Source organism: Mycobacterium sp. SMC-4 (assembly GCF_025263265.1).
Lineage (GTDB): Bacteria > Actinomycetota > Actinomycetes > Mycobacteriales > Mycobacteriaceae > Mycobacterium.
In genome coordinates, this window is sequence record NZ_CP079869.1 from 400253 (window position 1) to 513525 (window position 113273).

Here is a 113273-nt window from a genome sequence, read left to right on the forward strand (position 1 = left end):
ATCGCCACTGACAGCGGCGGCAACTTCATCTTCGTGGCCAGCGACACCCTCATCGGCCACAACATCTCACTGCTGTTCCAGATCCTCATCGTGACGGCCACATTCGCCGCAATCGTCACTTTCCACAACAACGTCTCCCGCTACTTGTTCTCGCTGGGCCGGCAGACGTTGGTGTGGACGCCGCTGGGCTGGACGCTGCCGCGGCGCCAGACGCCGTGGGTGGCTTCGATCGTGCAGAGCCTGATGGTCGGGGTCGTCATCGTCGCCTTCGCGATCACCGGCCAGGACCCGTTCGCCACATTGTTCACCTGGGCCACCGGGATCGGCACCATCGGCGTGATCTTTTCGCAGCTGGTGGCCGGAATCGCGATCTTCGTGTTCTTCCGGCGATCAGCCGTCGACAAGCGCCCCTGGAACACCGTGATCGCTCCGCTGCTGGCCATCGCCGGTCTGGGTGCCTTCTTCGTCCTGACCCTCAACAGCCTCGACGTCCTGCTCGGTGTGCAGGGTGCCACGGCGGTGGTGATGCTCTCGCTGGTGTTCGTCGCCCTGCTCGCAGGGATGGTCTACGGCCTCTACCTGCGCTTCTTCTCGCCGGAGAAGTTCGAGCTGGTCGGCAAGGCGCTCAACGAACGGGAGCTGTCCGAACCCGCTCTCGAAGCGGTGTAGGCGCCGCCGCCGATATCGCACACCCAGCACGATCGTTAGGTACATTTGTACTCATCGATAAGTACAAACGTTCCTAATGAAGGGATGATCATGGCATCGGCTCCCCGGCGTGCACGTCGTCATGACCCGAACAGAAAGGAGCGCATCGTGGAGTCGGCGCTGACGGTGCTCGCTCGCGACGGCGTCGCGGGGATCACCCACCGTGCGATCGGCGAGGCCGCCGACATCCCCCTCGGCTCGATCACCTACCACTTCGCCACGCTCGATGACATCGTCAAGGTCGCCTTCCAGACGCACGTCGACAGACTGGCGACGCGCTTCGAGGAGCGGTTGGCCTCCTGTGCGCCGGGCGACGACCTCATCGAGTGCATCGTCGCCGCGATCACCGACGATCTCGCCGCACATCCCAGCGAACTGGCCATCACCTACGAGCTCTACGGCGACGCCGTTCGCCGAGCCGACACCAAGCGCCTCACCCAGGAATGGATGGAACGCGCGGAGGACGCCCTCGCCCGGCACTTCGACCGGACCACCGCACGACTGCTCGACGTCGTGATCGAGGGCCTGATGGTGCACATGTCCATTGCCCAACAACCGATTTCCAAGGATGCGGTCCGCGCACTCCTGACCACGGCCGCCAACGCCGGCCTCAACCCCTGAATGGAGCCAACAATGACCTTTCACCACAAGATGTTCATCGACGGTGCCTGGGCCGACGCGGCCGGCGGCGCAGTTGACCAGGTACCCGCCCCAGCCACCGGTGAGCCCTTCGCCGAGATCGCCCATGGCACCGTGGCCGATGTGGACAGAGCGGTGGCCGCCGCGCAGGCCGCCTTCCCGGAGTGGTCCAGAACCCCGGTGGGAGAACGGGCGCGGGCATTCCTGCGGCTCGCCGACCGGGTCGAGGATGATCAGCGCACGCTGGCGGAGATCGAATCTCGCAACGTCGGCAAGCCGATCGGGCTGGCGGTCGAGGAGATGGAGATGATCGCCGACCATCTGCGGTTCTTCGCCGGTGGAGCGCGCACCATGGAGGGCCGCGCGGCCACCGAGTTCGTCCGCGGTAAGACCAGCATCATCCGCCGCGACCCGCTCGGCGTGGTGGGTTCGGTGGCACCCTGGAACTATCCGCTTCTGATGGCCATCTGGAAGATCTCTCCGGCATTGCTCACCGGAAACACCCTGGTGCTCAAGCCATCCGAGCACACACCGTTCTCCGTGCTGCGGCTCGCCGAGCTGGCCCAGGACCTGTTCCCCGCTGGTGTGTTCAACGTCGTCACCGGTGACGGCGAGGACGTCGGGTCCCGGCTGGTCTCACACCCCGCGGTACGGATGAGTTCGCTGACCGGTTCGGTCGACACCGGACGCGCCCTGATGCGGGCCTCGGCCGACTCCAACCTCAAACGACTGCACCTCGAACTCGGCGGCAAGGCGCCGGTGCTCGTCTATCCCGACGCCGACATCTCGCTGGCCGTTGCCAAGATCATGGAGGGTGCATTCTGCAATTCGGGTCAGGATTGTATGGCCGCATCGCGGCTCTACGTCCACGACTCGGTGCACGACGATCTGGTGTCGGGTCTCGAAAAGTCGGTCAAGGAAATGGATCTGGGTGATCTCGCCGAGGAGACCACCAGCATGGGTCCGGTGATCACCGCCGCCCACCGCGACCGCGTCGAAGGCTTCGTCTCCCGCGCGAAAGCCACCGGCCACACCGAGCTGATCCAGGGCGACAACCCCGGCACCGGCTTCTATACCGCCCCCACGGTCGTTGTCGGAGCCCGGCAAGGAGATGAGATCGTCGGCAGCGAGGTGTTCGGTCCGGTGACATCCGTCACCAGATTCGGCGACAGCGACGACGTGATCGCCTGGGCCAACGACACCGAATATGGGCTTGCCGCTTCGGTGTTCACCAACGACATCGGACGGGCCATGACCGCGTCCGCGGAGCTGCAGTTCGGCACGGTGTGGGTCAACGACCACCTCCCTGTCACCCCGGAGATGCCCCACGGTGGCTTCAAGCAGTCCGGCAACGGCAAGGACATGTCGGTCTACGCCCTCGAGGAGTACACCGAGATCAAGCACGTGATGATCAACCGCGAGATCGCCTGACATGACAGTCAGTGCGATCAACACCTTCCGGCTGCGCCCCGGGGTCACCACCGCCGAGTTCGAGCAGTTCTCGGTGGAGCTGGACCGGCCGATCTGCCTGGGTTTCGACGTCGTGCGGGCGTTCGACGTCTACCTGTCCGAGGACGGGACCGTGGTGGAGATCATGACGGTGACCTCGTGGCCCGAATGGGAGAAGGTGCGAGACGGGGCACCGGAGTTGAAGCCCGTCGTCGAACGATTCGATCAACTGGTGCAACCGGGCAGCGTAACCACCGTTATCGCCCGCTGTTCACCGCTTCCGCAGGAGAATTGAGATGCCGGCAACAACGCAGTACGACGCCATCATCATCGGCGCCGGCCACAATGGACTGGTCACCGCGAACTATCTTGCCCGCGCGGGTAAGAAGGTCCTGGTACTCGAAGCGCGCGACATCGTCGGCGGCGCCTGTGTCACCGAGGAGCTCATCCCCGGCTCGAAATGGTCGTCGTGTGCTTTCATCGCCGGCCTGCTCCGGCCGGAGATCATCGACGAGCTCGAATTGCGCCGGTTCGGCCTGGACCTGTATCAGGGTGATGCGCTGTCCTACAGCCTGTTCCGCGACGGCACCTCGTTCACGATGTGGAAGGAGACCGACCGCACCCTGCGCGAGATCGAGAAACTCAACAAGAAGGACGCCCAGGCGTTCCTGGACTTCGGACTTCGGCTGCAACGATTCGCCGGCCTGGTGACGCCGTATCTGCTCACCTCGCCGCCGGAGCGTTCGGAGGTCTTCGCGGCGTTCGAGGCCGCGGGCGAGCAGACGTTGTTCGACGAGTTCACCTTGCTCTCGGTGCGCGATCTGCTCGACCGCTATTTCGAGGACGAACGACTCAAGAGCATGCTCACCTTCTTCGGGATGGTGTCCATCTTCGGCGGTCCGTCGACGCCGGGAACGGCCTACACCTACGGTCACCACTCCTGGGGCGAGTTCAACGGGAAATTCGGTCAATTCGGCCTGGCCCGCGGTGGGATGGGCGCGATCAGCGAGGCGCTGGCCGCAGGTGCCCGGCACCACGGCGCAACCATCCGCACCTCGGCCCCGGTCGAGAAGGTCATCGTCGAACGCGGAACCGCCACCGGGGTGCGGTTGGCCGACGGATCGGTGATCACGGCGAAGCAGGTGTTCTCCAACGCCGACCCCAAGCGTTCCCTGCTGCGCCTGGTGGAGCCCGGTGTACTGCCCGCACCACTGATCCGTGCTGTCGAGAATATCGACACCCGCGGATCCATGGCGCGCATCCACCTGCTGATCGACGAACTGCCGCAGTACCTTCCGTTCGCCGATGCCAGCGAGGGACCCCAGCATCACGGACATCAGCTGCTGGGCCCCAGCCGGGAGGCGTTCGAGGAGGCCTATGAGGCCCAGCGGCGGGGCACCTTCCCGAGCACGTTCGTCATCGAGGCCGTCACCCAGTCGGTGACCGACGACTCGTTGGCACCGGCCGGGTTGCACACGATGACGCTGGGCATCCAGCAGCTGCCGTCGGAGCTCACCGGCACCACGTGGGCGGCGGAGAAGCAGAAGTGGGCCGACCTGGTGTTGGAGGATCTGTTCACCTATGCGCCCAACCTGCGCGACCACATCCTCGACCGGGTCGTCATCACCCCCGACGACCTGGACAACGAGTACCTGATCACCGACGGCAACATCTTCCACGGCAGCATGATGCTCGATCAGCTGTTCGGGGCCCGGCCCATTCCGGAGCTGGCGAATTACCGCACGCCCGTGTGCAACTATTACCTCTGCGGGTCGGGCACCCATCCCGGCGGCGGGGTCATGGGTGCCAACGGTCACAACGCGGCCAAGGTCGCCCTCGCCGACGCCGACGGTGTCGCGCCGACCCGTCAGGTCCGGTCGAATCCGGCGGCCAAGGTGCCGTGGCAGCAGCGGATGGTAGCCACCCTGATGTCCACCAAACCCGGTCGGTGGGTGGGATACCGGGCCGCTCGGCAGCCCGCACTGCGCAGGATCACCGCCTACGCGGCCAAAGTCCGGTGAGGGAGCTGCGTAGCGCCAAGTGGTTCTCCGGCCAGAACGTTCCCGGCTTCGTCCACCGCTCGGCCATGCGCGCCTCAGGCTTCTCCAGGATGGCGTTCGAGGGCAGGCCCATCGTCGGGATCTGCAATTCCTGGTCAGAAGTCGTCAACTGCAACATGCACTTTCGCGGACTGGCCGATTCGGTGCGCCGCGGTGTGCTGGCCGCCGGCGGGTTTCCGCTTGAGTTCCCCACCATGTCCCTCGGGGAACAGCTGATGAAGCCGACCACGATGCTGTTCCGCAACCTGATGGCGATGGACGTCGAGGAGTCCATCCGGGCGTACCCGTTTGACGCGGTCGTTCTTCTGGGCGGGTGCGACAAGACGGTTCCGGCGCAGCTCATGGGTGCCGCTAGCGCCGATGTCCCGGCCATCGTGCTGACCGGCGGACCGGCCTATCCGGCGGTGTTCAACGGAAAGCAGCTGGGCGTCGGGACGGATCTCTGGGAGTACATCGACGACGTCCGGGCGGGGCGGATGTCGATGGCGGACTATGAGCGCCTCGAGGCGGCGGCCGGGCCGTCGCGCGGGCACTGTCCGGAGATGGGCACCGCCTCCACCATGGCCACGCTGGTCGAGGGGCTAGGAATGACACTGCCCGGCGCCGCCGCCGTCCCGGCGATGGACTCGCGGCGGCTGCACGTCGCCGAGGAGGTCGGAGCCAGGGCAGTCGGCCTGGCGGTCGAGAGTCTGCGGCCGTCGCAGGTACTGACCGCGCAGGCCTTCGACAACGCGATCACTCTGATGCTGGCCGTCGGGGGCTCGACCAATGCGATCGTGCACCTGTTGGCGATTGCCGGGCGCGTCGGGGTGCCGCTGACCCTCGACCGGTTCCACGAGTTGTCCGCTCGCACACCGCTGGTGGTCAACGTGCGACCCGCCGGTGAGCATCTCGTGGAACAGGTCTTCCACGCCGGCGGCATCCCGGCGGTCATGAAATCCGTCGAGGGCCTGTTGCACACGGAGGCGCTGACCGTCACCGGCAAGACCGTCGCTGACAATCTGCCCGTCCAGCCCGCCTCCGACACCACGGTGATCACATCGCTGGCGCACCCCTTCCAGCCTCCGCAGGGGCTTGCGGTGGTGCGGGGCAACCTCGCGCCCCGCGGTGCGGTGATCAAGTGCAGCGCAGCCACTCCCGGCCTGCTCGTGCACCACGGCCCCGCGGTGGTGTTCGACGACATGCGAGACCTGCTGGCCCGCTTCGACGATCCAGAGCTCGATGTGAGTGCCGACTCGGTGCTGGTGTTGCGCAACGCCGGACCGCGCGGGGCTCCGGGGATGCCCGAGTGGGGACAACTGCCGATCCCCAGCAAGCTGCTGGGCGCGGGTGTCACCGACATGGTTCGCATCTCCGATGCCCGGATGAGCGGCACGGCCTACGGGACATGCGTGTTGCACGTCAGCCCGGAGTCCGCGGCCGGCGGACCGCTCGGTCTGGTCCGTGATGGCGACATCATCGCCCTGGATGCCCATGCGGGCCGACTCGACCTGCTGGTCGATGATGTCGAACTCGACGCGCGCAGAGCCGATCTCACCTCATACTCGCCCAGGACCCCGGCGAGGGGCTATGCCGCCCTGTACGTCGAACGGGTCCTACAGGCCGACCAGGGGTGCGACTTCGACTTCCTGGTCGGGCGGTCGCAACGGCCCGCGGACGAACCGGAGGCGATCTTCGACGGCTGGGTCGGCGGGTGGTGACCTGGTCGGCGCCAGTGATGAATCAGGTGCGCGACGGGCCGAAGAGGGTGTTCGATGGCGTCGAATCCACGGGGGACTGGGCCATGAATCGCGGTGTGCTGCCTCGGTGTTCGTCTGCCGCATGCACGGTAAACGGGTGTAGGACGTACATGTCGCCAGGCTGACCCACAGCACGGCGGACGGGGCGGTCGGCGCTGGCCGCATCAACCAGCCGCCCCGCGGTCACCGCGTCCAGCGGCCGGGGGCCCAGCACCTCGGCGGTATCCCGGTGTGATCCGGCACGGATACGGGTGGGCGCGTCGTCGACGGTGACCTCGGACAGCAGCGTCAACACCAGCAGTGTCTGCGGCCGGTTTGTGACCGCCCAAGAGCCGTCAGCCTGCGGGGTGTTCAGATCGATGTGCCAACCCCGGTCGTCGGCCGGCGGGAACACCGGAAAGCGGACCACGATGTTGCCCAGCGCGCCACGGGGTACCCACCCGCCGGGGCCGCAGAGCCGGTCGAGCGTCTGCGCCAACCGCTTGCTGCCGACGATTGCCCCGAACGGTCCCTGGCCCGTCAGGTCGGCCGTCCACAGCACCGGCTCGGTCCAGGTTGAAGGGTCCTCCGGCGACACGGGCAACCCGCGCCACAACAGGGCGCGCGCCGCATCGGCAACCTCGGCGGGCACCGCCTGCTCGATCTTGACGAACCCGTCGGTGGTGAAGGCGTCGATGTCGACCATGCCGTCAGGGTGGCACGATCACCGTTCTGCGAGCCAAAGGTTTTCCCCGCTGGCCGAGATCGCGACCGGTGCCGGCGACTGAGGTCGACCGGTGCCGGGAACAAATCCGGAGCGAGGCCCGTTGAGATCGACAGTTGAGTGATAGAGACTCAAGTCTGGCTTGACACCGGGGCATCCGGAGGAGCACTCTTGAGCCTGGTTCACTCATCTCGAATCGAGAGTGCTCTGCACTCGTGACCCACATGAACGTCTATCAGGAGGCAACAACTATGGCTCGTGCGGTCGGTATCGACCTCGGGACCACCAACTCCGTCGTCGCAGTGCTCGAAGGTGGGGACCCCGTGGTCGTCGCCAACTCCGAGGGGGCCCGGACCACGCCGTCGGTTGTCGCGTTCGCGCGCAACGGCGAGGTGCTGGTCGGACAGCCCGCCAAGAACCAGGCGGTGACCAACGTCGACCGGACGATCCGCTCGGTCAAGCGGCACATGGGTGGCGACTGGTCCATCGAGATCGACGACAAGAAGTACACGCCGCAGGAGATCAGTGCGCGTGTGCTGATGAAGCTCAAGCGGGACGCCGAGAGCTACCTGGGTGAGGACATCACCGACGCGGTGATCACCGTGCCCGCCTACTTCAACGACGCCCAGCGGCAGGCCACCAAGGAAGCCGGCCAGATCGCCGGCATGAACGTGCTGCGCATCGTCAACGAGCCGACCGCGGCCGCGCTGGCCTACGGCCTGGACAAGGGCGGCAAGGAACAGACCATCCTGGTCTTCGACCTCGGTGGCGGCACCTTCGACGTGTCGCTGCTCGAAATCGGTGACGGTGTGGTCGAGGTCCGCGCCACCAGCGGTGACAACCACCTCGGTGGCGACGACTGGGACGACCGCATCGTCGAATGGCTGGTGGAGAAGTTCAAGGGCACCAGCGGCATCGACCTGACCAAGGACAAGATGGCGATGCAGCGGCTGCGCGAAGCGGCCGAGAAGGCAAAGATCGAACTCAGCTCCTCGCAGAGCACCTCGATCAACCTGCCCTACATCACCGTCGACGCCGACAAGAATCCGCTGTTCCTCGACGAGCAGCTGACACGCGCGGAGTTCCAGCGCATCACCCAGGATCTGCTGGACCGCACCCGCAAGCCCTTCCAGCAGGTCGTCAAGGACGCCGGCATCGCGGTCGGTGACATCGACCATGTGGTGCTGGTCGGTGGTTCCACCCGGATGCCCGCGGTGACCGAGCTGGTCAAGGAACTCACCGGCGGCAAAGAGCCCAACAAGGGCGTCAACCCTGACGAAGTGGTCGCCGTCGGCGCCGCGCTTCAGGCCGGCGTGCTCAAGGGCGAGGTCAAAGACGTTCTGCTGCTTGATGTCACGCCGCTGAGCTTGGGCATCGAGACCAAGGGTGGCGTGATGACCAAACTGATCGAGCGCAACACCACGATCCCGACCAAGCGGTCGGAGACCTTCACCACGGCCGACGACAACCAGCCGTCGGTGCAGATCCAGGTCTATCAGGGTGAGCGGGAGATCGCGGCGCACAACAAGCTGCTCGGCAGCTTCGAGCTGACCGGCATCCCGCCGGCGCCGCGCGGCGTGCCCCAGATCGAGGTGACCTTCGACATCGACGCCAACGGCATCGTGCACGTCACCGCCAAGGACAAAGGCACCGGCAAAGAGAACACGATCCGCATCCAGGAAGGCTCCGGCCTGTCCAAGGAAGAGATCGACCGGATGGTCAAGGATGCCGAGGCACACGCCGAGGAGGACCGCCAGCGCCGGGAGGAGGCCGACGTCCGCAACCAGGCCGAGTCGCTGGTGTACCAGACCGAGAAGTTCGTCAAGGACCAGCGTGAGCCCCAGGAGGGTGCGGCCGGTCCCACGGTCCCCGAGGAAACCCTCGGCAAGGTCGAGTCCGCGATCGCTGACGCCAAGAAGGCGTTGGAGGGCACCGACATCGCCGCGATCAAGGCGGCGATGGAGAAGCTCGGTGAGGAGAGCCAGGCTCTGGGCCAGGCGATCTACGAGGCCACCCAGGCTCAGGGCGGTTCGCCCGGAGCCGATGCGGGCGCGGCCACACCGGGCGCGGACGATGTCGTCGACGCCGAAGTTGTTGAGGACGACCAGGAGCGCAAGTGAGTAACGCAGCTGACCGAGAGGAACCGATCACCGTCACCGACAAGCGGCGCATCGATCCCGACACCGGTCAGGTGCGCGACACCCCGTCGGACGGGCCGGCCCCCAGTGGGCCGGCACCGGACGAGTTCGCCGGCGAGTCACCAGAAGAGGCCGACAAGGCCGCCGAACTGCTCGCCGACCTGCAACGCGTCCAGGCCGATTTCGCCAACTATCGCAAGCGAGCGCTGCGCGACCAGCAGATGGTCGCCGACCGCGCCAAGGCGGCGGTGCTCAGTGAGTTGTTGCCGGTGCTCGACGATCTCGACCGGGCCCGCAGCCACGGCGACCTGGAATCCGGGCCGCTGAAAGGGGTGGCGGACAAGCTGATCGCAGTGCTGGAGGCCCAAGGTCTGGTGGCCTTCGGTGCCGAAGGTGATGCCTTCGACCCCGAACTGCACGAAGCCGTGCAGCACGAGGGTGAAGGCACCCATCCGGTGTTGGGCACGGTGATGCGGCGCGGCTACCGGGTCGGCGAGCACGTCGTGCGCCACGCGATGGTCGGGGTCGTCGACACCGTCCCCGGCGATGCACCCGACGCAGCCGAGAGCGGCAATGCCGGAGCTGAGCCCGGACAAGCCGCAGAATCGAATTGAGCACTGTCCCGACAAGATTGAGCACTGTCCCGACGAGAAGGTGAGGAGGTGACCCGATATGGCCCAGCGCGAGTGGGTTGAGAAGGACTTCTACAAGGAGCTCGGCGTCGCCTCCGACGCCACCCAGGACGAGATCAAGCGGGCGGCCCGCAAGATTCTCGCCGAGAACCACCCGGACCGTAATCCCGGTGACTCCGCGGCCGAAGAGCGCTACAAGATCGCCTCGGAAGCCAAGGAGGTGTTGACCGATCCGGCCAAGCGCAAAGAGTACGACGAGACTCGCCGGCTGTTCGCCGGCGGCGGATACGGTCGGGGCAGGTTCGGCGGCGGGGGCGGTTTCGGTGGATTCGGGGGGGCCGACGGGCAGGAATTCAACCTCAACGATCTGTTCGACGCCGCCGGGCAGACCGGCGGCGCGAACATCGGTGACCTGTTCGGCGGGCTGTTCGGGCGGGGCGGTGCGCAGCCACGGCCCAGCCGGCCGCGGCGGGGCAACGATCTGGAGACCGAAACCGAGCTGAGCTTCCTGGAGGCCACCAAGGGTGTGGCGATGCCGCTGCGGCTGACCAGCCCGGCGCCGTGCACCAACTGCCACGGCAGCGGTGCACGGCCCGGGACCAGCCCGAAGGTCTGCGCGAACTGCAACGGTGCCGGCGTCATCAATCGCAACCAGGGTGCCTTCGGGTTCTCCGAGCCGTGCACCGAATGTCGGGGCAGCGGGTCGATCATCGAGCACCCGTGTGACGAGTGCCGAGGCACCGGTGTGACCACCCGGACCCGCACGATCAACGTGCGGATTCCGCCGGGCGTCGAGGACGGTCAGCGCATCCGGCTGGCCGGCCAGGGCGAAGCCGGGCTGCGTGGTGCCCCCTCCGGTGACCTGTACGTCACCGTGCACGTGCGGCCGGACAAGGTCTTCGGTCGCAACGGTGACGACCTGACAGTGACCGTGCCGGTCAGTTTCCACGAGTTGGCTTTGGGGACAACGCTTTCCGTGCCTACCCTGGAGGGCAAGGTCGGAGTGCGGGTGCCCAAGGGCACCTCCGACGGCCGGATCCTGCGGGTGCGGGGACGCGGCGTGCCGAAGCGGTCCGGCGGGCACGGTGATCTGCTCGTCACGGTGAAGGTCGCGGTGCCGCCGAACCTCGAAGGTGAGGCAGCCGAGGCGCTGGAGGCCTACGCCAAGGCCGAACGAGCAAGCGGGTTCGACCCGCGGGCCGGATGGGTCGGGTCCTGATGGCCTCCGATCGCAACAGCGAAGCCAGGACGTTCTTGATCTCGGTGGCTGCTGAGCTGGCCGGTATGCATGCGCAGACGCTGCGCACCTACGACCGGCTGGGCCTGGTCAGTCCGCAGCGCAGTTCCGGTGGGGGACGGCGTTATTCGCAGCGCGACGTCGATCTGCTGCGTGAGGTGCAGCGGCTCTCGCAGGACGAGGGCGTCAACCTGGCGGGCATCAAGCGCATCATCGAGCTGACCAATCAGGTCGAGGCGCTGCAGTCGCGGATCCGGGAGCTCTCCGAGGAGATCGACCGACTGCGCGCCCAACCGCGGGCCAAGAGCACCGCACTGGTGGTGTGGCAACCGCGCAACCAGCGCTGAGCGACGCCGATCAGCTGACCTTGACGCGGAACTGCGCCACCGCGGATTCGCCGGGGGCCACCTCGCGGTACCCACCGCGCCGCAACGCATCGGTCGGCGCGGCCATCGGCTCGAAGCAGACCACGTCGTCGTCGCCCGGTGCGAACACCTGGGCCGCGGTGAATCCCTGGTCGAAATGCACCTCGATCCGTCGGTCGCCGCCCGACAGCGCGAACACCGACCCCGGTTCGACCTCGTCGAAACCCTCGTCGATGAACTTGTCGCCCAACGGTTCTACGGCGGCCGGTCGCTGCTCGACCCGGCCGGTCGGGATGCCCCAGGCATTCACCGGCTGATAGCGCATGGCCGGTGTCTCGATCGTCCACTGCGCGCGCGGGACGCCGGGCAGCTGCAGATAGGGATGGAATCCGAAACACAGCGGCACCCGGGAACCGGTCGTCGCCGTCACGGTGGTCCGCACCGTCAGCGTGCGGTCGGCCAGCGTGACATCCACGGTCAACAGGTGCGGAAACGGGAAACTGGCCAGCAGCCCCGGTCGGGCGGCGAAATCCAACTCGGCCGTCAACTGCGACTCCAGCACCGTGGTGACGGTCCAGTCCTTGTAGGCGGCCAGGGTGCCGTGGATCGGCACGCCGTGCTGATCGGTGCGAACTCCGCCGGTTCCGGGCGTCAGCGTCACCACTGCGCCGTCGACGCCGTAGCCGTTGCTGCTCAGCCGGTTCGCCCAGGGATAGAGGATGGGTATGCCCATCGTCTTGTGGTTGGACACGTAGGCCAGTAGGCCGCGGCGCTGGCCCAGCAGCTCCATCCCGTCGTCGGACAGTGACGTCGCGACCATTCCCGCTCCCGGAACATAGGTCGCCGTCAGTGGGGACGACGGGTCGCGCAGCGTGACGGTGTCGAACTCGTCCATGGGGATCGATCCTGCCACGTCGCGGTCCTCAATTGGCCACCGGATCGTGGCGGATGCGTTCGCCGGGCGTGCCTTTGGCCAGCAGGGCGGACTTGGTGTTCGACACCATCTCGGGTCCGCCGCAGATCAGGATCTGGCGGTCACTCCAGCTGCCGTACTGGGTGACCACCTCCGGCAACGTCCCGAGTTGGCGAACGTGCAGTCCGCGCGGGGGCGTGACGTCGGGATAGTCGCGCGCCCACGGCGGGTCGAAGTTCAGCTCCGAGACCGGCGTCACCGACAACCACGTGTTGGTCGAGGCGATCTCCCACAACGTGCGCAGATCGTAGAGCTCGCACGGGTACTTCGCGCCGAAGAACAGGTGGACCCGCGGATTCTCGGTGAATTGGGTCATGTCCATGATCAGCGCCCGCAGCGGTGCCAGCCCGGTGCGTCCGGCGATCATCAGTACGTCGCCGTCGTCGCGGTCGACGTGTAAGCCGCCGTGCGGGTTGGCCACCCGCCAGCGGTCACCCGGTGCTGTTTCGCCGACGATGGTCGTGCTGACCATCCCGCCGGGCACCGATCGGACATGGAACTCCACGTAGCCGGCAGGGTCGGCCGGAATCGCCGGGCTCAGGTAGCGCCACCTTCTCGGCCACTGGGGCACCTGCACCGGCAGGTATTGCCCGGGGTGGTAGCTCAGCGGATGGTCCATCTTCAACCGGATCACCGACACGTCGCGGCTCGGCCGCAGATGTTCGAGCACGCTGCCGTCGCAGAACGGTGGGGTGGTCTCGGCGTCGGCGGCACCGCTCATCACGCCGATGATCAGCGTGACGACGTCGGTGACGGCTTCGGCGAGCCGGCGATCCCAGTAGTCGGCCAGGGCCGCGCGCAGGGTGTCGAGCATGGCGTCGTGCAGGGTGACGTAGTGCTGTTCGGTCACCCCGTACTTGCGGTGGTCGCGGCCGAGCTGGGCGAGGAAGCCGACGGGCTCCTCGGCGCGCTGGGCGATCAGCTCGTCGCACAACCACGACAGCGCGTGACCGAAGGCTTTGCGCTGAGTGTGCATGTCGGGCGGGAACAGGTCCCGTGCGGACAGATCGGTGGCAAACCACCGGGTGTAGAGGTCGGCGATCAGCTTTTCGGACCCGAACGCAGGATCGAGCGCATCCCGCAGGATGCGCATCGATTCCTGGTCCTCGAGGCCCACGCGCAGATACTAGGTCACCGCGACGCAGACTTCCCGGCGCGCAGTGCGGCCACCGCGACCAACGCGATTCCGGCCAGCGCCCAGCAACTGAGCACGATGATCGGGGTCGGCGAGCCGACCAAACCGAACGAGGTCGGCGAGCCGACCCCACCGAACGCCGCGGCCGAACGTAGCAGCGTCGCGGTGGCGCCCTGCGGGAGCAGCTGCCCCAGCTCGCCCCACCCGCTGGGCAGCAGCTCCGGCGCGCCGGCCAGCCCCGAGAGTGGATTGCCCACGAGCACAGCCAACAGCGCGCCCGCGATGAGCCCGGCCTTGCCGAACACCGCACCGATCCCGAGCAGCAACAGCAGGGCCGCGCCGATACCGAGCGTCAGCGCCGCGGTCACGGCCCAGAAGTTCTGGTCGATCGAGCCCAGCACGTAGCGCAGCACCGCAGCGAGCGTGACGGCCGAGACGGCGGCAAAGGACATCGCAGCGGCCAGCTGGGTCCAGTGCCGGCCGGGCAGCAGCAGCACCAGCGCGATCGCCGGGAGGAGGCCGGCCAGGGTGATCGGCAGGGCGGATGCGGTCAGGCCGGCCCCGCGCGGATCCTGCCCGGTCGGCGGGGCGAGGTCCTCGACGGCGACCCGTGTGCCGAGCTGCTGACCCATCGTGGCGCCGAGTTGGGTCAGCAATTGCGCAACTGCGGGACTGGCTGTGGTGGCGATCATCATCGTGGGTGCCGCGCCGGGCTGGCCCGGCAGCACCAGGCCGCCATAGACCTCGCGGTCGGCGATCGCGCTGCGCAGGGCGGTGTCGCCGGGGAAGTAGGTCACCTCGAAGGCGCCGGGCGAGTGCTGCTCGAGCAGCTGTGCGAACTGACCCCCGGCGGCCTGCGGCCCGGCCGCGCCGATCGGCACGCCGTGCGGCCCGGATCTGGCTGCGGGCAGCGCAAACGCGATCGCCACCAGCGCGATCAGCACGGTAAGGACGGCGACCACGACGGTGGCTTGCAGCGCGGCCGGGGGCTGGTGCGCCCCGGCGGTGGCGTGGCGGTGCTGGGTGGTGGTCATCACGGCCCTCTTTTCACTAGGTGTTGAAATGCCTTGATGAGGTCAGGGTAAATCCCTGCGGGCACAAATTCAACAGCAATTGAAATGCTAGGGTCGCGGGATGCCGGCAGCAGCGAAAACACCGAAACGACGGGGGCGCCGACAAGGCACCCCGGTGTCTCGCGACGCGGTGCTGGCGGCGGCGCAGAAGCGTTTCGCGCAGGACGGCTACGAGAAGACGACCCTGCGGGCCATCGCCCGCGACGCCCATGTCGACCCGTCGATGGTGCTGTACCTGTTCGGCTCCAAGGAGCAGCTGTTCCGTGAATCGCTGAGCCTGATCATCAACCCCGAGAAAGTGGTTGCCGCACTGGCCGGCGCCGACGACGACGAGCCCGACATCGGTACCCGGATGGTGCGGACGTACCTCAATATCTGGGAGGCGCCGGAGAGCGCGGCCAGCATGCGCGCGATGCTGGCATCGGCGACGTCGAACACCGATGCGCTCGACGCCTTTCGCGGCTTCCTGCGCAACTACATGCTGACCGCGGTCTCGGGTGTACTCGGTGGTGACGAGCAGGCGCGGCTGCGCGCGACACTGGCCGCGAGCAGCCTGGTGGGCACGGCGATGCTGCGCTATCTGGTCGGTGTGCCGCCGCTGTCGGAGCTGGCGACCGAGGACGTGGTGCGGTTGGTGGCGCCGACGGTCACGCGTTACCTGACCGCTGATGCCGCAGAACTCGGCCTGCCCGATCTATAGCGCGTGGATGCCCTTGTAGAGCACCAGCAGACCGATGACCACCAGGATGACGGCGATCAGCACCGCGTGCTGACGTTCCATCCAGTCCTTGAGCCGGTCCAGTGCCGCGTCGAGGCGACCGCGCGACAGCGCGAACGCGAGGATCGGCAATGCGACGCTGCAGCCCGCCACTGTGACGAACCAGGCCACCGCGCCCCAGACCTCGGGGGCGTTGATACCGGCCGTGCCGATCGCCAAACCTGCTGCCGCGCACAGCAGCAGCACCTTCGGGTTGACCACCGTCAGCACGGCCGAGGTGAGTGCGGCCTTGGCAGGTGACAACGTGCTCATCCGGGTCATCCAGCCCGGCATGTGCTCGGAGCGTCTCCGGGTGACCCAGCGGTACAGCCCGAAGACGATCAGCGCCGAACCGATCACGACCCGCAGCCACGATGCCCAGCCCGGCGGATCCTGGCCGACTCCGCCGCCGATCAGATGCGACGCGGCCAGGAACGCGCCGGTCAGCCCGGTCAGACCGGCCAGCCAGCCCAGCAGGAACGCCAGCCCGGTCGGAATCGGCCGTGCACTGTGCAGCACCAGCACCGCCGGGATGATCGTCAACGGCGACAACGCGATGACCAGTCCGAGCGGGATCAGCTCGGTCAGAATCGCTCCCCAACTACCCGACACCGGCAAAACCTAGCAAGCCCCCGGCGCGGGCGTCGGCGTAAGCGATGAGTTGCGCAGGCGCACCGGGTCGGTACCGGTGACAGAAAGGGGCAGACAGATGCCGGTCGCTCATGTCCTCGCGGTCGTCCACGTCACCGACGTCGACGCCGCCAGGCGGTGGTACGCATTGCTGTTCGGTCGACCCGAGGACAACAACCCGATGCCGACGCTGGTGGAATGGCAGGTGCTGCCGGGCGCGTGGGTGCAGGTGTACCACGACCCGGACCGGGCCGGCACCGACGAAATCAACCTCGCCGTCGACGATCTCGAACGTCACATCGCCGAACTGACCGAACGCGGATTGCGTACCGGCGACGTCGTCGACGCGAACAAAGGCGTTCGGCTGTGCCGGTTTCCCGACCCCGACGGCAACATCGTGACCCTCATCGGCGGATTCCGCGTCGAGTACTGAGGCCGGATCAGCCGTCTTCGAACTCGTTGCGCCCCAGCGTGTTCACGAATGTCGGACCCAACAGGTCGAGTTCGCGCCGGTACTGCTGGGCCCACGCGCCGAAGGGGCGGTGCGCAAGGTATTCGTTGCGGAACCGGTCGTCCTCGGACACCTCGGTGGTGCAGAACGACGGTATGTGCAGGTCTACCACGGGATTGTTGCGTTCCACTTCGGCCAGAACCAGTCCAGCGTTGCCGGCCAGGAACCGGTCGATGATCCAGCCGTCCTCACCCAACCACACCGACGAGCGGATCTTGACCACGACATGATCGGCCCGCGCGACGATCTGACCGGCGACCAGCGGATCGAGTTCGCGCTCGGCCTCGTAACGGGTTCCCCCGGCGGCGGGCCCTTTGGCGGTCATGGTGCCGATCGTGTCCTCGCCCATCGCGGTCACCAACTCGGCCGGGGTGCGTTCCGGATCGGCGGGTGCGGGTCCCTGCAGTCGCACGCGGACCGCGTAGCCGTCAGCGGCGAACAGATAGGCCTGCGCGATCAGCACGGGGGTCGGGTCCGATGCCGCCACGGCGGGGATCTCGCGGACGAAGAACTTCCGCTCGAATTCGAAGTCCCCTGCCCCGCGCTCGAAGCCGGAACCGGACACCTCATAGCCAGGGTCGGGCATGCCAGGGTTGGACATAGAGCGACGCTAACCCGGTAACGCGCGCGAAGAAGGGTACGAAGCCCGTGTCCGACGCCGGGAAAATCTGGTAAAACTAATCAGACTTGAGCGGAACAGACTCAACCTTGACGACGTTGAGCAATGCGAGAAGCATTTTTGAAGGGCGGCTTGGGCGGTCCTTCGTTGACGAAAGGGAGCTGTCGTGGACTCGTTCAATCCGACGACCAAGACTCAGGCGGCGTTGACGTCGGCGCTGCAGGCCGCATCTGCGGCGGGTAATCCGCAGATCACGCCTGCGCACCTGCTGATGGCCCTGCTGACGCAGAACGACGGGATCGCCGCCCCGCTGCTGGAGGCCGTCGGTGTCGAGCCCGCCACCATCCGCGCCGAGACGCAGCACATTCTCGACCGGTTGCCCAGCGCCACGGGCGCCAGCACCCAGCCGCAGCTGTCCCGCGAGGCGCTGTCGGCGATGACCGCGGCCCAGCACTTGGCCACCGAGATGGACGACGAATACGTCTCCACCGAACACGTCATGGTGGGGCTGGCCAGCAATGACACCGATGTCGCCAAGCTGCTGACCGGTCATGGCGCGTCGCCGCAGGCCCTGCGGGAGGCGTTCGTGAAGGTGCGCGGCAGCGCGCGGGTCACCAATCCCGACCCCGAGGGCAGCTACCAGGCGCTGGAGAAGTACTCCACCGACCTGACCGCACGGGCGCGGGAGGGCGAGCTCGACCCCGTCATCGGCCGCGACACCGAGATCCGCCGTGTGGTGCAGGTGCTGAGCCGTCGCACCAAGAACAACCCGGTGCTCATCGGTGAACCCGGCGTCGGTAAGACCGCGATCGTCGAGGGACTGGCCCAGCGCATCGTCGCCGGTGACGTCCCGGAGAGCCTGCGTGACAAGACTGTCGTCTCGCTGGATCTCGGCTCGATGGTGGCCGGCGCCAAGTACCGCGGCGAGTTCGAGGAACGCCTCAAGGCCGTCCTCGACGACATCAAGAACTCGGCCGGGCAGGTCATCACGTTCATCGACGAGTTGCACACCATCGTCGGCGCCGGCGCCACCGGTGAAGGGGCGATGGACGCGGGAAACATGATCAAGCCGATGCTGGCCCGTGGTGAACTGCGCCTGGTCGGCGCCACCACACTCGACGAGTACCGCAAGTACATCGAGAAGGACGCCGCGCTGGAGCGCCGCTTCCAGCAGGTGCTGGTCGGCGAGCCCTCGGTCGAGGACACCGTCGGCATTCTGCGCGGACTCAAGGAGCGTTACGAGGTGCACCACGGTGTGCGCATCACCGACTCGGCTCTGGTGGCCGCGGCGACGCTGTCGGACCGCTACATCACCGCCCGGTTCCTGCCCGACAAGGCCATCGACCTGGTCGACGAGGCCGCCTCGCGGCTGCGGATGGAGATCGACTCCCGGCCGGTCGAGATCGATGAGGTGGAGCGGCTGGTCCGGCGCCTGGAGATCGAGGAGATGGCGCTGTCGAAGGAGGAGGACGACGCCTCCAAGGAACGGTTGGACAAGCTGCGTGCCGAGCTGGCAGACAACAAAGAAAAGTTGGCCGAGCTTACTGCCCGCTGGCAGAACGAGAAGGGCGCCATCGACGTCGTCCGCGAGCTCAAGGAGCAGTTGGAGACGCTCAAAGGTGAGGCCGACCGCGCCGAGCGGGACGGCGACCTCGGCAAGGCCGCCGAGTTGCGCTACGGCCGCATCCCAGAGATCGAGAAGAAGCTCGACGCGGCGCTGCCGCACGCCGAGGCTCGTGACGACGTGATGCTCAAAGAGGAGGTCGGACCCGACGACATCGCCGACGTGGTGTCGGCGTGGACCGGGATCCCGGCCGGCCGGATGCTCGAAGGCGAGTCGGCCAAGCTGCTGCGCATGGAAGACGAGCTGGGCAAGCGTGTGGTCGGCCAGCGGCGTGCGGTCACCGCGGTCTCCGATGCCGTCCGGCGCAGCCGCGCCGGGGTCGCCGACCCGAACCGACCGCTGGGCTCGTTCATGTTCCTCGGCCCTACCGGCGTCGGGAAGACCGAGCTGGCCAAGGCGCTGGCGGAGTTCCTGTTCGACGACGAGCGTGCGATGGTGCGCATCGACATGAGCGAGTACGGCGAGAAGCACTCGGTGGCCCGGCTGGTCGGTGCCCCTCCCGGCTACATCGGCTACGACCAGGGTGGTCAGCTGACCGAGGCGGTGCGGCGCCGTCCGTACTCGGTGATCCTGTTCGACGAGATCGAGAAGGCTCACCCCGATGTGTTCGACGTGCTGCTGCAGGTCCTCGACGAGGGCCGGCTCACCGACGGGCAGGGCCGCACGGTCGACTTCCGCAACACCATCCTGATCCTGACGTCCAACCTGGGCGCCGGAGGGACCGAGGAGATGGTGATGGCGGCGGTGCGTTCGGCCTTCAAGCCCGAGTTCATCAACCGCCTCGACGACGTCATCATCTTCGACGGGCTCAACCCCGAGGAACTGGTGTCGATCGTCGACATCCAGCTCCAGCAGCTGGCCAAGCGGTTGGCGCAGCGCCGGCTCACCCTGGAGGTGTCACTGCCGGCCAAGAAGTGGCTCGGTGAGCGCGGCTTCGACCCGCTCTACGGCGCCCGTCCGCTGCGTCGGCTCATCCAGCAGGCCATCGGCGACCAGCTGGCCAAGATGCTGCTGGCCGGCGACGTGCACGACGGTGACATCGTGCCGGTCAACGTCAGCCCGGACGGCGACAGCCTGGTTCTGGGCTGAGCGAGACCCCCGCCACAGCGGTTGTGGCGGGGGTACTTCGTCACCGACAGGGCGTCTAGCGCCTGTTCCGGCCCGAAATCGCGCGCTGAATGCACTGTCGACGCCAGGATCATCCCTCGTGACCCGGTTGTGATCTGTCCGAGTTCGGAGTGCGCCGCCCGCAGCGGATACTCTTGACCCAATGGTTCCGCTTTGGTTCACGCTGTCCGCACTCTGCTTCGTGGGTGCGGCGGTGTTGTTGTACGTCGATCACGACCGCCGCAGGGGTCTGGGCCGTCGGCGTAAGTCCTGGGCCAAGTCCCACGGCTTCGACTACGAGCAAGAATCCCTGGACATCCTCAAGCGCTGGAAGCGCGGCGTGATGTCGACGGTGGGCGATGTGCGGGCCCGCAACGTGGTGCTCGGCCAGATCCGCGGCGAGGCGGTGTTCATCTTCGACCTCGACGACGTGGCCACGATCATCGCGCTGCACCGCAAGGTCGGCACCAACGTGGTGGTCGACATGCGACTCAAGGGACTCAAGGAGCCTCGGGAGAGCGACATCTGGCTGCTCGGCGCCATCGGACCGCGGATGGTCTACTCCACCAACCTCGACGCCGCCCGCCGGGCCTGTGACCGCCGGATGGTGACGTTCGCCCACACCGCGCCCGACTGCGCCGAGATCATGTGGAACGAGCCGAACTGGACGCTGGTCAGCATGCCGATCACCAGCACCAGGGCCCAGTGGGACGAAGGCCTGCGCACCGTCCGTCAGTTCAACGATCTGTTGCGGGTGCTGCCTCCGGTTCCATCCACTTCCGGTCAGCCCGTCGCCCGCCGCAGCGGATCGCCCAGCCGTCCGTTGAGCCACGCCCCGGCCGGTCGAGGCGAGCCGCCTCCGCGGCCGGACATGCCGACCCGCGGCGAGATGCCCCCGCCGCGCAAGGACGCTGCTGGGCCGCCATCGAACTATGGGCCGCCGCGACCCGATGCCGGCCGCCGCGGCCCGCAGCCCCCGAGTGCGCCGCAGCCGCCCGGCGGGCGACAGTCGCCGAACTATCAGCGATAAGTATTCTGGCGGGCATGTCTCGCCCTGTAGCCCTGATCACCGGACCGACGGCCGGACTGGGGGAGGGCTTCGCCCGACGCTACGCCGCCGACGGCTATGACCTGGTGCTGGTCGCCCGCGACGCCGAACGCCTGGACCGGCTGGCCAGCGAACTGCGCGACCTGGTAGGGGTGCAGGTGGAGGTATTGCCTGCCGATCTGGCCGTCGAAGCGGACCGGCTGGCTGTGGCCGAACGGTTGCGTGCCGGAGTGCGGGTCCTGGTCAACAATGCCGGCTTCGGCACGTCCGGTGAGTTCTGGTCTTCAGACTTCGCGCAGCTGCGCAAGCAACTCGACGTCAACGTCACCGCGGTCATGCAACTCACCCACGCGGCGCTGCCCTCGATGCTGGCCGCCGGCGCCGGCACCGTGCTCAATGTCGCCAGCGTCGCCGGGCTGCTGCCCGGACGCGGTTCGACCTACTCGGCGTCCAAAGCATGGGTGGTGTCGTTCTCCGAGGGGCTGGCCAACGGGCTGTCCGGCACCGGCGTGGGGGTCCACGCGTTGTGTCCGGGCTTCGTGCACACCGAGTTTCACGAGCGTGCCGGCATCGACATGGCCGGCACCCCGTCGATGCTCTGGCTCGAGGTCGACGACGTGGTCCGCGACACGATGGCCGACGTCGCGAAGGGCAAAGTCGTGATCATCCCGGGCCTGCAGTACAAGGCGCTGACCACCGCCGGCCGGATGGTGCCGCGAAACCTGGTGCGCGCGTTGACGAAAGTCGTGGGCAAGGGCCGTGACCGAACCTGAGATCCGGTGCGGATAGTCGCAGTTCTGGCGGCGATGATGCTGGTGCTCGCCGCCTGCTCGAGTGACAACGCGTCGACGCAGGTCTACGGCGCCGACCGCGCGACCATCGGGGAGTCGCTGGCGATCCTGGGTTGGAACATGTCGATGGGCAACCTGCGCTTCGACGCCGACCACGTCCTCGTCGACGTCGAAGCCGCGCCGGCGCAGCAGGACGCCACGCCCGTGGCGGCCGAGGACCTTCGGTTCGGTCTGTACGGGGCGCTCGCCCACCCGATCGAAGCCCCGGCACTGCGTGGCTGCGACGACGTCGACAACCTCGACCTGCAACCGTTGACCGCGACGGCGCCGGACCGGATGGCCGGCACGGTGTGCCTGGGTCCGCTGCGCGACCGGTCCCAGTTGCGCGGCATCTACGTGTACTCACCGCGCGACCGGATCGCCGGCAGTACGGTCGCCTACCCGGCCGCCTTTCCGGTGGGCCTGCTGCCCACCGGCGACACCGACACCGGCCTGAACGTACACACCACCAGCCTGGACGCGTTCCGCGCCGACGGCGCCCGGATAGATCCGCCCGCGCTGGGCGACCCGGGTGCCTTCGAGGGCCAGGGCTACATGCTGATCGGTCTGCAGGCCGACGCGGAGGCCGCGCGCTACCGCGAGCAGGCCGCGCAACGCGGTGGGCCGCTGATGGTGCTGGCCGGACCGACACTGCCCGGCCGCGGACTCAGCCACGCCTGCAGCATCTACGGGGCGTCGGTGCTCGTGCTACCGGACGAATCGCGAGAGACTGTGCGCCTCAATGCATCTCTGTGCACTCAGGGTGAGATCAACAACGCGCTGCTGTATGCGACGGTGTCGGTGGCCGGCACCCGCGCCGCGCTGTGGACCGTCGATGAGCGACGCTGAACTACCCGGCCCCACCGAGTGGGGTGACGGCAACGGGGTCGGCCCCTGGCCGGGGCCGGCGCCCGATGATCCCCGGCTGGATCCAGAACTGCTGCGCGACGGGGACTCCCGCAACGTCGTCGACGCCTACCGGTACTGGACCCGGGAGGCCATCGTCGCCGACATCGACCACCGCCGGCATCGGCTGCACGTGGCCATCGAGAACTTCGGCAACGACGCCAACATCGGTGGTGTGGTCCGCGCGGCCAACGCATTCGCCGTGCATACCGTACACATCGTGGGCCGCCGCCGATGGAATCGTCGCGGTGCCATGGTGACTGACCGCTACCAGCGACTGCGGCACCATGACAGCACCGCCGAACTGCTCGCATTCGCCGCGCAGGAGGGACTGACCGTGGTCGCGGTGGACAATGTGCCCGGTGCGGCGCGGCTGGAGCAGACCGCGTTACCGCGAGACTGTCTCCTGATCTTCGGTCAGGAAGGTCCGGGCATCACCGAGGACGCCAAGGCTGGTGCGGCGTCAACGGTGTCGATCGCACAATTCGGTTCCACCCGCAGTATCAACGCTGCGGTCGCCGCCGGGATCGCCATGCACACCTGGGTCGTCCAGCACGCCGACCTGGGTCTGGCCTGGTAGCGGAGCGCTGCGCAGCAGCACCCAGACCGCCAAGGCGGCCACCAGCATCAACACCGCGCCGGCGCCGGCCGCGATGGACAAGCCGGTGGTGAAGGCTTCCTTAGCCGCAGCCAGTAGTGGTTCAGCCTGTGCCGCAGGGAGATTGGCTGCCTCGCGGGTAGCTGCCGCCAGCGAGTCGCGAGCGTGCGCCGCGGTGTCGGCGGGGATCCCGGCGGGTACCACGAACCCGCGGTAGACGGCGGTGACGATGGAGCCCAGCGTGGCGATACCCAGCGCCATGCCGAGCTCGTAGGCGGTTTCGGACACCGCGGCGGCCGCCCCGGCCCGTTCCTTGGGCACGCTGGCCAGGATCACGTCGCTGGCGACGGTGAACGCCAGGCCCAGGCCCACACCGACCACGAACAGCGCCACGCCCAGTTGCGGATAGGACGTCTCAGGCTCGATCAGCGTCAGCGTCGCCATCGCCACGCCGACCATCGCCAATCCGGCGGTCAGCACCGCGCGCTGGGTGAACCAGCGCACCGCCAACCCGGCCAGCACACCGAACACCGTGGCGGTCACCGCTGCCGGCAGTTCGGCCAGCCCCGCCTGCAGCGGACTGTATCCCTTCACCAGCTGGAAGAACTGGGACAGGAAGAACACCAGACCCGAAAGGCCCAGCACCGAAAGCAGATTCGCGCTTACGACCCCGGAGAACGCCCGGTTGGCGAACAGCCGGACATCGATCAGCGGGCTGGGCAGGCGCAGCTGGCGACGGACGAACCAGATCAGCGCGGTGACGCCGACGGCTGCGGCGGCTGCCACGTCGGCCCGCAGACCGTGCACAGCGGTCTCCTTGACCGCGTAGACCACCGCGAGGATGCCGACCATGGACAGCGCGACCGAGGGCAGGTCCCACGGACCGGGATCGGGATTGCGGTGCTCAGGCAACAGGATCAACCCCCCGACCAGCAGCACGACCATGACCGGCACGTTGATCAGGAACACCGAACCCCACCAGAAGTGTTCGAGCAGCACCCCGCCGACGACCGGACCCAGGGCGGCGCCGGCAGAGAAGGATGCGGCCCAGATCCCCACGGCCAGCGAGCGTTCCCGTTGTTCACTGAAGATGCCGCGGATCAGTGCCAGCGTCGCTGGGGCCAGCGTCGCGCCGGCCACGCCCTGCAGGGCACGCCCGGCGATGAGCAACTCGGCGGTCGGCGCATAAGCGGTCAACGCCGAGACACCGGCAAATCCGACCGCCCCGCACAGCAGCAGCCGGCGGTGCCCGATGCGGTCACCGAGGCTGCCCATGCTGATCAGCAGGCTGGCCAGCACGAACGAGTAGATGTCACCGATCCACAGGATCTCGGTGCCCGTCGCGCCCAGGTCGCGACTGATGAACGGGGTGGCCAGGGCCAGCACCGTGCCGTCGATGCCGATCAGCAGCACGGCCAGGGTCAGGATGCCCAGCGCCAGCCAGCGGCGCGTCATGAGTTACGTACTCCGTTCAACAGCAGTTCGACGATCATGTGGCCGAAGTCGCGGCCGGCTGCCCGGCCGTTCTGGATGGCCCAGGCGGCGCCGGCGACCAGGTTGTAGAGCGCCTCGGTGAGCCAGGCCGCCGACAGATCGGGGCGGAATTCACCGCTGCGCTGGCCTCGCTCGAACAGTGCGCCGATCGCGGCGTCGGCGTCGGCCCACTCCTGCAGCGAGTGCTCCATGTCGAGTTCCTGGCTCTGGCTGTAGAGCAGGGCCAGATACGGCGAGACCGGTTCGCACGCCGCCACCAGCCGGCGCAACGCGTCGGTGGCCGAACCACGCTGCAGATCGGCGGTGTCGAGGGCCTGGCGCATCTGCGTGATCGCGAAGTCGTCGAGTGCGGCCAGCAGCGCCGGCTTGCCCGCGAAGTGGCGGTGCAGCGTGGCGCGGCTGACACCCACGGCGGCCGCGATCTCGTCCTGGGTGGCGTTGGGGCGCCGGCCCAGGAAGTCCGCCGCCGCGCGCAGCAGCTCCTCGCGTTCCACAGCCATGAGACGATAGTAGACCATTTGAGACAAAAATGTCTCATTCAATACCTGCGGAAGCGGGCCTCCCGAATGGCTCCCGGTGAGGCAGGATCATCACCATGGATCAGATGTGGGCCAACCGCGCGGCCAGCGCCGAAGCGGCCATCACCCGGCGCCACCTGCGGCGGGTGTGGGGCTTGCCCGGGACCCAGCTCGGCGTGGTGGCGTGGCCGGCCACCGGCCGATACCGACGTTTCGGTACCTGGCACTACTGGTGGCAGGCCCACCTGCTGGACAACCTGGTCGACGCCCAGCTGCGCGACCCGAACCCGGAACGACTCAAGACGATCGTCCGCCAGATCCGCGGACACCGGATCCGCAACGTCGGCCGATGGGTCAACGACTACTACGACGACATGGCGTGGCTGGCACTGGCGCTGGAACGCAGCGCACGGCTGCTCGGGGTGCACCGCGACAAGGCACTCGAGACGTTGGCTGATCAGTTCGTCCGGTCCTGGGTGCCCGAGGACGGCGGCGGCATCCCGTGGCGCAAGCAGGATCAGTTCTTCAACGCTCCCGCCAATGGTCCAGCCGCGATCTTCCTGGCCCGCCACGGAGATCGGTTGCGGCGCGCGCAGCAGATGGCCGACTGGATCGATGAGACGCTGATCGACCCGGACACCAAACTGGTCTTCGACGGCATCAAGGGCGGCTCGTTGGTTCGCGCCCAGTACACCTATTGCCAGGGGGTGGTGCTCGGGCTGGAAACCGAACTGGCCGTGCGGACCTCCGACGAGCGACACCGCACCCGGGTGCACCGGCTGGTCGCGGCGGTCGCCGAACACATGGCCCCCGACGGGGTGATCCGCGGCGCCGGCGGCGGTGACGGCGGACTGTTCAACGGCATCCTGGCGCGCTATCTGGCCCTGGTGGCCACTGAGCTCCCCTCGACCGGCGCCGACGATGACCAGGCCCGCCAGACCGCGCGGTCGCTGGTGACGACGTCGGCGCGGGCTGCCTGGGACAACCGCCAGACCGTCGACGGCATGCCGCTGTTCGGTGCGTTCTGGGACCGCCTTGCCGAGGTACCGACGGCTTCGGCCTTAGCCGCCCGATCCGTGGACGGCGCGGTCAATTCCTCGGAGATCCCCGAGCGCGATCTGTCGGTGCAGCTGTCGGGCTGGATGCTCATGGAAGCGGCCCATACCGTCGCGGGCGATGAATCGGATCCCGTCGCGGGCGAGAGTGACTGAAGCGACGGCCTCGCGGGGCTTCCCGCTGCTGCCGTCCCGGCGCAATCGCGGCAGCAAGGCCACCAGAACCACCGACAACACCGCCGCAGCGCTACTGCTGGCCAGCACCCTCGTCGCCATCCTGTGGGCCAATTCGCCGTGGGCGCAGAGCTATTGGGCGCTGCTGGAGACCCACGTCAGCGTCGGGCTGGGCACCCACCATTTCGAGATGTCGGTCAAACATCTCGTAAACGACGCGCTGATGGCGTTCTTCTTCTTCATCGTCGGTTTGGAAGTGACCCGCGAGTTCACCATCGGAGAGCTGACCGACCGGTCCCGCGCGGCGGTGCCGGTGGTCGCCGCGGCCGCCGGGCTGGTGATCCCGGCAATGGTGTTCCTGGCGTTCAATCCGACCGGGGAGAACGCCCATGCCTGGGGTGTGGTGATCTCGACCGACACCGCATTCCTGATCGGCGCACTGGCCATCATCAAGCCGGTGTTCCCGGCCCGTGTTCGGCTGTTCCTGATCACCCTGGCAGTCGTCGACGATGTCGGCGCGCTGGCCGCCATCGCGGTGTTCTATTCCGACAACATCCAGGTCGGTCCGCTGGTGGTGGCGCTGCTGCTGCTGGTCGCCCTGGTGTCGGTGCGCACACTGCCCACGCTGCGTGGACCGGCCTATGCGGTGCTGGGTGTGGCGTTGTGGGTCGCGCTGTATCTGGCCGGGATCCACCCGACGCTGGCCGGTGTCGCGGTGGCGCTGTCGATTCCGGTCTTCACCCCGGAGCGACGCCCGGTCGAACGCGCCGTCGAACAGATCCGGGCGTTCCGCCAGTCGCCGAACTCGGACTATGCACGGGCGGCCAGCCGGTCCCTGCGCGAGTCGATCTCGATCAACGACCGGCTGCAGACCTCGGTCGGGCCGGTGGTGGCCTTCGCGATTCTCCCGTTGTTCGCTCTGGTCAACGCCGGTGTCCGGCTGGACGCCCACACCGTGCGGACAGCGTTCGGGTCGTCGCTGACGTGGGGCATCATCGCCGGGTTGGTGATCGGCAAGTTCGTCGGTATCACCGGTGCGACGTGGTTGATGCGGCGAAGCGGTCTGGGTGTGCTGGTGCCGGGGCTGTCGCTGCGCCGCATTGCCGGTGGTGCTGCGCTGTCGGGCATCGGTTTCACGATCTCGTTGTTCATCGTCGAGATCGCCATCGCCGATCCGCAACGTCAGGACCTGGCCCGAATCGGCGTGCTGGCCGCCTCGGTGCTGGCTTTCGGGCTGGGTTGGCTGATCTTCCGGATCACCGACCGGATCAGTCCCCCCGAGCCGGTCGGCCTCAAGCTCATCCGTCCCGTCGACCCCGAGCGCGACCACGTGCGCGGTCGTCCGGACGCGCCGCTGGTGCTGGTCGAGTACGGCGACTTCGAATGCCCGTTCTGCAGCCGGGTGACCGGGATGATCGACGAGGTGCGGGCGCACTTCGGGGACGACCTGCTCTACGTGTGGCGGCACTTCCCGCTGGAACGGGCCCATCCGCGGGCCTTCGACGCGGCGCGGGCGGTCGAGGCGGCCGCGCTGCAGGGCAGGTTCTGGGAGATGGCGCACGAGCTGTTCGACCACCAGGACGACCTGGAGTGGTCGGACATGTACCGCTACGCGGTCACGGTCGGCTGCGACATCGAACGCTTCGACCAGGACGTGCGGGTGCACTCCTCGAAGGTGCTGCACCGGGTCACCGACGACGCCGACGACGCCGAGGAGATGGACCTCAACGCCACCCCGACGCTGTTCGTCAACGGGGTGCGTCACCGCGGTCCGTGGGACGCCGCCAGTTTGATCCGCGCGCTCGAACAGAGCCGACACCGTGGTGATCGCTGACCTCGACAACCGCTAGCGTGATCGCGTGCTGAGAGTTGTCATCAACCTGGTCCGCGGCGGCCTCATGGGCGTCGCCGAAGTCATCCCCGGAGTGAGTGGCGGAACGGTTGCACTGATCGTCGGTGTCTACCAGACGCTGATCAACGCGATCGCCAATGTGGTGCTCTCGCTGCGGCAGCTCATCGGCCTCGGTACCGGAAAACCATCTGCGCGTGCCTCCGCCACCACCTTCCGGGCATTGCCCTGGCCGACCTTGATTCCGGTGGCGATCGGCATGGTGATCGCGCTGATTCTGGGAGCGCGGTTCATCGAGCCGCTGCTGGAGGAGTATCCGGTCCGGATGCGGGCGCTGTTCTTCGGACTCGTGCTCGCCGGTGTGTTCGTGCCCGCGCATATGGTGGTCCGCACGGCTGGGGGCGCATGGCGCGCCAAGGATCTCGCCGTCGGCGCACTCGCGGCGGTCTTTCTGTTCTGGCTCACCGGCGTGCCCCCGGCCAACATCGCCGACCCGGGTCCGATCGTGATCGTGCTGGCCGCCGCAGTGGCGATCTGTGCACTGGTGCTACCCGGGGTCTCCGGTTCGTTCCTGCTGCTGTCGATCGGCATGTACGAGACGACCATCGGTGCGGTCAACGAGCGCAACTTCGGCTACATCGCACTGTTCGGATTGGGTGCCGTTCTGGGTCTGGCCTCGTTCGTCACGCTGCTGAGGTGGCTGCTCGCGCACCGTGCCCGCATCACCTTGGTGGTCATCACCGGGCTGATGGTGGGATCTCTGCGGGCGCTGTGGCCGTGGCAGTCCGCCGACCGCGATCTGCTGGCGCCGTCCACCGACATCCCCATGGTGGTGCTGCTGTTCGTCGCCGGCATGCTGGCCGTCGTCGGGCTGATCGTTGTCGAGCGTCGGCTGGGGATTTCCGAGGAGCAAGGCAGCGATTGACCGGCACCGATCCGGCGCCGCCGATAGTGTCGGCGACATGGTGCAACGCTCGCGAACTCATCGTGCGGTCCAGCTGGCAGGGGCCGGCCAACCGCTGACCCTCGTCGACGTCGAGACCCCATCGCCGGCACCCGGGCAGGTGCGCCTCGACGTGGCGGCCTGCGGGGTCTGCGGAACCGATCGCGAGTTTCACGCCGACCATTTTCCGGGTTTGCAATGGCCGCTCACGCTCGGCCACGAGATCGCCGGAACGGTCGCCGAGGTCGGGGACGGTGTCGAGGACTTCGCTGCCGGGGATCGGGTGGCGGTCGGCTGGTTCGGCGGGAACTGCAACCGGTGCATCCCGTGTCGCAAGGGCTTCGTCATGCAGTGCAAGCGCATGGAGGTGCCGAGCTGGCACTACCCTGGGGGCTACGCGGAATCGGTGACGGTGCCGTGGACGGCGCTCGCGCGGGTGCCCGAGGGTCTGTCGTTCGTCGAGGCGGCGCCGATGGGGTGTGCGGGGGTGACGACGTTCAACGGCCTGCGCCAGACGCGCGCCAAGGCCGGCGACCTGGTCGCGATCCTCGGCATCGGCGGGCTCGGACATCTCGGGGTGCAGTGGTCGCGGGCGATGGGTTTCGAGACCGTCGCGATCGCGCGCGGCACGGGCAAGGCTGATGAGACCGAGGAGTTGGGCGCCCACCACTACATCGACTCGACCGCGCAGGACGTTGCGGCCGAACTGCAGAAGCTCGGCGGGGCCGTTGCGGTGCTGGCCACTGCCAACAATGCCGAGGCGATGGCCGCGACGGTCGGCGGGCTGGGTCCGGGCGGTGAGCTCGTCGTCGTCGGTGTCACCGCGGACAACCTGCCGGTCAGTCCGCTGGACCTGATCAACGCCGGTCTGTCGGTGACCGGGCATCCGTCGGGGACGTCGCGCGACGTGGAGGAGACCATGCGCTTCGCGGTGCAGAGTGGGGTCCGTGCGCAGATCGAGGAGATGCCGCTGGCCCAGGCCGCCGAGGCGTACGCCGCGATGGACGAGGGACGGGCTCGCTACCGGATGGTGCTGACCGTGTGATGCGGCCGTTTTCCTGAGATACTGCGGTATGCCGATTGCCACGCCCGAGGTCTACGCCGAGATGCTGAGCCGTGCCAAGGAGCACGGGTTCGCCTTCCCGGCCATCAACTGTGTCGGTTCGGAGTCGGTGAACGCCGCGATCAAGGGTTTTGCCGACGCCGGTTCGGACGGCATCATCCAATTTTCCACCGGCGGAGCGGAATTCGCGTCCGGCCTGGGTGTCAAGGAGATGGTGACTGGCGCAGTCGCGCTGGCCGAGTTCACTCACGTCATCGCTGAGAAGTATCCGATCACGGTGGCGCTGCACACCGATCACTGCCCCAAGGACAAGCTCGACAGCTATGTCCGTCCGTTGCTGGCGGTGTCTGCCGAGCGGGTTGCCGGGGGGCGCAATCCGCTGTTCCAATCGCACATGTGGGACGGCTCTGCGGTTCCGATCGATGAAAACCTCACCATTGCAAGGGAATTGCTGACCCTGGCCGTCGAGGCCAAGATCGTCCTCGAGGTCGAGATCGGTGTGGTCGGCGGGGAAGAGGACGGCGTGGAGGCCGAGATCGACGACAAGCTCTACACCACGCCGGAGGATTTCGAGAAGACCATCGACGCGCTCGGCGCCGGTGAGCACGGTAAGTATCTGCTGGCGGCGACGTTCGGCAACGTGCACGGGGTCTACAAGCCGGGCAATGTGGTGTTGCGGCCCGAGGTGCTGGCCGAGGGGCAGCAGGTCGCAGCCGCCAAGCTGGGGTTGTCACCGGATGCCAAGCCGTTCGATTTCGTCTTCCACGGCGGGTCGGGCTCGTTGAAGTCCGAGATCGAGGATTCGCTGCGCTACGGGGTGGTGAAGATGAACGTCGACACCGACACCCAGTACGCGTTCAGCCGTCCGATCGCCGGTCACATGTTCAGTAACTACGACGGCGTCCTCAAGGTCGACGGCGAGGTGGGCAACAAGAAGGCCTATGACCCGCGCAGCTACCTGAAGAAGGCCGAGGCCTCGATGAGCGAGCGGGTGGTCGAGGCATGCCGGGATCTGCACAGCGCGGGCCGGAGTGTGACGGCCGGCTGAGCCGGCCAATGCGATCGAGCCGGCTGAGGCCCGCTAATTGGTCTGGCAGACCTTCCACTGGTCGTCGCGGAACTGCAGGTCGAAGCTGCGGGTCGAGCGCGTCTGAGGGTCGTAGGCCATGAACGTGGTGACATTGGCCTCGGCGTGGTCGCCGTTGACGACGATCTGGTCGATGCTGGCCACCACCGGGTACTGCTTGGCGGCGGCGACCCGGCCGTGGATGTCGGCCCACCGCCTGTCGTCGTAGTTGACGTAGGTGTCGCGCTTGGAGCCGCAGGTGATGCTGCGCAGTTGGGCCAGATCACCGTTCTGTACCGCGGTGTCGAAGTTCTGGATCGTGGTGCGGACCTGCTCCTCCTGGGACACCCCCGACACCCCGCCGCGCGTCAACAGGATGGTGCCCAGGATCGCGATGGCGGCCAGCGCCGCGATGATCACCACGATGGCCACCACCCAGCCCCAGTGCCGCCTTTCCCTGGGCGGCTTGGGCGCATCGCCACGTGGTGGAATCATTTGTGGACCAGTCGCTTTGGCGCTGGCGAACACCTCGGTGGCCGGTTCGTTGGGCCGGTTGATGATCTGGGTCGAGCCGGCGTCGAAGCCCGACGGCGCGGTGTAGCGGCGCTCGCCGGGGTCCACCGGTTGGCCTGATCCGGGCGCTTGCTGCGGGCTGATGATCTCGGTGGCGGGCTCGTGGTCGGGATCGGGTTCGCCCAGCACCTCGGTTTCGGCGTCGGACTCGGCACCGCCGGGCGACTCGGGCGGTGAATCCTCGTCGGCGGGCTTGTCCGGATCTTCCGGCCCTGTGGGGTTCGACATCGGTGTGGCGGTCCTCCCTTGCGGTGCTACGGCCGAAGCTTAGCGATCCAGGGTGACGATCGCCCACGGCCGCACGGCACAATGAAACCCATGACTCGGATGGGTGACCTCCTCGGACCCGAACCAGTGTTGCTGCCCGGCGATCCCGATGCCGAGGCCCGGCTCACCGCGGCCGAGGACCCGACCTCGGTGGCAGCCGCACACCCGACGGCGTCGATCGCGTGGGCTGTTCTCGCCGAGCGGGCCCTCGACGACGATCAAACCATCACTGCCTACGCCTACGCCCGCACCGGCTATCACCGCGGCCTGGACCAACTGCGCCGCAACGGGTGGAAGGGTTTCGGTCCGGTGCCCTTCGGTCACGAGCCCAATCGCGGGTTCCTGCGTTGCGTCGCGGCGTTGGCGCGGGCCGCCGACTCGATCGGCGAGTCCGACGAGTATCAGCGCTGCCTGGATCTGCTCGACGACTGCGACCCGGCCGCGCGCGGCGCTCTCGGTCTGTCCTGACCGTCACCGCTGCGTCTGGCACGCACAGTCTGCTGCCGCGTCGGGCGGCTCGACCTGCACGGTGGAGTGTTCCAACCCGCGCGAGCTGAGCACGGCGCGGGCGTCGTCGAGCACCCGCGCCGAGTCCCGCCTGCTGGTCAGGTGCGCGGTGACCATGTCCTTGCCCGGAACCAGCGTCCACACATGCAGATCGTGCACCTCGGTGACGCCGTCGACGGCGGCCAGCGCCCTGCGCAGTTCCTCGACGTCGATATGGCTCGGGGAGCTTTCCGACAGGATCCGCAGCGCGGCCCGGGCCAGCGAGATGGCGCGGGGTAACACCCACAGCGCCACGAAGACCGCCACCACGATGTCGGCGTAGGGCCATCCGGTGGTGACGGTGACGATGCCGGCGATCAGCACCCCGACACTGCCTACGGTGTCGGCCAGCACCTCCATGTAGGCGCCTTTGACCGCCAGGCTCTGCCGGGAGTGTGACCGCAACAGCATCACGACGACGAGGTTGGCGGCCAGCCCCGCCAGCGCGACGACGATCAAGGGCACGCCCGGCACCTCGGGCGCGTCACCCAGGCGTTCGAGGGCCTCGTAGAGGATGAACGTCGCCACGCCCAGCAGCAGCACCGCGTTGGCCACCGCGGTGAACACTTCGGCGCGGTGCCAGCCATAGGTGCGTGCCGGTGAGGTGCTGCCGCGACGGGCCAGCAGCACCGCGGTCAGTCCCATGAACATCGCGACCAGGTCGGTGAGCATGTGCCCGGCATCGGCCAGCAGGGCGATCGAGTTGATCGACAGCGCCGTGATCAGCTCGACCAGGAAAAACACGGTCAAGATGGCGGCGGCCAGGATCATCCGGGAGACCCGGGCATCGGTGTGACCGTGATCGTGTCCCGCACCCATGCGGATCAATATATGCGCATTACCGCATATGTGACAAGCGGCTACAGCCACGCCGCCCAGAAGCGCGTCAACCGCCCGCCGAGCGACGACAGCGCGGACGGCACTCCCGACAGCTCGAACACCCAGTACACGGCGCCGAAGAACCACTGGTTCAGCGGCGGGGTGAGCAGCACGACCAGCAGGACCAGGAAGCCCCACTGACTGACCGGTGCCACTGCGCGCCGGGTCGCGTCGCTCAGATGCGGCTCGAGTGCGCCGTAACCGTCCAGTCCCGGGATCGGCAGCAGGTTCAGCAGCAGGGCCGTCACCTGAAGGAACGCCAGAAACGCCAGCCCGGCCCAGAACACTGCGCGGGCAGGGTCGAACAGCACACGGGTCACCACCAGCAGCACCACGGCCAACACCAGGTTCATCGCCGGGCCCGCCAGGCTGACCACGGTCCGCTGCCGGCGCGTCATCGCCGAGGTCTGCAGATAGACCGCGCCGCCGGGCAGGCCGATCCCACCCAGCGCGATGAACAGCACCGGCAGGCCCAGCGACAGCAGCGGATGGGAGTACTTGCGTGGATTGAGCGTCAGATAACCCCGCCCGGCCACCCCGTGATCCCCGAACCGCCATGCGGTGTAGGCGTGACCGAACTCGTGCAGGCACAGCGACACCAGCCAGCCGCCCAGCACCAGGACGAACACCCCGACGTAGGCCATCGGCTGCACCCGCTCGGCCGCCAGCCACGCCAGCACCCCACCGGCGACCGTGGTGGCCACCAGAAACCAGAACCACACGCTCGGCCGCACGGACTGGCGCAGCGGGCCCATGCTCACGGTGGCCCGAACCTGCCCGTTGGTACCCGGGCCCAGCCCTCGGTGTGGCGGTAGAACGTCGAGCGCCGGACCTCCCGGGGGCCCGGCTGCCCGTCGCGGATCACCCGCGCACCGGTGGTGCCGAGCTGGGCGGCCCGCCCGGCCACCCACCGCGTCGGGCGCAGCCGGCCCCGCCACACCGTTGCGCGCAGCCCGGGCAGCGACGCGGTCGGTTCCACCCGGACCGCACCGGTGCGGCCGTCGAACAACCGCTCGTCATCGACGACTGCCTCACCCTCGATGGTGGTCCGGCCTTCCGGCGGCACCCAATAGGCCGCGCCGACGATGACCGCGCCGGTCTCGTCGCGGATCAGCGGGGTCCGCATCGCGGCAGCCCGGCGCGCCCGACGGGCCTGCCACCACCGCCGCACGTGGGCCACTTCGACGTCGAGGCGGTCGGTGCGCAGCAGGTGTTTCAACACCGCGGCGAGGTCGGCATTCGAACCGACGACGAGCACGCGCCGGCACGCCACAGCGTCCTCGACGCGGTCCAGGACGGGTAGTTCGCGAATCGCCCGCGGGACCCGTCGGCCCGCGCCACGGCACACCGCAATGGGGTAGGAGTCCACGCTGCTCCTTGGCAGGACCGGGATCAGATAAGGTAGCTCACCGGCTGCACACATTATCGAGGGCGGAATGCTCGGAAGACAGCGGGAGACGACGCATGCCGGCAATCGTCCTCATCGGCGCCCAGTGGGGTGACGAGGGCAAAGGAAAAGCCACCGATCTGCTCGGTGGTCGCGTCCAGTGGGTTGTCCGCTACCAGGGGGGCAACAACGCGGGGCACACCGTGGTGCTGCCCACCGGCGAGAACTTCGCCCTGCACCTGATCCCGTCGGGCATCCTTACCCCCGGGGTCACCAACGTGATCGGCAACGGTGTGGTCGTCGACCCGGCCGTGCTGCTGACCGAGCTGCGCGGCCTCGAGCAGCGCAACGTCGACACCGAGCGGCTGTTGATCTCGGCCGACGCGCACCTGCTGATGCCATACCACGTCGCGATCGACAAGGTGGTGGAGCGCTATGCCGGCAGCAAGAAGATCGGCACCACCGGCCGCGGCATCGGTCCGTGCTACCAGGACAAGATCGCCCGGCAGGGCATCCGGGTCGCCGACGTACGGGACCCGAAGATTCTGGCCGAGAAGATTCAGGGCGCACTGGAATTCAAAAATCAGGTGCTGGTCAAGATCTACAACCGCAAGGCGCTCGACCCCGCCGAGGTGGTCGACAATCTGCTGGCCCAGGCCGAAGGTTTCAAGCACCGCATCGCCGATGCCCGGCTGCTGCTCAACACCGCGCTGGACAACGGTGAGACGGTGCTGCTGGAAGGTTCGCAGGGCACGCTGCTCGACGTCGACCACGGCACGTATCCGTTTGTCACGTCGTCGAATCCGACCGCCGGGGGCGCTTCGGTCGGTTCCGGCATCGGCCCCACCCGCATCACCACGGTGCTGGGAATCCTCAAGGCCTACACCACTCGGGTGGGCTCCGGTCCGTTCCCCACCGAGCTGTTCGACGAACACGGCGAGTACCTGGCCAAGACCGGTGGAGAGGTCGGTGTCACCACCGGCCGGGCCCGCCGCTGCGGATGGTTCGACGCCGTCATCGCGCGCTACGCCACCCGGGTCAACGGGATCACCGATTACTTCCTGACCAAGCTCGACGTGCTGTCGAGCCTGCAGACCGTGCCGATCTGTGTCGGTTACACCGTCGACGGCAAACGCACCGACGAGATGCCGATGACACAGAGCGACATCGCGCTCGCCGAGCCGATCTACGAGGAGATGCCCGGCTGGTGGGAGGACATCTCCGGCGCCCGGGAGTTCGAGGACCTGCCGGCGAAGGCCCGTGACTACGTGCTGCGCCTGGAAGAGCTTGCCGGAGCGTATATCTCGTGCATCGGTGTCGGACCTGGCCGGGACCAGACCATCGTGCGCCGAGACGTGCTGGAGGCGCGGTGACCGATTACGGACTCGATCCACGCCGCGCCGACCCGGACTACGACCGCCACGGCGGATTCCCGCTCTTCGAGCCGGCCGACCCCGGCCCGGGTTTCGGCCGGTTCCTGACCGCGATGCGGCGCGCGCAGGATCTGGCGGTCTCGGCCAACCCCGATCAGCAGAGCTGGGAGCAGGCTGCAGATCTGGCCGAACAACTGGTCGCGCTGCTGGCACCGCACGAGGCCGGTGAAGGCGTCGGCCCGGCCAACCGGGTACCGGCGCTGCCGGGTGCCGGCAGCCTGCTGATGCCGCCGTACCGGGTGACCACGTTCGAGTCCGACGGCGTCGAACTGGAGGTCGAGTTCAGCCGATTCTCGGTGGGCGGTAACAACGCCGTCCACGGCGGAGTGCTCCCGCTGCTGTTCGACTCGGTCTTCGGCATGGTCATTCATGCCACCGGCCGTCCGATCAGCCGCACCGCCTTCCTGCACGTGGACTACCGCAAGGTGACCCCGATCGACACCGTGCTGACCGCCCGAGGCTGGGTGCGTGAGGCGCAGGGGCGTAAGGCGTTCGTCAACGCCGAACTGCGTCATCCCGACGGGAGTCTGCTCGCCGAGGCCAACGGCCTGATGATCCGCTTACTGCCCGGCCAACCGTGAACGCCGATGGAAAAAGGGCTTGGCGAATTCTTTCGGAGCTGGTGGCGCCAGCCGTTTGACTTCGACTGGACCATCCGGCATTTGCGGGCGCGCGGAATGCTGCGGATCCACCAGGTCTTCATCGGATGCTTCGCGCTGCTCTACGGCCTCACCGCGACGCTGACGGTGCAGGGCGGGCTGGTCGACGGTGGCCCGCCCGGCGGCCGGATCATCGTGATGGTCATCGCGGTGAGTTCGACGGTACTCGGCGTGATCTGGATCGTCGGACCGTGGCCGACCGAGCGGCAGTCCGCGGCGTTCGTCATCTACGCCGACTTCGCCGTGGTGGCCGTGATCGCCTGCTGTGCCGATGCATTCGTTGCGATGCCGGGGTTGGCGCTGCTGGCGGCCAACGGCATCTACATGGTCATTGCACACGGTCCCCGCGCGATGCTGGCGCACCTGCTGTTCACCATCGTGGCGTTCGCGTACTTCTACGGCCTGGCGCTCTACCAGGGGACCGCGTCGGCGACGGTCACCACCGTGCGACTGTTGGTGTTGATGCCGACGGTCGTCGGCATGCCGGTGATCGTGCAGTCCTATCTGCTGGCGTTGCGGATAGGCGCGATGGACGCGTTGCACGATCCGCTGACGCGGCTGTACAACCGGCGCGGATTCGACGTCGACGTGGCAGAACTGGTGCCGACCGGTAGCGGCCGGATCGGCGTGCTGGCCATCGACGTCGACAAGTTCAAGGCGATCAACGACGGGTACGGCCACGATGCCGGCGACCGGGTGCTGGTGGCGGTCGCCGACGCGGCGCGCGATGCGGTGTCGCGGCTCGGCGTGCGGTCGGTGACCGCACGCACCGGTGGTGAGGAGTTCGTGATCGTGGCCGACGCTGCGCCGGCCACGATGCGCCAGCTGGCCGAGCTGATGCATCAGGAGCTCTCCGGCATCGACGCGGCCATGGTCCCCACGGTCAGCATCGGGGTCGCCACGATGCGCCTGGACGGTCATGACGTGCGCGAGGCAGTGCGTGCCCTGGTCGAGCGGGCCGATCAGGCGATGTATCGGGCCAAGAACGCCGGCGGCGATCAGACGGTGGTCGCCGAGCCGCTCAGTCCCGACTGAGCGTGCCGTTCAGTCCTCGAAGCGCAGCGCGTTGGCCGGGCACAGGTTGATGGCGTCGCGCGCGTGCTCGATCGACTCACCGGTCACCTCTTCGGTGAGTACGACGACGATGCCCTCGTCGTCTTGGTCGAACACCTCGCCGGCGACCATCACGCAGTTGCCGGCCTGGATGCAGAATTCGCGCTCGGCGGCCACTTTCATGTGTTGCTCAGAAGTCATCTCATCCCTACTGCGCAGTCATCGGTCACCAGGTGACCCTCAACGATGCCAGACCGTAGATGAAATGGAAGCCGCGGAACGGCACATCGTCGAAGTCTTCGGCCAGTGCCAGCGCCGGGAACCGCCGCAGCAACGCCGGGAAGGCGGTCTGCATCTCCATCCGTGCGAGCGGCGCGCCCAGGCAGTGGTGCACACCGTGACCGAAACCGACGTGGCCGAGGGCGGCGCCGCGGCTGATGTCGAACACGTCCGCGCGCTCGACGAAGGCGTCGTCCCGGTTGGCTGCCGGCAGCGAGGCGAACACCAGCGACCCGGCGGGGATCTCGACGCCGGCGAGCTCGACGTCGCCGGTCGTCAGCCGCGGTATCGCCGTGTGCACGATCGACAGCCAGCGCATCAGCTCCTCGATCGCCGGTGCCACCGCGTCGGGGTCGTCGCGGACGGCGGCGAGCTGATCGGGGTGGCGCAACAGGGTCAGCGTTCCCAGCGCCAGCATGTTCGACGTCGTCTCGTGTCCGGCCAGCAGCAGCAGGCCGGCGATCCCGATCAGCTCGTCGTCGGTGAGGTCGTCGCCGTGCTCTCGGATGAGCATGCCGAGGATGTCGTCCTGGGGCTCCGACCGGGCCGCGGCGACCAGCCTGCCCATGTACTCGCGGCCCTCGCGCTGCAGTTCCAGGCGTTCCGGGATCGGGATCGACAGGTCGAGCTGGCGGGCGCTGCGTCGCTGGAAGTCGTCGCGGTCGGCGTAGGGCACCCCGAGCAGTTCGCAGATCACCAGCGACGGGATGGGCAGGGCGAAGTGCTCGACCAGATCGGCGGGAGCGCCCGCGGCGGCCATCGTGTCGAGGGCGCCCTCGACGATCTCGACGATGCGCGGCTGCAGCCGCTTCATCCGCCGGAAGGTGAACTCGCTGGTGAGCATGCGGCGTAGCCGCTGGTGCTCGGGCGGGTCGAGCGCGAGCAGGTTGCCGGCGCGGGCGCGGGTCAGCTCGTCCTGGTCGATTCCCACCCCGGGGGCCGCCGGTCGGCGGTTGGAGAAGCGGTGGTGATCGGAGAGCACGGTCTTGACGTCGTCATAACGCGTCACCAGATAGGCCTGCATACCGAACGCGCCGGTCACCGTCGTGACCCCGGCATCGCGCCGCGCGTCGCGCAGCTCGGGCACCGGTTCCAGACCGGCCCTGCGCATGTGCAGCGGCGGCGGCGGTGTCCCGGTCATGCATCGACGTTACGGTCTGCTCGCAGAGCAGGCCACCAGACCTTCGGGCCGATGAGGGTGAACAGCGCGGGGATGATCACCGTGCGGACGACGAAGGTGTCCAGCAGGATGCCGAGGCCGACGATGATCCCGATCTGGGTCAGCACGATCAGCGGCAACACCCCGAGCACGCAGAACACCGAGGCCAGCACGATTCCGGCGCTGGTGATGACGGCTCCGGTGGCTGATACCGCGCGCACGATGCCGTCGCGGGTGCCGTGGGCAGGGGTCTCCTCGCGCGCCCGGGTGACCAGGAAGATCGTGTAGTCCACGCCCAGGGCGACCAGGAACAGGAACGCGAACAGCGGGGCGGTGACGTCCAGCGCGGGGAACCCGAACACGTGCACGCTGGCCCAGCCGCCCACCCCGAGCGCGGCCAGCGCACTGAGCACGGTGGTCGAGACCAGGATCAGCGGCGCCAGCGCCGAGCGCAGCAGCACATAGAGCACTGCGAGCACGACGATCAGGATCGCCGGTACCACCACGGCCCGGTCGTGGGCTGCCGCGGCGGCTGCGTCGCGCGCCTGGGCGTCCGAACCGCCGACCAGTGCGCGTTCATCGGCGGCGTGCACGTTGTCGCGCAGCGCGTCGATGGTCTCGAACGCCTCGTCGGAAGCCGGCTCGGCGGCCAGCACCACCGACCACTGGGTCAACCCGTCCGGCGAGGTACCGGCGGGGTCGGCTGAGACCACACCCTGGGTCTCGGAGATGGCCCGTTGCACCTGTGCGCTGCGGTCGGTCGCGGCGATCACCCGGGCCGGATCGGTCACCCCGCTGGGGAAATGAGCGGCCAGCCGGTCATATCCGTTGACCGACTCGGCCTCGACGCGGAACTGTTCGGTCTGGGACAACCCGACCGGGGTCGCGAACAACCCGGTGCACAGCACGGCCAGTGCGCCGATGGCCACCGTCGACACGACACCGGGGCGTCGGGCCACCCCGGCCGCAATCCGGTGCCAGATGCCGGTGTCGGTCAGCGCCCGGTCCCCGACCCGGGGAATGAAGGGCCAGAACAACTTCCGGCCGAACACTCCGAGCAGAGGCGGCAGTACCAGCAGCACGAATGCGGCTGCGACCAGCAGGCCGGATGCGGCCTGTACTCCCAGGCTGCGGGTGCTCGGCGAGGTTGCCAGCAGCAGCGTCAGCAGGGCCAGCACCACGGTGGCGTTGCTGGCGAGGATGGCCGGACCGGCACGGCGCACCGCGGTGTCCAGCGCCTGCCAGTGCGAGTCCGTGCGGGCCAACTCTTCCCGGTAGCGCGAGATCAGCAGGAGCGCGTAGTTCGTTCCGGCCCCGAAAACCAGCACGCTGGTGATGCCCGCCGTCGACCCGTCGGGGGTCATGCCGAACAGTTCGGCCACGGCGGTGCCCAACACGGAGCCGACCCGGTCGGCGAAACCGATCACCAGGAGCGGCGCCAGCCACAGCACCGGTGAGCGGTAGGTGACGATCAGCAGCAGCGCCACCACGGTCGCGGTGACCGCGAGCAACGTGACGTTGGCGCCGGAGAACGAGTTCGCGATGTCGGCACCGAAGGCCGGTCCACCGGTGATCTCGGCACGCAGATCGCCGGGCAGCCCGTCGTCGGCCGCGCCGCGCAACTCCTCGACCTTGTCGGTCAGCTCGAAGCCGGACAGTTCGGTACTCAGCGCGACGGTGACGACCGCGGCCGCGCCGTCATCAGAGACCAGCGCCGGCGGGCCAACCGGTGGCGCCGTGCCGGCGGCGGCCAGCAGTCGCTGGCGCGCGTCGTCGACCGCGGCGCGGTCCTGCGGGGTCAGCACCGATCCGTCCGCGCGGGTGACGACCAGGATCGCGGGTACCCGGTCTCCGCCGGGGAACCCGGCGCGGGCAGCCTCGGCGCGCGCGGATTCGGCGTCGGCGGGAACCGCGACCGGGGACTGTTGTCCGGAGTCGCTACTGCCGACCAGGCCCATCAGGGCACCCGACAGCGCCACGATGACCAACGCAAGCATCCAGGAGAAGCGTCGCGACATGCCTCCAATATTTCAGAGAATTAATCATTAATCAACTTAAATTCGATAGGGTGGGGGAGTGGACAGCGCGGATCGGGAAGGACTGGAAGCACTCATCGCCGCCGACGTCCGGGCGCTCACGGCGGCTTCGGATCGGATAGGCCACGACTTCGCGGGCCTGCACGCCTTGACGGCCAACGACTTCCGCGCGTTGCTGCACGTGATGGTGGCCGAATCGGCCGGCGAGCCGCTGACTGCGGGGGAACTCAGCCGGCGGCTGGGAGTATCCGGCGCGGCGGTGACCTACCTGGTCGAGCGGATGATCGCGTCCCGTCACCTGTTGCGCGGTGCCGACCCTGCCGACCGGCGCAAGGTGCTGTTGCGCGTCGCCGACCACGGCACCGCCGTGGCCCGGGACTTCTTCACCCCGCTGGCTGATCACACGCACATCGCACTGGCCGAGCTGCCCGACCGTGACCTGGCCGCTGCGCACCGGGTGTTCGGCGCGCTCATCGACGCGATGGTGCAGTTCCGGACGGAATTGGAGGCCGACCCGCAGCCCGGTGGTCCCCACCGGTCGCCCGGGTCTGGCAGGCTGGATCGTCGATGAGTGAGACGACGGATAGCGGCTCGGTCGCCGAACACGCGGCCGGCCCCGGCACGGCCACGGTGATGCTGCTGGGAGCCGGTGAACGCAGCCGCGAGCTGGTGTTGGCGTTTCAGCGGCTCGGGGCGACGGTCATCGCTGTCGACGAGTACTCCGGGGCGCCCGCGCACCAGGTGGCCGACCGCAGCGCGGTGCTGACCCTGACCGATACCGCAGCCCTGGCCGAGCTGATCGAGTCCGAAAATCCGGACATCGTGGTCGCCGACACCGGCGCGGTCGCCACCGACGCACTGATCGCGGTGGCCGAACGCGGCGAGGTCGAGGTGTTCCCCACCCCCCGCAGCGCCCGTCTGTCGCTGGACGGCGAGGGACTGCGACGGCTGGCCGCCGACGAACTGGGCCTGCCGACCGCACCGTTCTGGTTCGCCGGCTCGGTCGACGAGCTCGCCGCGATTGCGACGCATGCCGGATTCCCGCTGGTGGTCAAGCCGGTCGCGGCGGCGCCCGGGGAGGGACAGTCGGTGCTGTTGCGGCCCGACGACATCGAGCCGGCCTGGCGCCGCGCCGTCGCCGGCGGCCGACTGAGCCTGCACCGGGTGATGGTCGAGTCGGTCGTCGAGGTCGACGTCGAGGTGACGTTGTTGACCGTGCGTACCACCGGCCCGGCCGGGCCGGCGGTGTCCTTCTGCGAGCCGATCGGGCACCACGAACTCGACGGCGGCACCATCGAGGCCTGGCAGCCCCAGCAGCTGTCCCCGGCGGCGCTGGACGCGGCGAAGTCGATCGCGGCCCGGATCGTCAACTCCCTGGGTGGCCGCGGCGTGTTCGCCGTCGAACTACTGGTGCGCGGCGACGAGGTGTACTTCGCCGACGTGCGGCCCCGCCCGCACGACACCGGGTTGGTGACGCTGCGATCGCAACGCCTCAGCGAGTTCGAGTTGCATGCGCGGGCCATTCTCGGGCTGCCGGTGGACACGATCATGATCTCGCCCGGCGCGATCGAGGTGAATTATCGGACCTCGGAGAACACCGCCGCAGGCGATGTGTCCCGGCGGGCCGTGCTGGCCGAAGCGCTGGCGGTCGCCGAGAGCGATGTCCGGCTCTTCAGCGGCGCCGACCAGTCCGCCGGCCGGCCGTGGCACACGCTGGCCGCGGCGACCGCTCCCGACGTCATCGTCGCGCGCGATCGCGCTCGCCGTATCGCCGCGGCCATCCGGAATCTTCGATGAGCGAGTCCGACGGTTCCGACAAATCCGGGCCGTCCGACGAATCCACCGGCAGCAGCGCCGGTCCGTTCCTCGGGGCGCTGACGATCATTGTCGCCGTCGTGATCGCAATCTGGTTGTTCAACGTGTTCTCCGGCGACGAACTGACTGACGAACAACAGATCGCCCGCGCGGCAGCGGGGCAGAACGACGCGTTGCAGCGCTCCGACTACGCCGCATTCCAGTCCTATTCTTGTCTCGCCCAGCACCGCACCGAGTCTGAAATCCTGGATCGGCAAAGGGATTCCGAGCAGCAGCGGGGTAACCGGGTGGTGGAGCGGCTGAACTCCATCGCCATCGACGGTGACCGGGCCACCGCGGAGGTCACCTACTACTTCCTCGATGACCGTGACACCAAGGAGACGGTCCCGATCACCTTCCTGCGCGAGGGCGGGGGCTGGAAGGTCTGTTCGCTCGGCCCGAGCTAGCTGTGCGACACTCCTGACCGTGAGTTACGCCGGAGACATCACGCCGGAACAGGCATGGAAGCTGCTGAGCGAGAATGCCGATGCCGTGCTGGTTGACGTTCGTACCGATGCCGAGTGGCGCTTCGTCGGGGTGCCGGATCTGACGTCGCTGCAGCGCGACGCGGTGTTCATCGAATGGAACCGCAGCGACGGGTCGCGCAACAGCGGCTTCGTCGAGGACCTGCTCGCCGCCGGCGTCGCCCCCGGGCAACGTCCGGTGGTGTTCCTGTGTCGCTCCGGCAACCGGTCGATCGGTGCCGCCGAGGCGGCGACCGAAGCCGGTATCGGACCGTCTTACAACATCCTCGACGGGTTCGAGGGCGATCTCGACGAGCACAAGCACCGTGGGGCCACCGGCTGGAAGGCCGTCGGGCTGCCCTGGAAGCAATCATGAGCATCCGGACCCCCCAGCCGCTGCCCGACGGTGTCAGCCAGGAGACCATCGGGGTGCGCGGCGGCCTGTTGCGCTCGGGGTTCGAAGAGACCGCCGAGGCGATGTATCTGACCTCCGGCTATGTCTACGAGAGCGCGGCGGCTGCCGAGCAGGCATTCACCGGCGAGATCGACCGCTACGTGTATTCGCGCTACGGCAACCCCACCATCTCGATGTTCGAGGAACGGTTGCGCCTGATCGAAGGTGCCCCTGCCTGCTTTGCCACCGCGACGGGCATGTCGGCGGTGTTCACCGCGCTGGGTGCGCTGTTGGCCGCCGGCGACCGGCTGGTGGCTGCACGCAGCCTGTTCGGGTCGTGTTTCGTGGTCTGCAACGAGATCCTGCCGCGGTGGGGCGTGGAGACGGTGTTCGTCGACGGGGACGACCTCTCGCAGTGGGAACAGGCGCTGTCGGTCCCGACGCAGGCGGTCTTCTTCGAGACGCCGTCGAATCCGATGCAGCAGCTCGTCGACATCGCCGCGGTCTCCGAGCTGGCTCACGCGGCCGGCGCAAAGGTGGTGCTGGACAACGTCTTTGCCACCCCGATCCTGCAGCAGGGTTTCCCGCTGGGTGTCGACGTGGTGGTGTACTCGGGCACCAAGCACATCGACGGTCAGGGCCGCGTGCTCGGCGGGGCGATCCTGGGCAGCCGGGAGTACATCGACGAACCGGTCCAGAAGCTGATGCGCCACACCGGACCTGCGCTGAGCCCGTTCAACGCGTGGACCCTGCTCAAGGGTCTGGAGACGTTGGCGCTACGGGTGGAGCACCAGAACTCGTCGGCGCACCGCATCGCGGAGTTTCTGGAGCAGCATCCGGCGGTGGGCTGGGTGCGGTATCCGTACCTGGCTTCACATCCACAGCACGACCTGGCCAAGCGGCAGATGACCGGCGGCGGAACGGTGGTGACGTTCGAGCTCAAGAGCGCCACCAAGCAACGTGCCTTCGAGGTGCTCGACAAGCTGCAGATCATCGACATCTCCAACAACCTCGGCGACGCCAAGTCGTTGATCACCCATCCGGCGACCACCACACATCGTGCGATGGGGCCCGAGGGCCGCGCCGCGATCGGGCTGGGCGACGGGGTGGTCCGGATCTCGGTGGGACTTGAGGGAGTCGACGACCTGATCGGCGATCTGGACCGGGCGCTCGGGTAGGTGTCTCGACGTTCGGAGCAGAAGAAGGCGCGCCGGCGCAAGCGGCAGAGCGCCCGCGGGCAGACCTGGCTGCCGGCACACGTCGCCGATGAGCTGGAGGTCGCGGCCGGCCTCGAAGAGTTCGACGCCCGGCTCACCGAACGCGGCTGGGCGTTCTCGGAGGAGGCCGACGACGAGGTGGGCGTGGTGTGGTTCTGGCCGCCCTCGCACGCCGAGGTGGCCGACGACAGCGAACTGGTCGACGCCACCGTGGTGTTGCTGACACCCGAGGACGGCGGCCAGACGGCGCACGTCGTGTTCGTCGGCACCGCCGAGGACTACCAGTTCGGTCTCGAGGAGCTCTTCGAGCACATCGAGGCCATCGAGGCCTACCGCCTCGGCGCCCCGATACCGAGTTTCGGCTAGGGCTGCTCGGGTCCCTCGACGACACCGAGTGCGGACTGGGCGCGCTGCTCGTATCCCTGCCGCTGCGCGGTGTCGAAGTCCAGGAAGACGGTGTCGAGGCCCAGCTTCTTGTTCATCCAGCGCCGGCCCCGTGGGCCGAGCATCTGCGCGGCCTGAGCGGTGAAGCGCAGCGCCGGCGGCACCGACACATGGGTCTTGGGCTTGTCGAGGGTCTTGGCGACGGCGGCGGCGATCTCGGTCGGCTCGACCGGCTTGACCGCCGAGGATTCTCGGGTGCCCGAGATCAGTTCGGTGCGGGTGAACGGCGGCATCACCACCGACACCTGCACGCCGTGCGGTGCCACCTCGTCGGCCAGTGCTGCCGACAACCCGACGACGCCGAACTTTGCACCCACGTAGACCACCTGGCCCGGTACCGGGATCAGGCCGGACAACGAGGCGATGTTGATGATGTGACCACGCCGACGCGCGATCATGTCGGGCAGCGCGAGCTGGCATCCGGTGATCACGCCGTAGAGGTTCACCTCGATGGATGAACGAATGGCCTGCTCGGACTGATCGAGGAACGGGCCGATGGGCATCACGCCGGCGTTGTTGATCAGGACGTCGATGTGACCGCCACCGTCAGTGCGGGCCTTGTCCAGGAATGTCGCGAACGACTCGCGGTCGGTGACATCGAGCGGGTAGCCCGAGACCGGGCCGATGTTGCCCAGCTTGGCGACCGACGATTCTTGCAGCGCGACATCTCGGTCTCCGATGACCACGCGTGCTCCGCGGGTGAGGAGATGCTCAGCAGTGGCGTAGCCGATGCCTCGCGCGGCACCGGTGATGGCGATGGTCTTGCCGCGGATGTTGTCCATGCCGCCGGACTTTACACGTGTCAAGTTTGACGGGGAAGGGCCGCTACGACCGCGACCATCCACAACCTCGGGGTTATCCACAGGGTGGGATTTTCGGCTGTACCCCGCAGTGGCGCGTTGGCAGAATAGAACATGTGTTCGATACATTATTCGCCGGTGCGTCTGATGAGGCGCTCGTCGAGTTGATCGAACAGAGTGCGCGACAAGAGGCGCGGATCTGCGCCCGACGCGCGGCGGCGATCGCGGAGTTGGTGCACCGCAACGTCGATGAGGACGACGAGCGCGGCGGGTGGGTGTTCGATCCGTGGGCCGACATCGCCGCCCAGGTCGCTGCGGCGTTGAACATCGGGCAGCGCAAGGCCTCGGGGCAGATGCACATCGCGGTGGCGCTGCGCTACCGGTTGCCCAAGATCGCCGCGCTGCACCTCAGCGGTGTCCTCGGCGCCCGGATGGTTTCGGAGATCACCTGGCGCACCCAGCTGGTCGATGACCCGACCGCGCTGGCCCAGATCGATGATCGGATAGCGGAATCGGCCGTGCACTGGGGGCGGCTGTCGGAGCAGAAGCTAAAGAATGCCATTGATGCGGTGATCGAGCGGTTCGACCCCGATGGCCTGCGCCGCAGCAAGGAGATCATGAAAGCGCGCGATATCCACATCGGCGCCAGCGATGACCCGAACGAGACCGCCGCGATCTGGGGCCGATTGCTGGCTACCGATGGAAAGGCCCTCGCGCAACGCATGACCGAGATGGCCGGCGCGGTGTGCGAAGAGGACCCTCGCACGATGGGTGAGCGTCGCTCCGATGCGGTGGGGGCGATCGTGCGCGGCGAGGTGCACCTGACCTGCCGGTGCGGGTCCCCACATTGTCCTGCTCTCCAGCAGACATCCCCGTCGAACGTGGTGATCAAGATCATCGCCGACCGGGCCGCACTCGACGCCGCCACCGCCGAGACAGCCCAGGACGCTGATGCCGACGAAGAGCCGGGGAGCAAGAACGCCCCCGAGCTCACCGGCCCCGCTGCGCCGCTCAACCGGGGTAGCGCGATGGGCCTGGACGGCCGACCGGTGCCCATCGCGCTACTGGCGGAACTGATCCGCGGCGGCGCCAAGGTCTCCGAGCTGATCGTGCCCGGCCCCGAACCCGAACCTCGCTACCGGCCCTCGGCGGGGCTGGCTGAGTTCGTGCGGATGCGTGACCTGTTCTGCCGTTTCCCCGGCTGTGACGTCCCCGCCGAACGCTGCGACATCGACCACGTCGTGCCCTACCCGTTCGGTCCCACTCACCCGTCGAACCTCAGCTGTGAGTGTCGCGGCCATCACTTGATGAAGACGTTCTGGTCCGGTCCAGCGGGCTGGAGTTCTGTGCAGCTTCCAGACGGGACGCTGATATGGACCGCACCGACCGGGCACCGGTACATCACCAAGCCAGGCAGCCGCCTGTACTTTCCGGCGGCGGCGATCACAAGCGCGGACTTGGCCCCGCTGCCGAAGCCCCCGCCCGGCTACGGCGCCGGCACCATGAAAATGCCTCGACGAAGACGCCCCCGCGCCGCCGAGAACACCGCGCGCAATCAGGCTGAACGCGCCGACAACATTGCGGACCGCGCAACGCAGAACCCAACCGCCGAGCGTCGATATAGTCCACACGATGGGTGAAGCTTCGGTGTTGGAGCGCGCGGACGTGGCACTGGCCGATTCCACCAGCCGTGGCTGAACTGTCATTCGTGGTGGTCAGCCAGGATGATCCGCTGGCCGCCCCGCTCATCGACGAGCTGGCCGTCGAGTACGCCGAGCGCTACGGCGGACGCCGCGACAGAGTGCACGCTTGGCTGCGCGACTACCCGGCGGCGGAGTTCGAGCCGCCCCACGGCGCGCTGCTGATCGGTCTGCTCGCCGGCCGACCGGTGACCGGCGGGGCGTATCGGCGCTTCGACGGCACCACTGCCGAACTGAAGCGCATCTGGACCGACGCGCGGCATCGTCGACAGGGCCACGCGCGCGCCCTGGTGACGCGACTGGAGGCCGACATCGCCGCCGCCGGCTACCGCCGGATCTATCTGACCACCGGAGACCGCCAGCCTGAGGCCGAGGCGCTCTACTCGTCTCTGGGCTACGCCCGGTTGGCCCAGCCGCTGCCGTCGAACGGCGACGAGGTCTATCCGGTCGCATTCCTCAAAGAGCGAATCGGGTCGATAGGCTGAAATTCGTGTCGCAGGCCACCGTCGGTGTGATCCTGCTCGGTGCTGCCGCACTGACGTTCGTGGCCGGCGGGCTGTCGCGGCTGATCGTCGGACGGTACCGAGGCAGCAGGGTGATCCGCGCACTGGTGCACACGTTCCGACGCACCGGGATCGCACGGGTGTTCTTCGGACGGTTCGAGGGCGACGTGCTCGACGACGAAGAGCTCGACACCATGATTCTGATGCCGGCGATCGTGGTGGCGTGCGGACTGTGCCTGACAGCGTTGTTCCTGCTCGGTTTCGACACACTGACAGGCTCAGCGACCCGTTGACCAGGACGGTCGGGGTGAGCGGGACAGCCGTCAACCCAACGGCAATCCGGCGAGTGTAGAAACTTAGTTATGGCTGAACTCAAACTGGGTTACAAGGCGTCGGCAGAGCAGTTCGCGCCGCGCGAACTGGTCGAACTCGCGGTCGCTGCCGAAGACCACGGCATGGACAGCGCCACGGTCAGCGACCACTTCCAGCCCTGGCGACACGAGGGCGGCCACGCACCCTTCTCGCTGGCCTGGATGACCGCGGTGGGCGAGCGCACCACACGCCTCACCCTCGGCACTTCGGTGCTGACCCCGACGTTCCGCTACAACCCCGCCGTCATCGCCCAGGCGTTCGCCACCATGGCATGCCTGTATCCCAATCGCATCTTCCTCGGTGTGGGCACCGGTGAGGCCCTCAACGAGATTGCCACTGGCTACGAGGGCGAATGGCCGGAGTTCAAAGAGCGCTTCGCCCGGTTGCGTGAATCGGTCAAGCTGATGCGCGAGCTGTGGCTCGGCGACCGAGTCGACTTCGACGGCGAGTACTACCGACTCAAGGGCGCGTCGATCTACGACGTCCCCGAAGGCGGCGTACCCGTCTACATCGCCGCCGGCGGTCCCGTCGTCGCCAAGTACGCCGGCCGCGCCGGCGACGGATTCATCTGCACATCGGGCAAGGGCGAAGAGCTCTACAAGGACAAACTGATTCCCGCGGTCACCGAGGGTGCCGAGAAAGCCGACCGCGAGGTCGCCGACATCGACCGGATGATCGAGATCAAGATCTCCTATGACACCGATCCAGATCTGGCATTGGAGAACACCCGGTTCTGGGCGCCGCTGTCGTTGACCGCCGAGCAGAAGCACAGCATCGACGATCCGATCGAGATGGAGAAAGCCGCCGACGAGCTGCCCATCGAACAGGTCGCCAAGCGCTGGATCGTCGCCTCTGACCCCGATGAAGCGGTGGCCAAGGTCAAGGACTACGTCGACTGGGGCCTCAATCACCTGGTCTTCCATGCCCCCGGCCACGATCAGCGCCGCTTCCTGGAACTGTTCAAGCGGGATCTGGAACCCAGGCTCCGACGCCTGGCCTGACATCCGACCCGCGAGATGATGCGAATTCTCGCGACGGTCTTCGGGGTGCTCTCCCTGGTCGTCGCGGTGGGGGCGCTGGGTGCCCGGCACCTGCCCATCACCGGGCACGCCACCATGATCATCGCGGTCACGGCGCCGTTCCTGTCGTTGACCGCGCCGGTGGCGACGGTGCTGTTGGCGGTGACCCGGCGCTGGATTCTCACGCTGGTCGCGGTGGTCGTCACTGTCGCGACGATGTGGGTCTACGCCCCGCGCTACCTCGGTCCGCCCGAGGTGGACACCCCCGCCGTCGACGTCCGGGTGCTGACCGCCAATCTTGAGATGGGTCAAGCAGATTCGGAAGCAGTGGTCGCGATGGCGGACTCGTCGGCCGATGTGGTCGCCGTCCAGGAGATGACGCAGGAGTCCGCCGATGCGCTCTCGTCGGCCGGGATGGACAACGCGTTCCCGTATCGGGTGGTGCTGCCCGCGCCGGTGGCCTCGGGGATCGGAATCTGGAGCCGATATCCGATCGTGCATTCCGGCCGCATCGACGGCTACTCGCTGCCGATGCTCGGAACCCGGATCAGGATTCCCGGGGTGGCCGTGGACACCACGGTGCTCTCGGTGCATCTGGCCGCTCCGTGGCCGCAGCCGATCTGGCACTGGCAGCGCGACATCACCGCATTCTCGGAAACGTTGCGCGACATGGCTGACCGTGCCGGCGCCGGAGCGGTGATCGTGGCCGGTGACTTCAACACCACCGTGGACATGGCACCGTTTCGTGAACTGCTCGCCCAGGGATACGATGACGCCACCACCCAAGCCGGAGGCGGGACAGCACGCACCTATCCGGCTCGCGGCTGGACTCCGTCGCTGATCGGGATCGACCACATCCTGGTGCGCAACGCCACCGCGTCGACCGTGCAGACAATGCCGATTCCGGGGTCCGATCACCGTGCGCTGCACGCCACCGTGCGGGTTCCGGTGGACATCACGACGAGCTGACCGGGCTAAGAGTCCGGCCTGCGCCGGCGCCTCGGATAAGTAGGCTTGACGAGTGACCGCAGCGCCGAATACCGCATCGAACGCCACCTCGGGGACTACTGCGATCTACGTCGCCGCGCCCGAGGGCGACACCGGTAAGTCGACGATCGCGCTGGGCATCCTGCACCGGCTCGCGGCCACGGTCGCCAAGGTCGGAGTGTTCCGCCCGATCACCCGGCTCGGTGAGGAACGCGACTACATCCTCGAGATGCTGCTGGAGCAGACCACCGCGGGTCTGTCCTACGAGGACTGCGTCGGGGTCGGTTATCAACAACTGCACGACGACCGCGACGGTGCGCTCGGCGACATCGTCGCGCGCTACCACCGGGTGGCCGATCAGTGCGACGCCGTGCTGATCGTCGGCAGCGACTACACCGATATCGCCACCCCCAGCGAACTGTCGACCAATGCCCGCATCGCGGCGAACCTCGGCGCACCGGTGATCCTGGCGGTCAAAGGCATCGACCGCAGCCCCGAACGGATCGCCACGGTCGTCGAGGTGTGCGTGGCCGAGATCGCCGCTGCGCACGCGCACACCGCCGCGGTGGTGGTCAACCGGTGTGATCCCGAACAGATGCCGGCGATCGCCGCTGCGCTGCAAGACATCCAGCCGCGCACCTACGTCATTCCCGAGGAGCCGGTGCTGGTCGCCCCGTCGGTGCAAGAACTGCAGACCGCCGTCGAGGGCACCCTGGTACGCGGTGATGACGCGCTGCTCACGCGCGTGGCCCTCGATGTCCTGGTGGCCGGTATGACGGCCGAACACGTGCTCGAACGTCTCACCGACGGGGTGGCCGTGATCACCCCGGGTGACCGTTCCGATGTCGTGCTCACCGTGTTGAGTGCCCATGCCGCAGAGGGCTTCCCGTCGTTGTCCTGCGTGATCCTCAACGGCGGTCTGCCGATGCATCCGGCCATCGAATCGCTGGTGGCCGGGCTGGGGCTCGGGGTACCGGTCATCGAGACACGCTTCGGCACGTTCGAGACCGCCGGTCGGGTGGCCGCCACCCGCGGACGGGTGACCTCACAGTCACACCGCAAGGTCGACACCGCACTGGCGCTGATGGAGGCGCACGTCGACACCGCGGACCTGTTGGCACAGCTGATGATCCCGATTCCGTCGGTGGTCACGCCGCAGATGTTCGCCTACCAGTTGATCGAACAGGCCCGCGCCGATCGCAAGCACATCGTGCTGCCCGAAGGCGACGACGACCGTATCCTCACCGCGGCCGGGCGACTGCTCAAGCGTGGGGTCGCTGAGCTGACCATTCTCGGCGAGGAATCACAGGTGCGCGCCCGGGCCGCCGAGCTGGGTCAGGACCTGTCAGCCGCCACCGTGCTCGACCCGCGCCGCAGCGAGCTGTGTGACCAATTCGCCGAGCAGTACGCCGAGCTACGAAAACACAAGGGCATCAGCGTCGAACAGGCCAGGGAAACCATCCACGACGTCTCCTACTTCGGCACGATGCTGGTGTACAACGACATGGTCGACGGCATGGTCTCCGGTGCCCGCCACACCACCGCCCACACCGTGCGTCCGGCCTTCGAGATCATCAAGACAGCACCCGAGGTGTCCACGGTGTCGAGCATCTTCCTGATGTGTCTGGCCGACGAGGTGCTGGCCTATGGTGACTGCGCGATCGTGCCCGACCCGACCGCCGAGCAGCTCGCCGACATCGCGGTATCGTCGGCACGCACGGCGGCCAAGTTCGGCATCGAACCCCGGGTGGCGATGCTGTCCTACTCGACGGGCACATCGGGATCGGGTGCCGACGTCGAAAAAGTCAGAAAGGCAACGGAGTTGGTGCGTTCACGTGATCCTGAGCTGCTGGTGGAAGGACCGATTCAATACGACGCCGCAGTGGAACCGTCGGTGGCCGCGACCAAGATGCCGGACTCCGCAGTGGCCGGACATGCCACCGTGCTGATCTTCCCCGACCTCAACACCGGCAACAACACCTACAAGGCCGTGCAGCGCAGCGCCGGCGCGATCGCGATCGGGCCGGTGCTACAGGGACTGAACAAGCCCGTCAACGACCTTTCCCGCGGCGCCCTGGTCGAAGACATCGTCAACACGGTCGCAATCACCGCGATCCAGGCACAGGGGTAACCGCCTTGGCGCACAGTGTATTGGTACTCAACTCTGGCTCGTCATCGGTGAAATTCCAACTCCTGGAGCCAGATTCGGGTCGTTCACTGGCGGAGGGAATTGTCGAACGCATCGGTGAGGATGCCTCCTCGGCACAGCTGACCGCCGGAGCGAACACCCTCGAGCGCACCGACCGGGTTCCCGACCACGATGCCGCGCTGCAGCTGGTGTCGAGCCTGCTCAACGACGCCGGGATCAACCTCGCCGAGCTCGAGCTGACGGCCGTCGGGCACCGAGTCGTGCACGGCGGTCCGGACCTGTATCAGCCCACTGTCGTCGATGATGCACTCATCGAGCGGCTGCGCGAACTCAGTCCCCTGGCACCGCTGCACAATCCACCGGCCATCCTCGGTATCGAGGTCGCACGCAAAGCGCTGCCCGACGTCGCGCACATCGCGGTGTTCGACACCGCGTTCTTCCATGACCTGCCGCCCGCCGCGGCGACGTATGCCATCGACCGCGAGATCGCCGAACGCTACGACATCCGCCGCTACGGCTTCCACGGCACCTCGCACCAGTACGTCAGTGAGCAGGCCGCAATGTTCCTCGGGATGCCGCTGGACTCGCTGCGCCAGATCGTCTTGCATCTGGGCAACGGCGCCTCGGCCTCGGCGATCGTCGGGGGCCGTCCGGTCGAGACGTCGATGGGCATGACTCCGATGGAAGGTCTGGTGATGGGGACCCGCTCCGGTGACCTCGATCCCGGGATCATCACCTACCTGTGGCGCAGCGCAGGCCTGAGTATCGAAGACATCGAGACGATGCTCAACCGGAGTTCGGGGGTGCGGGGTCTCGGCGGCGAGGTCGATTTCCGAGTGTTGCACCAGCGCATCGAATCCGGTGACACCGCAGCGCAACTGGCCTATGACGTGTACATCCATCGGTTACGCAAGTACATCGGAAGCTATCTGGCGGTGCTCGGGGCGGCCGACGTGATCACCTTCACCGCCGGGGTGGGCGAAAACGATGCCACCGTGCGGCGAGACGCGTTGTCCGGGCTCGGCGCATTCGGTATCGAGATCGACGAGCATCTCAACGCGAGCCCCGCGGCGGGAGCTCGCCGGATCTCACCCGACGGGGCGCCGACGACGGTCCTAGTGATCCCCACCGACGAGGAGCTTGCGATTGCCCGGGCCTGTGCGGATGTACTTGGCGGTGGCGGCCACCGGTAGCTCGTTGTCAGGATCGCAAATGCGCAAGAGTCGGTTCACATGCGCGCCGGCCAGCAGCGTCCAGCGCAGCCCGGCGCGTTCACAGGCGACGTTGATGTTGGTCAGCGCAGCAAATCCCGCGGTGCCGAAGAACTCGACCGTCTGCAGGTCCAGGGTGAGCGTCGCGGCCGAACCCAGGTGCCTCTCGATGTAGCGTGCCAGCGCGACGGCGTTGGTCGCGTCGATCTCGCCGTGCACGGTCACCACCACCGTGGACGGAGTCACCTCGCTGACCGAGAAGGTCGCGCGGTGGTGCTCCTCGCGCAGCGCGAATGACGTCGGATCGGGGCGGAACACACGCTGTGTGCTCGGAGCAGGGAGTGATTCTGAATAGGACACGATAGGCCTCCCTCAGTCGAAACCCTCAGATTCGTCCTGTGGGTGGCGTCAGGGGATTCGGCCCTAGATTCTCAAAGCCGTCGCGTCGGTCGCTGCGCGACCGTCGCCGATGACGTCACCGGAACTGGCTGACCCTACCAACCAGGTGGACATACGATACTACGGAATTCGTGGGTTGACCATATCCTTGCGCGGGACCGACTGAACCGGCTGTCACCTGGTGCTTCGGCAAAAACTCTGGTGATAGCTACGTGGAAACCCGAACGTTGACGTCAATTTCGAGACCGGGCGCCACGAAATCCGAATCAGAATGTCGAGACCGGCCGCACGCTGTTGGCGAGATCGACCAGGGCATAGCGGTGTGCCTGGGTGGGGGCCACCCGGGCCAGGTTGCGCAGCGCGGCCTCCACACCCAGCTGCAGACCGTGTTCGGTGAACGGGAAACCCAGAATGTGGTTGGTGCTGGCGGTGTTGTCGGCCAGCCAGTCCATCGCGGTTCCCAGCACCAGGGCACGGATCTGCAACACCCGCGGCTCGGTGTCGGGCAGCGCCTCCACTCGCCGCGCCGCATCGCGGATGTGCTGTTCGCTGATCTCGCTGCTGGACCGGCCGGACAGCAACGTCACCGCGCTGGTCAGCCGAGCAGTGGTGAAATGCCTTGAGGTGGCCGGCACCTTGTCCAGCGTCCGGACCGCGGCGTCACGCTCGCCGGCCGCGGAGAGGGCTCGTGCCAACCCGAACCCGGCCGAGATGACCCCGTTGTCGGTTGACCACACCGTGTTGTAGAACGTGCGTTCGTCGGCGGTGCCGGCCAACTCGGCGGTGGCAGCCAGCGCAAGTTTGGGAGCCAGCTCACCGGGCAGCGTATCCAGAACTTCGGTGAAATGCTTTGTGGCCGAATCATAGTCGGCGGTCAACAGCTCCGAAACGGCACGGAACCAGACCAGCCGCCAGCGCCAGCCCACCCGTTTGGTCAGGTCGTCGAGCTTGCGCGTTGCCTTGGCCACATCTCCGAGGTCGAGCAGCGCACGGACCTCCATCAGCGGCAGTTCCACCGACTCGCTGAGATCGACCCCATCGGAGTCCAGAGCGCCGTGCCGGGCCGCGCGCAGCGAGTCCAGTGTCTGCACCGGCTCGCTGAGTACAGTGGCCGAGAGCACCGCTGCACCGACGTCGCTGCTGTCGACCAATGGCACCTGCAGTGCCCGAACGATCTCCGCGGCGGTCAGCTTCTCCGAATGCACCTGTCCGTCGAGATAGACATCGGTGTGGGCGACGAGCAGATCCACGCCGAACGTGGACCGCGACGGGCTGAACACCGACGACAGACCGGGCCGGGGCACACCGGTGTCCTTGGCCACGACTTCGCGCAACACACCCATCAGCTGGCTCGACATCTCCTCGGCGCTGACGAAACGCCGCCGGGGATCGCGGTCGGTGGCACGGCGCAGCAGCCGGCCGAACGAGTCGTATTCAGCGAGCACGGGGTCGTCCTCGGGCAGTCCGTCGACGTAACGGCCTTTGCGGGTCCGCAATTTCAGCGTCAGAGCGGCCAGCGTCCGACCCACGGTGTAAATGTCGGAAGCGACGGTCGGACCGGTGCGCACGATCTCGGGCGCCTGATACCCCGGAGTGCCGTAGAGGTACCCGAACGAGTTGATCCGCGACACCGCGCCGAGGTCGATCAGCTTCAGCTGATCCTCGGTCACCATGATGTTCTCGGGTTTGAGGTCGTTGTAGACCAGCCCCAGGGAGTGCAGATAGCCCAGCGCAGGCAAGATCTCGAGCATGAAGCCGATCGCCTCGGCGACCGGGAGCCGGGTCCGTTCGGAACGGTTGAGTTGGATCGCCTGTTTGAGCGAGGTGCCGCCCACATACTCCATGACGATGTAGCCGACCGGGTTGCCGTGCTTGTCGTCGTGCTCGACGAAGTTGTAGATCTTCACGATTCCCGGATGGGTCACCTCGGCCAGGAACTGGCGCTCGGCCATCGCGATCGCCTGGGCTTCGGCGTCGCCGGAGTGCACCAGACCCTTGAGGACCACCGGGCGGTCATTGACGTTCTTGTCGAACGCCAGGTACACCCACCCGAGGCCGCCGTGCGCGATGCACCCCTTGATCTCGTACTGGTCGGCGACGATGTCACCGACCCCCAGTTGGGGCAGGAAGGAATACGCGCTGCCGCAGTGCGGGCACCAACCCTCCGACAGGGCCCGGCCGTCGTCGCTGGACCGGCCGACCGGGCGGCCACAGTTCCAGCAGAACCGCTTCGACTCGGCCACCACCGGGTCGGTCATCAACGCGGTCAACGGATCCCGTGCCGGCACCCGGGGGATCTCCACCAGCCCGCCGCCCAGCCGCCGGGTTCTCGACAGCGCGCGGGTCAACGTCGCGGTGGTCTCCTGCGGCTCGGTGTCCCCGGTGTGGATCGCGTCGTCGTCGTCATCGTCGTCGAAGTGCGGACGGAAGACCGCCTGGGTGGCCATCGGCCGCAGCGTCGACATCGAGTCCATGCCCAGCTCGGCCATCCCCGCGGGCTGGGTACCCGGATCGTCGTCGACGTCGGTGTCGTTGTCGTCGTGGGCCATCAGTCGGAGTACCTCGCCACCGGTGGCGACGGCGCCGGGCCGAGCACCGTCAACCACTTGCGGTACAACGTGTTCCAGGTGCCGTCCCGGCGAATGCGTTCGAGGGTGCCGTTGACGAAGCGCACCAGATCGGGATTGTCGAGGTTGACTCCGATGCCGTAGGCCTCCTCGTTCATCGACGGGCCGACAATGTGCAGGTAGGGATCCTGGGAGACCAGCCCGGCCAGGATCGAGTCGTCGGTGCTGACCGCGTCGACCTGTCGCTGCTGTAGCGCCACCAGGCAGTCCGCCCACGTCACCACCCCGACGATGATCGGAGGCGGCGCGATCTGTTGGATCCGCTCCAGCGAGGTCGTGCCCTTGGCGACACAGACCCGCTTGCCCGACAGATCGGAGGCCTGCCGGATGCTCGAGCCGCGCGGAGCCAGGATCCGTTGCCGGGCAGTCAGGTACACCGTCGAGAAATTGACCAGCTCCTTGCGTTGGCAGGTGATCGTCATGGTCTTGACCACCACGTCGACCTCGTTGTTCTGCAGCGCTTCGACGCGGTCGGCCGACGACAGGATGCGGTACTCCACCTGCGAGGGCGTGCCGAAGATGTCGCGGGAGATCTCACCGGCGATGTCGACGTCGAATCCGGTGATCTCGCCGGTGATCGGGTCACGGAAGCTGAACAGGTTGCTGCCGATGTCGAGCCCGACGATGAGCCGGCCGCGTTCCTTGATCGCCGCGACGGCCTCTTCGGCCTCGGCCCTGGTGTCGAACGGGCGCAGGCTGGCCAGGGGATCGCAATCCTCATCTTCGGCCGTCGGCGGGTGTGCGGGCTCGGGGGCCAGTTCTTCCATGCCGGCCGGCGTGGGCGGAGCCAGGGTCACCGTCGGCAGCGGAGCCACTGGCTCGGCCTGCCCGCACGCGCTGATCACCAGCGCGGCCAGCACCGCACCCAGCTTCTTCGGCTCGAGAATCTTCATCACCCGTTGTTTGTTCTTCGCGCGAGCGCTCATCACCCGTTGTTTGTTCTTCGCGCGAGCGCTCATCACCCGCTGTTTGTTCTTCGCGCGAGCGCTCATCACCCGCTGTTTGTTCTTCGCGCGAGCGCTCATCACCGGTACTCGCTCAATCTCGGCCAGATCCCCAACGCCACCGCGATGGCTGCCACCACCGACAGCGCCGCGGCGCCCACAGTTGCGCCCGAGAGCACCCGCCGCGCGTTGACGATCTCGTTGCGCAGCTGGCTGCGGCTCTGCTCGATGCCCTTGGTCAGGGCCTCGTCGAGCTTGTCGAACGCCGGGGTGGAATCGTCTTCGCCGGTGCCCAGCGCCACCTGGGTGGCGGCCTGATAGTTGCCGACGGCGATGTAGGCGCTGATCCGGTCGTCGGCCGCGCGCCACCGGTCCAGCAGCTGCCCGGCGTCGGCGAGGTCGGTCTTGTCGATCGCATCGTCGCGTTCGAGATAGCGGGCCAGCTGTTGCTGCATCATCTCGATCCGCTGGTAGTAGGACTGCTTACGCACATTCTCGTCGCCGCGGCGGATCAGCGACAACGTCTCGTCCGCACGCGCCTGCTGCGCGGTGATGGCCAGGTTGGTGACCGTCTTGAGCGACTCGGCCGCGGTTTCCTTGGCGCTGCGGCTGTCGCCGGTCGAGATGATCAACGCGGTGCCCACCCACATCAGCATGATCAGCACCGCCAACCCGCCGGCGACGAATCCGATGTTGACCCGCCGGCGGGTGCGCTTGGCCAGCCACCGATTGGCGAAGACCCCGAACAGCAGGGTCGCCACCACCACCAGGATCACCGGGGTCGGGATGCGGGTCGACGCCGTGGTCTCGGCATCGACGCGCCCCGAGGTCTGCTCGTAGAGCAGCTGGGCGTCGGGCAGGATCTGCTGCTGCATCATCGCCGAGGCTTCCGACAGGTAGGACGAACCCACCGGGTTACCCGCCCGGTTGTTGGTCCGCGCCGTCTCCACCAGGCCGGTGTAGACGGCCAGCCGTGCGTTGATCCGGCCCAGCAGCTGCACCATCGGCTCGTCGGTCAGCCCGCTCGACGCGCGGGTCACCGCGACCGCGGCATCGGTGATCGCCTGTTCGTAACGCTGCCGGACCGCGCGCGGTTCGGTGCCGGCGATGAACGCGGTGGCCGCGGCCGCGTCGGCCACCGACAGCGTCGTATAGAGCTGACCGGCGGCGAACGACAGCGGCTCGGTGTGGTTGAGCACCGTCGTCAGCGCCTGCTGGCGATCGTTGATCGTGGTGGAGGTGGCGAACGCACTCAGCACGACCAGCGCCGCCAAGACCAGTCCGATGCTCAGGATCCGGCCGGGCGTGGTCCACAGGAACCACCACCGCGGATGGGCTCGACCCGTCGGTGACCGCGACGCCAGCGGTTCGGTCGACGGATGCGCCAACTCCACAGTCACGTCTGTGCGGACCTCACCTTGGTTTCGCTCTCGGTATCGTCTCGACCAACTCTATGAAAGAAGTCTAAGAGCTCGCTCCGCGGTGTGTGGGAAATCAGTTCCCTATCCTGAACGCGTGCGTGGCGACGGTGACGGCTGGGTGGTGTCTTCCAACGGTGCTGCGTTCTGGGGCAGGCACGGCGCCGCGGGACTGCTGCTGCGGGCGCCGCGTGTCGACGGAACGGCTGCGGTGCTGCTGCAGCACCGCGCTCCCTGGAGCCACCAGGGCGGCACGTGGGGTCTGCCCGGCGGCGCCCGGGACAGCCACGAGTCGGCCGAGGAGGCCGCCATCCGGGAGGCGATCGAAGAAGCCGGCCTGCCGCCCGATCAGCTCACTGTGCGAACCACCGTGGTCACCGCTGAGGTCACCGGCTGGACATACACCACCGTCATCGCCGACGCGCGGACTCAGCTCGACACCGTGGCCAACCGAGAGAGCGCCGAGCTGCGCTGGGTCGCCGAGGACGAGGTCGCCGATTTGCCGTTGCACCCGGGCTTCGCGGCCAGCTGGCAACGCCTGCGCGAGGTCGCGGCGTCGATCCCGCTGCTGCTCACCGGGCAGAGCTGAGCTCGGCGCGCAAGCTCTCGGCCGCCGACCTCGGATCCTCGGCGCCGGTGATGGCCCGCACCACGACCACCCGGCGTGCGCCGGCAGCGACCACCTCCGGCAGCCGCTGGGCGTCGATCCCACCGATCGCGAACCAGGGTTTGGCGGCCTGCAGCGCTGCCGTGGCGCGCACCAGATCCAGGCCGGGTGCCGGCCGCCCCGGCTTGGTCGGTGTCGGCCAGCATGGACCGACGCAGAAGTAATCGACATCCTCGCCGACCGCGCGCTCGACCTGGGCGATGTCGTGAGTGGACCGCCCGATCACCCGATCCCCGACGATCTCGCGGGCCGTACTCAGCGGCAGATCGTCCTGTCCGAGGTGCAGCACGTCGGCGCCGGCGGCCCGGGCGATATCGGCGCGGTCATTGACCGCCAGCAGCGCACCGTGCCGGTGCGCCGCCTCGGCCAGCACCTCGAGCGCAGCCAGTTCTTGGCGGGCCTCCAGCGGGCCGAACCGCTGCTCACCTGGGGAGTTCTTGTCCCGCAACTGCACGATGTCGACGCCCCCGGCCAGTGCCGCATCGGCGAACTCGGCCAGGTCGCCGCGTTCGCGGCGGGCGTCGGTGCACAGGTAGAGCAGGCAGGACGCGAGTCGGGGATGGGCTGCACGCACGACAGCCACGCTAACGCGGCCCGGCGCCGAGGGCGGTCAGTAGGCTGGTACCGAACGACACCGACCACACGGGAGTCCCGGGTTCGGGGACTGAGAGTGAGCCGCCGGCTCTGACCGTCACACCTGATCCGGGTCATGCCGGCGAAGGGAGGAACCCATGACCACCTCAGCGACCGACCCGGCACGCGGGTCACTGGCCGTCATCGGCGGCGGTGTGATCGGGCTGGCCGTGGCACGTCGTGCTGCCCAGGACGGGTGGTCGGTGCGTGTGCACCGTACCGAGGAGCGTCCGGGTGCGTCGTGGGTGGCCGGCGGCATGCTGGCCCCGCACAGTGAGGGCTGGCCCGGCGAGGAAGGGTTGCTGAAACTCGGTCTGGCGTCGCTGGAGCTGTGGCGCAACAGATTTCTCGACGGCCTGCCCGCCGACGTGGTCACCGCGCACAGCTCTCTGGTGGTTGCCGTCGACCGTGCTGATGCCCAGGACCTCAAGACCGTGGGCCAGTGGTTGTCCGCTCAGGGCCATCCGGTGACGTTGACGACTTCGGCACGCGACATCGAACCGCTGCTGGCGCAGGGGATCCGGCATGGGTTTGTCGCCGAGACCGAGTTGTCGGTGGACAACCGTGCGGTGGTCGCGGCTCTCGTCGCGCACTGCGAGCAACTCGGCGTGGCCTGGGCACCGCCGGTGATGACGCTGCACGAGACCGCGTCGGCCGATGTCGTGGTGATCGCCAACGGTATCGACGCACCGTCGTTGTGGCCCGGACTGCCGGTGCGTCCGGTCAAGGGCGAGGTGCTGCGGCTGCGCTGGCGGCGGGGGTGTATGCCGGTGCCCCAGCGCGTGATCCGCGCCCGCGTGCATGGCCGGCAGGTGTATCTGGTGCCGCGCGCCGACGGCGTGGTCGTCGGCGCGACACAATACGAACACGGCCGAGATACCGCGCCCGCGGTTACCGGGGTTCGCGAGCTGCTCGACGACGCCTGCGCGGTGGTCCCGGCCCTGGGTGAATACGAACTGGCCGAGTGCACGGCGGGACTGCGGCCGATGACACCGGACAACATGCCGTTGGTCGGCCGTCTCGACGACCGCACACTGGTGGCCACCGGGCACGGCCGATCCGGTTTCCTGTTGGCGCCGTGGACCGCCGAAGAGATCGCCGCACATCTGAGAGGCGAACCATCGGTGCAGCACCGGGTGAGTACGAAGGTGGGAGTGACCGCATGAAAGTCACAGTCAACGACGAGACCGTGGACGTCGACGAGCGCACCACGATTGCCGCGCTGCTGGAGCGCCTCGGCTTCCCGGAGAAGGGCATCGCGGTGGCGGTGGACTGGGCGGTGATGCCGCGCTCGCAGTGGGACACCACACTGGCCGAAGGCGCGAAAGTCGAAGTGGTGACGGCGGTGCAGGGTGGCTGAGACGGGCACCGAGAAGCTGAGTATCGCCGGCCGCGAGTTCGGCTCGCGACTGATCCTGGGCACCGGCGGAGCGGCCAACCTGGCCGTCCTCGAAGAGGCCCTGGTCGCATCGGAGACCGAACTGACCACCGTCGCGATGCGCCGGGTCGATGCCGAAGGCGGCACCGGCGTGCTCGATCTGCTCAATCGCCTGGGAATCACGCCGCTGCCCAACACCGCAGGATGCCGCGGTGCCGGCGAAGCAGTGATGACCGCCCAGCTGGGCCGGGAGGCATTGGGCACCAACTGGGTCAAGTTGGAGGTGATCGCCGATGAACGCACACTTCTGCCCGATGCAATCGAATTGGTCCGCGCCGCAGAGCAACTCGTCGACGACGGATTCGTCGTCCTGCCCTACACCAACGACGACCCGGTGTTGGCCCGTCGACTCGAGGACACCGGGTGTGCAGCGGTGATGCCGCTGGGGTCACCGATCGGCACCGGCCTGGGGATCTCCAACCCGCACAACATCGAAATGATCGTCGACGCGGCCTCGGTGCCGGTCATCCTCGATGCGGGTATCGGTACCGCCAGCGACGCCGCCTTGGCCATGGAACTCGGTTGTGACGCAGTCTTGTTGGCCACCGCGGTGACCCGAGCTGCTGACCCGCCCGCGATGGCCACGGCGATGGCGGCCGCCGTGCGGGCGGGTTACCTGGCCCGGCGGGCCGGACGCATCCCGAAGCGTTTCTGGGCGCAGGCATCCAGCCCCATGCCCTGATGAGTCGTTATGTAGCGCTGGGCAGTTCGATGGCGGCCGGCCCGGGAATCCGGCCACGGGCGCCCGGTTCGCCACGTCTGGCGGGCCGCTCCGCGCGCAATTATCCGCACCTGGTGGCCGACCGCCTCGGTCTTCGGCTGGTCGATGTCACCTATTCCGGTGCCACCACCGCCCATGTGCTCACCGACCGGCAGCACGGCGCACCGCCGCAGGTCGATGCGCTCGACGGGTCGGAGTCTCTGGTGACCGTGACCATCGGCGGCAACGACGTCGGGTATGTCCCGATGCTGTTCGCCGCCGGATTGCCCCGGCTGCTACACCGGGTTCCGGTGCTGGGAAAAAGAATTGGTGACCTGCTCGACCCGTGGTCGCGACAGCGTGCGCTCGACGAGGTGGGTTCGTCGTTGATCTCGGTCGGGCAGGCGCTGCGGGCCCGCGCCCCCCGGGCGACGGTGCTGTTCGTCGACTATCTGACGCTGCTGCCCGAACACCCTCCGTTGCGTGACGCCGACGGGCGGTTGGCGCGCCACATCTCAGAGACCCTGGAGCGGTTGACCGCCGAGGCGGCGGAGGCGACCGGATGTGGGCTGGTGCGTGCCGCCGCGGCCAGCCGCGACCACCACGCCTGGGCGCAGCAGCCGTGGACCACCCGTTTCGGGGTGCCGCTGCCCGGACGGCCGGCGCCGCTGCACCCCAACGCCGCGGGCATGCGCGCGGTGGCCGACCTCGTCGTCGCGACGGTCACCCGATGATCGAACTGCGGTCGCTGACCAAGGTCTTCGGTCGGACCCGGGCGGTGGACGGGCTGACCTGCACCGTCGAGCCTGGTGTGGTCACCGGCTTTCTCGGGCCCAACGGTGCCGGCAAGACGACCACGATGCGGATGATCCTGGGCCTGGACCGGCCGACGTCGGGCAGCGCGACCATCGACGGCCGGGCCTACCGCGACCTGGCCGATCCGCTGCGCACCGTCGGTGCGTTGCTCGACGCGCGCCAGGTCCATCCCACCCGGTCGGTGCGTCACCACTTGCGGTGGATCGCCGCCGCCAACCGCATCCCGGTTCGGCGGGTCGACGAGGTGCTCGAGATGGTCGGCTTGGCCAGCGTCGCCGGCGCCGGCGCGGGCACGCTGTCGCTGGGGATGAGCCAGCGGCTGGGCATCGCGTCCGCGCTGATCGGAGATCCGCCGGTGCTGTTGTTCGACGAACCGGTCAACGGGCTTGACCCCGAAGGAATCCACTGGGTGCGCACGCTGATGCGCACCCTGGCCGGCGAAGGCCGCACCGTGTTCGTCTCCAGCCACCTGCTGGCCGAAATGGCCAACACGGCCGATCGGCTGATCGTGATCGGGAAAGGACAGCTGATCGCTGCCACCACCGTCGCCGAATTCCTCGACCGCTCTGGAGCTGCCGCCGTGCGGGTTCGCAGTCCGCGGCTGGGGGAGCTGCGCGACGTGCTCGTCGCCGCGGGCCTGACGGTCGACGACGAACCCGGCGCGTTGGCGGTGCGCAGCAGCACCACCGAGGTGGTCGGGGAGTTGGCCGGCCGGCACGGCATCACCGTCCACGAGTTGAGTACCCGACCGGTGTCCCTCGAGCAGGCCTACCTGGCCTTGACCGAGGACGCCACGCAGTATCGGGGTCGGCGCGGATGACGCTGGTGGCAGCGCTGCACGCCGAGCGGATCAAGCTGCTGACGGTGCGGTCGACGCTGTGGTCGGCCGCTGCGGCCGCGGTGCTGAGTTTCGGTATTGCGGCCCTGCAGGCCTCGGTGGCCTATGACTACGAGCGTCTGACGGCGTCCACGGCCGCACTGGGTGTCGCGGTCTTCGGTGTGCCGGTGTTGACGGTGCTGGCGACGATGACGCTGACCGGGGAGTATCGCACCGCCATGATTACCACCACTTTTCAGGCTGTTCCGCGCCGGACGGTCGTGATGATCGCCAAAGCAGCTGTCGCCGCCGGGTTTTCCAGTCTTGTTGCCGTCGCGACGGTGCTGGGTTCGGCCGTGGTGGTACGGCTGGTCGCGCCGCCGGAGGCCGGCCGGACTGTCACCGCCGATCTCTGGCCGACGGTGGGCGGGATCGCACTGTATGCGGCACTGGCCGCAGTGCTCGGGGTCGGTGTCGCCGGACTGCTGCGTCATACCGCCGGCGCGGTCGCGGTGCTGCTGCTGTGGCCGTTGCTGATCGAACCGCTGCTGGGCAATCTGCCCGGCCGCGGCGCGCAGATCGGTCCCTACCTGCCGTTCGCCAATATCTACCGATTCCTCGACGTGTCCTGGCTGTTCCCCACCTACGTCCATCCCTGGGGCGCGCCGGGGTCGCTGCTGTACTTCGCCGGGGTGGTCGTGGTGGTGTTCAACGCCGCGGTCGTGGTGGTCAACCGGCGCGACGCCTGAGCCGGCGATGCGCTGTCCCCGCCGGGCGGGGCGACCCACGAAGTCACCTACCATGGCAACGACGACGCCGCCTGACGCGGTCGATCCGGGTTCTCACCCCTTGGAGCGGAAGGCTGATCGACGACGTGACGACGCCGCAACGACTGACACTGACGCTGCCGCACCTCAACGTGGCCGCGCTGGCCTGGGGCCCCGACGACGGGCGTCTGGTGCTGTGCTTGCACGGATTCCCCGACAGTGCGTGGGGTTGGGGGCGCCTGGCACCGCTGCTGGCCGAGCAGGGATTGCGGGTGGTGGCCCCGTTCCTGCGCGGTTACGCGCCGACCGGTCCGGCCCCCGACGGCGACTACCACATCGGCGCGCTGATGTATGACGCGCTGGCTGTCCACGAGCACCTCGGCGCACCCAAGGATGCGATTCTGGTCGGCCATGACTGGGGCGCCTTCGCGGCCAACGGTGTCGCCGCCTACCCGGCATCGCCGTTCGCGGTGCACATCACGTTGGCCGTCCCGCCGATGGCGGCGATCAACGCCACCCGGGGCCCGGTGCGCCGCCAGCTGCAGATGCTGCCCAGACAGATCCGCAACAGCTGGTATATCCAGTTCTTCCAGCTACCCTCGGCGCCCGAGCGCGTTCTCCCGCGGGTCATCCGCAGGCTCTGGCAGGACTGGGGCCCGCCGGGGTACGACACCACCGCCGAGATGGAGGCCGCGCTGACGGCTCTGCCGAGCCTGGCCCACCGGCACGCCGCGGTCGGGTACTACCGCGCCCTGATTCGGCCGAACCGGCCGCTGGCCCGCTACGCCGAACTGCATTCGCACCGGTTCGAGCTGCCGCGGGTGCCGATCCTGCACATGCACGGCGAGCAGGACGGTGCCATGCTCGCCGAGTACTCGACACCGATCCACTCGGTGCTTCCGCGCGGCAGCCGCGTGCAGTTCGTCCCGGCGGCGGGCCACTTCCTGCATATCGAACGGCCCGACGTCGTCGCCACGGCAATCTTGGACTTTGTCCGATCCCGCTAACGTGGTTTCCGTGACACGGACGAGATTGGTGGCGTTGCTGGCCATCCCCGTATTGGCCATCGCGTTGGCGATACTGAACAGCTGTAGTCGCGACGCGCAGAATCCGACAGCGGTCCCGCCGCCGGATCCGGCGGCGGCGATGGAGTTCGCCGAATCGTTGGCCGCCGCGGTGACCGTGGAGGCGACCATGGCCCACCTGCAGCGCTTTCAGGAGATCGCCGACGCCGCCGGGGGCAACCGGGCGTTGGGCACACCCGGCTATGACGCCAGCGTCGACTATGTGGTCGGTGCGTTGCGCGACGCGGGATTCGAGGTGCAGACCCCCGAATTCGAGGTGCGGCTGCCCTGGGCGGACGAACCGGCGTTGACGATCGCCGGGACGCAGGTGTCGGCCAAACCGCTCGAGTTCACCGTCGGGACCCCGTCCGGCGGGGTTTCGGGGCCGCTGGTCGCCGCACGGGTGGACGACACCCCGGGTTGCACGGCCGACGACTACGACGGCCTGCCGGTGCAGGGCGCGGTCGCGCTGGTCAACCGTGGCGCGTGCCCGTTCGCGACCAAACAGGCGGTGGCCGCCGAACGCGGTGCCGTGGCGCTGATCGTGGCCGACTCGACCGCCGCCGACGAGCTGTTCGCCGGCACGCTGGGTGAGGACACCGACGTCGAGATCCCGGTGATCGGCGTCGCAAGGGAGGCGGGCGCCAGCCTGCGGGCCCAGCCCGGAGCGATGACGACGATCACGATGAACGCCGGGATACGCACCGAGCGCACCCGCAACGTGATCGCGCAGACCGACACCGGATCCACCTCCGATGTCGTGGTGGTGGGCGCACATCTGGACAGCGTGCCCGAAGGTCCCGGAATCAACGACAACGGATCCGGGGTCGCCGCGGTGCTGGAGACCGCGCTGCAGCTCGGCAGCGCCCCGGACATCACCAACGCGGTTCGGTTCGCCTTCTGGGGGGCCGAAGAGGTGGGCCTGCTCGGATCCAGTGAGTACGTGGGCAGCCTGGATATCGAAGAACTCAAAGACATCGCGCTGTACCTGAACTTCGACATGATCGGCTCACCGAATCCCGGTTACTTCACCTACGACGGCGGCCAGTCGACATTGCCCGACCCGCGTCAGGGCCCGCCCCGGGTGCCCGAAGGGTCCCCGGGCATCGAACGCACCCTGGTCCAATACCTCGACAGCGCCGGAAAGCCCGCGCAGGACACGTCGTTCGACGGCCGTTCGGACTACGACGGCTTCACCAAGGCGGGCATCCCGGCCGGTGGACTGTTCTCCGGCGGAGACGAGGAGATGACTGCCGAGCAGGCCGAACTGTGGGGCGGTCAGGCTGGTGAACCGTTCGATCCGAACTACCACAAGGACACCGACACGTTCGAGAACATCGACCGCACCGCCATGGAGATCCATGGCAGCGGTGTGGCCTACGCGGTGGGTCTGTACGCGCAGAATCAGCGCGGCCGCAACGGGGTTCCCGAGCGGGAGGACCGGGTCCGCCACGTCCTCGACGGTTCCTGAGACGGGCGGTCTCAGTCGCGCGCTGTGCGCTGGGCCAGCGTCCGGCGCACTCCGTAGAGCAATGCGCCCCCGGCGATGACCGCGGCGCCGCTGATCACCGACGTCAGTGGCAGTGCGAACGCCAGAACCACGCACCCGGCCACCCCGACCAACGGCACGATCCGCGGTGGCCGGCCCTCTGCCGGGGTCAGGGTCCATGCTGCGGCATTGGCGACCGCGTAGTAGAGCAGCACTCCGAACGACGAGAAACCGATCGCGCCGCGGACATCGACGGTGGCGGCCATCACGACGACCACGGCCGCGACGGTGAGTTCGGCGCGGTGAGGGACGGTGAAACGTGGGTGAACCGCGGCCAGTGCGTGCGGCAGGTGGTGATCGCGGGCCATCGCCAGGGTGGTCCGCGATACCCCGAGCACCAAGGCCAGCAGCGCGCCCAGCGCGGCGATCGCCGCCCCGATCTGCACGACCGGAACCAGTGCCGGCGTGCCGGCCGCGCGGACCGCCTCGGCCAGCGGGGCGACCGATGCCGCCAGGTCGGCCACTCCCAGGACCATCAGCACCGCCACCGCCACCACCGCGTAGACGATCAACGTGATTCCCAGAGCCAGGGGAATCGCGCGGGGCAGCGTGCGGGCGGGGTCGCGCACCTCCTCGCCCAGCGTGGCGATGCGGGCGTATCCGGCGAACGCGAAGAACAGTAGCCCGCCGGCCTGCAGGACTCCGCCGACGGTGATGTCGGCGTCGATGGCCAGTCGGGTGACGTCGGCGCGCCCCGAGGACAGGCAGGTCACCACCACCGCGGCCAGGACCGCCAGCACGACGGCCACGATCACCCGGGTCAGGAGAGCAGATTTCTGAACGCCCCGATAGTTCACCGCGGTCAGCGCCACCACCGCGGCCACCGCAACCGCGCTGGCATGCGCGGGCCAGACATAGGCCCCGACGGTCAGGGCCATCGCCGCACAGGAGGCCGTCTTGCCGACCACGAACGACCAACCGGCCAGATAGCCCCAGAACTCGCTCAGGCGTTCCCGCCCGTACACATAGGTGCCGCCGGACTGGGGGTAGCGTGCCGCCAGTCGCGCCGACGATGTCGCATTGCAGTACGCGACCACCGCGGCGATCGCCAGCCCGATCAGCAGGCCCGACCCGGCGGCCGCGGCCGCGGGTCCCAGCGCGGCGAAGATGCCGGCGCCGATCATCGCGCCGAGACCGACGACGACCGCATCGGAGAGGCCGAGACGACGTCGCAGCGCCGGCTGCTCGTCCGGTGGCGTCACCGCGTGGTGTCCCTCGGTCCGTCCATCACCGGATATCGATATCCGTTACCGGTAGCGAACAGGCGGCCGAGAGGTGAACACCCCGCGCGCGGTGACTCAGCGGTGGCGCACCACGTTGACGGCCATGTACAGCCCGTACCCGGCCAGACCGGCCAGCGCGAGTTTGCGCGTCTTCGGCACAGCCAGGCCCACGCCGACTGCGGTCTCGATCGCACCGTCGATGTAGACGTGCTTGCGCGTGTCGGTCGGGAACGCCGACCGGGTGAGCCCGTCATAGAGCTGCGGAGCCACGAAGTGAGACAGTCCGGTGACGGCCAATGCCAGGCCGGCGGCGGTGGCGACGCGGGAATTCTGTTGTGGCACGGTGCTCCTAGGTGAGGTGGTAGTCGCGCAACGGGAAGTTCGACGCTTCGGTGATGGCGTCGCGCGTCGACATCGGCCGCAGCAGGCTGGGTTCGCCATGCGGGTTGAAATAGTACGACCGCGACGTCGCACAGTTGCCCAGCGTCCACAGCGAGTCGCCGAGCAGTTGGGTCATCCGGTCCAGGTAGGCGGAGTTGGCTTCTTCGGTGACTTCGAACGTGGTGGCCTGACGTCGTCGCAGTTCGCCGAAGAGCCGGTCCATCAACCGCATCTGGTATTCCATGGTGTTGAAGAAGTTCAACCCGAGGAAGGCAAAGGGGCTGGCCAGACTGAGGTAGTTCGGGAAGTACGGCATGGAGACGCCCTGGTAGGCCTGGAACCTGTTCTCCCGCCACCACTTACCGAGGTTGCGGCCTTCCCGCCCGATCACCTCGATGGCCGGGAAGTTGGCCTCCCACAGATCAAATCCGGTGGCCAGCACCAGGGTGTCGATGACGGTCTTGGTGCCGTCGGCGTTGACGATCCCGTCGGCAGTGATGTGGTCGATGCCGTCGCTGTTGAGGTGCACGTGCGGTTTGGTGAAGGTGCGGAAATAGCTGTTGGAGAACGTCGGCCGCTTGCACCCGATGTCGTAGTCCGGTGTGAGGCGGCGTCGTAGGTCTTTGTCCCGGACCTGGATGAACTGGTTGATCTTGCACAGATCCATCGCCGAGATGTTCAGCCGGCGGAACAGCGGGACGCGGTAGTGCACCACCCCGACGTTGATCATCGCTTCGTAAATGGTGTCGGTGATCGCGCGAACGATGCGCTGGGTCCACGGCATTCGGGCGAACAGCCGCTTGGTGCGGTCGGAGATCGCGAAGTCCAGCTTCGGTGCGACCCAGATCGGGGTGCGCTGATAGACCGTCAGGTCGGCGGCCGTCTTGGCCAGTTCCGGGATCAGCTGCACCGCGGTGGCGCCGGTGCCGATCACCGCGATGCGCTCACCGGCGGGATCGTAGGTGTCGTCCCATGCCGTGGTGTGCACGACCTTGCCGGCGAAGTCGGCGATGCCGGGAATGTCGGGCAGCTTGGGCTGGGACAGGAACCCGGTGGCTGTGAACAGGAACTGCGCGGTCAGCTCGGGACCGCCGGCGACATTGACCCGCCACAACGCGGCTTCCTCGTCCCAGCGCGCCCCCTCCACCGTGGTGTTGAAACGGATGTGGCGACGCACGTCGTACTTGTCGGCGACGTCGTCGGCGTAGCGCTTGATCTCGGTGCCAGTGGAGAACAGCCGCGACCAGTTGGGGTTGGGCTCGAAATAGTACGAGTACGTCGTGGTGGGCACGTCGACGGCCAGGCCTGGGTAGTGGTTGACGTACCAGGTGCCGCCGAGGTCGTCCTCGCGGTCGAGCAGGACGAAGTTGTGGTATCCCATGCGCTTGAGCTGGATCGCGGCGCCGATTCCGGCGAAACCCGCACCCACGATCAGCGCGTCGAAATGCTCCGAAGGCATGACCAAACGGTACCCGAGGTCCGGGGAACCTCAGCCACGCAGAGACCCGGTTCGCGGCGGGTCCAGCGTCGCGATGCAGGTCACGGCGCGGTCCCCGTCGTCCCAGGTCTGCTCGGTCGGGTACAGCACGTAGAGCTGCACTGAATCGTCGGTGACCGCAGCCGGCGAGTAGGACTCCAGCGCAGGGCCGCATTGTTCGTGGTAGGCCGCGATGGCGGCGTCGCCGGGGAACTGGCCGTCGGGCACCGTCAGCACCGCGAACACCTCACCGGCGTGCGGCTGCGCACAGTCGACGGTCTGCACCCGCAGCACCCGGTCGCCCTCGGGAATCTCGGCCAGGCAGTCGCCTTCGGCGACGTCGGTGGCGGTGACGTTGCCCGATCCCGAGAGGCTGTAGATCACGATGGCGACACCGACGCCGACCATCCACAGCACCGACAGCACGATCCCGGCGATCGACATCCCGCGCCCGCGGCCGTACTGCTTGCTCTTGAGCAGACCCACCACGCCGCACGCCAGGCTGATCACCACGCCGCCGATGAGGCCGAAGACCAGCGACACGATCGCCCACCAGTTGGTCCTCGGGGGCGGGGGATGGTGCGGCTGATGGCCCCCGTCGCCCGGACCATACTGATACGGCAGCGGTGGTGGCGGAGGCGCGGTCACCCGGCGACGATAGCTCAGCCCAGCAGATCCAGCGCAGCCTGCACGGCCGCTGCCGGGACGTCGACGGCCCTGGATTTCAGGTCATGGCGGGCCCCGGTGACCTCGACGATCCGGGTCGGCGCAGCGATCAGACCAACGGCCGCGCGTAGCTCGTCGAGCGTGCCGAACGGGTCGGAGGTGCCGTGGGTGAACACCGTCGGCACACCGATGCGGGGCAGGTGCTCGGTGCGGGCCCGCTCCGGCTTGCCCGGCGGGTGCAGCGGATAGGAGAACAACGTCAACGCGTCGACGTCGAGTCCGTCGGCGACAGCCATCGAGGTCAGCCGGCCCCCGTAGGAGTGTCCGCCGGCGATGACGGGTCCGTCGACCAGCGCGCGGACCGCGGCCACGGCCTGCACCACGCCGGCCTGATCGGTCGCCGCGGAGCCCGACGGTGGACCCTTGGGCCGCCGTCGCCGGTAGGGCAGGTTGTAGCGCACCGCCAGCCAGCCGCGCCGCGCCCACTCCTCGCACAGAGCTGCCAGCATCGGCGATTCCCGGCTGCCGCCGGCACCGTGGGTCAGCGCCACCGCACCGGCCGGTGTGCCCGCAGGCTCATGCAACACGCCGGCGATGTCGTCGATCATTGCAACCGGAACAGCGCCGAGACCGGACCGTGGCCGCTACCCAGCGGATAGGCCGCCTTCAGGCATTCGGTCACCCAGCGCTTTCCGAATGCCACCGCATCGGGCACCGAATAGCCGTGCGCCAACGCGCTGGCGACGGCCGCGGCCAACGTGTCCCCGGCGCCGTGGTCGTGACCGGTGTCGATGCGCGCAGCGTCGAACTCGTGAAAGTCGTTGCCGTCGAACAACAGATCGGGGCTGTGCGCCGATGACCTCAGGTGCCCGCCCTTGACCAGCGCCCACTGCGGACCCAATCCGTGCAGTGCCCGGGCGGCAGCGCGCTGGCTGTCGTCGTCGACGACCTCGATATCGGTCAGCAGGCGCACCTCGTCGAGATTCGGCGTGACCAGGGTGGCCAGCGGAAAGAGGCGCTGTCTGAGCGCATTCAGGGCGCTGGGGTGCAGCAGCGGATCACCGTGCATCGAGGCGCACACCGGGTCCACCACCAGCGGCACCTGGCCGGTCAACCCCTGACTCTCCCACGCGTCGGCGACTGCGCCGATGATCTCCGCGGAGGCCAGCATGCCGGTCTTGGCGGCCTGGACACCGATGTCGGACACCACCGCCTCGATCTGTCCGCTGATGATGTCCAGTGGGATCTCGTGAAAACCCCGGACGCCCACGGAATTCTGCACGGTCACCGCCGTCACCGCGACAAGTCCGTGGATGCCGAGCATCGCGAAGGTCCGCATGTCGGCCTGAATGCCGGCGCCTCCACCGGAGTCCGACCCCGCGATGGTCATGACCCGCAGCGGTGCCTGACCCGGTGGCGCCACCGGCAGGTAGGTCACGACGGCATCACCGGTAGGTACACCCGGTTGCCGTGCTCGGCGAACTCGCGGGCCTTGTCGGCCATGCCCTTTTCTCGGGCTTCCCTGGCCTCGTTGTGGAACGCGTCGCGGACATCGTGGCTGATGCGCATCGAGCAGAACTTCGGACCACACATCGAACAGAAGTGCGCCGTCTTCGCCGGTGCGGCGGGCAGCGTCTCGTCGTGGTACTCACGCGCGGTGTCGGGGTCCAACGACAAGTTGAACTGATCCTCCCAGCGGAACTCGAAACGGGCCCGGGACAACGCGTCGTCGCGTTGCTGCGCCCGCGGGTGGCCCTTGGCCAGATCGGCGGCGTGCGCAGCGATCCGATAGGCGATCACGCCGTCCTTGACGTCCTTGCGGTTGGGCAGGCCCAGGTGTTCCTTGGGCGTGACGTAGCACAGCATCGCGGTGCCGGCCTGGGCGATCATCGCCGCGCCGATCGCCGAGGTGATGTGGTCGTAGGCCGGGGCGATGTCGGTGGCCAGCGGACCCAGCGTATAGAACGGAGCCTCCTCGCAGAGTTCCTCTTCGAGCCGGACGTTCTCGACGATCTTGTGCATCGGCACGTGTCCGGGGCCTTCGATCATCACCTGTACGCCATGGGATTTCGCGATCGTGGTCAGTTCCCCGAGGGTGCGCAGCTCGGCGAACTGGGCGGCGTCGTTGGCGTCGGCGATGGATCCGGGCCGCAAACCGTCGCCGAGGGAGAAGGTGACATCGTAGCGGGCCAGGATCTCGCAGAGCTCTTCGAAGTGGGTGTACAGGAACGACTCCTGGTGGTGGGCCAGGCACCACGCCGCCATGATCGATCCGCCACGGGACACGATCCCGGTGACGCGCTCGACGGTCAACGGGATGTGGCGCAGCAGCACGCCGGCATGGACCGTCATGTAATCCACGCCCTGCTCGCACTGTTCGATCACGGTGTCGCGGTACAGCTCCCACGTCAGAGCGACCGGGTCTCCACCGGTCTTCTCCAGCGCCTGATACATCGGAACGGTGCCGACCGGCACCGGGGAGTTGCGCAGGATCCACTCGCGGGTCTGGTGGATGTCGCGGCCGGTGGACAAGTCCATGATGGTGTCGGCACCCCAGCGGGTGGCCCACACCATCTTGTCGACCTCCTCGGCGATCGACGACGACACCGCCGAATTGCCGATGTTGGCATTGACTTTCACCGCGAACGCCTTGCCGATGATCATCGGCTCGGCCTCAGGATGGTTGTGGTTGGCCGGGATCACCGCGCGCCCGACCGCGACCTCGTCGCGGACCAGCTCGGCCGGCACGCCTTCACGCTCGGCGATGAACGCCATCTCGGCGGTGATCTCCCCGCGACGGGCGCGCTGCAACTGGGTACCGCGGTCGGTCACGACCGATCGGCGCGGCAGGCCGGCCTCTAGGTCGATGACCGCGGCATCGTCGGTGTACGGGCCGGAGGTGTCGTACAGGTCGAGGTGCTCGCCGGTGCTCAGGTGCACGCGACGGAACGGAACCCGCGCGTCACCGACATAGATCTTGCTGCTGCCCGAGATCGGACCGGTGGTGACGGTGGGTGCGACACGGACGTCAGACATTTTCGTTTCTCCCTACGCCGGCATTACCCGGTCAGGTTCGTACGGTCGACGGGCCTACCCGTCCTCTCAGCGCGTTCGGTATGCGCTCCCGCGTGGTTGACGAGTGCCACGGTAGCGCAGTGGTGCAGCGGGAGGGAAGGGGGTTACCGCAGAGTCGCCAGTACCGGCGCGTGGTCACTGGGGCTGCCCACCCGGTTCTTGCCGGTCTTGCGTTCGTCGCGCACGATTTCGGCGTGCTCGGTGCGGTCGGCCAACGCCGGTGAGCCGAGGATGAAATCGATGCGCATGCCGCGGTTCTTCGGAAAACGCAGCTGGGTGTAATCCCAGTAGGTGAAGACGCCGGGACCGGGTGTGTGCGGGCGTACCACGTCGGTGAAGCCCGCCGCGACGATGGCGTCGAACGCCGCACGCTCGGGTGGGGTGACGTGGGTGCTGTCGGCGTAGAACTCCACACTCCACACGTCGTCGTCGGTCGGGGCGATGTTCCAATCGCCGACCAGCGCGATCGGGGCCGACGGATCCGCGGCCAGCCACTGCGTAGCGGTATTACGCAGTGCAGCAAGCCATTCCAGCTTGTAGGCGTAATGCGGCGAGTCGACCGTGCGACCGTTGGGCACATACAGGCTCCACACCCGCACCCCGTCACACGTCGCCCCCAGCGCTCGCGCTTCGGCTGCGGCCTCGGCGCCGGGTTTGTCGCTCCAGCTGGGCTGCCCGTCGAAGCCGACCGCGACGTCGTCGATGCCCACCCGCGACGCGATGGCCACCCCGTTCCACTGATTGAAACCGCAGTGCACCACCTCATAGCCCAGCGCGGCGAACGGCAGGGTCGGGAACTGGTCGTCGGAGCACTTCGTCTCCTGCATCGCCAGCACGTCGACGTCGGCGCGTGACAGCCAGTCGGTCACCCGATCCACCCGAGCGCGGATGGAGTTGACGTTCCAGGTCGCCAGACGCATGGATTCACCCTATCGACGCGGCAAACCGGTGATCCGCCCGGCCGAGGCCGACCGTTCACCCCCGGGCCATGACCACGTCGGTCTGCGTTCGGTTCCGAATGATCCATTGCTTGCATGGTCGTTCCATCGTCCGCGGATCGCTCCACAGCACCCGAGACCGATCAATCCGCGCCGCCCGCGCAGCTGCGCGGTCCACTGACCTTTCTCGGACTGACCGGGCGCGCTCAGAGCATCGCCGACTGGCTCGGGGTCGTCGTCGGCGTCTACGTGTTGATCACCGCGGTGAGCCTGATCGGCTCCGGCTTCAAATCCGCCACCGGCGACCGGGCCGCCGAGCTGTTCCAGTTCGCCAGCAACCCGCTGATCGCTTTGATGATCGGAGTGCTGGCCACCGCGGCCACCCAGTCGTCCTCGACGACCACGTCGATCACCGTCGGCTTGGTTGCCGGCGGCTTGCCGATCGAGATCGCCATCCCGGTGCTGATGGGAGCCAACATCGGTACGACGCTGACCAATACGTTGGTCAGCCTCGGAATGGTCGGCAACAAGGACGACTTCCGGCGGGCGTTCTCGGCCGCGACCGTGCACGACTTCTTCAACCTGATGGCGGTGGCGATCTTCCTGCCCCTGGAGATGATGTTCGGGGTGCTGCGCCGGTCCTCGGAGTGGCTGGCCGATGCCTCGTCGGGTTCGGACGGCGGCGTGGTGGCGACGATCTTCGGAGCCATCGGCACCGCGGTCAAGGCGGTAACCACACCCGGCGCAGACCTGATCGCGTGGACTGCCGGCCCGCTGCCCAACCCGTGGCGCGGCATCGTGCTGATCGTCGTCGGGATCGCGCTGATCCTGCTGGTGATCAACGTCATCGGCAAGCTGCTCAAGGTGCTGATGGTCGGCCGGGCCGCCGAGGTTCTGCACGCGGCGATCGGTCGGGGTCCGCTGACCGGCATCGCCTCCGGCGCGGTCGTCACCACGATGGTGCAGTCGTCGTCGACGACGACCAGCCTCATCGTCCCGCTGGCCGGATCCGGGACCTTCACGCTGCGCCAGATCTATCCCTTCACCATCGGGGCGAACATCGGCACCACGGTGACCGCGCTGATCGCGGCCTTCGGGTTCACCGGCATCGAAGCGACATTGGCGCTGCAGGCGGCCTACGTGCACCTGCTGTTCAACGTCTTCGCCACCCTGCTGATCTTCGGGCTGCCGTTCCTGCGGGGGTTGCCGCTGCGCGGCGCGACCTGGCTGGGGGCGCTGGCCGCCGAACGCAAGATCTACGCCGCGGCGTGGGTGCTCGGGGTGTTCGTTGCCTTGCCGCTCGTGCTGATACTGCTGACCAGCCTCTTCTGATGGGAACCGACAACACCATGAGCAACGATCACCACCCTTGCCCCGACGACATCGACCGGGAACTCGAGGAAATGCTCAGCGAGGCCGAGGAGACCGTGACGCGGCTGCGCGACGCGCTGCAGGCGCGGCGCGAGCACGGCGCCCAGCACGCCGAGATCGATCGCCTCGAGGAGCACATGGCCAACGCCCGGGTCAGCTGGCGCGAGGTCCGCAACTTCCTCGACATCGTCTGGCGAGAGATCACCGGATCTGCCAACACGTCGAAGGGAGATGCCCGCGGTGTCTGACATCATCCGGCCGGCCCGGCGATCGGCTGCGGCCTTGTCCGCCGCTGGCGCCCTCGCGCTGACCCTTACGTCCTGCGGCGGCAACGCGGCAGACGCGGCGATCGCCGTGTCCGGCTCATCGACGGTGGCGCCGATCACCGAGGCCGTGGCCAGGGCGGGCGGATTCACTGTCGACGTCGCCGCGGAGGGCACCCTCGACGGATTCACCCGGTTCTGCAACGGTGACACGGCGATCAACAACGCGTCGGTGGCGATTCCCGGCGCGGGCCAGCCGGAGAACTTCGTCGCGATGTGTGAGGAAAACGGTGTCGAGTTCATCGAGCTGCCGGTGGCCCTCGACGCGCTGAGCATCGTGCGCAACGAGCGCAACACCTTCGCGCTGGATATGACCCTCGACGAGCTGCGTGCGATCTGGTCTCCGGACTCCGAGATCCGGACGTGGCAGGACGTCCGCGCCGAATGGCCGGACCGGGCCATCTCTCGCTACGGCCGTCCGCCGGGCTCGGGAACCTTCGATTACTTCACACATTTCGTCGTCGGTGAGACCGGATCGATCACCTCGGACTACCGCAGCACCGACGACATGGGCGAGCTGTCGGCCTGGATCGCCAACGACGACGATGCGCTGGCCTTCATGGGCGTCGGCAACTATCTGGCGGCCGACGAGGACCATCGCGACCGCATGACCAACGTTGCCGTCGACGGGGTACTGCCCGCGCTGGAGAACGCCCGCGACGGTCAGTACCGTCCGCTGACCCGTCCGTTGTTCCTCTACGTCTCCACCGCGGCCCTGGGCGACGACGACAAGCTCGGCGAGTTCCTGTCCTACTACCTGGCCCATGCCGCCGATGTCGTTCCGCGGGTGTACTTTTACCCGCTCGCGCCCGAGGCTTACCGGTTGGCGCAGGAACGCTTCGACCAACGGATCACCGGAACCGCCTTCGACGGGGATCCGTACTCCGAGCAGTCGGTCCTGGAGGTGCTCGGCAGCTAGCTAGGGCGCCAGTAGGTCCTCGGCGCGCACGTAGCGCGACCTGTGGTGGACCCCGAAGCCCAGCGACTCGTAGAGCCTGCGGGCACTGGCGTTCTCGTCGACCACCTGGACGTAGGCGCGGGTCGCGCCGCGCTGCGCTGCCCAGCCCAGCAGTCCGGTGCACAGCGTGCGAGCCAGACCGCGGCGACGGGCCGATTCGGCGACCCGCACCGCCGAGATGCCCACCCAGCGGGTGCCGTCGGGGGCTTCGGTGATCGCCGCCCGTCCGACCGCGGCGTCAGCCAGCGAACCGAACCCGACCTGGCCGTCGATGACCGCGCTCAGCACGTCGACAGGAACCTCACGTGCATAGAGCTCCAGCCATCGGTCATCCGGCCGGGTCGACACCGCGATCTCCTCGGTCCGCAGACGGTCGGTGACTTCGGTTGCCATGACCAGGTTTTCGGCCTCTGTCAGCACACCTGCCGGGATCCGGAACAGCCGGTCCGGCGCGGAGATCAACGCCGGTGTGTCACGCTCGGCGTACCACCGGGCGGCGGCTGCGATCTCGCTGTGTGAGGTGAAGCGCAGCGGCACGGCGGAATTGGCGCGGCGGGTGGCCGGACCGTGACGCAGGAACCACCCGCCGAGCCAGTGCTGTTCGGTGCCGGGCCAGGCCAACGCCGCGGCGTGTTCGAGGTTGCGGATGTCGCCGGTGCGAACCGGGATCTCGGGCACGATGCGCACCGCCAGGACGTCGGCTGCGGCGATGGTGACGACGTCCCCGCGCCGGGTGCGCACCCGCACCCCGGTGTCGTCGCCGGCAGCGCCGAGAACATGCCCGACGACGTCGGTGTGCGGCGGCACCGATCCCGCCGGCAACCGGTACCGCAGGCTGACCCGAGTGCCCGGTGGCGGGACGGCGGTCAACGGTCGGCCGCCGGCTCAGTGCCCGAACGGATCGGGATCTTCACCGGGCATCCAGGACAATCCGGGCACGCCCCAGCCGTTGGACTTGACGGTGCGCTTGGCGCTACGGGCGTTACGGCCGATCAACCGGTCCAGGTAGAGGAAGCCGTCCAGGTGGCCGGTCTCGTGCTGGAGCATCCGCGCGAACAGGTCGGTGCCCTCGATGGTGATCGGGGTGCCGTCGGCGTCCAGGCCCGTGACCCGCGCCCACGATGCCCGCCCGGTCGGGAACGACTCCCCGGGCACCGACAAGCAGCCTTCGTCGTCGTCCTCGGGATCGGGCATGGTCTCCGGTATCTCGGAGGTCTCCAGCACCGGATTGACCACCACGCCGCGGCGGCGCAGGGTTTTGCCCCGCGCGTCGGCACAGTCGTAGACGAACACCCGCTTGGGCACCCCGATCTGATTGGCTGCCAATCCAACTCCATGGGCGGCGTCCATCGTGTCGTAGAGATCGGTGATGAGGTCGGCGAGATCGGCGGGCAGCGACCCGTCCTCGGCGACCGGCACCGGTTCGGTCGGGGTGTGCAGAACGGGATCGCCCACGATGCGGATCGGACGTACGGCCATGGACGGCAAGCTTAGTGTGGCGCCCGCGACGATATTTCGGCGCCGACGCGCGGCGATCCGTGACCCCGCCCGTGACTGAACCGTGATTGAATACTCGCCGGAACTACATGGATGTCATTCAGTTATTGTCGGAAAGGTCCAACAGCGAATGGACGGCGCGATCGCGCGGGCTGAGCAGTCCGGGGACGACACCGAACCCGCCGACGGCCTGACCCGTCGGGAGCACGACATCTTGGCTTTCGAACGGCAGTGGTGGAAGTACGCGGGTTCCAAGGAAGACGCGATCAAAGAGCTGTTCTCGATGTCGGCCACCCGCTACTACCAAGTGCTCAATGCGCTGGTGGACCGCCCTGAGGCACTGGCAGCCGACCCGATGCTGGTCAAGAGGCTGCGGCGGCTACGGGCCAGTCGGCAGAAGGCGCGTGCGGCGCGTCGGCTCGGCTTCGATGTGACCTGATCGCGACGCAAGCTTTGACCGCCGGGCCGACCGGGTCGATACAGTAGGCGCCGATGAACCAGCGAGATTCCTCAGGGCTGCCCCTGCGTGCCATGGTGATGGTCCTGTTGTTCCTCGGCGTGGTTTTCCTGTTGGTCGCGTTGCAGTCGCTCGGCGACGACCCCGACGGGGAGGAATCCTCGGTGGCCGCCACCGCGACCACGACGACCACCACCGCGCCACCGCCGCCGGCCGAACCGGCCCGGCCCGAGGTTCGGGTGTTCAACATCTCCGATGTCGAGGGCGCCGCCGAGACCACGGCCGACCGGTTGCGTGAGGATGGCTGGACGGTGGCCGACACCGGGAACCTGGAGCTACCCGAAACCACGGTGACCACCGTGTACTTCGGCGAGGCGCCAGAGGAGCAGCAGGCCGCCGAGGACATCGGCAGGCTGCTGGAAGCACCGGTGGCGCCGCGGCCCCCGCCACTGCTAGAGCAACCACCGGGAGTGATCGTCGCGGTCATTGGCTAGGCTCTTGCTCATGCGTAGGACCCCCATGCGTAGGACTGTTGCCGCCACCTTGTTCGCAGTGCCCGCCCTTGCGTTGAGTGCCTGCTCGCCCCCAGGGGAGGTCCCTTCCGATTCGCCCGGCACCACGCCGGCGATCTGGACCGGGTCGCCGTCGCCGACGGCCGGGCCCGATGGGCATGGAGCCGGCCACGGTGGCGGGGAAACGTTGAAGGCCGAACTTCGCGACGCCGACGGCACCGCCGTGGCCACTGCCGACTTCCAGTTCAGCGACGGCTACGCGACCGTCACGGTGGAAACCACCGGCGACGGTCAGCTGACACCGGGGTTCCACGGTCTGCACATCCACTCGGTCGGCACCTGCGAGACCGATTCGGTCGCGCCGACCGGCGGCGCCCGCGCGGACTTCAACTCCGCCGGCGGCCATCTGCACCGCGCCCGTGATGGCGACGATCACCCCGCCGCCGGTGACCTGACCTCGCTGCAGATCCGCGAGGACGGCAGCGGCATGCTGGTGACCACCACCGATGCGTTCACCGCCGAGGACCTGCTCGCCGACGAGGGTACGGCGATCATCATCCACGCCAACCCGGACAACTTCGCCAACATCCCGCCGGAGCGCTATCAGCAGATCAACGGCGATCCGCCACCGGACCAGACCACCCTGGACACCGGTGACGCCGGCGCGCGGGTGGCGTGCGGTGTCATCGGCCGCGGCTGACAGCCGGATCGAGTTCGCCGGGTCTGCCCGGCCGACTGTCGGCGTCGAATGGGAGTTCGCCCTCGTCGACGCCGAAAGCCGGGACCTGAGCAACGAGGCCGCGTCGGTGATCGCCGAACTCGGTGAGAACCCGCGCGTGCACAAAGAGCTGCTGCGCAACACCGTCGAGATCGTCACCGGGATCTGTGAGAACTCCGGTCAGGCGATGGACGACCTGGCCGACACCCTGCGACCGGTGCGCACGATCGTGCGGCAGCGTGGCATGGAGTTGTTCTGTGCCGGCACACACCCGTTCGCGCACTGGTCGGTGCAGAAGCTCACCGACGCGCCCCGCTACGCCGAGCTGATCAAGCGCACCCAATGGTGGGGACGCCAGATGCTGATCTGGGGTGTGCACGTGCACGTCGGGGTGAGTTCAGCCAACCGGGTGATGCCCATCATCACCTCGTTGCTGCACCAGTACCCGCACCTGCTCGCACTCTCGGCGTCCTCTCCGTTCTGGGACGGCGAGGACACCGGCTATGCCAGCAACCGGTCGATGATGTTCCAGCAACTGCCGACCGCGGGGCTGCCGTTCCACTTCCAGGAATGGCGTGAGTTCGAGGGATTCGTGGCCGACCAGAAGAAGACCGGAATCATCGACCACATGAACGAGATCCGGTGGGACATCCGGCCTTCGCCGCACCTGGGCACCATCGAGGTGCGGATCTTCGACGGGGTGTCGAACCTGCGCGAACTGTCCGCGCTGGTCGCGTTGACGCACTGTCTGATCGTCGACCTGGACCGTCGTCTGGAGGCCGGCGAGTCGCTGCCGGTGATGCCGCCCTGGCATGTACAGGAGAACAAGTGGCGGGCGGCCCGCTACGGGCTGGACGCAATCGTCATCCTTGACGCCGACAGCAACGAGCGGCTGGTCACCGAGGACCTCGACGATGTGTTGGAACGCCTTGCGCCGGTGGCCAAATCGCTGCGCTGCACGACGGAGCTGGCCCGGGTGGCCGACATCTACCGCACCGGAGCTTCCTATCAGCGGCAGCGCCGCGTCGCCGAGGAGAACGACGGCGACCTGCGCGCGGTGGTCGACTCGCTCGTCGGAGAGCTGGTGATCTGAGCGTGCCGACGGTGCCGATGTTCCCGCTGCAGGTCGCCATGTTGCCCGGCGAGGAATTACCGCTGCGCATCTTCGAACCGCGCTATACCGCTCTGGTGCAGGCATGTCTGGCCACCGAGGATCCGGCATTCGGTGTCGTGCTGATCGCGGCCGGCCGGGAAGTGGGCGGCGGGGACACCCGCAGCGACGTCGGGGCGCTGGCCCACATCAGCGAGTACGTCGACCAGGGCTCCGGACGATACCGGCTCAAGTGCACGATGGGGGACAGAATTCGGGTGCTGGAGTGGTTGCCCGACGATCCCTATCCGCGGGCGGTCGTCGAAGTGTGGCCCGACCAGCCCGGCGCGGCTGTCGACGTTGCGGCGATCCGCGACATCGAGGACCGGATGGTCGCGCTGTTCGAACGGATCGCCGCCAAGCGGGGCGTCGACGTGCGCGGCCGCGACATCGTGGCGGGAGCCGATGATTCCGGTGACGCGGCGATGTGGTTGTACGCGTTGACCACCCGGCTGCCGATGGGACAAGCGGACCGCTACGCGGTACTCGCAGCGCCGACGGTGGCTGAGCGCGTTGCGGCACTGTCCGATGCGGTGGACACCGTGGCCGCGATGGTGGACTTCCAGCTGTCGGATTGACCTACCGCACGGCACATAGGAAGGCACGTCGCGGCGTCAACTCGACGGCATCGTCGGGCACACAGCGGGAGTACCGGTCCATCAGGGTCTGTGCCCGCTCGACGGCGACCTGCCAGCCCAGTCCACACAGCTGCGCACACAGCGCGTCGGCCTCTGCCTCGGGGATCTCGACGGCGAGTCGGCTGGCCGGCCGGCTGAGCTCGGCGGCCAGCCTGACCGCTGCGGTGCGGTCGTCGCTCGACCAGTCGGGCAGGACCCCTTCCAGGGACCATGCGGCAGGTTCGGAACCGTCGAAACCCGCCTCCTGCAATGCCATCGACCAGTCGGTGCGCGGGTCGGCAGGCACCACGCAATGCTGGGCCGCGGCGTGTTCGGCGCGGCGGCCGTCCAGCGCAGCGCATTTGAAATCCAGCACCTCGTGGTGGTCGATCTCGAAAATCGCACTGCTCGACAACCACGGCAGCCGCCACGGCCGGGTATCCAGTCCGCTGGCCATGATGACCGCCTGGTCGACGCCGCGCGCACCCGCGGCGATGAAGTGCTCGTCGAACCAGCGGGTGCGGCACGCCACATAGGCTTCGTAGGCCGCCAACGGGCCGCCGTCGGCGCAGGGCCCCGGCTGCCAACCGCGGGCCGCGGCCGCCTGCAGCAATGGCTCGACGAACGGGTCGGTGAACAGCGGGCAACTCGAACGATTCTCGGCCGCACGCAGCGTGGCCGCCGCCAGCATGGCGTCGGTGCGGCTGGGTCTGCGCACCACCGGACTACTCATTGCAGCAAGATTCCCACTTTGCGGTCGGCCTAAGCACCACCGCCGACGCCGTTGGCGGGTCAGCCCTCGGGACGCTGGTCACCCAGTTCGTCGAGCGTCATCAAGTCTTTGCGGTAGGTGCCTTCGCGGTACACCACCTGACTGATGCGCATCGCGATCACCGGGGCGGTGATCACGGTGAACAATCCGGCCAGCATCAGCACGCCGACATCTGCGCTACCGCGCAGTCGGATCACGGCACCGGCCAATACCAGCAGCAAGCCGAGGACCTGGGGCTTGGAAGCCGCGTGCATCCGGGACAAGGCATCGGGGAAGCGCACTACTCCGATGGCAGCGGTCAACGCCAGCAGCGAACCGCCCAGCACGAGCAGCCCGGCGATCAGATCGAGGATGCTCATGACCGCGGACCGCCGTCCTTGTCGGGGACCCGGAAGCGCGCCACGCTCACCGAGCCGACGAAGGCCATCAACGACAGCGCGACGATGCCGTACTTGACCGTGGTGTCGAGGGTGTAGGCCGCCCAGGTCGCCAGGCCGCACAGCATCACCGCGACCAGGGTGTCGGTGGCCACCAGCCGGTCCATGGTGTTGGGCCCGGCCAGCACCCTGTACATCGTGATGGTCGCAGCCAGGCAGAGGATCACCGCACTGGCCCACCAGATCGCGGTCACGGCGCTGTCCCTTCCGGGGCCGGCTGCCATTCGTCGACGCGTTCGAACGCCGCGATCAGCAGTTTCTCCAAATGCCGGAGATCACGGTAGAACTCGTCGATCGCCCCATCCGGCCGGACGTCGAGGATATGAACGTAGAGCACCCGGTTGGCTTGGTCGATGTCGACGACCATGGTGCCGGGGATCAGGGTCAGGATCGCCGCGGTCAGCGCCAGCGTCAGGTCGGACTTGACCTCCATCGGTGCCCGGACCACGGCGCTGCGCGGCGGCGGCCCCGGGCGCACGGTGAGCCAGGCGATCTGGGTACTGGCCTTGATCAGATCGAGGACCACCCGGCCGAGCAACCGCAGCATCGACAGCGGATGCAGCCGACCTTGCACCGGGATCACCGGTAGCGGCAGCAGCACCGTGACCAGGATGGCGACGGCCAGACCGCCGAGGATATTGGCGGCCGACAACGTGCCCCACAGCAGCACCCACACCACGGTCAGCCAAAACACCAGCCCGATGCGCAGGCCGTACTTGCGCATCATGACGGCTCCCCGAGGACGGCGCTGATGTAGTTCTGCCGGTCGAACAGCTGGTGGCCGGCACGCTCGCTGTAGGCGAAGATCGGTCCGGCGAACACGGTCAGCGCGAGGCCGACGCCGATCAGCGCGACGCTGGGCACGACCATCCCCGGTGGCATCCGGCCGACGTCGGCGCGTTGGTCGAACTCGACGTCGCCGCCACCGTCGGCGATCAGCGCGGTCGGCACCGCCATGGACAGCCGGCCCTCCGGTGCCTCGGAGCGCGGACGCCAGAACGCCTTGGCGTACACCCGCGCCATCACATACAGCGTCAACAGGCTCGTCACGACGCCGCCACCCACCAGCATCCACGCCAGCACGGCGCCGTCCTGGGCACCGGCCTGCAGCACCGCGACTTTGCCGATGAAGCCCGAGAACGGCGGTATACCACCGAGATTGAGCGCTGGTACCAGATAGAGGGCCGCCAGCAGCGGGCTGGCCGCAGCCAGCCCGCCCAGCCGTCTGAGCGTGGCAGAACCACCCTGGCGCTCGATCAGACCCACCACCAGGAACAGCGTGGTCTGCACGATGATGTGGTGCGCGGCGTAGTAGATGGCCCCCGACATGCCCAGCTCGGAGGCCAGCGCTACCCCGAAGATCATGTACCCGATATGACTGACCAGGGTGAACGACAGCAATCGCTTGATGTCGTTCTGCGCGATCGCGCCGAAGATGCCCAGCAGCATGGTGGCCAGCGCGGCCACCAGCAGCACCGGGTCCAGCCCACCGTCGGGGAACAGCAGGGTATGGGCCCGGATGATCGCGTACACGCCGACCTTGGTCAGCAGGCCGGCGAACACCGCGGTCACCGGCGCCGGGGCGGTCGGGTAGGAGTCGGGCAGCCACGCATACAGCGGGAACACCGCGGCCTTGATGGCGAACGCCACCAACAGCACCGCGAACACCGCGCTGCGGGTGCCGGGGCTGACCTCACCGAGACGGTTGGACAGCTCGGCCATGTTCACGGTGCCCGCGGCGGCATACACCAGCGCCACGCCGGTGAGAAAGATCATCGACGCCACCAGCGAGACCATCACGTAGACGACCCCGGCGCGTATCCGCTGGGCATTGCCGCCGATGGTGAGCAGCACGAAGCTGGCAGCCAGCAGCACCTCGAACCCGACGAACAGGTTGAACAGGTCGCCGGCCATGAACGCGATGCAGACACCGGAGGCCAGCGCCAGGTAGGTCGGGGCGAAGATCGACACCGGCTGGCGATCGTCGCCGTCGCGCACGCCTTGGCCGATGGCGAACCAGATGACCGACAGCAGCACGATCGAGGAGACCACGAGCATCAGCGCCGAGAGCCGGTCGACGACCATGGAGATGCCCAGTGGCCCCATCCCCGGCTCGGACTGGCCCCAGCCACCGACCTGAACCACCAGGGTGTCGCCTCGGTCAGCCAGGTAGAGCAGCGCCACCGACACCGCCAGCACGGCGGTCAACGAGATCAGCGTGATCAATCGCTGCACCCGGGGCCGGCGGCCGGCGATCAGGGTGGCCGCCGCGCCCAGCATCGGGATCAGCGCCGGCAGCGGGATCAGTACCGCGGCGGCGCTCATTTCTCGTACTCCTCGTCGGGTAGATCGTCCAGCTCGGCAGGCTGGTCGGGCGCTCGTGGCGGTCGTTGCGTCACGACGTCGCGGTTCTCCTCGCCGGTCTGCTGGGCGACCCGAACATCTTCGGGGTCGCGCTCGATTTCCTCTTCGGTGGTCAGCTGATAGGAGCGATAGGCCAGCGCCAACATGAATGAGGCCACACCCATGGTGATGACGATCGCGGTGAGGATCATCGCCTGGGCCAGCGGGTCGGCGGTGATCTCGCGGCCCAGCACCGAGCGCCCGCGTACCGGGGGATTACCCGCCGGGCTCGCCACGATCAGCAGCAGCAGGTTGACCGCATTGCTGATCAGCAGCACACCGAGCAGCATCCGGGTCAGGCTGCGTTCCAACACCAGATAAACACCGCAGCTGAGCATCGCGCCGACGGCGACCAGGCCCACCAGTGAAGCGCTCATGAGGTCCCCGATCCCGACGGCGTCGGGGCCGCTTGCTCGGCGATCTCCTCGTCCAACCGTGCGCCGAGGCTGCGAAGGATGTCGAGCACCAGCCCGACCACGATCAGGTACACGCCGGCATCGAAGAACAGCGAGGTCACGAACTTGATGTCACCCAGGATGGGCAGGGTGACCTCGAATGTCGCCGAGGACAGCGCAGGTGCGCCGAGGAACAGCGAGACGACGGCAGCGCCGGCGGCCAGGATCAGGCCGGCGCCCAACACCTTGCCGGCGTCGAAGGGCAGTGCCTCGCCGAGTTCGTAGCGCCCCCCGGCCAGGTAACGCAGCGTGAGCGCCAGGCCGGCGGTCAGGCCGCCGGCGAACCCGCCGCCGGGGGTGTTGTGGCCGGTGAAGAAGAAGTACAGCGAGAGCACCATGATCAGCGGGAAGACCATCCGGGTGGCGACCTCCAGAGCCAGCGAACGCTCGGCCGGATCCCGGAACGCGGTGCCGCGCAGCAGACTGAAGGCCGCCGAACGTTCGGTGCCGTCGGCGCTGCGACGGGCCTCGGGGACCCGCGGCGCCGCGCCGAACCGCCGGTGCCGGAACACCATCGAGGCGATCCCGGTCGCGGCGATCAGCAGCACGCAGACCTCACCGAGGGTGTCCCAGGCGCGGATGTCGACCAGGATGACGTTGACTGCGTTGGATCCGTCGCCCAGGTAGTAGGCGGCATCGGGCAGCAGGGAGGCGACCGGCACCGTCTGGCGGGCGGCCATCGCGAAGGCCGCCACGGTGGCCACGGTCGCCCCGACTGCCAAGGCCAGCGCCGCGCGCGGCAACCGCAGTCGTGTCACGCTGGCGGCGTCGGTCTCGGCCGGCAACGTGCGCAGCACCAGTACGAAGACGACCAGCAGCACCGTCTCGACCAGGAACTGCGTCAGGGCCAGATCGGGTGCCCCGTGCAGAGCGAAGATCACGCCGGTGCCATACCCGGTGAGGCTGATGAGAAGCACGACGGCCAGCCGGTTGCGGGTCAGCGTCGCGCCGACCGCGGCGGCGATGATCAGCAGCGCCACCACAGCTTGCAACGGCGAGTCCCACAGTTCGAACTCGACTCGGTCGCGGGCGCCCCAGGCCAGCATCACGGCCGGAAGCAGCACCAGCGTGACCATGATGGTGGCCTGGATGGCCGGAACGGATCCGCGCTGGGTCAACGCGGTAGCTCGCAGCGAGAGCAGGTCGGCACCGCGGACCACGGCGTCGTAGCGTTCGTCGGCGTCGCCCAGCGACAGCCACCGGGAGCGGATGCGCGGCAACCGCCGGCGTCCGAAGAACGCCGCCGTGCCCACCGCGATCACCACCAGTGACAGCACCAGCGGCAGACCGAAGCCGTGCCACAACCCCAGGTAGTAGTCGACACCGCCGGGCACGGTGCTGGCGTAGGCCGCCAGTGCCGAGTCCAATGGCGACGGGAACACCCCGAAGACCAGGCCCGCTGTGGCCAGCACCGCCGGCGCGGCCAGGAAAACCCACGATGGCTGGTGCATCTGGGCGACCAGTCGCGAGGGTTCGGGCTGCCCCTTGCGGGCGAAGCCGCCCCAGACCACCCGCAGGCTGTACATGAACGTGAAGGTGGAGCCGAGCACGATCGCCGCCAGTACGAAAGGTGCTGTGGCACCCAGTGATTCGCTGGCCGCGAGGGTCTCGAAGGCGCCCTCCTTGGCCACGAAGCCGAACAGCGGCGGCAGGCCCGCCATGCTCGCGGCCGCGGTGACGGTGATGGCGAACAACACCGGACTACGGGTGCCCAGCCAGGCGAGCTGACGGATGTCGCGGGTTCCGGTCGCGTGGTCGATGATGCCGACCACCATGAACAGCGTGGCCTTGAACATGGCATGCGCGCAGAGCAGGGCCAACCCGGCCAGCATCATGTCGCCACCGCCGGTGCCGACCATCACGGTGATCATCCCGAGCTGGCTGACCGTGCCGTAGGCCAGGACCAATTTCAGATCGTATTCGCGCAGTGCACGCCACCCCGCGATGAGCAGGGTCGCCGTGCCCAGCACCACCACGGTCACCCGCCACAGCGCGACATCGGCGAACCCCGGCGTCATCCGGGCCACCAGGTACACGCCCGCCTTGACCATCGCCGCGGCGTGCAGGTAGGCGCTCACCGGTGTCGGAGCCGCCATCGCGCCCGGAAGCCAGAAGTGCAGCGGCACCAGCGCGGACTTGCTGATCGCACCGACCAACACCAGTGCCAGGGCGACGTTGACCGCCGCGCCGCTCGGTGGCGCGGCGATGAGTTCGGAGAGCAGGTAGGTGCCCGACACCGAACCGAGCACGATGACACCGACCAGCATCGCGAGCCCACCGGCGGTGGTCACCAGCAGCGCCTGCATGGCTGCCCGCCGGCTCGTGGCGCGTTCTGCGTAGTGGCCCACCAACAGGAACGACAACACTGTCGTCAGCTCCCAGAACACGTAGAGCACCAACATGTTGTCCGAGGTGACCAGGCCGAACATCGCTCCGGCGAAGGCGACCAGCTGGGCGGCGAAGCTGGGTAACCGGTCCTCCCGGTGACCGTCGTGATGGTGGAAGTACTCGGTGCAGTAGAGCAGTACCAGCGCACCCACCGCGAGGACGATGACGCTCATCAGCGCAGCCAGCGGGTCGAACCGCAGCGCGATGTCCATCGACAGGTCGGGCACCCAGGGCACGTCGACACGGGCTTCCCGGCCGTCGGTGGGCCAGTTCGTGACCACCCAGATCAGCGACCCGGCCGGTACCAGGGCGAGCAGCGGAAACGCCCGACTGTCCCAGCGGCGGACAAGCAGCGGCGCCACGGCGGCGGCAACCGCGTGGGCAAGCAGTATCGCGAGCATGGACTCCGGGGATCGGTGGTGTTTGCCGGCGAGACCGGCGAGGTCAGTCTACTTCAGGGCCGGTCGGGTGCTCGTTGCGGCTGCGCGGACTGCTCGTCCTCATCGGCGCTGAGGTGGGCGATCCGCGGGCCCGCCCAGCACCAGGGCCGAAATCTGGTCTTCGGCGTCGGCTGTGGCTACGAACAGCAGTTCGTCGCCGGCCTGCATCACCTCATGGGGCTCGGCGACCATCAGGTGTTTGACCCGCAGCAATGCCACCAGTGCACTGTCGGCGGGCATGCGCAGGGCACCCACCCGCCGGCCGACCAGCGGGCTGTCGACGGGCACCGTGAGCTTGGCCACGTTGGCCTGGCCGACCTGGGTGGGCAGCCCGCGGCCCAATGCCATCAAGCGCACCAGGTGGCCGACATCGATCGCTCCCTCCACCGCGGCGACCATGGCCAGCGGTGTCGACACCGCCACGTCGACCCCCCAGGCGTCGGTGAACAGCCACTCGTTGCGGGAGTCGTTGATCCGGGCGACCACCCTCCCGACACCGAATTCGGTCTTGGCCAGCAGCGCCATCGCCAGGTTGGCCTTGTCGTCGCCGGTGGCCGCGATCGCGACGTCACAGATCTGGATCTCGGCCTCCTGCAGCGAGGACAGTTCGCACGCGTCGGCCAGGAACCAGTCGGCGCCGGGCACCGTCGTGGGTGCATAACGGGCGATGTTCTGCTCGATCAGCAGCACCTTGTGGCCGTACCCGACGAGTTCGGCGGCAACCGACCGGCCGACCGCACCGGCACCGGCAACCGCTATCCGCATGGATGGCTCCTTCAGCCCCTGAAATACTTGCTGCGAGCTATTCGTCGACAACCCCGTCGACCAACCAATTGTGAATGAGGTCCGCTTGAGCCTGCACCAGCTGTACGTGGCGCTGTTGATCGGGGGCCTCGTTCTGCTGGCAAGCATCATCGCGACACGGTTGGCCACCGGCATCGGCCTGCCCAGTCTGTTGCTGTTTCTCGGTGTCGGCGTCTTTGTCGGGGAGGCGGGCCTCGGGCTGAATTTCGACGACGCGCAGCTGGCGCAGAATCTGGGTATCGCGGCGTTGGGCGTGATCCTCGTCGAGGGTGGTCTGACGACGAAGTTCAGCGACATCCGTCGCGTGCTCGCGCCGGCTACTGTGCTGGCGACGGTCGGGGTCGGCGTGAGTGCGGTGGTCACGGCCAGTTGCGTGCACTTCCTGCTCGGCGTGAACTGGCAGCTGGCACTGCTGCTGGGGGCGATCGTCTCGAGCACCGACGCCGCTGCGGTGTTCTCGGTGCTGCGGGTCGTGCCGCTGCCGCGGCGGGTGAGTGGGCTGCTGGAGGCCGAATCGGGATTCAACGACGCCCCCGCGGTGATCCTGGTGGTGCTGTTCGCCACGGTGCCGCTGGAGCTCGATCCCGGCCGCATTGCGGTGACGCTGTTCTACAACCTGGCCATCGGCATCGTGATCGGCCTGGCCTGTGGCTTCCTCGGCGCGGTCGCGCTGCGGCGCATCGCGTTGCCCTCGGCGGGGCTGTACCCGTTGGCGGCCTTCGGCCTGGGCATGCTGGCGTTCGCGGCCGGTGGTGCGGCCAACGCCAGTGCGTTCGTCGCGGCCTATCTGGCCAGCGTGGTGCTGGCCAACTCCGGACTGCCGCACCGTTCGGCGACCCGATCGTTTGCAGAAGGGTCGGGGTGGCTGGCCCAGATCGGGCTGTTCGTGTTGTTGGGTCTGCTGGCCTCGCCCGGTCAACTGATCGGCGACATCGTGCCCGCCGTGGTGGCCGGGCTGGTGCTGCTGCTGATTGCCCGGCCAGTGTCGGTGGTCGTGTCGCTCATCGGGTTCCGCATTCCTTGGCGCGAGCAGGCCTTCATCTCCTGGGCCGGTTTGCGGGGCGCGGTGCCGATCGTGCTGGCGACGTATCCGGTCGTCGAGGGCGTGCCCGACAGCGGACGCTTGCTCAACATCGTGTTCATGCTGGTCGTTGTGTTCACCCTGGTGCAGGGGCCGAGTCTGAAATTTGTCGCCGGCCTGCTGCGGCTGGTGCCGAGGGACGCCACCCGCGAGATTCAGGTGGACGCGGCACCGCTGGACGTGCTGGGCGCCGAGCTGATCACGATGACCGTGATGCCGGGTTCACGGCTGCACAATGTCACGGTGCTCGAGCTGCAGCTGCCCGACCCCAGCGTGATCACGCTGATCATCCGCGACGGTCGCTCCTTCGTGCCCCAGCCGACCACCCGGCTGCGCACCGATGACGAGCTGATGATCGTCACCACCACCGCCACAAGGGATCTCGCCGAGCGTCGGCTGCGCGCGGTCAGCCGCCGCGGCAAACTCGCGCACTGGTTCGACGAGTACGGCGACCCGGGTTAGCATCCTCATCGGCGCAGTTTGCTTGGCGGGGGTGCGAATTCGCCGCGTACGGACGTTCGTAGGTCCATGCGGACGAGTGCCTCCACCTGGGCGGTCGCTGCGGCCACTCCGTCGATGACCGGAACGTCCAGCTCGGCTTGTAAGCGGGCGCATAGGTCCGACATGCCGGCGCAACCGAGCACGATGACGTCTGAACCGTCGCTGACCAGCGCTTGCTCTGCGGCATCGCGAATGCCCTTATATGCCAGTGGCTCACGTTCGAGTTCGACCACGGGAATGTCACAGGCATGGATTCCACCGCACGCCGGCGCCACCCCGTACCGATGGGTGAGGTCTGCTATGTGCCCGATCGTCCGCGCCAGCGTCGTGACCACACTGAACGTGCGCCCGAGGTAACCAGCCGTTCGCATGGATGCCTCGGCGATCCCGACGACGGGTCCTCGGGCCACCTCTCGCGCGGCGAGCAGCCCCGGATCGCCGAAGCAGGCGATCACGTAACCGTGGTAACCCTCAGCCTCACCGGCTTCGACCTCCCGCAACACCCCGGCGGCGGCCAGAGCGTCGTCGTAGTGGCTCTCGATGGACTCCGGCCCGGTGGTGGGGTTGACCGCGTCCACGCGCGTGCCTGGGGCGACGCTGGCCCTGGCACTCACGGCGATCATTGCCGTCATCGACTCCGTGGTGTTGGGGTTGACGACCTTGATCCTTATCGGCGTGACTGCGGTCATTCCGCGGCGACAGCCCTGTTCTCGTCGGCTACGCCGGCGACGTTGGCGCGGTAGGCGAGTGCGTAGTAGGCGATGAAGCCCGCGAAGCACCCGATGAACCAACTGAACTGGCCCAGCGATTCAACAACGCCGAGGATCTTGGGTAACACCACCGAACCGATCGATGCGGCGCCCCCGATGATGGTTGCCCTGACCGCTACTGGGTTGAATCCTTTTCTGTACCAGTATGTTCCAGTTTCCTCCATGGTGAACAGGTCATCGACCACGATGCGCTGCTTGCGGACCAGGTAGTAGTCGGCGATCAAGATGCCGAACAGCGGACCGATCAGGGCGCCAAGCAGTCCGAGGGTCCAGAAGATCGCCTCGTCGTTGTTGTACCAGTTCCACGGTGTCAGGAGCACCGATCCGACGGCTGCGATCATGCCTCCGGTGCGCCAACTGATCTTCTGCGGGTTGACATTCGAGAAGTCGAAGGCGGGCGCCACGAAGTTGGCCACGATGTTGATCCCGATGGTGGCGAGCACGAAGGTGAAGCCACCCAGCAGTATCGCGGTGTACGTGTCGATGGCCTCCACGGTGTCGATGGGGTTGGTCATCACTTCGCCGAACACCGGCAGGGTGGCCGAGGCGGTCAGCACGACCAACAGGGAGAACACCACGAAGTTGATCGGCAAACCGACCAGGTTGCCGAACTTGAGTTCCTTGTACGACTTCGCATACCGGGAAAAATCGCCGAAGTTGAGCATCGGTCCCGCGAAGTAGGACACCACCAGGGCGATAGCGCCCAGCATCGCTGTGATCTGCTGTCCGGTCGTGAGTTGCCGGTCCGACAGCGTCAGGCTGATCTGCCAGTCGGCGCGGGCCATCATGTAGAAGCACAGGATGAACATCATGGTGTAGATGAGCGGACCGCTGACATCGCACAGCCACCGCACCATCTCCATTCCCCACCAGAACACCAGCGCCTGAACCACCCAGAGAATGGCGAAACTCAGGTAGCCCACATAGGACAGGCCCAGGAAGCTGGTGTCGTCGGTGGCGTAGGCCGCCATCCCGGGAAACAGTTTGAGCAGCACGATGGTCAGAGCTCCGGCTGCCAGGAATGTCTGAACCCCGTACCAGGCAATGGCGATGCTGCCGCGGATGATCGCGGCGATGTTGGCGCCCATCACACCGAATGCCGCACGTGCGACCACCGGGTAGGCGATCCCGTGCACCTGGCTGGGCTTTGCCACCAGGTTGCAGGCCAACTGCACGATGCAGATGCCGACGATGAGGCACACGAAGACCTGCCAACTGGTCAGCCCGAGGGCGAACAGTGCGCCAGCGGTGACGTAGCCGCCGACGCTGTGTACGTCGGCCATCCAGAAGGCAAAGATGTTGTACCAGTTCCACTTCTGTTCGACCAACGGCGCCAGATCCTCGTTGGTGAGTCGCGGATGGTAGGAGGTCTTGATGATCGAGGTACCCGCCGGTCCATGGTGAGTGCCGGCAACCAGGGGCGGTGTTTCGGTTGTCATGACGGTCTCCTAGCGAGGTTGGCACAGCCCGAGTCGGACAGTGCCAAGAACTTAGGAGCGCAGTGTTTCCGTAACGGCCATAGCGGCGTTAACCCGCAGTTACCACTCACCTATAGGAAATCACGGGCGACGGAACAGATCGGCGTCGTCGCGCAGCGGATCGAACTCGGCCCGCAGGTGTTCGTAGTGTCGCTGCGATGCGGCCGCCAGCGCCTCGCCATCGCGAGCAACGAAGGCGCTGATCATCTCGCCGTGGTCGGAGTGGAAACGATGCCGGGCCTCGTCTGAGACATGTGCCATCGGTCGCGCCGGTTCGGTCAGATTCCACGCGGACTCGTACATGCGAACCAGGCGGCCCATTCTCGACGGCCGGATCATCGCCAGGTGGAGGCGCCGAGACTCGCTGTGATAGATCCGGTCATCGTGGCCGCGGATGGCCGAATCCAATCCGTGGTGACTGGCCCAGATCTCGGCGTCGTCTTGGGCCGTCGCGTGCCTGATCGATGCGGCCAGCGCACCCGCTTCGAGCACCTCACGCACCCGATAGAGGTCGGTGAACTCTTCGAACGTGAGCGTCGCCACCCGGTATCCCACATGGGGACGATGTTCGACCAGGCCTTCGCCGACCAGCGTCATGAGAGCTTCACGCACCGGGATCTGGCTGACGCCCAGGTGCGCGGCGACTGCGTCCACCGGGATGGCGGTGCCCGGCGGTTGATCGCCGGACAGGATCGCATCGCGGATGTCGTCGGTCACCCGTGGTTGGCCGGTCTCGGCGGACGAGTTGACCAGGTGTGCGGTGAACTGTGTCCCGCGACGAATCCGGGTCATGAGGTTTCTCCCACCACGTCGACGGCGCCACCTCCGAAGGGAGTGCGGTCGACAGTCTGAACCACGTATGTTTCGAGGGGATGTCGGGTCTGCGCGACCGTCGCCTGAACACACCTGACGCTGCCTCGTCGGGCCCGGTCAGCGGGGGCCCGATCGTGCGCACGCCGGCACGGCGAACCGGATCGGAATCGCATGGGACGCCACCCCGATCCCGGCGCCCAGGATCGGCCAGATTGGCCAGAAGTACCAGGCGCCGGTCGACATTCCGACGGCCAGCCACACGGTCAGCACAATCAGCACCATCACCAGGTAGCCCGCCAGGTGTATCCGCACGGCCCGGCGCGCGGCGGCCTGTCGGGCAGACCGCCGGCGCGGGTCGTTGCGGCGTAGATCGGCCACCGGCAGGTCTGCGGTCAAGGCGCGCAGATCAGGGGTGGTGCTCGCGTCGAAGACCGCGGTGACGCGCTGCTCGTACTCCGGCATGTCCAGATAACCCTGGGACAGTGCCAGCCCGAGCACAGCAGCGGTGGATTCCCGGTCGCGGTCCCCGGCCCGCACAGAGGTGTCGATGACGGTCATGCCTCCTCCAATCTTGACAATGCCTAGTTTGAGGATGTCAGCTCGTTTAGGCACTGTCAAGATGGTGGATCGGCTGATGTCAGCGGTTGTCGGCGAACGCGCGCAGCGCGTCGACCTGCACCGGGTCCAGCGACGGCCGGACCGTCTGGCGGGCCGCGGCGACGTCGCCGGCGGTGACGTCGGCGGCGTCGATGGATCGGCGCATCGCGGTCAGCGCGGCTTCGCGCAGCAGCGCCACGCAATCGGCAGCGCTGTACCCGTCGAGGTCTTCGGCCAGCGCCTCCAGATCTACGGCGTCGGGGCCTTCGGAGGCCAAAGGCACCGATCTGCCCGCGGTGCGCAGAATCTGGATCCGGGCCTCGGCATCCGGTGGCTCGACGAACACCAACTTCTCCAGCCGGCCCGGTCGCAGCAGCGCCGGGTCGATCAGGTCGGGGCGGTTGGTCGCACCCAGCACCACGACGTCGCGCAGCGGTTCGATGCCGTCGAGTTCGGTCAGCATCGCGGCCACTACACGGTCGGTCACCCCCGAATCGAAGCTCTGCCCACGTCGCGGGGTCAGCGCGTCGATCTCGTCGAGGAACACCAGCGACGGTGCGGAGTCACGCGCCCGCTGGAACAGCTCACGCACCGCTTTCTCCGAGGAGCCGACCCATTTGTCCATCAGCTCAGCGCCTTTGACCGCATGCACGCTGAGACGGCCCGAGCTTGCCAGCGCGCGCACCACGAACGTCTTCCCGCAGCCCGGCGGGCCGTAGAGCAATACGCCGCGTGGCGGTTGCACACCGAGCCGTTCGAAGGTCTCCGGGTGTTGCAGCGGCCACAGCACCGCCTCGGTCAGCGCCTGCTTGGTGTCGGCCATGTCGCCCACGTCGTCGAGAGTGATCGAACCGACCGAAACCTCCTCGGTGGCCGATCGTGACAGCGGCCTGATCACACTCAAGGCTCCGGTCAGGTCTTCTTGGCGCAGTGCCGGCGGTTCACCGCTGTCGCTGGCCCGTGCGGCCGCGCGCAACGCGGCCTCCCGGATCAGAGCAGCAAGGTCGGCAACGACGAAACCCGGTGTGCGTTCCGCGATTTCGGAAAGTTCGAGATCTTCGGACGGTACGTCGCGCAGCAACGCCTCGAGCAGCTGGCCGCGCACTGCCCCGTCGGGCAGGCTCAGCCCCAACTCGCGGTCGCACAGCTCGGGTGCGCGCAGCCGTGGATCCAGGGCATCCGGTCGTGCCGTGGTGGCGACGAAGGCAACCCCCCGGTTGGACACCGCTTTTCGGAACTCGGCGAGGATCAGGGTGGCGACCGGGTCGGCGGGCACGGTCAGCAGCGCATCGACGTCGGTGACGAGCAGGACCCCGCCGCCGTCGCGCACCGCCGTCACTGCGGAGCTGACCTTGGCCAACCGGTCCTCGGCGCGCAATGAGCCGACCTCCGGCCCGTCGAGTTCGACCAGCCGCCGGTCGGCGCACACCGTGCGGACCATCGTGGCCTTGCCGACGCCGGCCGGCCCCGACACCAGAACCCCCAGATGTGCTGTGGCGCCGAGCTTTTCGAGAAGCTCCGGTTGGTCAAGGGCGAGCTTGAGCCACTCCTTGAGGCGGCCGGCCTGGGTGTGGGCGCCCTTGAGGTCGTCGAAGCCGATGGCCGGTGGCGCCGAGCTGGTCACGACATGCTGACCGGTCTGCTGCACCGGGGCGGTACTCGTGGAATCGCCCCAGCGCACCAGCGAATTGGGTTGCACGCTGACTGGTCCGGCGGGGTCGACGCCGGTCACCGTCAGCAGCTCGGACGTCCAGGTGATCCCGACAGCGGCGGCCAACGCCGCGCTGGCCTGCGACGTCGACGTGCCCGGTCCCAGGTCACGGGGCAGCAGGGACACCGTGTCGCCCACCGTCATCACCTTGCCCAGCAACGCTTGTCGTAGCGTCGCCGGGGACAGCGACTGGGTGGTCAGCCGCGAGCCGCTCAGCGTCACCTCGCGGGCACCGTGCACCGTCACCGGGGAGACCAGTACCGCGCTGTCCTCGCGCAGGCCGGCGTTGGACAGCGTCACGTCGTCGAGCAGTGCGGTGCCCGTCGGGGTGCCGGCCGGAGCCGGCCCCACCACCGCGGCGGTGGTGCGGGTACCGGTCAGCGACACCGCGTCCCACTCGCGGATGCCCAGCGCGGTGATCGCCTCGGGGTGCAACCGCACCACCCCGCGACGGGAATCCAGGGCGGCGGTGTTCAGCCGTGCGGTCAGCGTCAGGTGTGGCGGTGGCCCGCTGCGCGCCGCGGCCTCGTCGACGGAGGACACCTCACCCCCTCGGCGGCCTGCGCAGCCCGAGCCGCGCCATCGACCGGCGGTGCGGCTGGGCCCGTCGGATCGCCCGCCGGGCCGCCCGCTGTTCGCGCGGCTTGTCACCCCACACCTCGGGATGCTGGGCCAGGAACCGGCGGGTCCGGATCGCGAAGGGGATGTGGATGACGTAGGCGACGATGATGACCAGGATCACCAGGTAGCCGTAGAGGATCGCGGCGGCCACCGCGATCGCCAGCAGTGCCAGCAGCGGCGCCACCATGTGCGAGGGCACCGCGAAGGTGTGGATCTTGCGCATCGGCAGCGTGGAGACCACCAGCAGCGAGATGCCGATCATCCAGATCACCACGGCAGGCTCGGAGGTCCACCAGCCCTCACCGAACTGCATCTTGGCCGCCAGCGGCCCGATTGCGCCGATCGCACCCGCCGGGGCGGGCATCCCGACGAAGTATTTCGATGCATACTCCGGCTGGTCGATGTCGAGCATCGCGTTGTACCGGGCCAGCCGCAACACGATGCACACCGCGTAGAGCAGCACCACGATCCAGCCGATCCGTGAGGTCGATAGCAGCGTGCCGTAGACGATGAACGCCGGCGCCACACCGAAGTTCACCGCGTCGGCCAGTGAGTCGATCTCTTCGCCCATCCGCGAGGTGGCGTTGAGCGCGCGTGCGGTGCGGCCGTCGAGGGCGTCGAGGATCGCCGCGGCCGCCAGGAACGCCATCGCCTCGGTGGGCCGGTTGTCCAGTGCGAACTTGACCGCCGACAGGCCCAGACAGATCGCCACCACGGTCATCGCGCTGGGCAGGATTTTGGCGCTGACCACCGGGGTGGGCAGGCGCGGCTTGCGTGGTCGGATCATGGCAGCTCGGCCAGCACGGTCTCACCGGCAAGGGTGCGCTGGCCGTTGGTGATCAGGATGTTCGAGCCCGCGGGCAGGTAGGTGTCCAGCCGCGAGCCGTACCGGATCAGACCGTAGGTGTCGCCGATGGCCAGCTTGTCACCGGCGTGGACATCGCACACGATGCGCCGCGCGATCAAGCCGGCGATCTGCACCGCGACGACGGTGGCACCGTCCGGGGTGCGGATCACCACGCTGTTGCGTTCGTTGTCCAGGCTGGCGGCCTCCAGGTCAGCCGAGCCGAACAACCCGGGCCGGTGTACCACCGAGACCACCTCGCCACCGATCGGCGCCCGCTGCACGTGGGCATCCAGCACCGACAGGAAGATGCTGATGCGAGGCACCGGCGTGGGGTCCATACCCAACTCGGCAGGGGGGCTGTGCTCGTCGACCACGCAGATCAATCCGTCGGCGGGCGCCACCACGACACCGGGTCGCACCGGTGGGGTGCGGGGCGGATGACGGAAGAATGCGGCGTTGGCGGCCGCGGCGGTCAGCGCGGTGCGGCGGACCCAAGGGCGTCGTCGCCCGGCCAGCGCCACTGCGAGGCTGGCGCCGACGAACGGCAGTCCTTCGGGGTGCATCGGGGGTATCGCGGAGCGAACCAGGGCCGCCAACCGCGCGGGGCCTGTGGTGAGGTCGGGGCGTCTGGCCATCGTGCGCTGAATACTACCGACGAGCGCTTGCGCGAGGAGTCATCGAGTCCCGACGAGCGCTTGCGCGAGGAGTCATCGAGTCCCGACGAGCGCTCACCGCAGGTCCCACACCTGGACTCGTGATCCGGCAGCCGCTTGGGTGGTGTCCTCGTCGAGCTCGAGCAGACAGTTCGCCGACGCCAGCCACCGCAGATGGTGCGAGGCCGGCGGGCCGTAGCTGGTCACCGAGTCGCCGTCGAGCACGCCGCGCCGGAACTGGCGTTTGCCTTTCGGTGAGGTGAGGTCTTCGGCGAGCACGGCGCTGCGGCGCGGCCGTTCGGCGTCGGCCAGGCCCATCGCCGCGCGCAGCGCGGGCCGCACGAACACCTCGAAGGACACCAGAGCGCTGACCGGGTTTCCCGGCAGCGTGATCACCGCGGTGCCGTCGACCACACCGGCGCCCTGCGGCATGCCGGGTTGCATCGCCACTTTGACGAACTCGACCTGGTCCGACCACGCATCCTTGACCACCTCGTAGGCGCCGGCGCTGACCCCGCCGGTGGTCAGCACGACATCGGCGTCCCCCGCGTCGCGTACCGCGGTGGTGAACGCGGTGACGTCGTCCCCGGTCATCGGGGCGGCCACCACCTCGGCGCCGGCGTCGCGGACCGCGGCGGCCAGCATCACCCCGTTGGATTCATAGATCTGGCCCGGTTGCAGCGGGGTTCCCGCGCTGACCAGTTCGGTGCCGGTCGAGACCACCAGCACCCGCAGCCGCGGCCGCACGGTGAGCTCGGCGAGTCCCAGTGCGGCGGCCAGCCCGAGCGCGGCCGGAGTGAGCATCTGACCGGCCCGCAGCACCGTGGTGCCGGCGGTGACGTCCTCACCGGCGCGTCGGATGTGCTGGCCGCGTCGGGCGCCGGCGCGGATGGTGACGACGTCGGTCGCCGCGTCGGTCGCCTCCACCGGGATCACCGCGGTCGCCCCGCCCGGCAACGGCGCGCCGGTCATGATCCGGTGTGCGGTACCCGGCGTCAGTGCGGGGATGTCGGTACGGCCGGCCGGGATGTCTTCGGCCACCGGCAATCGCACCGGATGGTCGGCGCCGGCGTCGGCGACGTCCTCGGCCAGCACTGCGTAACCGTCCATCGCCGAGTTGTCGAACGCGGGCAGCGCGAGCCCGGCGACCACATCCTGAGCCAGCACCAGGCCCAGCGCGCCGGACAGCGGGATGTCGACCGGCGGGCGGGGCTTGATCAGCCTGGCCACCACCTGCCGGTGCTCGTCGACGGACCGCATCAGATGCCGTAGGTGACGCCGGTGAGTTCCTCCGACACCGCCCACAGCCGCTGCTGGGTCGCGACGTCGTGGGACTGCTTGCTGGATTGCACGAGGACGGGGTGACCGATGAGCTCGCGGAATCCCGACGGACCGTAGTACTGCCCGCCTTGCACGCCAGGGTCGGTGGCGGCGCGCAGCGTGGCCAGCGCACCGACGGCAGGACTGTTGGTGAAAAGGCCGACGAGCTTGTCGGCGCCGGGCAGGCTGGTGCCGGGGATGTGGCGCATCAGCTCGGTGTTGGAGATCCCGGGATGCGCGGCGACCGCGATCGTCGGCGCGCCTTTGGCGGCCAGTCGGCGCGCCAGCTCGTAGCTGAACATCAGGTTGGCCAGCTTGGATTGCCCGTAGGCGGCGACGCGGTTGTAGCTGCGCTCCCACTGCAGGTCCTCGAAGTGGATGCCGGCCCGGATGTTGTGGGCGATGCTCGCGACGCTGACCACGCGAGAACCCGCGACGGGCAGTAGATGCTCGAGCAGCAGCCCGGTCAACGCGAAGTGGCCGAGGTGGTTGGTGCCGAACTGCAGCTCGAACCCGTCCCGGGTGACCTGCTTGGGTGGGTACATCACGCCGCCGTTGTTGATCAGCAGGTCGATGCGCGGGTGTGTTTCGCCGAGTTCGGCCGCGGCCCGGCGCACGCTGTCCAGCGAGGACAGGTCGAGTTCCTGCACGCTGACCTGCGCATCCGGGGTGGCGCGGGTGATCCGCTCGGCCGCGCTGCGACCCTTGGCCAGATCGCGCACCGCGAGCACCACCCGGGCGCCGTGCGCGGCGAGGACGGCCGCGGTCTCGTAACCGATTCCGGTGTTCGAGCCGGTGATCACGGCCACCCGGCCGGACTGGTCGGGGACGTCGGCGGCAGTCCATTTAGGGGTCATGGGTTCAACTTACTGACATCGGCCAGGCATTCTCGACACATGGACCTGGTCGAACCTGCGCATCCGCCAAGCAGCAATGCCCCGCTGGTCTGGGCGATCGGCGCCGCGATCCCGTGGTCGGTGGCGATCCTGGGCCAGCTGGTGTGGTTCGCGTTGGAAAGCGCAGGCAGCCCGCGGCTGTGGCTGCATGCCCTGGTGGCCGTCGCGACCGTGCTGGGCATCGTGGTCAACGTGGTGATTGCACCGCTGTGGCGTTATCGCGTGCATCGCTGGGATCTGGACGCCACCGCGGTCTATACCCGGACGGGGTGGTTGGTGCAGGAGCGCAGGATCGCGCCGATCTCGCGGGTGCAGACCGTCGACACCTACCGCGGGCCGCTGGATCGGCTGTTCGGCCTGGCCAACGTGACCGTCACGACGGCGTCCTCGGCGGGGGCGGTGCGCATCGTGGCGTTGGACAAGAACGTCGCCGACTGGCTGGTGGCCCGCCTGACCGACATCGCAGCACTGGGCGGCGAGGACGCCACGTGAGCGCCGACTGGCAGCGGTTGAGCCCGCGCATGCTGTTGGTGCACCCGGTGCACGAGGTGCTGCGCCAGATCCCGGTCCTGATCGGCTCGTTCGTGCTCGGTTCGGCGACCGGCAACCCGGCCTGGGCAATTCTGGCTGTGGTTCTGATCGTCGCCTTCGGATTGGCCCGGTGGTTCACCACCGCCTATCGCATCGGGGGAGACGATGTCCAGCTACGGTCGGGAGTGTTGCAACGCACCGTGGTGTCATTGCCGCGCAACAGGATCCGCTCGGTTTCCACCGATGCCCGACTGCTGCACCGGATGCTGGGGCTGACCGTGGTCACCGTCAGCACCGGACAGCAGGCCAGCACCGAGACCGCATTCGCGCTCGATGCGGTGCCGGCTGCCGAGGTGCCACACCTACGCGCGATCCTGCTGGCCGAATCGTTGGGGCCCGCTGCTGTCTACACCCAGGGCCAGGTGCTGGCCCGCTGGCAGCCGTCCTGGCTGCGCTACAGCGCATTGACCTTCGGCGGCTTGATCACCATCGGCGCCGCGGCCGGTGTGCTCAGTCAGACCGGAGTGCTTGGCGCATTGGATGATTCGCCGTGGGAGCAGGCCGGGGCCGGTCTGCTGAACAGTTTCGGCGTGGCGGCGGTGGTGGCCGCGGTCGTGGTGGCTCTGGTGCTGGCGTCGGTGGCGCTGTCGGTGGCGCAGTCGTTGCTGTCCTACGCCAATCTGGAGTTGCGGCGCGACGCCGACATCCTGCACCTGTCGCACGGGTTGGTGCGGGTCCGGGAACGCACGTTCGACATGCGCCGCCTGCGTGGTGGCACGCTGCGAGAGCCATTGCTCGTGCGGTTGTTCGGCGGGGCCCGGCTGGATGCGGTGATGACCGGGGTGGCCGGTGTCGGGGAGGCCTCGCAGCTGCTTCCGCCGTGTCCGCGCCAGACCGCCTCGACGGTGCTGCGCGGGCTGATCGGCGAGCCGCAGATCGTCGACGGTCCGCTGCGACCGCACGGTCCGGCGGCGGTGCGTCGACGCTGGATACGGGCGATGGCGTTGCCGGTCGTCGCGGCCGTTGCCCTGGCGGTGACCGCGTCGCTGACCGCGGTGCCGGTGTGGGCCTGGGTGATCGTCGGCCTGCTGGTGATCGCCGGCGCGGCGCTGGCCGCCGACCGGGCCCGCGCACTCGGACACCGGGTCGACAACGGTTGGCTGGCGGCGCGCGCCGGCAGCCTCGGACGGCGGCGCGACTGCGTGGCCGGAGCGGGCATCGTCGCGTGGACGGTGCGCCAGACGTGGCCGCAGCGCCGGGTCGGGGTCGCCACCCTGGTCGCGGCGACCGCGGCGGGGGTGAAACGTTACGAGGTGGTCGACGTTCCCGCCGACCAGGCGTGGGCGATCGCTGCGGCGGTCTCGCCGTGGGTCGGGGCCAGCAGCTGGGCTCGGGACTGACCCAGCCCGACTTGCATCCGTTCGACGGCGGTTTACTGTCGAATCATGGCTATCGGTGGAGTGCTCTTCGACATCGATGGCGTGTTGGTGACCTCGTGGAAGCCGATCCCCGGCGCCGCGCAGACGCTGCAGGCACTGGCCAGGCACCAGGTCGCCTGCGCTTATCTGACCAACACCACCACCCGTACCCGGGTGCAGATCGCCGAACTGCTCACCGACGCGGGTATGGCGGTGGCGCCCGACGAGGTGATCACCGCCGCGGTGTTGACCGCAGAGTACGTGCGCAGCCGTTATCCCGGCGCCCGGTGTCTGCTGGTCAACAGCGGGCAGATCGCCGAGGACATGCCCGGTATCGACCTCGTCTACTCCAGCGAGTTCAGTGGACCGCAGGCCCCGGCGGCGCCCGATGTGGTGCTGCTGGGCGGTGCCGGTCCGGAGTACAGCCACCTGACCCTGTCCTGGGTGTATGACTGGATGGCACAAGGGGTTCCGGTGGTGGCGATGCACCGCAGTACCTCGTGGACCACCACCGACGGGCTGCGCATCGACACCGGCATGTACCTGATCGGGATGGAGGAGACCTCGGGACGCAAAGCGACCGCGGTCGGCAAGCCGGCGCCGGAGGGATTCCTGGCCGCGGCCGGGCGGCTCGGCGTGGATCCCGACGAGATGTACATGATCGGTGACGATCTCAACAACGACGTGCTGGCCGCTCAGGTGGTCGGGATGACCGGGGTGCTGGTGCGCACCGGCAAGTTCCGCCAGGACACCCTGGATCGTTGGGCGGCAGACGAATTCGCGATGCAGCCCAACCACGTCATCGACTCGGTCGCCGACTTGCCGGGGCTGCTCGAGCTGTAGCCTGGTGCTGGTGAGCACCGAGGCGCACCGCACCCGGCCGATGAGATTCGGCGTGACCACCGCGCTGCCGCGCACCGGCGCGGATGCGCGCGCGTTCGCCCAGCACGTCGAAGCGGCCGGTCTCGACGTGCTCACCTTCGCCGACCATCTGATGCCCACGGTGGCGCCGTTCAGCGGATCGGCCGCCGCGGCCGCACTCACCTCGCGGTTACACGTCGGAACGCTGGTGCTCAACAACGACTTCCGGCACCCGGTCGAGACTGCCCGCGAGACAGCGGGTGTGGCAACACTTTCCGACGGCCGCTTCGAACTCGGCATCGGCGCGGGGCACATGAAATCCGAATACGATGCCGCCGGTCTGCGATTTGACGACGGACGGGTACGGGTGTCCAGACTGGTCGAGTCGGTCCCGATCATCCGAGCTCTGCTCGACGGTGCGGCAGTCGATATGGAGGGCGAGCACTACCGCGTGCGCGCCGGTGCCGGTGAATTGGTGGCGCCGCCGCCGCAGCGCGTCCCGATCCTCGTCGGCGGTAACGGCACCCGCGTGCTGCAGCTCGCCGGTCAGGTCGCCGACATCGCCGGATTCGCCGGCATCTCGCACAACCGCGACGCCACCCGGGTGACGCTCAGTCATTTCGATGGCAGGGGTCTGGCCGACCGCATCGCTGTCGTGCAGGCTGCGGCGGGGGAGCGGTTCGACCAGATCGAACTCAACGCGCTGATTCAGGCCGTCGTGGTCACCACCGACCGGCGTCGCACCGCCGCCGAACTGGCCGCGACGCTGGGTGCCGACGCCGACACCCTGCTGGACTCACCGTTCCTGCTGCTCGGCACGCATGAGCAGATGGCCGAGCAACTCTGCGCGCGGCAGCGCGACTTCGGCCTCAGCTACTGGACGGTGTTCGATGAACTGCCCGGCCGCGAGTCGGCGTTGCCCGCGATCGGCGAGGTCGTCGCGCTGCTGCGATGAGTTTGGAAGCGAGCGCCGGTCTATCGCTTCATGGAAGAGACCATGATCGTGCACACCACCGTCGATGCCCCCGCTGCCACCGTGTTCGCCGCACTGGCCGATCCCGCCAACCACGCCGCGATCGACGGCACCGGCTGGGTTCGTGAACCCGTCGACGGCGAGCGCATCACCGGTGTGGGGCAGATCTTCCGGATGGCGATGTACCACGACAACCATCCCGACGGTGCCTACGAGATGGCCAACACGGTGATCGCGTTCCAACCCGACCGGGTCATCGCCTGGGAGCCCGGGCAGCCCGGCGCGGACGGCGTTGTCGAAGGCGGCGGCTGGACCTGGCGTTACGACCTCCAGCCGCAGGGCGATGGGCAGACGCGCGTGACGTTGACCTACGACTGGTCGGCGGTGCCGGCGGCGTTTCGCGAGCAGATCGAGTTCCCGCCGTTTCCGGCCGAGCACCTACACAATTCGCTGGCCAACCTGGCAGAACTGGTGGCGGGCTGAGGCGGCTACGCCGTCAGCTCGCGCTGTAGCACCCGAACCGCCTCGATGCGGGCCTGCAGTTGTTCACGCGTCGCAGCCGCCACCGGCGGGCCCCCGCACCGGCGGCGCAGCTCGTTGTGGATCCAGCCGTGCGGCCGGCCGGTGCGATGGTGGGCTAGCGACACCAGCGTGTTGAGTTCGCTGCGCAGCTCGCGGAGCTGGCCATGGGTGGTCCTCGGCGCCGGGGGCGCGCCCGCTTCGGTGCGCTTGGTGAGTTGCTCTTCTTGCCTGCGCCGCAACAGATCCCGCATGGACGCGGCATCGAGCAGGCCGGGGATGCCGAGGTAGTCGGCCTCCTCCTCGCTGCCGGCGGGGGTGGCCGTGCCGAAGGAGGACCCGTCGAAGATCACCTGGTCGAGTTCGGCGTCGGCGCCGAGGTACTCGATCTTGTTCTCCTCGTCGCCGGCCTCGTCGCGCTTCTGCTCGGCGAGTTCGGCGTCGAGCGGATCGTCCAGCGTCTCGCGGTGCGGCTTGCCCAGCACGTGGTTGCGCTGCGCCTCCATCTCGCTGGCCAGCAGCAGCAGGTTCGGCACCGACGGTAGGAAGATGCTGGCGGTCTCGCCCGCCTGGCGGGACCGGACGAACCGTCCGATGGCCTGGGCGAAGAACAACGGCGTCGACGCACTGGTTGCGTACACGCCCACGGCCAGTCGTGGCACGTCGACGCCCTCGGAGACCATCCGCACCGCGACCAGCCACCGCGAGGTGCCCGCCGAGAACTGCGAGATGCGGTCCGAGGCGCCCTTGTCGTCGGAGAGCACCACCGTCGGGGCCTCCCCGGTGATCTTGAGCAGCAGCTCGGCGTAGGCGCGGGCAGTGGTCTGGTCGGAGGCGATGATCATTCCGCCGGCGTCGGGGACATGCTGGCGCAACCCCTGCAGCCGGGTGTCAGCCGCGGCGATCACCGCGGGCATCCATTCACCCTTCGGGTTCAGCGCGGTCTTCCACGCGCGTGCGGTCTGCTCGGCGGTCAACGGTTCGCCGAGCCGGGCGGCGTGCTCCTCCCCGGCGCTGTCGCGCCAGCGAGCCTCACCGGAGTAGGCCATGAACATCACCGGCCGCACCACGCCGTCGGCCAGCGCGTCGCTGTAACCGTAGGTGTAGTCGGCCACCGAAGTCTTGAAGCCCGCGGCGTCCTCTTCGTAGCTGACGAACGGGATGGCGCTGTCGTCGCTGCGAAACGGCGTCCCGGTCAGCGCGAGACGGCGGGTCGCGTCGTCGAAGGCCTCACGGATCGCATCACCCCAGCTCTTAGCGTCACCTCCGTGGTGGATCTCGTCGAACACCACCAGCGTCCGGCGGTTCTCGGTGCGCACCCGGTGCCGGGCCGGATGGGTGGCCACCTGGGCGTAGGTGACGACCACGCCGTGGTATTCCGACGAGGTCTGGGAGTTGGAGTTGGAGAACTTCGGGTCCAGCGCGATGCCGTGCCGGGCCGCGGCCTGCGCCCACTGGACCTTGAGGTGCTCGGTCGGGACGACGATCGTGACGGTCTCCACGGTGCCCTCGGCGAGCAGCTCGGCGACGATGCGCAGCGCGAAGGTGGTCTTTCCGGCCCCGGGGGTCGCCACCGCCAGGAAGTCTCGCGGCTTGCCCGTCAGGTATTTGACCAGAGCCCGCCGCTGCCAGCCCCGCAACGCCTGGGTGTTGGACGCCCCAGCAGAACCGGACCTGGGTGCTGCATCAGCCCGCACCCACGACTCCTCCCAGCATGTTGACGGTCACCGACTCCCATGACCGGAAATGCAGTCTAGGACAGTCTGTTCCGCGGCCGCATCTCCGCGGCGTGTCCGGCTGCGGCGTGTCCGGCCGGACTACTCGACCCAATGGTTGTCGTGGGCGACGAACCACTCCCGACGCTCGTCATCGGTCAGCTCACTCAGCTGCGCCAATCCCTCGAAGTAGTACTCGCGCGGCGCGCCGGGGGCGAACAGGATCAAGATCGAGACGGACTCGTCGGCTGCGTTGCGGAAACCGTGCACGCCGCCGGGTGGGACGTAGAGGAAGTCCCCGGCGTGCCCGTCGACCCAGGCGGTGCCGTCGTAGAGCGACAGAGTGCCCGACAGCACATAGAAAGCTTCCGACATACCGCGGTGGAAGTGCGGTCCGGGCCCGCCTCCGCGCGGCGCGATCTGCACGCGGTACAGGCCGTAGTCGCCGTCGGTGTCCTGTTGGCCGGCCAGATAGTGGTACTGGACGTGGCCGAACGCGTCGTGGTCCGGCGGCTCGTCAGCGCGTTTGAGCCACGCGCTGACTTCGGGTTCGTCGGCGGTGTAGCGCGGCGGTGGATACGGCGGCGGGACGACAAGGGACACCTCGGTGAGTCTGCCCGTGGTGTCAGACCGGGAAGGTCACCTTGGTCAACTCCTCGGAGATCTCCCAGAGTCGGCGCTGCTGGTCGACGTCGTGCGACTGTGCGCTGGAGGCCACGACGACCGGCGCGCCGCGCTGCTGGCCGATGCCCTTGGGTCCGTAATACTGCCCGCCGAGGACCCCCGGATCGGTGGCGGCGCGCAGCGTGGGCAGCGCCCCCTGGTCGGGGGTCTGGGCGAACACCACCGGCGCGATGGCCAGGAAGGCCCGCTCGATCGGCCGCGGCAGGCTGCGGGCCAGGTCGGTGGTCGACGTGCCCGGGTGGGCGGCGACGGCGATCGTCGTGCCGCGGGGCGCCAGGCGGCGCTGGAGCTCATAGGTGAACATCAGGTTGGCCAGCTTGGACTGGGTGTAGGCGCCCATCCGGCTGTAGCTGCGTTCCCACTGCAGATCGTCCCAGTGGATGGCGCCGCCCATCTTGTGGCCGTTGCTGCTGACCGTGACGATGCGCGATCCGGGGACGTCGAGAATCCTGTCGAGCAGCAGCCCGGTCAACGCGAAATGGCCGAGGTGGTTGGTGCCGAACTGCAGCTCGAAGCCGTCGGCGGTGGTGCTCTTCGGCGTGGTCATCACCCCGGCGTTGTTGATCAGCAGCTCGATGCGTTCGTAGCGGCTCTTCAACGCATCTGCGGCGGCGGCGATCGAGGCCAGTGAGGTGAGGTCGAGCTCCTGGACGGTGACATCGCCGGTGATCCGGGCCGCAGCCTGCTCACCCTTGGCGGTGTCGCGCACGGCGAGCACCACATGCGCACCGTGCGCGGCCAGCGCCTTGGCCGTCTCGAAACCGAGCCCGGTGTTGGCTCCGGTGATCACGGCGGTGCGGCCAGTCTGGTCGGGGATGTCGGCGCTGCTCCAGTCGGTCATGGCGTCGACTTTACGGAGCTTGGGGCAGCTCGCACGTTCGCGGAGAGAGGAACGGGTGCCAACCTTGCACTCGCCCTGGTCGAGTGCTAAGAATGCAGTTGGCACTCGCGACCGGCGAGTGCTAGGTCGGGACGGTGAGGCCGGGGCGCAGTGTTCTGCGAGCACACCTCGGTCGTCCGTCGCGGGCACTGCGCCCGACCAGCAAGACGTGCATCCCCAATCCGGAGGAACACTTCGCAATGGCCAAGACAATTGCGTACGACGAAGAGGCCCGTCGCGGCCTCGAGCGTGGGCTCAACGCCCTCGCCGACGCGGTAAAGGTGACGCTGGGCCCCAAGGGTCGCAACGTCGTCCTGGAGAAGAAGTGGGGCGCTCCCACGATCACCAACGATGGTGTGTCCATCGCCAAGGAGATCGAGCTGGAGGACCCCTACGAGAAGATCGGCGCCGAGCTGGTCAAGGAGGTCGCCAAGAAGACCGACGACGTCGCCGGCGACGGCACCACCACCGCCACCGTGCTGGCACAGGCGCTGGTCCGTGAAGGGCTGCGCAACGTGGCCGCCGGTGCCAACCCGCTCGGCCTCAAGCGCGGCATCGAGAAGGCCGTCGAGAAGGTCACCGAGACCTTGCTGAAGTCGGCCAAGGAGGTCGAGACCAAGGAGCAGATCGCTGCCACCGCCGCGATCTCGGCCGGCGACACCCAGATCGGCGAGCTCATCGCCGAGGCGATGGACAAGGTCGGCAACGAGGGTGTCATCACCGTCGAGGAGTCCAACACCTTCGGCCTGCAGCTCGAGCTCACCGAGGGTATGCGCTTCGACAAGGGCTACATCTCGGGTTACTTCGTGACCGACGCCGAGCGTCAGGAAGCCGTCCTGGAGGATCCCTACATCCTGCTGGTCAGCTCCAAGGTGTCGACGGTCAAGGATCTGCTGCCGCTGCTGGAGAAGGTCATCCAGGCCGGCAAGCCGCTGCTGATCATCGCCGAGGACGTCGAGGGCGAGGCCCTGTCGACCCTGGTGGTCAACAAGATCCGTGGCACCTTCAAGTCCGTCGCCGTCAAGGCTCCGGGCTTCGGTGACCGCCGCAAGGCGATGCTGCAGGACATGGCGATCCTCACCGGTGGCCAGGTCGTCAGCGAAGAGGTCGGTCTGTCCCTGGAGACCGCTGACATCTCGCTGCTGGGCCAGGCCCGCAAGGTCGTCGTGACCAAGGACGAGACCACCATCGTCGAGGGCGCCGGTGACTCCGACGCCATCGCCGGCCGGGTGGCTCAGATCCGCGCCGAGATCGAGAACAGCGACTCCGACTACGACCGCGAGAAGCTGCAGGAGCGCCTGGCCAAGCTGGCCGGCGGTGTTGCGGTGATCAAGGCCGGCGCTGCCACCGAGGTGGAGCTCAAGGAGCGCAAGCACCGCATCGAGGACGCGGTGCGCAACGCCAAGGCCGCCGTCGAGGAGGGCATCGTCGCCGGTGGTGGTGTGGCCCTGCTGCAGTCGGCGCCGTCGCTGGACGAGCTCAAGCTCGAAGGTGACGAGGCCACCGGTGCCAACATCGTGCGTGTCGCGCTGTCGGCTCCGCTCAAGCAGATCGCCTTCAACGGTGGTCTGGAGCCCGGCGTGGTCGCCGAGAAGGTCACCAACTCGCCTGCCGGCACCGGCCTCAACGCCGCCACCGGTGAGTACGAGGACCTGCTCAAGGCCGGCGTCGCCGACCCGGTGAAGGTCACCCGTTCGGCGCTGCAGAACGCAGCCTCGATCGCGGCGCTGTTCCTTACCACCGAGGCCGTCGTCGCCGACAAGCCGGAGAAGGCCGCCGCACCTGCGGGCGACCCGACCGGTGGCATGGGCGGTATGGACTTCTAAGAAGTCGACAGCAGAGGCCCCGGCTCGCCTGGCGAGTCGGGGCTTCTTGCTGTGTCCCCAACGTGGGGCCTATGCACAGGTTCGGCCAGAAAAGCGTGCGGGAGGCCCACTCTCGTCGGTGACCGTGGCGACGGTCGGCGTATGGAGCCCTTTCTCGGCAGCGTGGCGGTGCGCGACGGCGCGCTGACTCGACGTGGTTTGACCCGTCATCACCGCGCGATCTTCCGTGACGTCTACGTGGGGAAGAATGTCGAACTCACGGCCAGGATCAAAGCGGAAGGCGCCTGGCTGGCCACGGGTGCGGTACTCGGCGGGATGTCGGCTGCCGCGGTCTTCGGCACGAAGTGGATTGATCCGGCAGCGCCCGCAGAGATCATCCGCCCCGACCGGCATTGCGCCGCAGGCATTCTCGCGCACTCATGGAGCCTCGGAGCTGGTGAGACCTGTTTGGTCGGCGGTGTAAGTGCCACCACGCCCGCACGAACGGCCTTTGATATCGGACGTAGCCGCCCACCCGATCAGGCGATACCCGTCATCGACGCGTTGATGAACGCCACGCGCGTCTCTGCCGCCGAGGTCGCACGAGTCGCTGCCGCCCACCCCGGTGCCCGCGGAGTCCGACGTCTGTCACAGGTGCTCGATTTTGTGG

115 protein-coding genes and 2 riboswitches (2 of these 117 running past the window's edge) are annotated in these 113273 nt (G+C 68.0%); of the genes, 64 read left to right on the forward strand and 51 right to left on the reverse strand.

Going from position 1 to position 113273, the window contains the following annotated elements:
- From KXD98_RS01900 to KXD98_RS01925, 6 genes are all read left to right on the forward strand, one after another.
- A protein-coding gene (locus KXD98_RS01900) for an APC family permease (protein WP_260761612.1) crosses the window boundary here: on the forward strand, positions 1 to 669 show its 3' portion. Its footprint begins 879 nt before the window's first position; the window shows 669 of its 1548 coding nt (coding positions 880-1548); its start codon lies off the left edge, out of view; its stop codon occupies positions 667 to 669.
- A 147-nt stretch (positions 670 to 816) separates the two neighbouring features.
- Positions 817 to 1329 (forward strand): TetR/AcrR family transcriptional regulator, encoded by a 513-nt coding sequence (locus KXD98_RS01905; RefSeq protein ID WP_260761613.1) that lies wholly within the window; start codon positions 817 to 819, stop codon positions 1327 to 1329.
- Positions 1330 to 1341: 12 nt separating this feature from the next.
- Positions 1342 to 2778, forward strand: coding sequence for an aminobutyraldehyde dehydrogenase (locus KXD98_RS01910; protein WP_260761614.1), 1437 nt, complete (start codon positions 1342 to 1344; stop codon positions 2776 to 2778).
- Between the two features lies 1 nt (position 2779).
- Positions 2780 to 3091, forward strand: coding sequence for a hypothetical protein (locus KXD98_RS01915; RefSeq protein WP_260761615.1), 312 nt, complete (start codon positions 2780 to 2782; stop codon positions 3089 to 3091).
- A gap of 1 nt (position 3092) precedes the next feature.
- Positions 3093 to 4817: an NAD(P)/FAD-dependent oxidoreductase gene (locus tag KXD98_RS01920; RefSeq protein ID WP_260761616.1), complete on the forward strand. Its 1725-nt coding sequence runs from the start codon at positions 3093 to 3095 to the stop codon at positions 4815 to 4817.
- Complete coding sequence (locus tag KXD98_RS01925) at positions 4814 to 6556, forward strand: dihydroxy-acid dehydratase (RefSeq protein ID WP_260761617.1); 1743 nt, start codon at positions 4814 to 4816, stop codon at positions 6554 to 6556. Before KXD98_RS01920 ends, KXD98_RS01925 begins: the two co-directional genes overlap by 4 nt.
- A 22-nt stretch (positions 6557 to 6578) precedes the next feature.
- On the opposite strand, the gene KXD98_RS01930 is transcribed toward KXD98_RS01925, so the two are convergent.
- Positions 6579 to 7280: a phytanoyl-CoA dioxygenase family protein gene (locus KXD98_RS01930; protein WP_260761618.1), complete on the reverse strand. Its 702-nt coding sequence runs from the start codon at positions 7278 to 7280 to the stop codon at positions 6579 to 6581.
- A gap of 269 nt (positions 7281 to 7549) precedes the next feature.
- Here KXD98_RS01930 and dnaK point away from each other — a divergent pair, with 269 nt between their 5' ends.
- The 4 genes from dnaK to KXD98_RS01950 are packed head-to-tail and all read left to right on the forward strand — an operon-like array spanning position 7550 to position 11652.
- A complete protein-coding gene (gene dnaK, locus KXD98_RS01935; RefSeq protein WP_260761619.1) occupies positions 7550 to 9418 on the forward strand; it encodes a molecular chaperone DnaK in 1869 nt (622 codons plus the stop codon).
- Positions 9415 to 10050 carry a nucleotide exchange factor GrpE gene (gene grpE / locus KXD98_RS01940; protein WP_260761620.1) on the forward strand — a complete coding sequence of 212 codons (636 nt, stop codon included), beginning with the start codon at positions 9415 to 9417 and terminating at the stop codon, positions 10048 to 10050. Before dnaK ends, grpE begins: the two co-directional genes overlap by 4 nt.
- Before the next feature lie 58 nt (positions 10051 to 10108).
- Complete coding sequence (gene dnaJ / locus KXD98_RS01945) at positions 10109 to 11287, forward strand: molecular chaperone DnaJ (protein ID WP_260761621.1); 1179 nt, start codon at positions 10109 to 10111, stop codon at positions 11285 to 11287.
- Entirely contained in the window at positions 11287 to 11652 is a 366-nt protein-coding gene (locus tag KXD98_RS01950) for a heat shock protein transcriptional repressor HspR (protein ID WP_396882259.1), read from the forward strand. The genes dnaJ and KXD98_RS01950 overlap by 1 nt, the downstream gene beginning before the upstream one ends.
- Positions 11653 to 11662: 10 nt before the next feature.
- On the opposite strand, the gene KXD98_RS01955 is transcribed toward KXD98_RS01950, so the two are convergent.
- The 3 genes from KXD98_RS01955 to KXD98_RS01965 are packed head-to-tail and all read right to left on the reverse strand — an operon-like array spanning position 11663 to position 14812.
- The gene (locus KXD98_RS01955; RefSeq protein ID WP_260765502.1) at positions 11663 to 12565 is read right to left on the reverse strand and encodes an aldose 1-epimerase; all 903 of its coding nucleotides are present in this window, start codon (positions 12563 to 12565) and stop codon (positions 11663 to 11665) included.
- A 28-nt stretch (positions 12566 to 12593) separates the two neighbouring features.
- On the reverse strand, positions 12594 to 13760 hold the full coding sequence (locus KXD98_RS01960; RefSeq protein WP_260761622.1) for an FAD-binding oxidoreductase: 1167 nt from the start codon (positions 13758 to 13760) through the stop codon (positions 12594 to 12596).
- 14 nt (positions 13761 to 13774) lie between these two features.
- Complete coding sequence (locus KXD98_RS01965) at positions 13775 to 14812, reverse strand: ABC transporter permease (RefSeq protein WP_260761623.1); 1038 nt, start codon at positions 14810 to 14812, stop codon at positions 13775 to 13777.
- A gap of 100 nt (positions 14813 to 14912) precedes the next feature.
- Here KXD98_RS01965 and KXD98_RS01970 point away from each other — a divergent pair, with 100 nt between their 5' ends.
- Positions 14913 to 15551, forward strand: coding sequence for a TetR family transcriptional regulator (locus tag KXD98_RS01970; RefSeq protein WP_260761624.1), 639 nt, complete (start codon positions 14913 to 14915; stop codon positions 15549 to 15551).
- On the opposite strand, the gene KXD98_RS01975 is transcribed toward KXD98_RS01970, so the two are convergent.
- The gene (locus KXD98_RS01975) at positions 15546 to 16220 is read right to left on the reverse strand and encodes a GAP family protein (RefSeq protein ID WP_260761625.1); all 675 of its coding nucleotides are present in this window, start codon (positions 16218 to 16220) and stop codon (positions 15546 to 15548) included. The two genes, KXD98_RS01970 and KXD98_RS01975, sit on opposite strands and share 6 nt — an antisense overlap.
- Before the next feature lie 97 nt (positions 16221 to 16317).
- Here KXD98_RS01975 and KXD98_RS01980 point away from each other — a divergent pair, with 97 nt between their 5' ends.
- Positions 16318 to 16671 carry a VOC family protein gene (locus KXD98_RS01980; RefSeq protein ID WP_260761626.1) on the forward strand — a complete coding sequence of 118 codons (354 nt, stop codon included), beginning with the start codon at positions 16318 to 16320 and terminating at the stop codon, positions 16669 to 16671.
- 7 nt (positions 16672 to 16678) lie between these two features.
- Here KXD98_RS01980 and KXD98_RS01985 read toward each other — a convergent pair whose 3' ends face one another.
- A complete protein-coding gene (locus tag KXD98_RS01985) occupies positions 16679 to 17335 on the reverse strand; it encodes a hypothetical protein (protein ID WP_260765504.1) in 657 nt (218 codons plus the stop codon).
- 199 nt (positions 17336 to 17534) lie between these two features.
- Between KXD98_RS01985 and clpB the strand changes: the two genes are divergently transcribed.
- From clpB to KXD98_RS02010, 5 genes are all read left to right on the forward strand, one after another.
- Positions 17535 to 20081 carry an ATP-dependent chaperone ClpB gene (gene clpB / locus KXD98_RS01990; protein ID WP_260761627.1) on the forward strand — a complete coding sequence of 849 codons (2547 nt, stop codon included), beginning with the start codon at positions 17535 to 17537 and terminating at the stop codon, positions 20079 to 20081.
- A gap of 181 nt (positions 20082 to 20262) precedes the next feature.
- The gene (gene ttfA, locus KXD98_RS01995; protein ID WP_260761628.1) at positions 20263 to 21129 is read left to right on the forward strand and encodes a trehalose monomycolate transport factor TtfA; all 867 of its coding nucleotides are present in this window, start codon (positions 20263 to 20265) and stop codon (positions 21127 to 21129) included.
- Positions 21130 to 21143: 14 nt separating this feature from the next.
- Positions 21144 to 21920: an SDR family oxidoreductase gene (locus KXD98_RS02000; protein ID WP_260761629.1), complete on the forward strand. Its 777-nt coding sequence runs from the start codon at positions 21144 to 21146 to the stop codon at positions 21918 to 21920.
- Between the two features lie 33 nt (positions 21921 to 21953).
- The gene (locus KXD98_RS02005; RefSeq protein ID WP_396883336.1) at positions 21954 to 22826 is read left to right on the forward strand and encodes a hypothetical protein; all 873 of its coding nucleotides are present in this window, start codon (positions 21954 to 21956) and stop codon (positions 22824 to 22826) included.
- Complete coding sequence (locus KXD98_RS02010) at positions 22813 to 23463, forward strand: RNA methyltransferase (RefSeq protein WP_260761631.1); 651 nt, start codon at positions 22813 to 22815, stop codon at positions 23461 to 23463. The genes KXD98_RS02005 and KXD98_RS02010 overlap by 14 nt, the downstream gene beginning before the upstream one ends.
- Here the strand turns inward: KXD98_RS02010 and KXD98_RS02015 are convergent.
- Positions 23347 to 24936, reverse strand: a complete 1590-nt coding sequence (locus tag KXD98_RS02015) for an MFS transporter (RefSeq protein ID WP_260761632.1) — start codon at positions 24934 to 24936, stop codon at positions 23347 to 23349. The genes KXD98_RS02010 and KXD98_RS02015 overlap by 117 nt on opposite strands.
- Entirely contained in the window at positions 24933 to 25475 is a 543-nt protein-coding gene (locus tag KXD98_RS02020; protein WP_260761633.1) for a TetR/AcrR family transcriptional regulator, read from the reverse strand. Before KXD98_RS02020 ends, KXD98_RS02015 begins: the two co-directional genes overlap by 4 nt.
- Positions 25476 to 25570: 95 nt before the next feature.
- On the opposite strand from KXD98_RS02020, the gene KXD98_RS02025 reads away from it, so the two are divergent.
- From KXD98_RS02025 to fbaA, 5 genes are read left to right on the forward strand one after another with little or no spacing between them, the layout of a single operon-like run.
- Positions 25571 to 26704 carry a glycoside hydrolase family 76 protein gene (locus KXD98_RS02025; protein ID WP_260761634.1) on the forward strand — a complete coding sequence of 378 codons (1134 nt, stop codon included), beginning with the start codon at positions 25571 to 25573 and terminating at the stop codon, positions 26702 to 26704.
- The gene (gene nhaA, locus KXD98_RS02030; protein ID WP_260761635.1) at positions 26697 to 28556 is read left to right on the forward strand and encodes a Na+/H+ antiporter NhaA; all 1860 of its coding nucleotides are present in this window, start codon (positions 26697 to 26699) and stop codon (positions 28554 to 28556) included. The genes KXD98_RS02025 and nhaA overlap by 8 nt, the downstream gene beginning before the upstream one ends.
- Positions 28557 to 28581: 25 nt before the next feature.
- Positions 28582 to 29496, forward strand: a complete 915-nt coding sequence (locus KXD98_RS02035) for a DUF368 domain-containing protein (protein WP_260761636.1) — start codon at positions 28582 to 28584, stop codon at positions 29494 to 29496.
- Positions 29497 to 29533: 37 nt separating this feature from the next.
- Entirely contained in the window at positions 29534 to 30559 is a 1026-nt protein-coding gene (locus KXD98_RS02040) for an alcohol dehydrogenase catalytic domain-containing protein (RefSeq protein WP_260761637.1), read from the forward strand.
- A gap of 28 nt (positions 30560 to 30587) precedes the next feature.
- On the forward strand, positions 30588 to 31625 hold the full coding sequence (gene fbaA, locus KXD98_RS02045; protein WP_260761638.1) for a class II fructose-bisphosphate aldolase: 1038 nt from the start codon (positions 30588 to 30590) through the stop codon (positions 31623 to 31625).
- Between the two features lie 33 nt (positions 31626 to 31658).
- On the opposite strand, the gene KXD98_RS02050 is transcribed toward fbaA, so the two are convergent.
- Entirely contained in the window at positions 31659 to 32444 is a 786-nt protein-coding gene (locus KXD98_RS02050) for a DUF4878 domain-containing protein (protein ID WP_260761639.1), read from the reverse strand.
- A 90-nt stretch (positions 32445 to 32534) separates the two neighbouring features.
- On the opposite strand from KXD98_RS02050, the gene KXD98_RS02055 reads away from it, so the two are divergent.
- On the forward strand, positions 32535 to 32951 hold the full coding sequence (locus tag KXD98_RS02055; protein ID WP_260761640.1) for a DUF3151 domain-containing protein: 417 nt from the start codon (positions 32535 to 32537) through the stop codon (positions 32949 to 32951).
- Positions 32952 to 32954: 3 nt separating this feature from the next.
- Here KXD98_RS02055 and KXD98_RS02060 read toward each other — a convergent pair whose 3' ends face one another.
- The 3 genes from KXD98_RS02060 to KXD98_RS02070 are packed head-to-tail and all read right to left on the reverse strand — an operon-like array spanning position 32955 to position 35277.
- On the reverse strand, positions 32955 to 33848 hold the full coding sequence (locus KXD98_RS02060; protein WP_260761641.1) for a cation diffusion facilitator family transporter: 894 nt from the start codon (positions 33846 to 33848) through the stop codon (positions 32955 to 32957).
- A gap of 41 nt (positions 33849 to 33889) precedes the next feature.
- Positions 33890 to 34669 (reverse strand): site-2 protease family protein, encoded by a 780-nt coding sequence (locus tag KXD98_RS02065; RefSeq protein ID WP_260761642.1) that lies wholly within the window; start codon positions 34667 to 34669, stop codon positions 33890 to 33892.
- Positions 34666 to 35277, reverse strand: a complete 612-nt coding sequence (locus tag KXD98_RS02070; RefSeq protein ID WP_260761643.1) for a peptidase M50 — start codon at positions 35275 to 35277, stop codon at positions 34666 to 34668. The genes KXD98_RS02065 and KXD98_RS02070 overlap by 4 nt, the downstream gene beginning before the upstream one ends.
- A 95-nt stretch (positions 35278 to 35372) precedes the next feature.
- Between KXD98_RS02070 and KXD98_RS02075 the strand changes: the two genes are divergently transcribed.
- Genes KXD98_RS02075 through KXD98_RS02085 form a run of 3 tightly spaced genes read left to right on the forward strand, consistent with a single transcriptional unit; the run spans position 35373 to position 38422 of the window.
- Entirely contained in the window at positions 35373 to 36668 is a 1296-nt protein-coding gene (locus KXD98_RS02075) for an adenylosuccinate synthase (RefSeq protein ID WP_260761644.1), read from the forward strand.
- The gene (locus KXD98_RS02080; RefSeq protein WP_260761645.1) at positions 36665 to 37309 is read left to right on the forward strand and encodes a PaaI family thioesterase; all 645 of its coding nucleotides are present in this window, start codon (positions 36665 to 36667) and stop codon (positions 37307 to 37309) included. Before KXD98_RS02075 ends, KXD98_RS02080 begins: the two co-directional genes overlap by 4 nt.
- Positions 37310 to 37315: 6 nt before the next feature.
- Positions 37316 to 38422, forward strand: a complete 1107-nt coding sequence (locus tag KXD98_RS02085; protein WP_260761646.1) for a diguanylate cyclase — start codon at positions 37316 to 37318, stop codon at positions 38420 to 38422.
- A 9-nt stretch (positions 38423 to 38431) separates the two neighbouring features.
- Here KXD98_RS02085 and KXD98_RS02090 read toward each other — a convergent pair whose 3' ends face one another.
- From KXD98_RS02090 to KXD98_RS02100, 3 genes are read right to left on the reverse strand one after another with little or no spacing between them, the layout of a single operon-like run.
- Positions 38432 to 38623 carry a ferredoxin gene (locus KXD98_RS02090; RefSeq protein WP_260765505.1) on the reverse strand — a complete coding sequence of 64 codons (192 nt, stop codon included), beginning with the start codon at positions 38621 to 38623 and terminating at the stop codon, positions 38432 to 38434.
- A 43-nt stretch (positions 38624 to 38666) separates the two neighbouring features.
- Positions 38667 to 39860, reverse strand: coding sequence for a cytochrome P450 (locus tag KXD98_RS02095; protein ID WP_260761647.1), 1194 nt, complete (start codon positions 39858 to 39860; stop codon positions 38667 to 38669).
- On the reverse strand, positions 39857 to 41896 hold the full coding sequence (locus KXD98_RS02100) for an MMPL family transporter (RefSeq protein WP_260761648.1): 2040 nt from the start codon (positions 41894 to 41896) through the stop codon (positions 39857 to 39859). Before KXD98_RS02100 ends, KXD98_RS02095 begins: the two co-directional genes overlap by 4 nt.
- 58 nt (positions 41897 to 41954) lie before the next feature.
- Between KXD98_RS02100 and KXD98_RS02105 the strand changes: the two genes are divergently transcribed.
- Genes KXD98_RS02105 through KXD98_RS02130 form a run of 6 tightly spaced genes read left to right on the forward strand, consistent with a single transcriptional unit; the run spans position 41955 to position 46209 of the window.
- Positions 41955 to 42485, forward strand: coding sequence for a MarR family winged helix-turn-helix transcriptional regulator (locus KXD98_RS02105; protein WP_260761649.1), 531 nt, complete (start codon positions 41955 to 41957; stop codon positions 42483 to 42485).
- On the forward strand, positions 42482 to 43711 hold the full coding sequence (purT, locus tag KXD98_RS02110; RefSeq protein ID WP_260761650.1) for a formate-dependent phosphoribosylglycinamide formyltransferase: 1230 nt from the start codon (positions 42482 to 42484) through the stop codon (positions 43709 to 43711). The genes KXD98_RS02105 and purT overlap by 4 nt, the downstream gene beginning before the upstream one ends.
- Complete coding sequence (locus KXD98_RS02115) at positions 43708 to 44175, forward strand: lumazine-binding protein (RefSeq protein ID WP_260761651.1); 468 nt, start codon at positions 43708 to 43710, stop codon at positions 44173 to 44175. Before purT ends, KXD98_RS02115 begins: the two co-directional genes overlap by 4 nt.
- Positions 44176 to 44194: 19 nt before the next feature.
- Complete coding sequence (locus KXD98_RS02120; RefSeq protein WP_260761652.1) at positions 44195 to 44608, forward strand: rhodanese-like domain-containing protein; 414 nt, start codon at positions 44195 to 44197, stop codon at positions 44606 to 44608.
- Positions 44605 to 45804, forward strand: a complete 1200-nt coding sequence (locus KXD98_RS02125; protein WP_260761653.1) for an O-succinylhomoserine sulfhydrylase — start codon at positions 44605 to 44607, stop codon at positions 45802 to 45804. Before KXD98_RS02120 ends, KXD98_RS02125 begins: the two co-directional genes overlap by 4 nt.
- Positions 45805 to 46209, forward strand: a complete 405-nt coding sequence (locus KXD98_RS02130) for a hypothetical protein (protein WP_260761654.1) — start codon at positions 45805 to 45807, stop codon at positions 46207 to 46209. It begins immediately after the preceding gene.
- Here KXD98_RS02130 and KXD98_RS02135 read toward each other — a convergent pair.
- A complete protein-coding gene (locus KXD98_RS02135) occupies positions 46206 to 47069 on the reverse strand; it encodes an SDR family oxidoreductase (RefSeq protein WP_260761655.1) in 864 nt (287 codons plus the stop codon). The two genes, KXD98_RS02130 and KXD98_RS02135, sit on opposite strands and share 4 nt — an antisense overlap.
- A 134-nt stretch (positions 47070 to 47203) precedes the next feature.
- On the opposite strand from KXD98_RS02135, the gene KXD98_RS02140 reads away from it, so the two are divergent.
- The 7 genes from KXD98_RS02140 (at position 47204) to KXD98_RS02170 (ending at position 55010) form a co-directional block, all read left to right on the forward strand.
- Positions 47204 to 48727 carry an HNH endonuclease signature motif containing protein gene (locus KXD98_RS02140; RefSeq protein ID WP_260761656.1) on the forward strand — a complete coding sequence of 508 codons (1524 nt, stop codon included), beginning with the start codon at positions 47204 to 47206 and terminating at the stop codon, positions 48725 to 48727.
- A 50-nt stretch (positions 48728 to 48777) separates the two neighbouring features.
- The gene (locus KXD98_RS02145) at positions 48778 to 49272 is read left to right on the forward strand and encodes a GNAT family N-acetyltransferase (RefSeq protein ID WP_260761657.1); all 495 of its coding nucleotides are present in this window, start codon (positions 48778 to 48780) and stop codon (positions 49270 to 49272) included.
- A gap of 5 nt (positions 49273 to 49277) precedes the next feature.
- Positions 49278 to 49583 carry a hypothetical protein gene (locus KXD98_RS02150; protein WP_260761658.1) on the forward strand — a complete coding sequence of 102 codons (306 nt, stop codon included), beginning with the start codon at positions 49278 to 49280 and terminating at the stop codon, positions 49581 to 49583.
- 69 nt (positions 49584 to 49652) lie between these two features.
- Complete coding sequence (gene fgd, locus KXD98_RS02155; RefSeq protein WP_260761659.1) at positions 49653 to 50663, forward strand: glucose-6-phosphate dehydrogenase (coenzyme-F420); 1011 nt, start codon at positions 49653 to 49655, stop codon at positions 50661 to 50663.
- Positions 50664 to 50678: 15 nt separating this feature from the next.
- Positions 50679 to 51650, forward strand: a complete 972-nt coding sequence (locus KXD98_RS02160) for an endonuclease/exonuclease/phosphatase family protein (protein WP_260761660.1) — start codon at positions 50679 to 50681, stop codon at positions 51648 to 51650.
- Positions 51651 to 51702: 52 nt separating this feature from the next.
- On the forward strand, positions 51703 to 53799 hold the full coding sequence (pta, locus tag KXD98_RS02165) for a phosphate acetyltransferase (RefSeq protein WP_260761661.1): 2097 nt from the start codon (positions 51703 to 51705) through the stop codon (positions 53797 to 53799).
- 5 nt (positions 53800 to 53804) lie between these two features.
- The gene (locus tag KXD98_RS02170) at positions 53805 to 55010 is read left to right on the forward strand and encodes an acetate kinase (protein WP_260761662.1); all 1206 of its coding nucleotides are present in this window, start codon (positions 53805 to 53807) and stop codon (positions 55008 to 55010) included.
- Here KXD98_RS02170 and KXD98_RS02175 read toward each other — a convergent pair.
- The 4 genes from KXD98_RS02175 to glnX all read right to left on the reverse strand — a co-directional run bounded on the left by KXD98_RS02175 (position 54933) and on the right by glnX (position 60398).
- Positions 54933 to 55388, reverse strand: coding sequence for an STAS domain-containing protein (locus tag KXD98_RS02175; RefSeq protein WP_260761663.1), 456 nt, complete (start codon positions 55386 to 55388; stop codon positions 54933 to 54935). The genes KXD98_RS02170 and KXD98_RS02175 overlap by 78 nt on opposite strands.
- A 305-nt stretch (positions 55389 to 55693) precedes the next feature.
- Positions 55694 to 57976 (reverse strand): serine/threonine-protein kinase PknG, encoded by a 2283-nt coding sequence (locus KXD98_RS02180; protein WP_260765506.1) that lies wholly within the window; start codon positions 57974 to 57976, stop codon positions 55694 to 55696.
- A complete protein-coding gene (locus tag KXD98_RS02185; protein WP_260765507.1) occupies positions 57976 to 58980 on the reverse strand; it encodes a glutamate ABC transporter substrate-binding protein in 1005 nt (334 codons plus the stop codon). Before KXD98_RS02185 ends, KXD98_RS02180 begins: the two co-directional genes overlap by 1 nt.
- A 98-nt stretch (positions 58981 to 59078) precedes the next feature.
- Positions 59079 to 60398: a protein kinase G-activating protein GlnX gene (glnX, locus tag KXD98_RS02190; RefSeq protein ID WP_260761664.1), complete on the reverse strand. Its 1320-nt coding sequence runs from the start codon at positions 60396 to 60398 to the stop codon at positions 59079 to 59081.
- A 115-nt stretch (positions 60399 to 60513) separates the two neighbouring features.
- Between glnX and KXD98_RS02195 the strand changes: the two genes are divergently transcribed.
- Positions 60514 to 61005 carry an NUDIX hydrolase gene (locus KXD98_RS02195; protein ID WP_260761665.1) on the forward strand — a complete coding sequence of 164 codons (492 nt, stop codon included), beginning with the start codon at positions 60514 to 60516 and terminating at the stop codon, positions 61003 to 61005.
- On the opposite strand, the gene thiE is transcribed toward KXD98_RS02195, so the two are convergent.
- Positions 60989 to 61657, reverse strand: a complete 669-nt coding sequence (thiE, locus tag KXD98_RS02200) for a thiamine phosphate synthase (protein ID WP_260761666.1) — start codon at positions 61655 to 61657, stop codon at positions 60989 to 60991. The two genes, KXD98_RS02195 and thiE, sit on opposite strands and share 17 nt — an antisense overlap.
- A 58-nt stretch (positions 61658 to 61715) precedes the next feature.
- Positions 61716 to 61824: riboswitch (TPP riboswitch) on the forward strand.
- On the opposite strand from thiE, the gene thiO reads away from it, so the two are divergent.
- From thiO to KXD98_RS02240, 8 genes are all read left to right on the forward strand, one after another.
- On the forward strand, positions 61815 to 62882 hold the full coding sequence (thiO, locus tag KXD98_RS02205) for a glycine oxidase ThiO (RefSeq protein ID WP_260761667.1): 1068 nt from the start codon (positions 61815 to 61817) through the stop codon (positions 62880 to 62882). (Overlaps the previous riboswitch by 10 nt.)
- Complete coding sequence (thiS, locus tag KXD98_RS02210) at positions 62879 to 63076, forward strand: sulfur carrier protein ThiS (protein WP_260761668.1); 198 nt, start codon at positions 62879 to 62881, stop codon at positions 63074 to 63076. Before thiO ends, thiS begins: the two co-directional genes overlap by 4 nt.
- Positions 63069 to 63836: a thiazole synthase gene (locus tag KXD98_RS02215; RefSeq protein WP_396882274.1), complete on the forward strand. Its 768-nt coding sequence runs from the start codon at positions 63069 to 63071 to the stop codon at positions 63834 to 63836. Before thiS ends, KXD98_RS02215 begins: the two co-directional genes overlap by 8 nt.
- Complete coding sequence (locus KXD98_RS02220; protein ID WP_260761669.1) at positions 63836 to 64588, forward strand: SGNH/GDSL hydrolase family protein; 753 nt, start codon at positions 63836 to 63838, stop codon at positions 64586 to 64588. The genes KXD98_RS02215 and KXD98_RS02220 overlap by 1 nt, the downstream gene beginning before the upstream one ends.
- On the forward strand, positions 64585 to 65490 hold the full coding sequence (locus KXD98_RS02225) for an ABC transporter ATP-binding protein (protein WP_260761670.1): 906 nt from the start codon (positions 64585 to 64587) through the stop codon (positions 65488 to 65490). The genes KXD98_RS02220 and KXD98_RS02225 overlap by 4 nt, the downstream gene beginning before the upstream one ends.
- A complete protein-coding gene (locus KXD98_RS02230) occupies positions 65487 to 66236 on the forward strand; it encodes an ABC transporter permease (RefSeq protein WP_260761671.1) in 750 nt (249 codons plus the stop codon). Before KXD98_RS02225 ends, KXD98_RS02230 begins: the two co-directional genes overlap by 4 nt.
- Before the next feature lie 125 nt (positions 66237 to 66361).
- Positions 66362 to 67261, forward strand: coding sequence for an alpha/beta fold hydrolase (locus KXD98_RS02235; RefSeq protein WP_260761672.1), 900 nt, complete (start codon positions 66362 to 66364; stop codon positions 67259 to 67261).
- A 1-nt stretch (position 67262) separates the two neighbouring features.
- Positions 67263 to 68789, forward strand: a complete 1527-nt coding sequence (locus KXD98_RS02240; protein ID WP_260764930.1) for a M28 family metallopeptidase — start codon at positions 67263 to 67265, stop codon at positions 68787 to 68789.
- An 11-nt stretch (positions 68790 to 68800) separates the two neighbouring features.
- Here KXD98_RS02240 and KXD98_RS02245 read toward each other — a convergent pair whose 3' ends face one another.
- The 8 genes from KXD98_RS02245 to KXD98_RS02280 form a co-directional block, all read right to left on the reverse strand.
- Entirely contained in the window at positions 68801 to 69991 is a 1191-nt protein-coding gene (locus KXD98_RS02245; protein ID WP_260764932.1) for an APC family permease, read from the reverse strand.
- Between the two features lie 174 nt (positions 69992 to 70165).
- Complete coding sequence (locus KXD98_RS02250) at positions 70166 to 70432, reverse strand: hypothetical protein (protein WP_260761673.1); 267 nt, start codon at positions 70430 to 70432, stop codon at positions 70166 to 70168.
- Between the two features lie 7 nt (positions 70433 to 70439).
- The gene (locus KXD98_RS02255; RefSeq protein ID WP_260761674.1) at positions 70440 to 71930 is read right to left on the reverse strand and encodes an NAD(P)/FAD-dependent oxidoreductase; all 1491 of its coding nucleotides are present in this window, start codon (positions 71928 to 71930) and stop codon (positions 70440 to 70442) included.
- Positions 71931 to 71960: 30 nt separating this feature from the next.
- Complete coding sequence (locus KXD98_RS02260; protein WP_260761675.1) at positions 71961 to 72596, reverse strand: DUF4190 domain-containing protein; 636 nt, start codon at positions 72594 to 72596, stop codon at positions 71961 to 71963.
- A 14-nt stretch (positions 72597 to 72610) separates the two neighbouring features.
- Positions 72611 to 73222 carry an alpha/beta family hydrolase gene (locus KXD98_RS02265; protein ID WP_260761676.1) on the reverse strand — a complete coding sequence of 204 codons (612 nt, stop codon included), beginning with the start codon at positions 73220 to 73222 and terminating at the stop codon, positions 72611 to 72613.
- Entirely contained in the window at positions 73219 to 74004 is a 786-nt protein-coding gene (thiD, locus tag KXD98_RS02270) for a bifunctional hydroxymethylpyrimidine kinase/phosphomethylpyrimidine kinase (protein ID WP_396883075.1), read from the reverse strand. Before thiD ends, KXD98_RS02265 begins: the two co-directional genes overlap by 4 nt.
- A 44-nt stretch (positions 74005 to 74048) precedes the next feature.
- Entirely contained in the window at positions 74049 to 75650 is a 1602-nt protein-coding gene (gene thiC / locus KXD98_RS02275) for a phosphomethylpyrimidine synthase ThiC (RefSeq protein WP_260761678.1), read from the reverse strand.
- A riboswitch (TPP riboswitch) is annotated at positions 75643 to 75752 on the reverse strand. Its footprint overlaps the gene before it by 8 nt.
- 41 nt (positions 75753 to 75793) lie before the next feature.
- Complete coding sequence (locus KXD98_RS02280; RefSeq protein ID WP_260761679.1) at positions 75794 to 76609, reverse strand: exodeoxyribonuclease III; 816 nt, start codon at positions 76607 to 76609, stop codon at positions 75794 to 75796.
- A gap of 114 nt (positions 76610 to 76723) precedes the next feature.
- Between KXD98_RS02280 and KXD98_RS02285 the strand changes: the two genes are divergently transcribed.
- Genes KXD98_RS02285 through KXD98_RS02295 form a run of 3 tightly spaced genes read left to right on the forward strand, consistent with a single transcriptional unit; the run spans position 76724 to position 79240 of the window.
- Positions 76724 to 77959, forward strand: coding sequence for a Na/Pi symporter (locus KXD98_RS02285; protein WP_260761680.1), 1236 nt, complete (start codon positions 76724 to 76726; stop codon positions 77957 to 77959).
- Positions 77959 to 78246 (forward strand): hypothetical protein, encoded by a 288-nt coding sequence (locus tag KXD98_RS02290; RefSeq protein ID WP_260761681.1) that lies wholly within the window; start codon positions 77959 to 77961, stop codon positions 78244 to 78246. The genes KXD98_RS02285 and KXD98_RS02290 overlap by 1 nt, the downstream gene beginning before the upstream one ends.
- Positions 78239 to 79240 (forward strand): PstS family phosphate ABC transporter substrate-binding protein, encoded by a 1002-nt coding sequence (locus KXD98_RS02295; protein WP_260761682.1) that lies wholly within the window; start codon positions 78239 to 78241, stop codon positions 79238 to 79240. The genes KXD98_RS02290 and KXD98_RS02295 overlap by 8 nt, the downstream gene beginning before the upstream one ends.
- Here KXD98_RS02295 and KXD98_RS02300 read toward each other — a convergent pair whose 3' ends face one another.
- Both KXD98_RS02300 and KXD98_RS02305 read right to left on the reverse strand, forming a co-directional pair.
- Complete coding sequence (locus KXD98_RS02300) at positions 79241 to 80149, reverse strand: GNAT family N-acetyltransferase (protein ID WP_260761683.1); 909 nt, start codon at positions 80147 to 80149, stop codon at positions 79241 to 79243.
- A gap of 15 nt (positions 80150 to 80164) precedes the next feature.
- Positions 80165 to 80758: a peptide deformylase gene (locus KXD98_RS02305; protein ID WP_260761684.1), complete on the reverse strand. Its 594-nt coding sequence runs from the start codon at positions 80756 to 80758 to the stop codon at positions 80165 to 80167.
- Between the two features lie 148 nt (positions 80759 to 80906).
- Here KXD98_RS02305 and KXD98_RS02310 point away from each other — a divergent pair, with 148 nt between their 5' ends.
- Genes KXD98_RS02310 through KXD98_RS02330 form a run of 5 tightly spaced genes read left to right on the forward strand, consistent with a single transcriptional unit; the run spans position 80907 to position 84191 of the window.
- Positions 80907 to 81215, forward strand: coding sequence for a DUF3263 domain-containing protein (locus KXD98_RS02310; RefSeq protein ID WP_260761685.1), 309 nt, complete (start codon positions 80907 to 80909; stop codon positions 81213 to 81215).
- Positions 81216 to 81268: 53 nt separating this feature from the next.
- On the forward strand, positions 81269 to 81727 hold the full coding sequence (locus KXD98_RS02315; RefSeq protein ID WP_260761686.1) for a LytR C-terminal domain-containing protein: 459 nt from the start codon (positions 81269 to 81271) through the stop codon (positions 81725 to 81727).
- Positions 81728 to 81752: 25 nt separating this feature from the next.
- Entirely contained in the window at positions 81753 to 82445 is a 693-nt protein-coding gene (gene sodC, locus KXD98_RS02320; RefSeq protein ID WP_260764933.1) for a superoxide dismutase[Cu-Zn], read from the forward strand.
- On the forward strand, positions 82426 to 83556 hold the full coding sequence (locus tag KXD98_RS02325) for a glutamate--cysteine ligase (protein WP_260764934.1): 1131 nt from the start codon (positions 82426 to 82428) through the stop codon (positions 83554 to 83556). The genes sodC and KXD98_RS02325 overlap by 20 nt, the downstream gene beginning before the upstream one ends.
- Positions 83557 to 83558: 2 nt before the next feature.
- Positions 83559 to 84191, forward strand: a complete 633-nt coding sequence (locus tag KXD98_RS02330) for an LON peptidase substrate-binding domain-containing protein (protein WP_260761687.1) — start codon at positions 83559 to 83561, stop codon at positions 84189 to 84191.
- Position 84192: 1 nt separating this feature from the next.
- Here the strand turns inward: KXD98_RS02330 and KXD98_RS02335 are convergent, their stop codons facing one another.
- From KXD98_RS02335 to KXD98_RS02370, 8 genes are all read right to left on the reverse strand, one after another.
- On the reverse strand, positions 84193 to 84963 hold the full coding sequence (locus KXD98_RS02335) for an SAM-dependent methyltransferase (protein WP_260761688.1): 771 nt from the start codon (positions 84961 to 84963) through the stop codon (positions 84193 to 84195).
- Between the two features lie 59 nt (positions 84964 to 85022).
- Positions 85023 to 85361, reverse strand: coding sequence for a monovalent cation/H(+) antiporter subunit G (gene mnhG / locus KXD98_RS02340; protein WP_260761689.1), 339 nt, complete (start codon positions 85359 to 85361; stop codon positions 85023 to 85025).
- Complete coding sequence (locus KXD98_RS02345) at positions 85358 to 85576, reverse strand: monovalent cation/H+ antiporter complex subunit F (protein ID WP_396883078.1); 219 nt, start codon at positions 85574 to 85576, stop codon at positions 85358 to 85360. Before KXD98_RS02345 ends, mnhG begins: the two co-directional genes overlap by 4 nt.
- A 53-nt stretch (positions 85577 to 85629) precedes the next feature.
- The gene (locus tag KXD98_RS02350; protein ID WP_260764935.1) at positions 85630 to 86163 is read right to left on the reverse strand and encodes a Na+/H+ antiporter subunit E; all 534 of its coding nucleotides are present in this window, start codon (positions 86161 to 86163) and stop codon (positions 85630 to 85632) included.
- Positions 86163 to 87764, reverse strand: a complete 1602-nt coding sequence (locus tag KXD98_RS02355) for a Na+/H+ antiporter subunit D (RefSeq protein WP_260761691.1) — start codon at positions 87762 to 87764, stop codon at positions 86163 to 86165. The genes KXD98_RS02350 and KXD98_RS02355 overlap by 1 nt, the downstream gene beginning before the upstream one ends.
- Complete coding sequence (locus KXD98_RS02360) at positions 87761 to 88219, reverse strand: Na(+)/H(+) antiporter subunit C (protein WP_260761692.1); 459 nt, start codon at positions 88217 to 88219, stop codon at positions 87761 to 87763. The genes KXD98_RS02355 and KXD98_RS02360 overlap by 4 nt, the downstream gene beginning before the upstream one ends.
- On the reverse strand, positions 88216 to 91086 hold the full coding sequence (locus tag KXD98_RS02365; RefSeq protein ID WP_260761693.1) for a Na+/H+ antiporter subunit A: 2871 nt from the start codon (positions 91084 to 91086) through the stop codon (positions 88216 to 88218). The genes KXD98_RS02360 and KXD98_RS02365 overlap by 4 nt, the downstream gene beginning before the upstream one ends.
- Positions 91087 to 91185: 99 nt before the next feature.
- Positions 91186 to 91890 (reverse strand): TrkA family potassium uptake protein, encoded by a 705-nt coding sequence (locus tag KXD98_RS02370; protein WP_260761694.1) that lies wholly within the window; start codon positions 91888 to 91890, stop codon positions 91186 to 91188.
- Between the two features lie 85 nt (positions 91891 to 91975).
- Between KXD98_RS02370 and KXD98_RS02375 the strand changes: the two genes are divergently transcribed.
- Entirely contained in the window at positions 91976 to 93472 is a 1497-nt protein-coding gene (locus KXD98_RS02375; RefSeq protein WP_260761695.1) for a potassium/proton antiporter, read from the forward strand.
- Positions 93473 to 93477: 5 nt separating this feature from the next.
- Here the strand turns inward: KXD98_RS02375 and KXD98_RS02380 are convergent, their stop codons facing one another.
- From KXD98_RS02380 to KXD98_RS02420, 9 genes are all read right to left on the reverse strand, one after another.
- On the reverse strand, positions 93478 to 94182 hold the full coding sequence (locus tag KXD98_RS02380; RefSeq protein WP_313901283.1) for an aspartate/glutamate racemase family protein: 705 nt from the start codon (positions 94180 to 94182) through the stop codon (positions 93478 to 93480).
- A gap of 14 nt (positions 94183 to 94196) precedes the next feature.
- Positions 94197 to 95720, reverse strand: a complete 1524-nt coding sequence (locus KXD98_RS02385) for an NCS1 family nucleobase:cation symporter-1 (protein ID WP_260761697.1) — start codon at positions 95718 to 95720, stop codon at positions 94197 to 94199.
- Between the two features lie 120 nt (positions 95721 to 95840).
- A complete protein-coding gene (locus tag KXD98_RS02390) occupies positions 95841 to 96551 on the reverse strand; it encodes a GntR family transcriptional regulator (protein ID WP_260761698.1) in 711 nt (236 codons plus the stop codon).
- A 138-nt stretch (positions 96552 to 96689) separates the two neighbouring features.
- Positions 96690 to 97130: a DUF1707 domain-containing protein gene (locus KXD98_RS02395; protein WP_260761699.1), complete on the reverse strand. Its 441-nt coding sequence runs from the start codon at positions 97128 to 97130 to the stop codon at positions 96690 to 96692.
- 79 nt (positions 97131 to 97209) lie between these two features.
- Positions 97210 to 99423: an AAA family ATPase gene (locus KXD98_RS02400; protein WP_396882285.1), complete on the reverse strand. Its 2214-nt coding sequence runs from the start codon at positions 99421 to 99423 to the stop codon at positions 97210 to 97212.
- Between the two features lies 1 nt (position 99424).
- Positions 99425 to 100288: a phosphatidylcholine/phosphatidylserine synthase gene (locus KXD98_RS02405; RefSeq protein WP_260761700.1), complete on the reverse strand. Its 864-nt coding sequence runs from the start codon at positions 100286 to 100288 to the stop codon at positions 99425 to 99427.
- Positions 100285 to 100983 (reverse strand): phosphatidylserine decarboxylase, encoded by a 699-nt coding sequence (locus KXD98_RS02410; RefSeq protein WP_260761701.1) that lies wholly within the window; start codon positions 100981 to 100983, stop codon positions 100285 to 100287. The genes KXD98_RS02405 and KXD98_RS02410 overlap by 4 nt, the downstream gene beginning before the upstream one ends.
- Positions 100984 to 101076: 93 nt before the next feature.
- Positions 101077 to 102261 (reverse strand): gephyrin-like molybdotransferase Glp, encoded by a 1185-nt coding sequence (gene glp / locus KXD98_RS02415; RefSeq protein ID WP_260761702.1) that lies wholly within the window; start codon positions 102259 to 102261, stop codon positions 101077 to 101079.
- On the reverse strand, positions 102261 to 103178 hold the full coding sequence (locus tag KXD98_RS02420; RefSeq protein WP_260761703.1) for an SDR family NAD(P)-dependent oxidoreductase: 918 nt from the start codon (positions 103176 to 103178) through the stop codon (positions 102261 to 102263). Before KXD98_RS02420 ends, glp begins: the two co-directional genes overlap by 1 nt.
- Before the next feature lie 39 nt (positions 103179 to 103217).
- Here KXD98_RS02420 and KXD98_RS02425 point away from each other — a divergent pair, with 39 nt between their 5' ends.
- The 5 genes from KXD98_RS02425 to KXD98_RS02445 are packed head-to-tail and all read left to right on the forward strand — an operon-like array spanning position 103218 to position 107483.
- Positions 103218 to 103709, forward strand: a complete 492-nt coding sequence (locus tag KXD98_RS02425) for a PH domain-containing protein (protein ID WP_260761705.1) — start codon at positions 103218 to 103220, stop codon at positions 103707 to 103709.
- A gap of 29 nt (positions 103710 to 103738) precedes the next feature.
- Positions 103739 to 105148, forward strand: a complete 1410-nt coding sequence (locus KXD98_RS02430) for a PH domain-containing protein (protein ID WP_260764938.1) — start codon at positions 103739 to 103741, stop codon at positions 105146 to 105148.
- 45 nt (positions 105149 to 105193) lie between these two features.
- On the forward strand, positions 105194 to 106009 hold the full coding sequence (locus KXD98_RS02435) for an HAD-IIA family hydrolase (RefSeq protein WP_260761707.1): 816 nt from the start codon (positions 105194 to 105196) through the stop codon (positions 106007 to 106009).
- 40 nt (positions 106010 to 106049) lie between these two features.
- Positions 106050 to 106982, forward strand: coding sequence for a TIGR03621 family F420-dependent LLM class oxidoreductase (locus KXD98_RS02440; RefSeq protein WP_396883081.1), 933 nt, complete (start codon positions 106050 to 106052; stop codon positions 106980 to 106982).
- A gap of 30 nt (positions 106983 to 107012) precedes the next feature.
- Complete coding sequence (locus KXD98_RS02445; protein WP_260761709.1) at positions 107013 to 107483, forward strand: SRPBCC family protein; 471 nt, start codon at positions 107013 to 107015, stop codon at positions 107481 to 107483.
- Between the two features lie 5 nt (positions 107484 to 107488).
- On the opposite strand, the gene KXD98_RS02450 is transcribed toward KXD98_RS02445, so the two are convergent.
- The 3 genes from KXD98_RS02450 to KXD98_RS02460 all read right to left on the reverse strand — a co-directional run bounded on the left by KXD98_RS02450 (position 107489) and on the right by KXD98_RS02460 (position 110759).
- Complete coding sequence (locus KXD98_RS02450; protein WP_260761710.1) at positions 107489 to 109216, reverse strand: DEAD/DEAH box helicase; 1728 nt, start codon at positions 109214 to 109216, stop codon at positions 107489 to 107491.
- Between the two features lie 120 nt (positions 109217 to 109336).
- Entirely contained in the window at positions 109337 to 109837 is a 501-nt protein-coding gene (locus KXD98_RS02455) for a cupin domain-containing protein (RefSeq protein WP_260761711.1), read from the reverse strand.
- A gap of 22 nt (positions 109838 to 109859) precedes the next feature.
- On the reverse strand, positions 109860 to 110759 hold the full coding sequence (locus KXD98_RS02460; RefSeq protein ID WP_260761712.1) for an SDR family NAD(P)-dependent oxidoreductase: 900 nt from the start codon (positions 110757 to 110759) through the stop codon (positions 109860 to 109862).
- Between the two features lie 239 nt (positions 110760 to 110998).
- Here KXD98_RS02460 and groL point away from each other — a divergent pair, with 239 nt between their 5' ends.
- On the forward strand, positions 110999 to 112624 hold the full coding sequence (groL, locus tag KXD98_RS02465; protein ID WP_260761713.1) for a chaperonin GroEL: 1626 nt from the start codon (positions 110999 to 111001) through the stop codon (positions 112622 to 112624).
- Between the two features lie 141 nt (positions 112625 to 112765).
- Positions 112766 to 113273: the 5' portion of an endonuclease domain-containing protein gene (locus KXD98_RS02470; RefSeq protein WP_260761714.1), read on the forward strand. Its footprint extends 326 nt past the window's final position; 508 of the gene's 834 nt are visible here — the first part of the coding sequence; its start codon is at positions 112766 to 112768; its stop codon lies beyond the right edge, outside the window.

What these genes read in the sequence shown, in the direction of transcription:
- KXD98_RS01910 (WP_260761614.1), top strand. Translation starts at nt 1,342, where the DNA reads ATGACCTTTCACCACAAGATGTTCATCGACGGTGCCTGGGCCGACGCG.
- KXD98_RS01915 (WP_260761615.1), top strand. Translation starts at nt 2,780, where the DNA reads ATGACAGTCAGTGCGATCAACACCTTCCGGCTGCGCCCCGGGGTCACC.
- KXD98_RS01920 (WP_260761616.1), top strand. Translation starts at nt 3,093, where the DNA reads ATGCCGGCAACAACGCAGTACGACGCCATCATCATCGGCGCCGGCCAC.
- KXD98_RS01930 (WP_260761618.1), bottom strand. Translation starts at nt 7,280, where the DNA reads ATGGTCGACATCGACGCCTTCACCACCGACGGGTTCGTCAAGATCGAG.
- dnaK (WP_260761619.1), top strand. Translation starts at nt 7,550, where the DNA reads ATGGCTCGTGCGGTCGGTATCGACCTCGGGACCACCAACTCCGTCGTC.
- dnaJ (WP_260761621.1), top strand. Translation starts at nt 10,109, where the DNA reads ATGGCCCAGCGCGAGTGGGTTGAGAAGGACTTCTACAAGGAGCTCGGC.
- KXD98_RS01950 (WP_396882259.1), top strand. Translation starts at nt 11,287, where the DNA reads ATGGCCTCCGATCGCAACAGCGAAGCCAGGACGTTCTTGATCTCGGTG.
- KXD98_RS01955 (WP_260765502.1), bottom strand. Translation starts at nt 12,565, where the DNA reads ATGGACGAGTTCGACACCGTCACGCTGCGCGACCCGTCGTCCCCACTG.
- KXD98_RS01965 (WP_260761623.1), bottom strand. Translation starts at nt 14,812, where the DNA reads ATGACCACCACCCAGCACCGCCACGCCACCGCCGGGGCGCACCAGCCC.
- KXD98_RS01970 (WP_260761624.1), top strand. Translation starts at nt 14,913, where the DNA reads ATGCCGGCAGCAGCGAAAACACCGAAACGACGGGGGCGCCGACAAGGC.
- KXD98_RS01980 (WP_260761626.1), top strand. Translation starts at nt 16,318, where the DNA reads ATGCCGGTCGCTCATGTCCTCGCGGTCGTCCACGTCACCGACGTCGAC.
- KXD98_RS01985 (WP_260765504.1), bottom strand. Translation starts at nt 17,335, where the DNA reads ATGCCCGACCCTGGCTATGAGGTGTCCGGTTCCGGCTTCGAGCGCGGG.
- ttfA (WP_260761628.1), top strand. Translation starts at nt 20,263, where the DNA reads ATGGTTCCGCTTTGGTTCACGCTGTCCGCACTCTGCTTCGTGGGTGCG.
- KXD98_RS02000 (WP_260761629.1), top strand. Translation starts at nt 21,144, where the DNA reads ATGTCTCGCCCTGTAGCCCTGATCACCGGACCGACGGCCGGACTGGGG.
- KXD98_RS02005 (WP_396883336.1), top strand. Translation starts at nt 21,954, where the DNA reads ATGATGCTGGTGCTCGCCGCCTGCTCGAGTGACAACGCGTCGACGCAG.
- KXD98_RS02010 (WP_260761631.1), top strand. Translation starts at nt 22,813, where the DNA reads ATGAGCGACGCTGAACTACCCGGCCCCACCGAGTGGGGTGACGGCAAC.
- KXD98_RS02015 (WP_260761632.1), bottom strand. Translation starts at nt 24,936, where the DNA reads ATGACGCGCCGCTGGCTGGCGCTGGGCATCCTGACCCTGGCCGTGCTG.
- KXD98_RS02020 (WP_260761633.1), bottom strand. Translation starts at nt 25,475, where the DNA reads ATGGCTGTGGAACGCGAGGAGCTGCTGCGCGCGGCGGCGGACTTCCTG.
- KXD98_RS02025 (WP_260761634.1), top strand. Translation starts at nt 25,571, where the DNA reads ATGGATCAGATGTGGGCCAACCGCGCGGCCAGCGCCGAAGCGGCCATC.
- KXD98_RS02040 (WP_260761637.1), top strand. Translation starts at nt 29,534, where the DNA reads ATGGTGCAACGCTCGCGAACTCATCGTGCGGTCCAGCTGGCAGGGGCC.
- fbaA (WP_260761638.1), top strand. Translation starts at nt 30,588, where the DNA reads ATGCCGATTGCCACGCCCGAGGTCTACGCCGAGATGCTGAGCCGTGCC.
- KXD98_RS02050 (WP_260761639.1), bottom strand. Translation starts at nt 32,444, where the DNA reads ATGTCGAACCCCACAGGGCCGGAAGATCCGGACAAGCCCGCCGACGAG.
- KXD98_RS02055 (WP_260761640.1), top strand. Translation starts at nt 32,535, where the DNA reads ATGACTCGGATGGGTGACCTCCTCGGACCCGAACCAGTGTTGCTGCCC.
- KXD98_RS02060 (WP_260761641.1), bottom strand. Translation starts at nt 33,848, where the DNA reads ATGGGTGCGGGACACGATCACGGTCACACCGATGCCCGGGTCTCCCGG.
- KXD98_RS02075 (WP_260761644.1), top strand. Translation starts at nt 35,373, where the DNA reads ATGCCGGCAATCGTCCTCATCGGCGCCCAGTGGGGTGACGAGGGCAAA.
- KXD98_RS02085 (WP_260761646.1), top strand. Translation starts at nt 37,316, where the DNA reads ATGGAAAAAGGGCTTGGCGAATTCTTTCGGAGCTGGTGGCGCCAGCCG.
- KXD98_RS02090 (WP_260765505.1), bottom strand. Translation starts at nt 38,623, where the DNA reads ATGAAAGTGGCCGCCGAGCGCGAATTCTGCATCCAGGCCGGCAACTGC.
- KXD98_RS02095 (WP_260761647.1), bottom strand. Translation starts at nt 39,860, where the DNA reads ATGACCGGGACACCGCCGCCGCCGCTGCACATGCGCAGGGCCGGTCTG.
- KXD98_RS02100 (WP_260761648.1), bottom strand. Translation starts at nt 41,896, where the DNA reads ATGTCGCGACGCTTCTCCTGGATGCTTGCGTTGGTCATCGTGGCGCTG.
- purT (WP_260761650.1), top strand. Translation starts at nt 42,482, where the DNA reads ATGAGTGAGACGACGGATAGCGGCTCGGTCGCCGAACACGCGGCCGGC.
- KXD98_RS02115 (WP_260761651.1), top strand. Translation starts at nt 43,708, where the DNA reads ATGAGCGAGTCCGACGGTTCCGACAAATCCGGGCCGTCCGACGAATCC.
- KXD98_RS02125 (WP_260761653.1), top strand. Translation starts at nt 44,605, where the DNA reads ATGAGCATCCGGACCCCCCAGCCGCTGCCCGACGGTGTCAGCCAGGAG.
- KXD98_RS02135 (WP_260761655.1), bottom strand. Translation starts at nt 47,069, where the DNA reads ATGGACAACATCCGCGGCAAGACCATCGCCATCACCGGTGCCGCGCGA.
- fgd (WP_260761659.1), top strand. Translation starts at nt 49,653, where the DNA reads ATGGCTGAACTCAAACTGGGTTACAAGGCGTCGGCAGAGCAGTTCGCG.
- KXD98_RS02160 (WP_260761660.1), top strand. Translation starts at nt 50,679, where the DNA reads ATGATGCGAATTCTCGCGACGGTCTTCGGGGTGCTCTCCCTGGTCGTC.
- KXD98_RS02180 (WP_260765506.1), bottom strand. Translation starts at nt 57,976, where the DNA reads ATGGCCCACGACGACAACGACACCGACGTCGACGACGATCCGGGTACC.
- KXD98_RS02185 (WP_260765507.1), bottom strand. Translation starts at nt 58,980, where the DNA reads ATGAGCGCTCGCGCGAAGAACAAACAACGGGTGATGAAGATTCTCGAG.
- thiO (WP_260761667.1), top strand. Translation starts at nt 61,815, where the DNA reads ATGACCACCTCAGCGACCGACCCGGCACGCGGGTCACTGGCCGTCATC.
- thiS (WP_260761668.1), top strand. Translation starts at nt 62,879, where the DNA reads ATGAAAGTCACAGTCAACGACGAGACCGTGGACGTCGACGAGCGCACC.
- KXD98_RS02220 (WP_260761669.1), top strand. Translation starts at nt 63,836, where the DNA reads ATGAGTCGTTATGTAGCGCTGGGCAGTTCGATGGCGGCCGGCCCGGGA.
- KXD98_RS02225 (WP_260761670.1), top strand. Translation starts at nt 64,585, where the DNA reads ATGATCGAACTGCGGTCGCTGACCAAGGTCTTCGGTCGGACCCGGGCG.
- KXD98_RS02230 (WP_260761671.1), top strand. Translation starts at nt 65,487, where the DNA reads ATGACGCTGGTGGCAGCGCTGCACGCCGAGCGGATCAAGCTGCTGACG.
- KXD98_RS02245 (WP_260764932.1), bottom strand. Translation starts at nt 69,991, where the DNA reads ATGATCGGCGCCGGCATCTTCGCCGCGCTGGGACCCGCGGCCGCGGCC.
- KXD98_RS02255 (WP_260761674.1), bottom strand. Translation starts at nt 71,930, where the DNA reads ATGCCTTCGGAGCATTTCGACGCGCTGATCGTGGGTGCGGGTTTCGCC.
- KXD98_RS02265 (WP_260761676.1), bottom strand. Translation starts at nt 73,222, where the DNA reads ATGATCGACGACATCGCCGGCGTGTTGCATGAGCCTGCGGGCACACCG.
- thiD (WP_396883075.1), bottom strand. Translation starts at nt 74,004, where the DNA reads ATGACCATCGCGGGGTCGGACTCCGGTGGAGGCGCCGGCATTCAGGCC.
- thiC (WP_260761678.1), bottom strand. Translation starts at nt 75,650, where the DNA reads ATGTCTGACGTCCGTGTCGCACCCACCGTCACCACCGGTCCGATCTCG.
- KXD98_RS02280 (WP_260761679.1), bottom strand. Translation starts at nt 76,609, where the DNA reads ATGCGTCTGGCGACCTGGAACGTCAACTCCATCCGCGCTCGGGTGGAT.
- KXD98_RS02285 (WP_260761680.1), top strand. Translation starts at nt 76,724, where the DNA reads ATGGTCGTTCCATCGTCCGCGGATCGCTCCACAGCACCCGAGACCGAT.
- KXD98_RS02290 (WP_260761681.1), top strand. Translation starts at nt 77,959, where the DNA reads ATGGGAACCGACAACACCATGAGCAACGATCACCACCCTTGCCCCGAC.
- KXD98_RS02305 (WP_260761684.1), bottom strand. Translation starts at nt 80,758, where the DNA reads ATGGCCGTACGTCCGATCCGCATCGTGGGCGATCCCGTTCTGCACACC.
- KXD98_RS02310 (WP_260761685.1), top strand. Translation starts at nt 80,907, where the DNA reads ATGGACGGCGCGATCGCGCGGGCTGAGCAGTCCGGGGACGACACCGAA.
- KXD98_RS02315 (WP_260761686.1), top strand. Translation starts at nt 81,269, where the DNA reads ATGAACCAGCGAGATTCCTCAGGGCTGCCCCTGCGTGCCATGGTGATG.
- sodC (WP_260764933.1), top strand. Translation starts at nt 81,753, where the DNA reads ATGCGTAGGACTGTTGCCGCCACCTTGTTCGCAGTGCCCGCCCTTGCG.
- KXD98_RS02335 (WP_260761688.1), bottom strand. Translation starts at nt 84,963, where the DNA reads ATGAGTAGTCCGGTGGTGCGCAGACCCAGCCGCACCGACGCCATGCTG.
- mnhG (WP_260761689.1), bottom strand. Translation starts at nt 85,361, where the DNA reads ATGAGCATCCTCGATCTGATCGCCGGGCTGCTCGTGCTGGGCGGTTCG.
- KXD98_RS02345 (WP_396883078.1), bottom strand. Translation starts at nt 85,576, where the DNA reads ATGTACAGGGTGCTGGCCGGGCCCAACACCATGGACCGGCTGGTGGCC.
- KXD98_RS02350 (WP_260764935.1), bottom strand. Translation starts at nt 86,163, where the DNA reads ATGCGCAAGTACGGCCTGCGCATCGGGCTGGTGTTTTGGCTGACCGTG.
- KXD98_RS02355 (WP_260761691.1), bottom strand. Translation starts at nt 87,764, where the DNA reads ATGAGCGCCGCCGCGGTACTGATCCCGCTGCCGGCGCTGATCCCGATG.
- KXD98_RS02360 (WP_260761692.1), bottom strand. Translation starts at nt 88,219, where the DNA reads ATGAGCGCTTCACTGGTGGGCCTGGTCGCCGTCGGCGCGATGCTCAGC.
- KXD98_RS02365 (WP_260761693.1), bottom strand. Translation starts at nt 91,086, where the DNA reads ATGCTCGCGATACTGCTTGCCCACGCGGTTGCCGCCGCCGTGGCGCCG.
- KXD98_RS02370 (WP_260761694.1), bottom strand. Translation starts at nt 91,890, where the DNA reads ATGCGGATAGCGGTTGCCGGTGCCGGTGCGGTCGGCCGGTCGGTTGCC.
- KXD98_RS02385 (WP_260761697.1), bottom strand. Translation starts at nt 95,720, where the DNA reads ATGACAACCGAAACACCGCCCCTGGTTGCCGGCACTCACCATGGACCG.
- KXD98_RS02390 (WP_260761698.1), bottom strand. Translation starts at nt 96,551, where the DNA reads ATGACCCGGATTCGTCGCGGGACACAGTTCACCGCACACCTGGTCAAC.
- KXD98_RS02395 (WP_260761699.1), bottom strand. Translation starts at nt 97,130, where the DNA reads ATGACCGTCATCGACACCTCTGTGCGGGCCGGGGACCGCGACCGGGAA.
- KXD98_RS02405 (WP_260761700.1), bottom strand. Translation starts at nt 100,288, where the DNA reads ATGATCCGACCACGCAAGCCGCGCCTGCCCACCCCGGTGGTCAGCGCC.
- KXD98_RS02410 (WP_260761701.1), bottom strand. Translation starts at nt 100,983, where the DNA reads ATGGCCAGACGCCCCGACCTCACCACAGGCCCCGCGCGGTTGGCGGCC.
- glp (WP_260761702.1), bottom strand. Translation starts at nt 102,261, where the DNA reads ATGCGGTCCGTCGACGAGCACCGGCAGGTGGTGGCCAGGCTGATCAAG.
- KXD98_RS02420 (WP_260761703.1), bottom strand. Translation starts at nt 103,178, where the DNA reads ATGACCCCTAAATGGACTGCCGCCGACGTCCCCGACCAGTCCGGCCGG.
- KXD98_RS02425 (WP_260761705.1), top strand. Translation starts at nt 103,218, where the DNA reads ATGGACCTGGTCGAACCTGCGCATCCGCCAAGCAGCAATGCCCCGCTG.
- KXD98_RS02430 (WP_260764938.1), top strand. Translation starts at nt 103,739, where the DNA reads ATGCTGTTGGTGCACCCGGTGCACGAGGTGCTGCGCCAGATCCCGGTC.
- KXD98_RS02435 (WP_260761707.1), top strand. Translation starts at nt 105,194, where the DNA reads ATGGCTATCGGTGGAGTGCTCTTCGACATCGATGGCGTGTTGGTGACC.
- KXD98_RS02440 (WP_396883081.1), top strand. Translation starts at nt 106,050, where the DNA reads ATGAGATTCGGCGTGACCACCGCGCTGCCGCGCACCGGCGCGGATGCG.
- KXD98_RS02445 (WP_260761709.1), top strand. Translation starts at nt 107,013, where the DNA reads ATGGAAGAGACCATGATCGTGCACACCACCGTCGATGCCCCCGCTGCC.
- KXD98_RS02460 (WP_260761712.1), bottom strand. Translation starts at nt 110,759, where the DNA reads ATGACCGACTGGAGCAGCGCCGACATCCCCGACCAGACTGGCCGCACC.
- groL (WP_260761713.1), top strand. Translation starts at nt 110,999, where the DNA reads ATGGCCAAGACAATTGCGTACGACGAAGAGGCCCGTCGCGGCCTCGAG.